This window comes from Flavobacterium sp. CAU 1735 (genome assembly GCF_039888695.1).
GTDB lineage: Bacteria > Bacteroidota > Bacteroidia > Flavobacteriales > Flavobacteriaceae > Flavobacterium.
Window position 1 is genome coordinate 1,327,772 of the sequence record NZ_JBDQQQ010000001.1, and the last position, 115,343, is coordinate 1,443,114.

The following is a 115,343-nucleotide window of genomic DNA, read 5'->3' on the forward strand; positions in this document are numbered from 1 at the left end:
GCGACCCTTTTTTAATCTTGTTCCGGCATCATTTTAGTAGCAATGGCGATCCGATTCCACGAATTGATCGTGATAATGGCCATCATCACCTGAGCCAGATAATTATCGTCATTGAGCGCTTTACGGGCGTTTTCGTAGGTCGCATCCGATACATGGTTCGGAATAAGTGTCATTTCTTCCGTAAGGGCTAAAATCGCCTTTTCTGCTTCCGAAAAGAAATGGGTATCCCGCCAGGCATTTAGCGCATAAATACGTTGTTCGGTTTCACCATATTTACGGGCATCTTTGGTGTGCATATTGATACAAAAAGCACAACCGTTGATTTGCGAAGCGCGTATTTTGATAAGCTCTTTATGAATAGCCGTAAGCTTGGAAGTGCTTAAATACTTTTCGAAAGCATACATGATTTTATACGCTTCCGGTTCCAGTTGACTGATGTTAATTCGATTGTCCATAGTGATTGATTTTTTATTAGGACAAAGTTCGGAAGTGCCAACCGGAAAAAAATTAAGCTGGTTTAAGAAATGCGTTTAACTCATTTTTTTTCGAACCTCGCTTACGTATTCCGGGCTGATTCCTAAAAAAGAAGCCAATATATATTGCGGAATCCGTTGGGCAAACTCCGGATAAGTGCCTACAAATTGCAGGTAGCGTTCTTCGCCCGAAAGCAGAAAAAGATATTCGATTCGCGTAAGGGAAGCGGCATAAGCCCGCTCAAGGTTTTTCCGGAAATAACTTTCCAGTGCGGGGATTTTTTCAAATAAAGTTTCCTGTTCCGAACGACTGATATAGAGGACTTCCGAGTTTTCCAGTGCTTGGATATAAAATTTGGAGGGTCGGCCGGAAGTATAGCTCGAATAATCGGTGATCCACCAGTTTTCAAGTCCGAGTTGGATAACCTGTTCTTTTCCGTTTTCGGTGATCAGATACAGACGGAAACAACCTTTTCCGATAAAATAATTGTATTGGCAAACGCTGCCTTCGGTATGAAGGATCTCTTTTTTGGCTACTTTTTTCGAATGGAAAGTTGTGGCGATGACTTCTTTTTCCTCCAGGGTTAGCGCTACCGATTTTTCAATATGCCGGATCAATCGTTCCATTTTACATCGGACTACAGATTTCCACTAAAAAGCCTTCGGGATCTCTCACATAAGCCACTTTTTGTCCCCACGGTTTGGTTTTAACCGCTTCGGTTAATGTAGCGCCAGCCTGAAGTGCGGCTGCTACGGTTTTTTCGACATCATCGGACGTAAAGCCCAATTCGATACCGAAAGGTTTTGCGGATGCATTGCTTTCAATATAACCGTCTTTTAGGTTCGATTTTGCCAGTGTATGAACGGCAAATGACAGTGTGGTAGAACCGGTGATCAATTCGCCGTAATCTTCATCGGGTGTGATAAATTTACGTTCGAAACCAAACGCCTTTTCGTAAAATGTCATGGCTTGATTTACATTCTGAACATATAGGATGGTATAGGCAAATGTGATCATATAGGATAAAATAATTTTGGTGTTTTGTTCCGGAAATTACCGGATCACTATTACAAATGTACAAACTTTATCTTACAGAGAATTGAGAATTGGCTTGCTTAATACGATCATATGTTTGCATTGGATTCCGTTTTCGAAAATCGGATCCTTATAATGTTCCGTAAAGAAATTCTTTTTCAGACCGGTAACTTCAAAGCCTTGTTTCTGGTACCATTGCAATTGCGGAATACTGGAATTTCCCGTTCCGATGATCACCTCGTGAAAACCCCTTTTTTTGGCTTCTGCAAAGGCGTGATGCAATAAAAGCTTCCCAATACCTTTTTGCTGGTGATCTTCCCGTACGGCTATGTTTTTGATCTCAACAGCGGTTTCATCGATCGGATATAAAGCATAAACTCCGATATAATCGTTTCCGACGGGAATTCCATATAAAAACGATTCGTGTATATAACTATTGATCATATCAATATACGGATCGGCCAATAGCAATAGCGGGTAGGGAATGGACTTGCTGTAGATCGGTTGTATCGTCATATGCGGTCATTTTTTGGTTAGGTCTAATGTGGTCAGATCACCTACGCTGTTTCGGAACGTTACTTTAAAAGTTTCCTTATTCTTGTTTCGCAACGGTGATGGTTGGGTAACGATATCGCAATAATTGATGTTATCATAGTTTACATCATCAATCTGGACAATTTCATCTTCAATACCGACAGTTCCTTTTATCGCATCGTCCCAGATAATGCCAACAACCAGTTTTTCATTGCTGATCGTTGGTTTAAAGCCGATTTGTTTTTCTTTTAAATCGTAGCTTTCATTGAACGGTTCGAAATAAAAATATTTGTTTTTATAATCCACAGTAACCAGTCCGTGGTTTAGTAGTTCGGCACCGATTCGTGAATTTTTGTCGTTGGTGGTTTCGATGGTCATGTTTTTAAAAGCGGTTCCGTTGATTTTGATTTGCGGAACGGTAAACCGGTAGTTTTTAGTATCCTCAGAATTACCAAATATCCCAATAGAGGCATTTCCGTAGCCTTCTTCGATATCGACAAAAAGATTCGCTTCCTTTAGAATATCATAAGCCCGTAACGACATGTCATAGAGGTTGTTCATCCCGGTGTCGAACAGGAGTTCTTCGGAAGCTTCTTTTTTGTTTTTCAGGCCGATTTTAATAAAAGGACTGCTTTGTGTATCGTATAGGTAGAGTTTGGACGCGTATTTTTTGCGTAAATTTAATCGGGAAGGATTATCGGTTATGATGATGGACTTTTTTTGAGATGACAATTGTAAGATCGAATTGCGCAGGAGGTTACTACCGATAAAACCGTCAATTTTAAGGCATTCAAAAATCATTTTATTGTCGTTAACCAATGCGGGAATATCCTGAAAAGTAATACCGCCTAACGATAATGCTGGTATGGCGACCATTTTCATGGTATCGTTTTTTCCGTTAGCATCCACAATATTGATACTGCTTAGAAATTTCGATTGCATTACATTACTCAGTTCACTGGTAATCACACAAGGTGCGCCCGTATCCAATAGAAAGCGGTAGGTTTTGTTTTCGATCACAACTGGTATGATCAATTTATTATAAATGTTTTCAAACGGAATTTCGGCAAAATAATCTTTTTGAAGTGTATTGCCCTGATTCAGCGTAATGGATTGTGCTTTATGCTGAATCGGGATAAAAAGTAAAAATAAAAGGCATAGAAAACGGGTCATACGGTTTTGTTTTGTGATGATCATAATTTTTAGATGCGATAAATTACAAAAAGTATGCGTATTATTTTGTTAAAATTTTCAGGAAATAAATAAAAAAAGGTTGTCTTTTAGAACAACCTTGTAAAAACCTGTCGGATTTTGAGGTCTGACAGTAGTATTGTAATTGGATTATTTTTTAGGTTTTGGAAGGTTTTCGGAGATTTTCTTTATTTTGGAAATCTCTTTAACCAGTATGTATTTTACCGATGAACCGTCGGCAGGAGGATTGTCAATTTTTTCTTCTTTGATCTCCAATACATATTCGTTTCCAGCTTCATAGCTAAAACCTTCGATACCGTTATACCAGAATTCCCAGTCTTTTTGACCGTCTTTTTTAACTAGAAAACATTTTTGTGGTGCCACACCGGTACAATCGGCTTGTTGTGACGCTACGATAACCTGGAAGGTTTGGGTAACCGGTGCTTCAGCTTTTGCCGGTAGACCTTCGGATGTTTTGGCTGTTTTCGAGATTTCATTTACCAGCACATATTTTACAGAAGGCGCATCGGCCGGCGGATTGTCGATTTTTTCTTCGCGTACTTCCAATACATATTCGTTTCCATCTTCAAAAATAAAACCATCGATTCCATTATAAAGATTCTCCCAGTCTTTTTGGCCTTCTTTTTTAACCAATAAACATTTTTGAGGCGCTACACCAACACAGTCCGCTTCTTCGGAAGCTACTGTTAATCGTATCACATCACTTTTGCTACAGGATGCAAATAGAAAAAGGGATACTGCTAAATACATTAGGTTTCTAAACATACTATTTGATTTTAAAGTTAATGACTTGTGGATTTTGCCAGTGTCCAAGTTTGTTTCGGGCTATCTGGCGGTGTAGTGAAGTGAATATATATTACAAATATAGTTATTTTTGTTAAAAAAATCGTGTTAAATTTTAAAATCATGCCATAAAAAAAGGGCTATCTCTTTTGAGACAGCCCTTTTACTATGTTTTTTTTGGATCTTATAAGTGAATCACTTCTCCGTAAGCATCAGCAACAGCTTCCATCACAGCCTCACTCATGGTTGGGTGTGGGTGGATTGCTTTTAGGATTTCGTGACCGGTAGTTTCCAGTTTACGAGCCACAACAGCTTCAGCGATCATGTCGGTTACACCGGCACCAATCATATGGCAACCTAACCATTCACCATATTTAGCGTCGAAAATAACTTTTACAAAACCGTCTGGCGTACCGGCTGCTTTGGCTTTACCGGAAGCAGAGAACGGGAATTTACCCACTTTGATTTCAAATCCTTTTTCTTTGGCTTGTTTTTCGGTCATACCAACAGAAGCAATTTCAGGAGTAGCATAGGTACATCCCGGAACATTTCCGTAATCGATTGGTTCTACGTGTAAACCGGCAATTTTTTCCACACAAAGGATTCCTTCAGCAGAAGCAACGTGTGCCAATGCCTGACCCGGAACCACGTCACCGATAGCATAATAACCCGGAACATTGGTTTGGTAATAGGCGTTAACAAGGATTTTATCTCTGTCGGTAGCGATACCCACTTCTTCCAATCCGATATTTTCGATGTTGGATTTGATACCTACTGCAGAAAGTACGATATCGGCTTCCAGAATTTCTTCTCCTTTAGCGGTTTTTACCGTTGCTTTTACGCCGTTTCCAGTAGTGTCTACTTTTTCAACAGAAGCATTGGTCATGATTTTGATACCGGCTTTTTTAAGCGAACGCTCAAATTGTTTTGAGATATCTTCGTCTTCAACCGGAACGATATTTGGCATAAACTCTACGATGGTTACATCTGTTCCCATAGCGTTGTAAAAATGTGCAAATTCTACTCCGATAGCTCCGGAACCGACTACGATCATTGATTTTGGTTGTTCCGGTAATGTCATTGCCTGACGGTATCCGATTACTTTTTTACCATCTTGCGGCAAGTTTGGTAATTCACGGGAACGCGCACCGGTAGCGATAATAATATGATCGGCAGTATACTCGGTTACTTTTCCGTCTTTATCGGTTACATCTACTTTTTTACCCGGTTTTACTTTTCCAAAACCATCGATTACATCGATTTTATTTTTTTTCATCAGGAACTGAACACCTTTGCTCATTCCTTCAGCAACACCACGGCTACGGTTGATCACAGCTCCGAAATCTTTGTCGAATTCGTTAACCGTTAATCCATAGTCGGAAGCATGTTTTAGGTAATCAAAAACCTGAGCCGATTTTAATAACGCTTTTGTTGGAATACATCCCCAGTTCAAGCAGATACCTCCCAAGTTTTCTTTTTCAATAACGGCTACTTTAAAGCCCAATTGTGAAGCTCTGATGGCCGTTACATAACCACCTGGCCCGCTTCCTAAAACAATAATATCGTATTTCATAAATGTATAATTTCAAATGAATTTTCTGCGTACGAAAATAGGGATTTATTTGTTTTCTGAAAAGATTAATGCGATCAAATTTCAAAATATCCCGAAAATGAACCCGCTAAAAATAGTGTATTTCTATTTTTAAGGCTAAATGACTGTCGATTTTTTAATTTTTTTACTCAGAATAGCTGGTTTGCCACTTATTCTGTAACGGCAAACTGTGAGTAATACAGGTTTTTGTAGAACCCGTTATCCTTGTTTAACAATTGATAATGGGTACCTTCTTCTACGATTTCCCCTTTGTCCATTACAATGATTTTATCGGCGTTGATAATCGTTGCCAGTCGGTGTGCAATTACGATAGACGTTCTTCCTTTGGTGATCGTTTCCGTCGCTTTCTGAATGAGTTCTTCCGAATAGGTATCGATTGAAGAAGTGGCTTCATCGAGAATCAGAACACTTGGGTTGCTTACATAGGCCCGTAAAAAAGCAATCAACTGTCGCTGACCGGATGATAGCATAATACCGCGTTCTTTTACGTTATAATCGTAATCTCCCGGCAAACTCATAATAAAGTCGTGCGCCCCGATTTTCTGAGCGGCAAGAATAACATCCTCACGGCTGATCGCCGGATTGTATAGTGTAATATTGTTCAAAATCGAATCGGCAAATAAGAAGACATCCTGTAATACGATGGCGATTTGTTTCCGTAGACTTCCGATTGTAAATTCGGTTATAGGCGTATTATCAATAGTGATGGTACCGCTGTCGATTTCGTAAAAACGGTTCAGTAAGTTAATAATTGTAGACTTACCGGCTCCGGTTGCACCCACAATGGCTATAGTTTCGCCCGCATTGACCTTAAGATTGATCCCTTTTAAAACTTCTTCTCCTTCGATATAACTGAAACGAACATTTTCAAAACGAATATCTCCTTTAAAATGCGTGGCTTCCACGGTTCCGGAAGTTTGCAGATGATCATCAATGTCCAATACTTCAAAAACCCTTTCGGCTGCGATGATACCCATTTGCATCACGTTGAATTTATCCGCAATCTGTCGTAACGGGTTAAATAACATATTGATCAACATTGTATAAGCAAACAAATCCCCAAAAGTGGTGGCGTTATCACCGCTGATGATGTTTAGACCGCCATACCAGATAATACACCCTAAAGTCACAGACGATACAATATCGGCTATCGGGAAAAAGATCGAGTTATACAGGATATTTTTTAACCAGGCATCGTTGTGTTTTTGGTTGATCACTTTAAATTTTTCATATTCAATCGCCTCGCGGTTAAAAAGTTGTACGATCTTCATTCCAGTAACGCGTTCCTGAACAAACGTATTTAGATTACCCACCTGATTTCGTACTTCTTCGAAAGCGATTTTCATTTTTTGCTGGAAAACACGGGTCGCATATAATAATATAGGCATACCCAGAATAACGATACAGCTGAGTTTCCAGTTCATATAAAACATAATACCCAGAATGACCACCATTTTTAGCAGATCACTGACAATCATAAACAGCCCCTGACTGAAAATACTGGCAATCGACTCGATATCGGAAACGGAACGGGTTACCAGTTTTCCTACCGGTTCGTTGTCGAAATATTTCATCTTGAAGTTGCTGATATGACGGAACAGTTTTTCGCGGATATCTTTTACAATATCCTGTCCGAGCCAGTTGGCCCAGTACACAAAATAAAACTGCGAAGCCACCTCAAACAGTAATATCACCGCCATCAGCAGGATAAAAAGCAGGAGTCCTTTGGAATCGTGTGTTGTCAGATAACGGTCTACCGTTTCTTTTAACATATAGGGGCGTAATGCGGCAAATATCGATAGTGATATCGCCCAGGCAATAACAGCGTTAAACCGTCCCTGATAGGGTTTAGCAAAACGCATTACTTTTTTTAAAGAAATAGATTTTATGGCTTTCATAGGGAATGGCGCTCTTGTATATAGGGATAAACAACCCGGGTGAGATAAAGTCCGTGTGCCGGAACGGAAAAGCCGGCTTTACTACGGTTTTTACTTTCGATTATTTGTCGGAATTCGTCCAATGTTGTTTTCCCAAGTCCTATATTAATTAAAGTTCCCACTATGGCGCGGACCATGTTTCGCAAAAAACGGTCGGCACTAATGGTAAACACTAATTTTGTACCGTTTTGTTGCCAATGGGCTTCGGTAATGGTGCAGTTAAAGGTGCGCACATCGGTATGTACTTTCGAAAAGCACTCGAAGTCGGTATAGTCAAACAGCAATTGCGAAGCTTTATTCATGGCTTCCACGTTTAGTGGATGGAAATGGAACCAGCTACCTTCGTTTTCAAAGGGATCTTTAAAAAGATGGATATGGTATTCGTAGGTTCTGCCGGTGGCGTCGAAACGGGCATGGGCTTCGTCATGTAGCGGGATAAAGCGGTAAACGGCAATATCTTTCGGCAAAAACGAATTTAATTTTTGTACCCAGCGATCCGAATCCAAAATTTGGTCAAAATCAAAATGGGCATACATTTGCCGTGCGTGCACACCAGTATCGGTTCTTCCGGCTCCAACAAGTTCGATCTCCTGTTTCAATAAAAGCGATAAGGCTTTATTTAGCGTTTCCTGTACCGATATGGCATCCGGCTGATACTGCCAGCCATGATAATTCTTCCCGTTATAAGCGAATTCTATGAAGTACCTCAAAGTTCAATTTCCAGATTAATACAAAAAGAACAAAGATACGGGAATTCGAGAACTGACAAATTTGAAAATACCATAATTTTAAGTTAAAACACGGTTAAGTATGATTATTTTTGTGGGAATTACTAGAAGTACGTGCCACGCTAAAAAAGACTCGTTGTGAAAAAGATTTTACTGCTTTCGGATACGCACAGCCATATGGATGCGACCATTTTAAAATATGTAGACCAGGCCGATGAAGTCTGGCATGCCGGCGATATCGGCGATTTGTCCGTTACCGATGCGATAAAAGAACGCAAACCGTTGCGTGCCGTTTATGGAAACATTGATGATGGAAAAGCCCGATTGGAGTTTCCGTTACACAATCGTTTTTTCTGTGAAGGTGTGGATGTTTGGATCACGCATATTGGCGGTTATCCGGGAAAATACAATCCGGCGATCCGTACGGAAATCAAAAACAATCCGCCGAAATTATTTATTTGCGGACACTCGCATATTTTAAAAGTACAATTCGATAAAGAACTGAATTTGTTGCATATGAATCCCGGTGCGGCCGGAACGCATGGATTTCACCAGATGCGTACGATGTTGCGGTTTGAGATCGATGGCGATAAAATTCAGAAACTGGAAGTAATCGAAATCGGGAAAAGAGGCTGATTTAATCCGGAAGTTCCACTTTCATATAGATTAGCGTCCCGGTATTCGGTTTGGAATTAATCGTGATGCTTCCTTTCATACTTCTTATCCGGGCTTTGATCTGCGTTAGTCCGAAACCTTCTTTGTGTTCGGTTTTTTTGGTATCAAAACCAGCACCGTTGTCTTCCACATTGATAAAAAGCTGGTTGTTGTTTTGTTCGACCGAAATAAAAGCTTTTGACGCCTGACTGTGTTTGATGATGTTGTTGAGTAATTCGGCTACGATAAAATACATCTTCATTTCGAATTCACTGTTATACCGGATGTCTTTAGCGATATGATTGGTGAATTCAAACTGGATAAGGGTATTGGAATTTTTCTCGCATAAATCCTGTAAAGCCGACAAGAGGCCGAGTTTTTCGAGTACCGGCGGAATCAGTGTATGCGACAGATCACGGATTTTATCGTGTGCTTCTTTAATGATGGCTTTGGTTTTGATAAGCTCAGGCGACGATTCGTCCAGATGGTTGGTTTCGTAGGCCATTAAATGCAAACTGGCCGACGATAGCAAGGCGCTGATGCTGTCGTGGAGAATCCCGGCAATTCGTTTTCGTTCGAACTCCTGTCCGTCAATCGTTGCATTGATAATATTTTGCTGGATTTTATTGTTCACATCTTTGAGTTTATTTTTTTGTTTCAAACGCATATTCTGGTAAAAGAAATAGAAGAGAATACTACAAAAGGCAAACAGCGTAATAAAAATATACAGTAGCTTTTTGTTGCGGGCTTCTTTGTCTTTTAGCAGCTGTTCTTTGGTTTTATAGGTGTCTTCAATTTTGTAAATCTTGTATTTTGTTTCCGTATCCCGTAATTCCGAACTCACTCTTTCGTTAAACAACGCATCCGTGTTATCGATGTATTTGTTCAGATAAATATTCGCCTTCTGAAAGTCGTTCATTTTTTCGTAGACATACGACAGGTTCAGATACGTATCGGAAGTCGACAGGGAAGTGGTATCGTTTGGTTTTGACGCCAGAATTTCTAAAAACAGGTTTTCGGCTTTTTTGTAATTCTTTTCAACTTCCAGATAATAATAGGCGATATTGTTGCGGGTATTGTTTAGACTGTTTAAATTTTGCGAAGCCTCGGCGTATAGTAACGTGGTGTCCAGGTATTTTTTGGCTTTTTCGTATTCTTTTGTTTTAAGATAATAGGCGGCATAGTTGCTGTAGCCAATATATTTCTGATGATTGGTACCGTTGTTTTTGGCAATATGCAAAATGCGCTTCATATAAAAACGAGCGCTGTCCAGATTGTTTTTTTCGGCAAAAATTTTAAAAAGACCTTGTTGCGCCCAGGCCGATAACGTATCGTTTTCCTGTGCATAGGCACTTTTTTCGCTTTTTCGGAGGTAATATACCGCTTGTTTGATGTTTTTAGTTTGTTCGAAACAAATTCCGATATGTTTTAAAATAATGGCTTCCTGTAGGTTAAGTTGCTCTTTTTCGGCAATCTGAAGCGCGTTAAATAGTATTGTTGTTGCCTTGGAATAATCTTTCAGGCGGGTGTATATCTGCGCTTTATGAATGCTTTTATGACATAATTCGGTATAATTTTTATCGCGGTATAATAGCTCCGATTCCCGTTGCAGGTATCGCAATGCTTTTAGTTCCTGATGACGCTCCAGATAATAATCGGTCGAGTCGCTACCGCTTGGGATTTGCCCCCAAAAAGTGCCACTATACAGGAGAATAAAAAATACGATACTATTTTTCAATATCAGATCTCGATTACAATTTTAGGTTTGGTGGCGGTAACACCGTCTTCCGTTTGGGTTACGTCGATTTTTAATTGATCATTATACGGTATAATCGTTTCATTACGGGTAATGAAGTTGGGTGATGGCTTTTGAGCCATACTCAGGATGATATCGATATGATTTTTGGATGTTGCACTATCAAAATAGTAGGTATAGCTGCAATTGTCCGGGAAAGTGATCAACAGATCAAACGAATTGTTTCCATTGTCACGCACTTCATGTTTTTTTAGTAAGGCCATAGTGATGTAGATTTATTGGTTAATCAGATTGTTACGTATAGCAAATTTTACAAGTCCTATGGTATTTTTTACGTTTAATTTTTTGATTAGGTTTTTACGGTGGGTTTCAACGGTATTGGTACTGATAAAAAGCACTTCGCTGATTTCTTTACCGCTGTATTCTTTGGAAATTAGTTTTAAGATTTCAAGTTCCCGGTCGGTTATTAAGAGTAACAGATCGCTGTTGTCGATCGATTTATCGTTTCCGATTCCGGTAAATGACAGGAATATTTTTTCCCGTATGGCTTTGGAATAATATTCTTCGCCTTTGCTGACACAAGTGATGGCATCCACGATATTTTCGCTGGCGCATTGTTTGGTGAGATAGCCTTTGGCGCCCAATTGGATTACTTCTTTGATCAATTTTACATCGTCATAACTCGACAAAACAATCACGTGACAGGGAAATCCTTTCTGAGCAAACTCTTTTAAGACTTCGATACCGTCTTTGCATGGCATGTTAATGTCGATAACCAGAACATCTACCGACTGGGTATAGATTTTATCCAATAATTCGCTTCCGTTAAGGGAATAGCCAACGACCTCAAAATTCTTGTTTGTTTTTAATACAGCAAGAATTCCTTCGATTAGCACCAGGTGGTCATCGGCAAGGTGAATACGTATTTTATCATTCATTGCTGTTATTTTTAATCAAATTTAATATTAATTGTGTTATATTTTTATTTTTAATTCAATTAATTAAGGATGATATTGTGAATAAACGATAAAAGGAATAAAATAAACGATGATTGGTTTGTCGTTAAAATAAAAAAACCGGATCAAAACTGATCCGGTTTTTTAACGCACTAATAAACTAAGATGATAGGTTTATCGTAATCGATCTACAGATTTTACAAGATCTTCATCCTTCTTGATGGCTTTATTGGCTAAGACCAAAAAAACGATAGAAACAATAGGAAGAAACATCCCAATACCTTTCTCAGAAACTTGCGTTTCTCCAGATAAATTTAGTGAGCGATACACAAATAATCCTAGTAATATAACGTTTGATATCATATTTAACCGGTTCATAACAAACTGGTTTTGTCTGTTTTTATAACTAAAGATACTAATCAACGAAAGCGTTGTGCTTAAACCGAAAAGCGATACATAAACCAGATTGGTCATGAAAAATACTTTTTCACCGGCAGGATTTGTCCAAAGCGGAAAAACAAAAGGTAGTATTCCCGAGAAGACAAAAGCGATAAAAAGGTATACGGTTTGAATTCGTTGTAACATTGTGATCTGAAATTGTTGAGCAAAAATAGCATTTCTTTTTTTAAAAAATAGGATATGAAACAAAATAAATTCGTATTATTGCATAGTCAAACCGTAAGTACTTCATTTTGCGGTTCTTTCATTTCACAAAAATATACTACCCAAATTTAGATCTACATTACATTTAATTTAACTAGAAAACGATTCATGTTTGATATTTCTGTATTAAAAGAAATGAAGCTCGCTGAGCTTCAAGAGATTGCGAAGATTGCTAAAATTAATAAGTATCGAAACCTAAAGAAAGACGAATTAATTTATCAGATTCTAGATCATCAGGCAACAAACCCGGAAGTTGTAAAACCAGCTTTAAAAGAAGAGACGCCTGCGGCAGAGGGTAAAATTAAAAGAGCAAGAATAGCAAAACCACAAAGGGAAACTAAAAAAGAAAGCAATCCGCTTCCTGTTGCAGTTAAAGAGACCAATGTAAAGGCAGAAGCAGTAATTGCGGCCCCGAAAGAAACAGAAGTGATCCCTTCAGAACAAAACAAAGAAAAAGCAACTCCGGAAGTTACAGAACCGAAAAAGGAGAATAGCTTTACCAAGAAAAAAGAATTCCAGCAAAAACAGCGCTTTACAAAAGATAATAATTCCAAAACGCCAGCGCAACCACAGGCAAACGCATCTCAACAGCAATCCCGCCAGCAAAATCAGGAAGAAAACCCAACCGAGGGTGTAACTGAAAAACCACAAACCAATACCAATCAGGGGAATTCCCAAAATCAGAATACCAATCCAAACCAGAAAAACAAAAAACAAAATTTCAGAGAACCGGATTATGAGTTCGACGGAATTATTGAAAGTGAAGGTGTATTGGAAATGATGCCGGACGGTTACGGATTTTTACGTTCTTCGGATTATAATTACCTGGCTTCTCCGGATGATATTTACCTGTCGCAATCCCAGATTCGTCTGTTTGGATTAAAAACGGGAGATACGGTAAAAGGAGTGGTGCGTCCGCCAAAAGAAGGAGAGAAATATTTCCCGTTGGTACGCGTATTAAAAATCAACGGACATGACCCTCAGGTGGTTCGTGATCGTGTTTCTTTTGAACATTTGACGCCTTTATTCCCGGAAGAAAAATTCAAATTGGCAGAAAAACAAAGTACGATTTCAACACGTATTATCGATTTGTTTTCACCTATCGGAAAAGGACAGCGTGGTATGATTGTAGCGCAGCCTAAAACGGGTAAAACAATGCTTTTAAAAGATATTGCGAATACCATTGCAGCCAATCACCCGGAAGCGTATCTGATTGTATTGCTTATTGATGAACGTCCGGAAGAGGTTACCGATATGCAACGCAGTGTACGCGGAGAAGTAATTGCGTCTACTTTTGATGAACCGGCAGAACGTCACGTAAAAGTGGCCAATATTGTATTGGAAAAAGCAAAACGTTTGGTAGAATGCGGACATGATGTTGTAATCCTTTTGGATTCGATTACACGTCTGGCGCGAGCGTACAATACGGTTCAGCCTGCGTCCGGTAAGGTATTGAGTGGTGGTGTTGATGCCAATGCGCTTCAGAAGCCAAAACGTTTCTTCGGAGCGGCTCGTAATATCGAAAACGGAGGTTCTTTAAGTATCATTGCTACAGCATTAACCGAAACCGGATCTAAAATGGATGAAGTGATCTTCGAAGAATTTAAAGGTACCGGTAATATGGAGCTTCAATTGGATAGAAAAATTGCAAACAAACGTATTTTCCCGGCTATCGATCTAACATCATCCAGTACGCGTCGTGATGACTTGTTGTTGGATGAAGCAACGATTCAGCGTATGTGGATTATGCGTAAATACCTGGCGGATATGAATCCGGTAGAAGCAATGGATTTTATCAACGACCGATTTAAGAAAACCCGAAACAACGAAGAGTTCCTGATTTCGATGAATGACTAACGAACAGGAAATAATTAAATATAAAAAAGGCTGCTTTAAATCTGAAGCAGCCTTTTTTATTTGGTTTTAACACCTGTCAGGTTTATTTTATTACGCGGTTGTATCTTGTTTTTTAGCGCGGATCAATAGGATAAGGCCTACAATGATAAAAGGAATACTTAACCACTGACCGGTTGAGAATAGTCCTAATTCGTTTTCGAAACCACCCTGGCTTTCTTTTACGTATTCTACGATAAAACGTACCGTCCAAAGTAATACCAGGAATAAACCGAACAGGAAGCCCAGTTTTTCGCGTACATTCGTTTTCCAGTATAGGAAGAACAGGATCAGGAATACAAAAATATACCCGAATGCTTCGTATAACTGTGCCGGGTGTTTAGGGATTACATTTTCCAATAACGGTGCAAATTGCGGGTTACTTTCGATGGCTTTATAAGCTTCGGTGGCGTTGTTGATATTGGTTAAACGCATGGCTTCGCCCGGAGTATATTTGTCCTGAATAAAACGGATTCCCAAAGAGGAAGCGGTTTCGTGGCCTACGATTTCGGAATTGAAAAAGTTACCCAAACGAACAAAGATACCACCACAGGTAACCGGAATAATGATACGGTCTAAAATCCATAATATTGGTTTGTGGATGATTTTTTTGCTGTAGTAGTACATTACCAGGATAATAGCGATAGCAGCACCGTGGCTGGCCAATCCGGCGAATCCGGTAAATTCGAAATGCGGTTCAAAACGGAACGGCAATAAAATTTCCAGTTTGTGATCTTTAAAATAATCCCAATCGTAGAAAAATACATGTCCCAGTCGGGCGCCGATTAACGTAGCGAATACGGTATAAATAAAAAGAGAGTCCAGTTTTTCGATTGGAATGTTTTCTCTTTCGTAGATATGTTTCATAATGTACCATCCTAATCCAAAGGCAATTACAAACATCAGGCTGTAATAACGAACGGTAAAAAAGCCTAAATCAATTCCGTGTGAAGGATTCCAGACGAATTGTAAAGCGTGTGTCATCATAGTATTATGTGCTTATATTTTGGTAAAAATAGAGAAATGTGAGCGAACCATACTCATATTTAAGGGAAATTTAAAGATTAAATCACGGAACGGGATTGTAACCTTTTCCGCCCCAGGGATTGCAACTGATAATTCTTTTTGCGGCCAGCCAACTCCCTTTAAAAAGTCCGTGTTTTTGCAACGCTTCGAGGGAATATTGCGAACAGGTAGGCGAATAACGGCAAACCGAGGGTGTGAAAGGGGAGATTGCAACCTGATAAAAACGGATGATCCAGATAAAAGGTGTGATGAGTATTTTTCGAATGGTCATGGGTGTTTAAAATAAAAATGATGAAGTTGGAAGCTTCATCATTTTGGTTGTATATTTTTAGTTTAACGAGAAGGAAGTGCCTTCTTTTCCGTCTTTTAATTGAATGCCTAAGGCAATTAACTGATCCCGGATCTGATCGGATAGTGCAAAGTTTTTGTTGGCTCTGGCTTCGTTTCGCATACCGATCAACATGTTGATTACGCCTTCCAGTTTTCCGTTTTCGGCATCATCTGCTTTTTCATTTTTCAGACCTAAAACGTCAAATACAAAAGCTTTTATCGCTTTTTTAAATTGCTCCAGATCGGTCGCGTTTAAACTTTCTTTACCGTCTTTTAGTAAGTTGATATACCGAACGGCTTCGAAAAGCTGTGCGATCAGGATCGGACTGTTAAAATCGTCATTCATGGCGTCATAACAAGCCTGTTTCCAGCTATTGATGTCTAATGTAGACGTTGCTTCCGGTTGGATGTTTTCTAACGAGTCGATCGCTTCCATTAATCGGTTAAAACCTTTTTCGGAGGCCAATATCGCTTCGTCCGAAAAGTCAAGGATGCTTCTGTAATGTGCCTGAAGGATAAAGAAACGGGCTACGGCTGGTGAAAAAGCTTTGCTTAAAACCGTGTTTTCGCCCGAAAATAATTCTCTTGGAAGAATGTTGTTTCCGGTCGATTTAGCCATTTTTTTACCGTTTAGCGTAAGCATATTGGCATGCATCCAGTAATTTACCGGTGAATGACCAGTACAAGCTTCGTTTTGTGCGATTTCACATTCGTGGTGTGGGAATTTTAAATCCATTCCGCCACCGTGGATATCGAATTTTTCGCCCAGGTATTTGGTACTCATTGCGGTACATTCCAAATGCCATCCCGGAAATCCGTCGCCCCATGGTGAAGGCCAACGCATGATGTGTTGCGGCTCGGCATTTTTCCACAAAGCAAAATCCTGCGGATTCTTTTTGTCCGACTGACCGTCAAGGTCGCGGGTGTTGGCAATCATATCGTCGATATTACGACCACTCAGGATTCCGTAGTGGTGCGATTCGTTGAATTTAACCACGTCAAAATAAACGGAACCGTTTACCACATAGGCAAAGCCGTTGTCGATTATCTGTTTGATAATCTCAATCTGTTCGATGATATGCCCGGTGGCAGTCGGTTCGATACTAGGCGTCAGGTTGTTGAAAAGCTCTAGAATCTGGTGAAAATCCACCGTATATTTTTGTACTACTTCCATCGGTTCGATCTGGTCGATACGTGCTTTTTTGGCGATTTTGTCTTCACCATCATCTTCATCGTCAACCAAATGTCCAACATCGGTAATATTACGTACATAGCGTACTTTAAACCCAAGATGCTTTAAATAACGATAGATTAAATCAAAAGAGATAAAAGTTCTACAATTTCCCAAATGTACATTGCTGTAAACCGTTGGTCCACAAACATACATTCCGACATTTCCCTCGTGAATAGGAGTGAAAAGTTCTTTTTCCCCGGAAAGAGAATTGTAAATCTTCAAATTCTGATTTTGATATAATTGCATCGTATACTATTTGTTGTTTGATTTATTTAATTGTCTAAAATAGCAAATTAAAATTGAGTGTCCAGCTTAATATAGTCTAAAAACTCGCGGCGTACCTTGTCTTCTTTGAATTTTCCGCCAAATTCGGCCGTAACGGTACTACTTTCGATATCGCGGATTCCACGTGAATTAACGCATAGGTGTTTGGCATCGATAACACAGGCTACATCCTGCGTATTTAGTACGCGTTGTAATTCCTGTACAATCTGAATCGTTAAACGCTCCTGAACCTGTGGTCTTTTAGCGAAATAATCGACAATACGGTTCATTTTGGATAATCCCACTACGGTACCGTTGGAGATATAGGCTACGTGCGCACGACCTACGATAGGTAATAAGTGGTGTTCACAGGTTGAATATACTGTGATGTTTTTTTCAACCAGCATTTCGCCGTATTTGTATTTATTGTCGAAAGTAGAAGATCCCGGTTTTTTCGCAGGATTTAATCCGCCGAAAATTTCTTTTACAAACATTTTAGCAACACGGTTTGGTGTTCCTTTCAGGCTATCGTCGGTTAAATCCAATCCTAAAGTATTTAGGATGCTTTCAACGTCTTTTTTGATAGCATTTATTTTTTCTTCATCGGATATTTCAAAAGCATCAGGACGTAATGGTGTTTCAGCGCTGGATGCGATGTGATTGTCGCCCATTTCGTCGTGCAAATCATCATTATGGATCATTATGTGGAATTTTAAAGTAAAAAAATTAGCTGCAAAGATAACTAATAAACTTGATTTTGTATTCGGATTCCTACTGTAAATTGTGTTTTAAATGTTAATCATTTAATAAAATAAAAAAAGGTTAAACAAAATGCTTAACCTTATTATATGAGAAATAGTTTTGAGAACTATTCTTAGTTTTTACAAGAACCGTCACTTTTTAAGAAAGTGGTACAGTAGTCACTCCAGGAATAACACATCCATTGAGAAGTCACACCTTTATTATCAATAACTCTCCAACGGAACCATTTTGATGACAATAAGCTTAAGGTTAGGGGAGAAGTAAAAATGTAATCGTTGTTAGATCTTGTGAAATTGCTCGCATACTGGCTGTCGGTAGACTTGAAGAATACTGGTTTTTCCAGATATTCGGATGGGTTGATACCGCAAGCATTGTTTTGTACCTCGATAGTGTATCCTTGTGTTAAATCCTGCGTAGTTGTAACTTTCAATATCGCGTTTGAATCCGAGTTAACGGAAGTCAGTGTAAAAGGAGACTTTGCGCTTTGAGCGGATAAAGAGGTGATGAATAATAGAAATAATCCTATAATACTTTTGGAATAAAATTGTTTCATAATGAAATTTCAGGTTGGTTAAGTTTGTAAAACTATAAAAAAAAACGAATAATTATCAATGTAACAAAATTATTTAACTAGATGCTTTATTTTTGTTATGGTATTTTGCTGGAAATGTTAATTTTTGTAATTGATGATGTTTTTTACACTAATAAAGTTAATTGTTTCTTAATTTTATGTAAATTTCGCGTTCCAAAAAACTAATTATAATGAGAAATAATTACCTGTTATTGTTATTATTTTGCATTTTCTCGGTCAATATGTTTGCGCAAGCGCCTGGTTGTGCGAACGTTCACGGGGGAGATGTGAATGGTAATCCTGTCTCTCCGATCTGTAATCCGGGGGATTGTAGGAATCTTACAGCAACATTTTTACAAACCGGAGGGACCAATACGTATGCGGTTGCCTCGGTACCTTATGCGCCACCATTTCCGTTTACCGGCGGAACAGGTGTTTCAGTAAACACTGATGACGTTTGGTCGAATGCCATTTCACTTCCTTTCAAGTTCTGTTATTTCGGAGTAAATTACACAACTTGTTATATCGGATCAAATGGAATTATTTCATTTAATCCGCAAACAGGGGGGGCATTTTGTGATTATGCGATACCAAACGCGCAGCTGCCAACAACGTCAGCAGGAATGCATCGTAATGCCATCATGTTGTATCAGGATATTGATCCGCGTTTTACGAGACCTGCTAACCAACCACAAATTACTGTTAACTATCAAGTGTTAGGAACGTATCCTTGTCGATCACTTGTTGTTAACTTTACCAATGTACCTTATTATAGCAGCGGAAATGATAGTCATGTTGATAATACTTTTCAGATCGTATTATATGAAACTACAAATGCAATTGAGTTTTATGTAAAAGCAAGACCAAATCCAAGTCCTACGGTTTCTTCTCCTATTAATGGAGGAAGAGTTGTTTTAGGTATCCAGAATGCTGCGGGTACTGTAGGATTTACACCTCCTGGTAGAAATACAGGAACCTGGACCGTTACCACTCCGGAGGCATGGCGTTTTACACCGTCAGGACCGTCTAACGTAACTTTCCAATGGTTGGATGCTACGGGAGCACCTATTAGTAATAGTACTTCGGTAACTGTTTGTCCTACTGTTAATACATTTTATACAGCCGAAGCAACTTATACCGCTTGTGACGGAACAAAAACAATTGTACGGGATAATGTACCAGTAACCGTTAGTGATTTTGATATTAACGAACCAGATGATTTAAATAAATGTCCGGACGACACAAGTTGTTGGGATTTAACACATAATAATGCTGTTGTATTGGGTACCTTAAACCCGGCAGATTATGTGGTGACCTATTATCCGACTCAGGCTGATGCCGAAAATGAATTTAACTGGATTAATGATCCAACGTGTTATAATCCGGTTGCCGGAAATAACTTCGTATATGTAAGGGTGAATGATCCGAATTCGGATTGTCATAAAATCAAAGAATTTGAATTGATTCGCGGTGGATCAACACCTCCTGCATTTACGCAGATTGGACCACTTTGTTTAAATACACCACCACCAACATTACCTACAACTTCCAATGATGGAGTTACAGGTTCATGGAGTCCGCTAACAGTAAGTACGAGTGCAGTAGGTACGACTACGTATACTTTTACACCGGATCCGGCACAATGTTCAAGTGTTACAACTATGGATATTCAGGTGATTGCTGAACCAACGGCAACTATTACCGGATCGACCATCTGTGAGAATACTTCAGGTACTCTTACTGTGACCGGTACACCTAATGCATCTGTAGATTATTCAGTAGGAGGAACTACAACGACAATTACTTTGGATGCTTCAGGATCGGCTACTATTACAACACCGGTTTTAACAGCTACAACTACTTATACATTAGTGAGCGTAACATCGGCAGGAACAACGCCATGTACAAAAACATTAAATACATCGGCTGATGTAACGGTTCTTCCATTACCAACAGCTACTATTAGTGGAACTACTACAATCTGTGCCAACCAGACGGCAGTTATCAGCTTTAACGGTACACCGGGAGCAACTGTAAACTACGATGTTGACGGATCTGCAGGAAGCGTTACGTTAAATGCCTCTGGAAACGGATCGGTAACAACGCCACCATTAACAGTTAATAGTACCTATACATTAGTGAGTGTAATTACAAATGGTACAACACCACAATGTAGTCAGCCAGTAACCGGAAGTGCAACTGTTACGGTTGCAGCACAACCAACAGCTACTATTTCAGGAAGTACAACAATCTGTTCTGGTGATACAGCGGTATTAACGTTCAACGGAACACCAAATACAATTGTTACCTATAATAATGGTACCGCTAATGCAACGGTAACTTTAGATACTGCCGGAGACGGAAGTGTTACAGTAGGACCATTAACAGCAACTACAACGTATAATTTAGTAAGCGTAAGCACTCAGGGTACTTCTCCATGTGTTGAGACCTTAACCGGTAGTGCAACAATTACGGTAAACCCATTACCAACAGCGACAATCAGTGCACCGGCATTAATTTGTTCTGGTGACACGGCTGTAGTAACGTTTACAGGCCCAGCGAACGGAACTGTTACGTATAGTGACGGAACGACTCAGACGACTATCAACCTTGATGCAGCGGGTCAGGCAACAATTACAACTCCTGTATTAACCGCACCGGCTACTTATAGCCTGGTTAGTGTAAGTACAGCAGGACCTTTGGTATGTACCCGAAACATCAGTACATCGGTAACGATCGGAGTTAAAGATCTACCGGTAGCGACAGTAACAGGACCTGCTTCGGTATGTTCGGGAAGTACTGCGAACATCGTATTCAACGGAACACCAAATGCTACGGTAACCTATACTATTGGAACCGATCCAACTCAGTTTACCATTACTTTAAACAGTGCCGGAACCGCTACAGTTGCAACAGCAGCATTAACCGGACCGGTTACGTATACTTTGGTAAGCGTACAAAGTAACGGTACGCCAAACTGTAGTCAACCACAAACAGCGAGCCATACGGTAACTACAGTAGTAGCACCAACTATTTTCAACCCGACTCCACTAGAAGTTTGTAACTCCAACTACGACGACGGAATTGAAACATTTGACTTAAGCGTTAAAATTGCAGAAATCACCGGAGGTGACCCTAACTTAACGGTAACCTTCCACGAAACACCGGAAGATGCTCAATTAGGAAACTATCCGATTACGATGCCGTTATACACGAACATCAACCCGCATACACAAATTATTTACATCCGTGTTGTAAACACCGGAGTAAACGCATGTGCTTCTTTCAGTACTTTAACTTTAATTGTTAATGAAAGACCACGTATTGTAGTAGGGGATATCACCGATTACGAATTATGTGAAACCAGTACTCCTGGTGACGGATTTGAAATCTTCAACCTTACCACCAAAGACGCAGAAGCGATCAATGGTCAGGCAGGAGTAAACGTAACCTACTATACCACCGAAGCAGATGCATTAGCAGGAACTAGCCCTATTACAGGAGCGGCAGCCTACACGAATGCTTCGAACCCGCAAACAATCTGGTACCAGTTGAAAAACGCATCAGGCTGTATCGCAGTAGGATCTTTCGATCTAATCGTAAATCCACTACCAACCGTACCAAGCCCGGTACCGGCATACACCTTGTGTGATTACACCGGACAGGCGTTATACGAACAATTCGATCTATCGACTAAGATTCCGGAAATCATCGGAACCACAACCGGATTGGAAGTTAAATTCTATAAGACACAAGTTTTAGCAGAAGCCGGAACAGCCGGAACCGAATTACCAACGTTATACACCAATGAAGTTGCTACAGTACAAACCATCTTTGTACGTGTGACCAACAGTACAACGAGATGTTATGCGGTAACTGCAATGGACTTACGGGTGGAGCCACTACCAGTATTGGTAATGCCAACAACACCGGTAACTACATGTGACGGAACTAACAACGACGGAATCGGAGATTTTGACTTAACAACCTTAATTCCGGGTATGTTAAGTGGTGAAGCTAACGTAGTATTAAGCTTCCACGAAACACAACAAAATGCAGAAAACGGATTATTCCCAATCACCGTTCAGCCATACCAAAACATCAACCCTTGGACACAAACCCTATGGGTATTGGCAACCAATACGGTAACGGGATGTAAGAGCGTATACTCATTCAATTTACTAGTGCAACCGGCACCAATTATGCCAACACTATTAGACCTTGATGAGTGTGATACGGATTCGAATCCGCATGATAACCAAACCACATTTGATTTAACAGTACACACGGCCACAATCCTTGCAGCTCAAACCGGACCTGCATCGGATTATGTAGTGAACTACTATATCTCAGAAACCAATGCGCAGAATGGTACACCATTTATCGTATCCAATGGAAACTTTATCGGAACCAACGGCCAAACGATCTGGGTACGTGTAACGCATAAAGCAACAGGATGTTACACCATCGGAAGCTTTAAACTGATTGTAAACAGTCCGCTACAATTAACACAGCCGGACGAAATCACCCTTTGTGATGATGCTTTACCAAACGATCAACGTCAAATCTTTGACCTAACGATCCGTGAAGCGCAAATTACAGGAGGAGCAACAGGATATACCTTTAACTATTACAGCAGCACGGCCTTACCACCGAATCCGGCTACGTTGATCGCAGATCCAACTGCGTTCCACAACACGGCAACGGTACAAACTTTATTAGTAGAAGTAGTAAGCGGTGCAGGATGTAGCAGCTATGTAACCCTAACGATCCGTGTTACACCACTACCGGAACCGAAATTCGACCCGGCACCACTTGTAGAGTGTGATGATGATTATCCAGGAGATGGAATCACGTTCTTTGATGTAACGCAAAACGCGAACTACATCCGAAACAATGAACCTAACTACGTATTAACATACCACCCAACTCAGGCGGATGCTTTAGCAGGAACCAACGCGATTGCTACACCAACCAACTGGCAAAATATGGATGCCAACGGAAACGCCTTAACCAGCGTATGGGTACGTGTAACAACAGCACCGGCCAACAACCGTGACCGTTGTTCATTAGTAGTAGAACAGCCATTAATCGTAAACCCACGACCAGCCGCTGGTCCGGTAACCGATTACCATATGTGTCAGATTCCATTCACAGGAAGTGGTGTATTTGATTTAAGTACTAAAACACCTGAGGCATTAGCTGGACAAGGTCCTGCAGGTTACACGGTAAGCTACCATGCTAACCAGGCGGATGCGGATACTGGAAATGCTCCATTGGCAACCAGTCACCCAAGTACTGTAAACGGCGAAACCATCTATGTACGTGTGGTAAACACTGCAACAGGATGTTACAACACCACAAGCTTCCAATTATTTGTAGAGCGTGGATCGGAAGCTACCGATGTAGCGGATATCGACAGATGTGATGACCTAAACGATGGAACGGAAACGTTTAACTTAAATGATTTGGATGCTACGATCTTAGGTCCTGTACAGGCAGCGGATCCGAACTTTAGCGTAAGCTACTATGCTTCGGATGCAGACTTAGCCAACGGAACACCGATTGCAACACCAGCAACGTATACGATCACGGATTACCTGACACACGAGATCATTGCAGTAGTTAAAAACACCTACAGCACTTACGGATGTCCTGCAGAAATACGATTCAACATCACGGTACACCGTTTACCGGAACCGACACCAAATGCAGGATTTGTATGTATTGATCAGGAGACAGGAACGGTATTAAGTACGCATATTATCAACAGCGGATTGGATGCTACAACACACACGTTCCAATGGTATGAGAATGATGCAGCGGGAGTACCACAACCGATTACAGGTGCAACAGGAGCTACGTATGAAGTAAACCACCCTGGAACGTTCTCGGTAATTGCAACCAGCATTGCAACAGGATGTCCTTCATTACCGGCATCAGTAGTGATCACACAATCGGAACCGGCAGAAGTTACGGCTTATGTATCGAATGCGTTCACGGATAACCAATCCATCACAGTAGAAGCGATTGGAATCGGAGAGTACGTATACCAATTAGACGAAGGTGATATCCAGACAAGCCCGGTATTTACCAATGTAAGCTCCGGATCGCACACGGTAACGGTATACGATAACAAAGGTTGTGCTACGGTAACCATTCCTGTAACGGCAATCAATTATCCGCATTACTTTACGCCAAATGGGGACGGATATCACGATTTCTGGAATATTGGTGATTTAGAAAACGATGCAAACGCAAAAATTTATATATTTGACCGATACGGAAAACTATTGAAACAGATCAAACCATCGCGATCAACCGGATGGGACGGAACGATGAACGGTCAACAGCTACCATCGACGGATTACTGGTTCACAGTGACCTATACCGAGAATGGAGATGTTAAAGAGTTTAAAGCTCACTTCTCGTTAAAACGATAATTGTAATTAATTCTCAAATAAAAGGGCTGTCCAATCGGACAGCCCTTTTTGTTTGGGTTAGGAGAGAAACACCTGACAGGTTTTTAAAACCTGTCAGGTGTAACATAATAGAGCCGCTAAAGCAAATAAAAAAAGCGATGCCTTGGCATCGCTTTTTTGTAGTATATAAGAAGTAGTATTACTTATTGTTATACGTATGTAACGCTTCTTTTAAAATTCGAACCGATTGAATCAGATCTTCTTTTTTCAAAACATAAGCAATACGCACTTCATCAAGACCAACATTTGGAGTCGAGTAGAAGCCGGCAGCCGGAGCAACCATAACAGTCTCTCCGTTTAAATCGTAACTTTCCAAAAGCCATTGTGCAAAATCATCGGCATTTTTAATCGGTAGTTTAACAATACAATAGAAAGCTCCTTTTGGAGAAGCAACGGTCACACCATCGATTTTATTTAATTCGGCGATTAGCGTATCTCTACGATCTTTATATTCGGTGATCACATCGTCAAAATAACTTTGTGGTGTTTCAAGTGCCGCTTCACTGGCAATCTGTGCAAAAGTTGGCGGACTCAAACGAGCCTGTGCAAACTTCATAGCGGTAGCCATTACAGCTTTGTTTTTAGAAACGATACATCCGATTCGCGCGCCACACATACTATAACGTTTGGAAACGGAATCAATCATAATAGCGTGCTCTTCCAAACCTTCGATATTCATTACAGAATAATGTTTGTCACCATCGTAAGTAAACTCGCGGTACACTTCGTCGGCAATCAGGAAAAGATCGTGTTTTTTAACCAATTCGGCCAATTGCATGATTTCTTCTTTCGAATATAAATAACCGGTTGGATTACCAGGGTTACAAATCAAAATGGCTTTGGTTTTAGGTGTGATTAGTTTTTCAAAATCGCTGATTGGTGGAAGCGCAAACCCGGTTTCGATAGTCGAAATAACCGGTACAACTTTTACACCTGATGCCGTTGAAAAACCATTATAGTTAGCATAAAAAGGCTCCGGGATGATGATCTCATCATCGGCATCCATGGTGCTTCCCATTGCAAATAAAAGTGCTTCCGATCCACCGGTAGTGATAATAATATCGGCAGTGTCGATAGGAAGACCGTGTTCGCGGTAGTATTTGGAAAGCTTGTTACGATAGCTTTCAAATCCGGCGGAATGGCTGTATTCCAACACCGTGATATCGGCATTTTTTACAGCATTTAAAGCTACTTCCGGCGTTTTAATGTCCGGTTGACCGATATTAAGATGGTAAACTTTATGACCTTTCTTTTTCGCAATTTCTGCATAAGGAACCAATTTTCGGATTGGCGATTCAGGCATCTGTTGCCCTTTTAATGAAACTTTAGGCATGATAGTAATTTTTGATGCACAAATTTGCGACTTTTTTTTAAGAAATTGATAAAAAATCCGCCCTCAAATTTTATATTAATAGGAAATATCGACGGAAATAGCTATATTTAAGAAAAAATTAGTGATGCGGTTACTTGTATTTCTTTTGCTAATCATCACGTATCCCGCCAAACTTTTGGCTCAAGAAGGCTTTCAATGGCATTCCCCTAAAAACAAGATCGAGATTCCATTTGTTTTTGTAGATAATTTGATCATAATTCAAGTGGAGATTAACAACGCTAAAATGAATATGTTATTGGATTCGGGTTCGGAACCATCGTTGATTTTTAGCTTTCCGCAAAGCGATACCTTACAATTGTATAACACTAAAAAAATACGGATCTCCGGATTGGGTAGTGAAGAAGTGGCCGAAGGTCTTTTGTCACAAAAAAATAAACTTAATGTAAGCAATTATATCGATACCAATTTTGAAATTCTGGTGATTCTGGACGAAAAGCTGAATTTCTCATCCCGTATCGGAATCCCGGTCAATGGAATTTTGGGATATTCTTTTTTTAGAAATCATCTGGTGGAAATTAATTATATAAAAAAGAAAATCATCTTATATAAAAATGACGAGCTGTTAAAAAGTAAACGCATACGAAAGTACACGGCAATGCCTTTGGATATTGTGAATGGCAGGCCATATGTAAATGTAAATGCAAAATTAGACGGTAAAGAATTACCGCTAAAATTATTGATGGATACCGGATTAACCGATGGATTATGGCTGTTTGAAGACGATGTGATCAAATGTAATAACAAGTACTTTGAGGATGTTTTGGGCGAAGGAATCGGAGGAACCATTTACGGGAAAAAATCGCGTTTATCGGAAATCAGAACGGCTCATTTCCTGTTTAAAGAACCGTTGGTTTCCTATCCGGATACGACTTCATATAAGCAATTAAGCATCATCAAAGATCGGAACGGTTCGTTGGGAGGGGAGATCTTAAAGCGTTTCCATCTGATTGTAGATTATAGCGGAAAACAGATTTTTTTAAAGAAAAACAAAATGTTCGACGATCCGTTTTTGTATAATATGAGCGGTATCGAAGTGCAACATAATGGGGTTCAATGGATACAGGAATCGGTTAAAAACGATGTTAGTAAAAATATACCAATAGGTACGACCAATATTGATGATATTGTATTTGATAATTCCAGTTTTAAATACAAATTTATGCTGAAGCCGGTTTTTGAAATTGCAAGTGTCCGAAAAGGTTCGCCAGCTGAGGAAGCCGGATTAAAAGCGGGTGATAAAATTATCCGAATCGATCGTAAAAATGCCTATAACCTTTCCAAACAACGGATTAATGAGTTGTTGCAGGTGGATGACAATAAAACAATTCGAATTGAAGTAGAACGCGACGGAAAAAACCGGGAATACCAGGTAACGATCCGAAAGCTATTCTGAATTAAATATTGATCAAAACAAAAAAAAGGGCTGTCGAAATGACGGCCCTTTTGTATCAATAAGTAAAGTTGTTACGATTGCGGTGTTGCTTTTGGTTTTTCAAGCACGCCTGACTCTTGTTTCACAACTACTTCTCCTTTAATTCGTAAAGCTACTTTTCCACCTTCATAGTTAACCGCATTGGATTCTACTGTAATGGTTTTGCTGATTTTACCAGGGTTCATGTTGTACTTAACATCAATTTTACCGGTTTTACCAGGCATAATTGGTTCCGTAGGTTTAGAAGGTACAGTACATCCGCAAGTAGATTGTACATTAGTAATAATTAGAGGAGCATCTCCGGTGTTTTTAAATTCGAAAGAACGAATACCGTTATCTCCTTCTTTAGTAACTATACCATAATCGATAGTGTTGTCTTTTGCTTTAAATTCAATTTTTGGTCCTTTTTGAGCATATGAAGCAACACTAAATGCTAATACTGCAACTAATCCTAATAATTTTTTCATTTTCAACTTAGTTTTTTTAATTGTTATTGTAAAATTACATTGTTTTGCTAAACGAACAAATATTTTAACGCTCTTTTTTTATTTGCTCAGTTATAACTATTTTTGCGATATAGTTTACAAAAAGTATACCAAATTATAACGCTGCAAAAGAGTTCTTTTTTGAGGAAACATTTTGAAAATAAGTGATTTATAGTTCGGGTAAGCTATGTTAAACAAAAAACAAATCAAATTATTAATATGACAATTCCAGCTCAATTTGACGCCAAAGCAGTAGAACAGAAATGGTACGACTATTGGATGAAGAACAATTATTTTCACTCGGAACCTGATCACAGAACGCCGTATACTATTGTTATTCCTCCTCCAAACGTCACCGGGGTACTGCACATGGGGCACATGCTGAACAATACCATTCAGGATGTACTGATTCGTCGCGCCCGTCTGAGAGGATTCAACGCCTGTTGGGTTCCGGGTACCGATCACGCTTCCATTGCAACAGAGGCTAAAGTTGTAGCAAAATTAAAAGAGGAAGGGATCAATAAAAACGATTTAACCCGCGAAGAATTTTTAGTGCATGCCTGGGAATGGACCAACAAATACGGTGGTGTAATCCTGGATCAGCTAAAAAAACTGGGGGCTTCCTGCGATTGGGAACGTACGAAATTTACAATGGATCCGGATATGTCGGCATCGGTAATCCGTACTTTTGTGGATCTGTATAACAAAGGGTTGATTTACAGAGGGTATCGTATGGTAAACTGGGATCCGGAAGCCAAAACAACGCTATCGGACGAAGAGGTTATCTACGAAGAACGTCAGGGTAAATTATACCATTTGCGTTATCAGATCGAAGATAGTAACGAATATGTAACCATTGCAACCACGCGTCCGGAAACGATTTTGGGTGATACGGCAATTTGTATCCACCCGGATGACGAACGCTATTTTCATCTGAAAGGTAAAAAAGTAATCGTACCGATCTGCAACCGTGTGATCCCGATTATTTTTGATGACTATGTAGATATGGAATTCGGAACCGGATGTTTAAAAGTAACACCGGCACACGATGTAAACGATAAGGAACTGGGCGAAAAACACAACCTGGAGATTATCGATATCTTTAACGAAGATGCTACGCTAAACTCGTTTGGATTGCATTATGAAGGAAAAGACCGTTTTGTAGTTCGCGAAGAAATCGCAAAAGAACTGGAAACATTGGGTGCTTTGGTAAAAGTGGAAACACATATCAACAAAGTAGGAACTTCCGAAAGAACCAAAGCCGTAATCGAACCGAGATTATCCGATCAGTGGTTCCTGAAAATGGAAGAACTGGTAAAACCGGCCATCAAAGCGGTATTGGAAACGGAAGAGGTAAAACTGTATCCAAGCCGATTTAATAATACCTACCGTCACTGGATGGAAAACATCCGCGATTGGAATATCTCCCGTCAGTTATGGTGGGGACAACAAATTCCGGCCTATTATTATGGTGATGGAAAAGAAGATTTTGTAGTAGCCGAAAACAGAGCGGAAGCCTTAGCATTGGCAAAACAAAAAACTGGAAACCAGATTCTGACCGAAAGTGACCTAAAACAGGATGTAGATGCCCTGGATACCTGGTTCTCTTCCTGGTTATGGCCAATATCTGTTTTCGGAGGAATTATGGATCCTGAAAACCCGGAATACAAATATTATTACCCAACCAATGATTTGGTAACCGGACCAGATATCCTGTTTTTCTGGGTGGCGCGTATGATTATTGCCGGTTATGAATATGCCGGAGAAAAACCGTTTACGAATGTATACCTAACCGGTTTGGTTCGGGATAGTCAACGCCGAAAAATGTCAAAATCACTTGGGAACTCGCCGGATCCGTTGGATTTGATCGAAGAATTCGGAGCCGATGGAGTACGGGTAGGGTTGTTGTTAAGTGCTTCGGCCGGAAACGATATCCTGTTTGATAAAGAATTGTGTAATCAGGGGAAAGGTTTTACCAATAAAATATGGAATGCTTTCCGTTTAATCAAAGGATGGGAAGTAAGTGATAGTGCTGTACAACCGGAATCGGCAAAAGTTGCGATCGAGTGGTACGAAGCCAAATTACAGAAAACTCTGGTGGAGATCGAAGATCATTTCGAAAAATACAGAATTTCGGATGCGCTTATGGCCATTTACAAACTGGTTTGGGATGATTTCTGCTCGTGGTTCCTGGAAATGATTAAACCGGGTTACCAACAGCCAATCGATAAAACGACTTTCGAAAAAGCCATTGAAATGTTGGAGGCAAACCTAAAACTATTGCATCCGTTTATGCCGTTCTTAACCGAAGAGATCTGGCAACATATAACCGAAAGAACGGAAAAAGAGGCATTGATCATTTCCGAATGGCCAAAAGCGAAAGAATATAGTGAAAGTTTAATTCAGGAGTTTGATTTTGCAACAGAAGTAATTTCGGGTATCCGTACGATTCGTAAAGACAAAAACATTCCGTTTAAGGATGCGATTGAACTTAAAGTGATCAACAACGAAAAAGCAACGACTTTCTTTGATACGGTAATTCAGAAATTAGGAAATATCAGTGTGTTGGAATATGTTTCGGAAAAAGTAGACGGAGCGTTATCGTACCGTGTAAAATCCAACGAATACTTTATTCCGATTACCGGGAATATCAATGTGGAAGAAGAAATTGCCAAGTTAACGGAAGAATTGAATTATATCAAAGGATTCCTGAAATCGGTTCAGGCAAAACTTTCCAATGAGAAGTTTGTGGGATCGGCTCCGGAAAAAGTTGTAGCGATGGAACGCCAGAAAGAGGCCGACGCACTCGCTAAAATTGAGACGATCGAACAAAGTCTGATGAGTTTAAAATAAACGAATACAACAGATAAACAAAGGCTGCTTCCAACGAGGCAGCCTTTGTTGTATTGGTACACCTGACAGGTTTTTAAAACCTGTCAGGTGTTGGATGTTATAAATTCAACGTGCCGGATAAATTTTACAGGAGCATCATGTTAGAATTAGAGATTAAGGAGGAGTGTTTTGTGATATTTTTTAAATTACTATCTTTATAAGAGTTATAGAATCGTAATGGTATGACATTTTTATTTCCCGTAAAATTTTAAATAACTCAATATGAAAAAAATGGTTGCTGTAATTATGATAGGCATAACTTTTTTCGGTTCCTGCGGTAAAAACGAAGCGCAAAATTATTCAGAAAAGGAAAATCAGTATAGGATGCCGGAGGAGAGTGAAAGACATGAAGGGACCTGGCTGCAATGGCCGCATCAATATCAATATGGTGTTACCTACCGGAATAGTCTGGATGCTACCTGGGTTGCGATGACACAGGTATTGGTAACCAGTGAGAAAGTACATATTATAGCCTATAACGAAACGGAAAAAAACAGAATAACCGGACTTCTAACTAAAGCCGGAGTTCCTCTGACAAATATAGATTTCAAAATTTATAAAACCGATGATGTTTGGGTGCGTGATAACGGTCCGATCTATGTACACGATAAAAACGGGAATTTAGTTATTGAGGATTGGGGATTTAACGGATGGGGCGAAAAGACAGACGAAGAATCGGGTGATCCGATTAGGTTTGTTAATTGCAACAGTATTCCTTCTAAAATCGGGAAGGATCAAAACAGAGCGGTTGTAAATATCAATGAAATAATGATCAACGAAGGTGGAAGTGTGGAAATTGATGGAAAAGGAACCCTGATGGCGTGTAAAAGCGCGATCCTTAACAACAATCGAAATCCCGGTATGACACAGGCGAAAGCGGAGCAACTGTTTTCACAATACCTCGGTGTAACCCATTTTATCTGGCTTGACGGACAGGCAGGATTAGAACTTACGGATCAGCATATCGATGGGTTTGCCCGATTTGGAAACGCGTCGACCATAGTGACGATGGATACGGTTGATTTACTGGATTTTGACGTCAAACAAAGCGATATCAATAAACTTTACGGTGCCAAAGACAAAAATGGCAATGCCTATACTTTTCTAAAAGTGCCTTTAACGCAAAACAACGTCAAAACAACGGATGGAACCGATTTGGGGTATAAAGGATCCTATATCAACTATTATATTGCCAATAATAAAATATTGGTTCCCAATTATAACGATGCGAATGACGCGGTTGCAAATGCGATTATTCAAACCTTATACCCAACAAGAACCGTGGTTGGGATAGATGTACGAAATTTATACGCCAACGGAGGAATGGTACATTGCGTGACACAGCAACAACCGGCAGATTAAAACGGCTTCCGGTGATGGTAAAATAAAGTAAACGATAAAAATAGCATTTATGATAAAAAGAATACTGGAATACCTAAACCTGGAAAGAGAAGTGGATGATTTCGATAAAATCCACGAGAATATCGAAAAAGATGTCATTTTTAAAGGAACAAACCTCTGGATTTTGGTTTTTGCCATTTTTGTTGCTTCGATCGGATTGAATATGAATTCGACAGCCGTGATTATCGGTGCGATGTTGATTTCGCCGTTAATGGGGCCAATCAACGGAATGGGCTATAGTCTGGCAACCTATAACTTTCCGTTATTCCAAAAAGCTTTCAAAAACTTTGGCTTTGCCGTTATTGCGAGTTTAATCGCGTCCACCTTATATTTTACGATCAGTCCGGTTTCCACCGCGCATTCGGAATTGTTGGCTCGAACCAGTCCGACGATTTACGATGTACTGATTGCTCTTTTTGGTGGTCTGGCCGGAATTGTAGCAATGAGCAGCAAACAAAAAGGAAATGTGATTCCGGGTGTGGCTATTGCAACAGCATTGATGCCACCGTTATGTACGGCCGGATATGGTTTGGCAACGTTTAATCTGAATTATTTTTTCGGTGCCTTTTACCTTTTTACGATCAATACGGTATTTATAGCGCTTTCGTCGGTTTTGGTATCGCAATTATTGAAATTTCCCATCCGTACATTAGTCAACGAAGAGCAAAAGAAAAAAGTAAACCGTTGGGTATCGTTCGTAATTCTGATTACGATAGTACCCAGTATCTATTTTGGTTATGTCCTGGTTATAAACGAAAGATTTACGACCGAAGCCGACCGTTTTGTTAAGAGTGTAAGTGTATATGACGGGAATTACCTTTTAAAAAACGAGGTCGATCCCAATAAAAGAAAAATTACGCTGGTTTATGCCGGAAATGCATTAACAGATAAAGCCAAAAAGAATATTTTAAGCAAAGCACTCGATTTTAGCATCGACAGCTCCAGTGTCGACATTCAAAAAGGGTTGGCTTTTGGTGAATCGAATGATAAAAGCCTGTCCAAAGTAGAAAGTCTGCAAAGCGAACTCAATCGTATGCATCTTTTGTTAAAAGAAGGCGAGCGCAAACAGGATAGTATTAACGCCCGGGTTCAGATAGGGAAACAATTGTTGGCTGAGATCAAACCGTTATATCCGGGAATCACGGCCTGTTCGTTTTCGGAAACGGAAATATATCGGGATACGCTACCGGAAAAAACAGCAATCGTAACCTTTTCGGCAATTGCCAACGCTCTAAAACCAAACGATAAGAACAAAATAACCGAATGGATCCGTTCGCGTGTCAATAACGAAAAATCGAGAGTCTATTTTGAAATGGAAGCCCCTGTTAAAAAGGCCCGTTAAACTTTTAGCTGTTTTCGTATTTTCCTTTGTACCTTTGCAACTAGCAAAATGTAACCAATGAAATTTCAGGTAGTTTCCGAGTATAAGCCAATGGGTGATCAACCACAGGCTATAGACAAACTAAGTAATGGGGTGAATAGCGGTGAGCGGTACCAGACCCTTTTGGGAGTAACCGGTTCCGGGAAAACCTTTACAGTGGCCAACGTGATTCAGGAAGTGCAGCGACCAACGCTGGTACTGGCGCACAACAAGACACTGGCGGCACAGTTGTATTCGGAATTCAAGCAGTTTTTTCCGAACAATGCGGTAGAATACTTCGTGTCCTATTACGACTACTACCAGCCGGAAGCTTTTATACCCGTAACCGGAACCTATATTGAAAAAGATCTTTCGATTAACGACGAATTGGAAAAGATGCGTCTTAGTACGACTTCTTCCCTGTTGTCGGGTAGGAGAGACGTATTGGTGGTAGCTTCGGTATCCTGTTTGTATGGTATTGGTAACCCGGTGGAATTTCAGAAAAACGTAGTTTCCATCGAACAAAATCAGGTTATTTCCCGAACAAAACTATTACACCGTTTAGTACAGAGTTTATACGCGCGTACCGAAGCCGAATTTACGCCGGGTACCTTTCGGATAAAAGGGGATACGGTGGAAGTATATCCGAGTTATGCCGATGATCCGTTCCGAATTCACTTTTTTGGAGATGAAATTGAAGAAATCGAAGCCTTTGATCCGAAAACGGCACAGGTAATCGAAAAATACGACAAGCTAAATATCTATCCGGCCAATATGTTTGTTACGTCACCGGATGTATTGCAAAATGCCATCTGGGAAATTCAACAGGATTTGGTCAAACAGGTTGATTATTTTAAAGAAATCGGAAAACACCTCGAAGCGAAACGTTTGGAAGAACGAACCAATTTTGATTTAGAGATGATCCGCGAATTGGGGTATTGTTCCGGTATCGAAAACTACTCCCGTTATCTGGACGGGCGCGCACCGGGAACACGACCGTTCTGTTTGCTGGATTATTTTCCGGATGATTTCCTGATGGTGGTCGACGAAAGTCACGTTACGATTTCTCAGGTACATGCCATGTATGGCGGTGACCGTTCGCGTAAGGAAAACCTCGTGGAATACGGATTCCGTTTACCCGCGGCGATGGACAACCGTCCGTTAAAGTTTGAAGAATTTGAAAGCCTGCAAAATCAGGTAATATATGTGTCGGCTACCCCGGCCGATTACGAATTGCAAAAATCGGAAGGGATTTATGTCGAACAGATTATTCGTCCGACCGGTTTATTAGATCCGATAATTGAAGTACGACCAAGTCTGAATCAGATTGATGATCTGATTGAGGAAATACAATTGCGTTGTGAAGCCGACGAGCGCGTATTGGTCACCACACTAACCAAACGGATGGCGGAAGAATTGACCAAGTATCTAACTAAAGTGTCGATACGTTGTCGTTATATCCATTCGGAAGTGGATACGCTCGAACGGGTTGAAATCATGCAGGATTTGCGAAAAGGATTGTTTGATGTACTAATTGGAGTGAACCTGTTACGGGAAGGACTGGATTTACCGGAAGTATCGCTGGTTGCCATTTTAGATGCCGATAAAGAAGGATTTTTGAGAAGTCACCGTTCGCTAACGCAAACCGTAGGACGTGCCGCTCGTAACGTAAACGGTAAAGCGATTATGTATGCCGATAAGGTTACCGACAGTATGCAAAAAACGATCGATGAGACCAATTACCGTCGTACCAAACAGATGAGCTATAACGATAAAAACAATATCGTTCCCAAAGGCCTGAATAAAAAGATTGAAAGTGCACTGATGAAAAATCAGTCGAGTTCCTACCAATATGAAGCAGCGGCCAAAGCGGCAGAACCGAATACGGCGTATATGTCGAAAACGGAAATCGAAAAGCTGATCCGCGAAAAACGCAAGGTTATGGAAAAAGCTGCAAAAGAACTGGACTTTATGCAGGCGGCCAAATTGCGTGACGAAATCAAAAGTTTACAGGAAAAAATATAAGTGTTTTGAAGAACGGCTAGTTATGCTGTTCTTCAAAAGCACAAATCAGAAAAGCCGGTTCGACCATTCGGTTCGGAGACTGTTCCATGGCTTTTAACGTCTTTCGGATTCCCATTGGGTTTAATCCCATTTTAATTCCGATTTCATTGATCATTTTAATTTCGCGTTCGTGTAAAACATTATCCACATGCATTAACAAAGCCAGGCGATAAAATTGCATTACGCGTTGGTGTTCGCTTTGAATCGGAATAATGGCAGCACGTTTTTTAAAAAGTTCCAGAAAAAGCGCTTTTTCAATGGCCAGTTCTTCGGCTACAATCGCTAAAAAATCGTATTCACTATCGTGTAGTTCGCCATCAACAATGGCAAAAGCAATCATTTCAGATAAAAGACTTATTCGTTCCTCACGGGTATTCATATCGGGTATTTTTTTGCAAAAATAAATTAAAATCAGTTTCAAAACAGAGACCGTTGATTTTATGTATCTTTGAACGATAATTTAGGACTATGACGAATAATGATATTTTTAAAAAGCTTCGCGTGGCATTGCAGTTACGTGATGATCAAATTGTGGAGATTTTAGAGCTGGTTGATTTCAGAATATCCAAAGGAGAGATTGGAAATTTTTTCCGCAATGAGGATCATCCGAAGTTTATGGAATGTGGCGATCAGGTATTGCGTAACTTCCTGAACGGATTGGTAATTCACCTGAGAGGAACAAAAGAGAATCCTAAAAATCCAATGGATGTATTGACACAGAATAAAGAAGCGGTCAAAACAGGAGGGAAACCGGAAGTAAAAGCGAAAGCGCCTCAAAAACCGGCTGCTAAAAAGCCAATGGGTAAAAAACCGGCATTTAAAGCGAAAAAGCAAGAACCAATAGTTGAAAAAGTCCGTTTTAAAAACGGAAAGAATAAAAACTCGTAATTTGAGTGTATTCGATACGTTGGATTACCTGAAAACGGGAAATGCACTACAGCAAAAAAGCTACGATCTTTTAACTGCGCATTCTGTTTTGGAACTGCTATCGGATTTTGATCCGATTCTGGTGGGAACCATTCCAATCGATATTGCGATTGAATCGAGTGACCTGGATATCGGTTGTTACTGGAAAGACAAAAACGGTTTTATAGCGACGTTACACAAAGCATTTTCCGAATATCAGGATTACTCCTGTCAGGAGTTGGATAATGGCGCTATGGAAGCTATAGTGGCTAATTTCAGTATCGATGGCATCGCAATCGAAATCTTCGGACAAAATATTCCCACCCGGGAACAAAACGGTTACCGGCATATGTTGATCGAACACCGGATTTTACAGGTAAGGGGAGCAGCCTTTCGGGAAGCGGTTGTCGCTTTAAAAAAGAGCGGAATCAAAACCGAACCGGCCTTTGCCCAACTTTTACAAATTGAAGGCGATCCGTATCAGGGATTGTTGCAATGGGAACAAGATTCTGGAGTGTTATAAAATCCGGAAGTTACTACCTAACGTTTCCCAATTTATCAAAAAAATAATCTAAAATTCAGAATAAAATAAAAGCCCGGATCAATTCGGGCTTTCTTTTTATACGCCTTTTTGTATTTGTAAATATTTTTTTACGATCTTTAAAAAAAGTTAAAATTCGCAAAATAGAGATTTTTTTATACTATTTATTTTTATTCTTTCGTTTACTTGTAAATAATGCATTGTTTTATTTGAGTATTATGATGCGTAATACGATTAATTGATAAATTCAAAGGCTGGTCACCCATTAAGCTCTATACAGCAGCCTAAAGCAATTTTGCACTGGGAGCATCTATCAACAATCATGAAAAAAAGTTTTTTATCAATTGGATTACTGCTGGCAGTTGTCCTCGGGGTATCTTCCTGTAGCAGCGAAGAAAGCGTTGTAAAAGAATCAGTTGTCCGCAAAGAGCGAACTGCAGACATGCTGGAATTTGAAACAGCGTTAAAAAGTTATGCTAAAGAGAAAAATGCATTGCGAATTGCTAAAGGCGATACCGCTACTTTGGATGCCAATATGGCTAAAGTTTCCGAAAAGTTTTTATTGATTTCCGGTTATAAAGAGTCGGACATTCAAAATAAGGCGAACTCCGGATCTACAGCCATTATATCGATGGCTTTAAAAGCGTATGCACAACAAACAGCAATTAGTAAATAACTTAAACCGAATTAACATGAAAAAAATATTTGTTTTACTACTAGTGTGTATGGGGTTAAGTACATATGCCCAAAAGACCTTATATATTTTTAACTTTTCAAGCTATAGCGTTGAGGTAGGATCGCTTTATACCGAGTCGAATACCGGAGGATATCCTTGGTTTATAAATAATCAGGCTACGGGAATTACAATTGCACCGGGAGACACTTTTACGCTGGAAAATACGACAAGTACAACGCGATTCCCTTTTGATTCACCGAACTCGTCACCGTATATCGATAGCTGGAAACGCATACAAATGTCCGGCGGTTCGTGGACAACAATGACAGCAGCAAATGTTTATGCGGCCTATGGTAACGGACAACGTTTTCATACCATAAAATTCGATGTACAACCTGATCTGAGCGGTGGTTATATTGGTAATGATACACCGGATTTCAGAGTAGAGGGAGGACCGGATATGCCGAATGGTATTCCGACCTGGGAAGCGATATATTATGAAAATACCGACCCGTTAAATCCGGGACTGATTGATTATGTGATATTGATCAGTGATATTTAAAATAAAAAAGCCTGAGTTTTTAACACTCAGGCTTTATAATTATATAACTTTTTTTATCAATTATGATAAAGCAGCTTTTACTTGATCAGCAGCTTCCTGGAATTCTACCGCTGATAAAATTGGCATACCGGAATTGTCGATCAATTCTTTAGCAATTTCAGCGTTTGTTCCTTGTAAACGAACGATGATCGGCACTTTAATGCTGTCCCCCATGTTTTTATAAGCATCTACAACACCCTGAGCAACACGGTCACAACGAACGATACCACCAAAGATGTTAATTAAGATTGCTTTTACGTTTGGATCTTTTAAGATAATACGGAAAGCTGTTTCCACACGTTTTGCATCAGCAGTTCCTCCTACGTCAAGGAAGTTAGCCGGCTCAAAACCTGCATGTTTGATTAAGTCCATAGTAGCCATTGCTAATCCGGCACCGTTAACCATACATCCTACGTTACCGTCAAGGTCAACATAGTTTAATCCTACTTCTTTTGCTTCTACTTCAATAGCGTTTTCCTCACGGATATCACGCATTTCAGCATAAGCTTTCTGACGGAATAAAGCGTTGTCGTCTAAAACAACTTTCGCATCTACCGCTAAAATTTTATTATCGGAAGTTTTTAAAACCGGGTTGATTTCAAATAGGGAAGCATCAGCACCTACATACGCATCGTATAAAGCGGCTACGAATTTTACCATATCTTTAAAAGCATCACCGGATAAACCTAAGTTAAAAGCGATTCTTCTAGCCTGGAAACCTTGTAAACCTACAGCAGGGTCGATTTCTTCTGTAAAGATTAAGTGAGGTGTTTTTTCTGCCACTTCTTCGATATCCATACCACCTTCGGTAGAATACATGATCATGTTGCGTCCTTTACCTCTGTTTAATAAAACAGACATATAAAATTCTGAAACTTCACTTTCACCAGGATAGTAAACATCTTCCGCAACCAATACTTTGTGTACTTTTTTTCCTTCTGGCGGAGTTTGCGGCGTTACTAAATCCATTCCGATGATTTGCCCGGCAATTTCCTGAACTTGCTCCAGGTTTTTAGCCAACTTAACACCACCACCTTTTCCACGACCACCGGCGTGAATTTGTGCTTTGATTACATGCCATCCGGTTCCGGTTTCGGCAGTTAGTTGTTTTGCTTTTGCTACAGCTTCCTCGGCATTGTTAGCAACATAACCACGTTGTACTCTAACACCGTGACTAGCTAATATTTCTTTACCTTGATATTCGTGTAAATTCATAATTGGATACGTTTAGCTTTATTATAAAGTGCCACAAAAATAGCAAACTTGATTTAAAGTGCCTAATTAAATTTAGATGAGTTTACGATTATTGAATTAAAAAGCAATTATATAGAACGTAATATACCGAATCTGAAAAAAGGACTACAAACTACGACTTGTTCAATCGGATTTAAATAGGATAAATAATTTGCTATTTCTTAAGTGTAATATATAAAAACAGTGCACAGGTTTACGGAAACAACAGCTCGTTTATTTTGAAAATTTGAATATTTTAGCAAAAAAAATCCCAACAATGAGAAATATAATGGGTGTCCTGTGTTTTTTAAGCCTGCTATCCTGTAAGAAAACAGAAGAGGATACCAATGTAAAATCAAAAGAAATTGCTCTAAACAAAGAATGGCAGGGCGATATAGCCATCTCGGATTTGGATTTTGCCAATTCCATCTATCCAACATGCAGGGTAAGCGGGGATTTTTTCGAGCGATCCGGTGAGCAAATGGAAGAGGATAATACGGAATGTATTTTATCGAAAATTAAGTTTGATTATGAAAAATTAGAATCTGTTAAGACTAGAGTTTCAGCTGGGAAAATAAACTCCAAAACGGAAGTTTTTATTAAAACGACTAAACCAAAACCTATTGAAGGTGCATCGCTTCTTCATCAGGTAACTTTATATGTAGAAGTTAACAACACGGTTACCGATTCCATGATTATTTATCACAGTATAAATTTTGACATGGCTTTGGAGGTGTCACAACGCTATTATTATCTTAATAAAGATATGATTTACCTATTGGATTTTTTTGAAAATGAATCCGGATCCGGGGCTAAAAAATGGGCACAATATAAAATAAACACCTCCGGAAAAATCATTTTAGTAAAACAAAAAATATTTTCTCCCGAAGATTTTGATGATAGTAGAGAAGCTTCCGAAGCCGAGAACGATATGGCGGAGGAAGTTGATAGGTCTTGGAACGGAAGCTATCATGCTGAAGGGTCAAACGGAACCCTATTTGATATAACCATAAATTGGTTAGACGATATTTCGCTAACAATTACTGAAAATGGAATAAAGAATAGCTATCCAAATCTAAAAGCGATGAAAATGGGTGATGAAAAAATCAAAATCAATTATGATCTTTCCCTGAGTGATGAAATGGGAGTGATCTATATCAAAAAAAAGGAGAATGGTTTTTATATTTCCGGGAGCCCAATCTTTGCAATCCTTCCGGGTGCTGATGAAATGCCTCTGGATAAAATCAGATAATATATTTTAGGAGTAAAGAACAGTCTTAAAACGGCATACATAAAAAAACGCCTTCCTTTCGGAAAGCGTTTTTTATTGTGAATTTGGAGCGTCGGGTTTATTTGTCGATCGAACCCAGAACCCGTTTCATAAAGCTGTTTAAAGCTTCTTTTTTATCGGTTCCTTCTTTTACCATTTTGTTTACTTCCAATGCGCCATACATATTGGAGATTAGCTCTCCGATAACGTCCAGTTCTTCGTCTTTTAACGATGGAACTTCGGTTAACGCTTCCAGTACTTCGATGGTTTCGATGATATAATCCTGGTCGTTCTCTTCAATGAACTGTGTAAGTTGTTTAATTACAGGTAATTTCATAATTAAGCGATTTCATTTACCAATTCCGACAATACTTCTGCTTTGTTGGTTTGCGACTGGTTTACCAAGGCACCGTTAACGAAAGTAGCAAAAGTAGGCAGGTTGCTCACATTAGCCAGTTTTCGCGATTCCGGAGAATTCTCGGCATCAACCAATACAAAAGTGATGTTTTCTTTTTCGGAAGCCAGTTTTTTAAATTTTGGCTTCATAATACGGCAGTTTCCACACCAGGAAGCAGAAAATTGTACCACTACTTTTTCGTTAGCATTGACCAACTCCTGTAGTTTATCTTCATTTAATTCAATTAACATAGCAATTTTTTTTAAGAATTAGTTATTTAAGTAGTTTGCAACACCTTCTCTGGTAGCAAACATCGCTTCTTTTCCTTCTTCCCAGTTAGCAGGACAAACTTCACCTTTAGTCTGAACGTGCGTATAAGCATCGATAAGACGTAGGTACTCGTTTACGTTTCTACCAAGTGGCATATCGTTTACACTTTCGTGGAAAATTTTTCCGGTTTCATCTACTAAATAAGTAGCACGGTATGTTACATTAGAACCTTCGATAATAACCGTATCCAATTCGTCATTGTAATTAGCAGTTTCGATATCTAAAATACCTAAGATGTTCGCCAGGTTACGAGTCGTATCGGCTAAGATTGGGTACGTAACACCTTCGATTCCACCGTTGTTTTTTGGTGTGTTTAACCAGGCAAAGTGTACTTCGTTAGTATCACATGAAGCACCGATTACGATAGTGTTTCTTTTTTCGAATTCAGGTAAAGCAGCTTGGAAGGCGTGTAATTCAGTTGGACAAACAAAAGTAAAGTCTTTTGGATACCAAAATAATAATACTTTTTTGTTGTTTTTAGTTGCTTCTTCAAAGATGTTGATTTTTAAATTATCACCCATTTCAGAGATAGCGTCAATTGCAATGCTTGGAAATTTTTTACCTACTAATGACATAATTTTAATGAATTTTAAAGATTATTATTTTTTTGCAGTACAAAAGTAGCCAATTCTTAGCGGACCTATGTATTAATTTTGATTATTATTTTTTATTTTAATATAAATAAAATCTATCTGTATCCGTGGTTTTTACTTTATTTACCAGAGAACCGACAATTTATAAATTGGTTTTATATATTTGTTTTTATTAGCAGAAAAAAAAATTACGGTTTAATTTATTGTTAATAATCCTAAAAACTAACCGATTACGCACAAAAATAATTTATGAGTTTTTCAAATTTATTTCGAAAAAAATCCGTTGAAGACATATTAAAACAGGTAAAGCAGAATGCAGCCGATGGTCACGGAGCCTTGGGTAAGCATTTAACCACAAGAGATTTAACCGCATTTGGAATTGCAGCCATAGTAGGAGCCGGGATTTTCAGTACGATTGGAAAGGCGAGTTCCGACGGTGGTCCGGCCGTTATCTTTTTATTCCTTTTTACGGCGCTGGCCTGTGGATTTGCTGCTTTTGCCTATGCTGAGTTTGCTTCGATGGTGCCCGTTTCGGGGAGTGCCTATACCTATTCGTATGTGGCTTTTGGCGAATTAATCGCCTGGATTATCGGTTGGGCGTTGATCATGGAATATGCAATCGGAAATATTACTGTTGCGATTTCCTGGAGTGACTATTTTACCGGATTGCTCGCAAGTGGTGGGATACACCTGCCACAATGGATACAAATGGATTACCTGACGGCTTCCAACGGTTATGCCGAAGCCACTGCACTAATGCAGGGTGGGAAGTCCTTTGAAAATCTGAGTGCTGCGTTACAGGCGGCTCATGAGGCTTGGACGACGTCACCGGTTATCGGGTCGTTTCACTTTGTTGCTGATCTTCCTGCATTATTGATCATTATAATTATTACCTGGTTGGTATACCGCGGAATGAAAGAATCCCGTAATGCCAGTAACCTGATGGTGGTCGTTAAACTGGCGATTATTTTATTGGTTATTGCCGTGGGGGTATTTTATGTGGATACCGAAAATTGGAATCCGTTTGCACCAAATGGCGTTAATGGGGTTTTAAAAGGTGTTTCGGCCGTTTTCTTTGCTTATATCGGATTTGATGCCATCTCTACGACAGCTGAAGAATGTAAAAACCCACAAAGGGATTTACCACGCGGAATGATGTGGGCAATCGTGATTTGTACGATACTATATATTGTAATTGCATTGGTATTAACCGGAATGGTTAATTATAAGGAATTGAATGTTGGCGATCCGCTCGCATTTGTATTTGAAAAACTTGACCTGAAATGGTTGTCCGGTATCATCGCTGTTAGTGCTGTTGTAGCCATGGCCAGCGTATTGTTGGTTTTCCAAATGGGACAACCGCGTATCTGGATGAGTATGAGTCGTGATGGTTTATTGCCAAAACGTTTTTCGAAAGTACATCCGAAATATAAAACGCCTTCTTATGCTACCATTGTAACCGGTTTTGTAGTCGCGATACCGGCTTTATTTTTAAACCTGACGATGGTAACCGATTTGTGTAGTATTGGAACCTTGTTTGCCTTTGTACTGGTTTGTGCCGGCGTTTTGGTATTACAGGATCGAAAAGACATACCACGCGGTAAATTTAAAACGCCTTATATCAATGCCAAATATATCGCGCCGGTATTAGTGATCGTAGGTTTGGTATTGGCCTTTACGGTCAATAAAAAAGCGACAATGGATTTTATTACCAATGTTCCGCAAATTAACGAACCATCGGCTATTGTAACGGCTTTAACCAAAGAAGAAGCCACCGGAGTATACAATCAGTTATTGCAGGGTGATAAAGCGCATATTGCTAAGGAAACGCAGGATTTGGAACACATTCTAAGCAATTATAAAGAAGAAGATGCCGGTAAATATGCAGAAATGGTTGCCGGATTACCCATAAAAGACTCGGTAAAATACGAAAGCGGACTGGCTTTATTTCAACATAAAATTCCAATGTGGATCTTTTTTATCGTATTGATCGGATTAACCGTTTGGGCGTACAAAAAAAGCTTGTCATTAATTCCGCTTTTAGGATTGATCTGTTGTTTGTATATGATGGCGGAACTAAGTGTATGGAACTGGATTTATTTTACAATCTGGTTGTTGATCGGACTGGCTATCTATTTTGGCTATAGTCAGAAAAACAGTAAGCTAAACTTTAATAAAATTGAGCCGAAACTAAACGATTAAAAGGTTTTAAAAGACGAATAACACACAACAGGATGAGATTAGTAGTGGATAGTGGCTCTACAAAAGCCGACTGGATTGCATTGGATGGCAATGGGAATATACAGTTTACTGTGACAACCTTAGGGTTAAACCCGGAAGTGCTGGAAAAAGAGGAAATGTTGGAACGAATGTCACAACGTTTTGATATTTCGCATAATAGAGATCTGGTTACGCATTTGTTTTTTTATGGTGCCGGTTGCGGAACCGACCGAATGAAGAATTTTCTGGCAGGGGTTTTTAGGGAATATTTTCCAAATGCGGAAGTCGTAGTCCATGAAGATACCTATGCCGCGGTATATGCTACGACACCACAAGGAGAAGAGGCAATCGTGTGTATATTAGGTACGGGATCGAATTGCAGTTATTTCGACGGAAAAGAATTGCATCAGAAAGTACAATCGTTAGGCTATATCGCTATGGATGATTGTAGCGGAAACCGTTTTGGCCGTCATCTGATTCGCGCGTATTATTTTGGTACGATGCCAAAAGAACTGGCCGAAAAATTCGAAAAAGAATACGACCTCGATCCGGATGCGATCAAACACAATTTTTATAAAGTACCGAATCCAAATGCCTATCTGGCTACTTTTGCCAAATTCCTGATTCAGCATAAAGATCATGCGTTTATTCACGAAATTGTCGTAAAAGAAATGCAGTTTTTTGTAGATCATTATATTATGCAATATGAAAACTGCAAAGAAATTCCGGTGCATTTTATCGGATCGATAGCTTATTATCTGAAAAATGAACTCCAGGAAATACTTGCGAAAAGTGGATTAACGCTGGGGAATGTCTATCGAAAACCGATTGACGGATTAATTAATTATCATACGGTATAAAATAAAATGGAAATAGCAATAATAGCCCATGACGGGATGAAAGCCGATCTGGTTCAGTTTTTAAACAAACACAAGAGCTTTTTGAAATCGGATGAGATAGCGCTTATCGCAACCGGTACAACCGGGAGTAAAGCGGAAAATGCAGGATTTAAGGTAACGCGAATGTTGTCTGGTCCTTTGGGAGGTGATGCGCAGATTGCGGCACGCGTGGCTGAGGGAAAATGCAATATGGTATTGTTTTTTAAAGACCCTTTAGCAAAACACCCTCATGAGGCAGATATTAACATGCTCATAAGGGTGTGTGATGTACATAATGTGCCTTTGGCAACCAATGAGGCAACTGCCGAATTATTGATTAAGGCTATTTCTCAGCAATCATAGAGATTTCTACATTAACGTTTTTAGGCAAACAAGCCACCTGAACCGTTTCGCGTGCCGGAGCGGTTTTTTCGTTAAAATAAGCACCGTAAACGCCGTTTATTTTTGCGAAATCGTTCATGTCGCTAATAAAGATAGTCGTCTTAACAACGTTTTCAAACGACATACCAGCCGCTTCCAATACCGCTTTCATATTCTCCATAACCTGTTTGGTTTCCACTTCAATGGAAGAAGTGATCAATTCACCGGTTTTAGGATCCAAAGCAATTTGCCCTGAGGTGTATAACGTACGGTCGTTTACCAGTACAGCCTGATTGTATGGACCGATTGGAGCCGGTGCATTTTCGGTAAAAATAATCTGTTTCATGCTATTGTATTTTTTAATGATTATCGTAAACGACGATCCGGAAGACTACGCTTATCCCACTTGATATCGCTAAGAACAGAAGACTTGATTCCGATAAAAAAGCCCCAGTAGGAGTACGTTCCAAAAGGTACCCAGTTAAAACTCATTCGCCAGCTTAAAAGGTCTCTTTCAAAACGGAACTGCGTAAAACTGACCCCTTTTCGGGCAAAATCGTATCCGGTGGAAACCCCAACTTTCCATTGTGGTGTTAGGTCAATATTTCCGGAAACCATCAGGGAATTGGTTACAATCTCGTTTTCACGATTGTTGTTTCCATAGGTTAGGGAGTAGGCAAATTGCAAATCCCAAGGGAGTGCCAGTTGGTAAAACCCTTTGAATTTGTCTTCACCGTCGTCTTTTTTGTCTTTAAATAAACTATGTCTGTTATCACTCAGGTCGGTAGCGCGTCCGAATAAATCATCGCCACGGCCTCCGTTCATAACATTCTGATCGTTCGTTTTTGTGTCTTTATCCGAGCTTGGTCCGAAATCGGAACTGGAAAGGCTGTAATTAATAGTAATGTTGGCACTGGTCATACGGAATAAACTACCTCCGTTGTCGATATTGAACTTGTTGATTTTTCTACCGGCATTGTCAATGGCATATAGATCGAGAGTAGATCCAAAGTTGACATTCATTTTGTTGTTAAAGAACTGTGTTCCTCCGGAAACCATTATCGGTGACCACGCAAGCGAGTCGGCTGCCATATTGTAATTCGTGGAAAAGTTCAGGTTGTTTAACAGCATAACCTTTTTCGGTTCCGTTTTGGTTTCGTCTTTATCGCGTACTTTGGCTTCGAAAGTATTACTCAGTGTAAAACCGACATTGTTTGCCATGGTTCTTCCGGGAGCACCGAAGATTCCGTTTTCGAAACGCGAGTAATCAACCCGTGTCGTTCCGGTAGCATCGATCGCATAGGTATCGTAATAGTTGCTAAAGCTTGGTAGATAAGAGTAGGAAACGCTCGGACGCATTACGTGACGAATGGCCTGAATTTTTTTATCATCTCCGAAATTAAACGTACCGTAAATAGTCGTTCCGATGTTGGAGGTAAAGTTATAAGTGCGATACGCGTCAAAACCGTTGATGTCGTTGGTAACAACCATATTTTTTGAAGCGTCGAATTCTTTGCTGATGGTTTTTAAATACCATACTTCGCTATAGTTGGTTCCGGCGGTAACACTAAAATACTTGAATACTTTAAAGTTGGTACTGATCGGAATACTATGTTGGAAACCAACTTTGGAATCCCGGAACATTTGAGGGGAGAAAAACAGGGAATCGGTTGTACGGATTCTGTTTTCGGCTCTAAGGTTGTATTGGAAGTTGATGTTTTTGAAAATTCCTTTTTTAAGTTCGTCTCTTTTAGCAAACGGGAAAATACGATCCACACTGGCCTGGAAAGTAGGTAGCGTCATGTCGATAATTTCCGTATTGGTATTCTGAGAGTGCGTAGCGGTTACCGAATAGTTCACCTGAGGAACGGTTTGTAAGGTCTGCGAATAGGAAACCGAAGAACTCATGTTGTTATTCAGGGAAGAACCGACGTTGAGCATGTTTAATGTATTACGGAAATACTGACTACTACCTAAGTTAACCGATGCTGAAAATCGGGAATTAGGACTGGCTTTAGAATCTTGAGAATGCGACCATTGGATGTTGTATTCGCGTCGTTTGGTATAATCGGGGAATCCTCTTTCACTTTGAATCTGATTTTCGAAACGTATATTAACCCGTCCGTTAAAGGCATAGCGTTTGGCATAACTGCTTTCAAATCGTAAGGCATAACTTCCGTTGGTATAATAATCTCCCAAAACCGCAAGGTCGTAATAATCGCTTAAGGCGAAATAATAACCACCGTTTTGAAGGAAATAACCACGATCACGGGTGTCACCAAATGAAGGAATGATAAAACCGGAAGCGGATGTTTCGCTCATCGGGAAATAACCAAATGGTAACCCTAAAGGAGTCGGTACATCGGCGATAACCATATTGGTAAGACCTACAACTACTTTTTTACCCGGTACAAATTTGATTTTTCGCGCCAGAAAGTAGTATTCCGGATCGTCAATATTTTTTGAAGTGGTAAAACGGGCATTTTTCATAAAATACACCGAATCGTTTTCTCGTTTGGAAACCTCTGCTTTGATACGGAAATCCGTTTGTTCGGTTCTGGAGTTCCAAATTTTGGCTTTTTTTGTCTTAAAATTGAAGCGAATTGAATCGGGTTCGACTACGTTTTGTCCTTGTTTAAAATAGGGGAATTGGGTGTAATTTCCTAAACTGTCTTTGATTCGTCCGGCATATACTTCGTCTTTATCATAGTCCAAAATGATGATTCCGGACTTTAATTCGATGTCTTTATAGTATAATTCCGCTTCGTTATAGAGGGTAAGTTGTTTCTTTTTTTGATCGATTTTTTCGTAATCTTTCGCTTTACGCTTGACAATAGCGTCTATAGAAGACTTCTTTTTTTTGATCGTATCATTCTTGGTTTCGACAGTCGGTTTTTTAAAACTGTCGGGGGTTAAATGGATACTATCTTTCTGTTTTTCAGCGGGTATGTTTTTAGTTTGGGATCGGTTTTCCTGTGAATAGATTTCATGTTTTCCTACGAGAAGAAAAAATGACAATAAAACGATATGAAATAAGTTTGTACGCAAAGGTTTTAATACTATTTTTGTAAAAATATGGCTCAATTTTTGACGGTTCAAACTTACATATATTTTTTCTCAAAAATAAGCATTTAATAAAATTATAACCAATATCGATAAATATCAAAGACAATGAGAGGGAACATCAAGTTTAATTTTATAAGTTCAATTTTTTTACTACTGTTTTTCCATACTGCTTTTGCTCAAAATAATACGAAATTCAAAGTCGTTTTAGATCCGGGACACGGTGGTAATGACTTTGGCGCGGTTTATCACGGCTATGTTGAAAAAAACAACGCCCTGAACGTAGCATTAAAAGTAGGGAAATTGTTGGAAAAAGACCCTAACATACAGGTAATTTACACCCGTAAGACCGATGTTTTTATCGAATTGGACGAAAGAGCCAACATTGCGAACCGAAATGACGCTAATATTTTTGTGTCAATTCACTGTAATGCCAATAAAAATCTGGCCGCTTCCGGAACCGAAACCTATGTAATGGGGGTTACCCGTAACGCGTCCAACCTTGAAGTAGCGAAAAAAGAGAATGCCGTGGTTACGATGGAGAGCGATTATAAAATGAAATACGACGGATACGACCCGAATTCTCCGGAATCGTTAATCGGAATGACACTTTTACAGGAAGAGTATATCGAACAAAGTATCGATTTGGCGGCCCGTATTCAGGATGGTTTCGAAAACGGATTGGGACGAAAAAGCCGTGGTGTAAAACAGGCAGGATTCCTGGTATTGCGTAAAATCTATATGCCACGCGTATTGATCGAGATGGGATTCGTATCCAATAAAGACGAAGGATCGTATTTGAGCTCGGATAACGGTCAGGAGGAATTGGCCAAAGCGATCGCCGATGCCATTACCGGTTATAAAAAAGAATACTTCGTGCCGGGCGTTTCCGTTGGAAGAGACGAAAGACCAACACCGTCGAAAACCGTCGAAAAAGAACGGGAAAAAGAAAAAGATACCAAAGTAGTAAAAGTGGATTCGACTAAAGTTACCAAAGAAATTAAAAAAGAAATCAAATCGGTTGCTTCTTCAAAAGGAGTGGTGTTTAAAGTGCAGATTTCGGCCAGTGGTAAAAAATTGGATTTAACGCCAAGTAACTTTAAAGGGCTGAATAACATCTCGATGGAAGAAGATAAGGCCATTATTAAATATTACTACGGACAAGTGAAAGAGCATTCCGAAGCCAAAGAACTTTTAAACGAAGCCAAAGAAAAAGGCTTTACATCGGCCTTTATCGTGGCCTTTAAGGATGGTAAAAAGATTAGTATCCAGGAAGCATTGAAATAAATAATACTGTAGGTAAAATATTTATTTTTAATTTTGCTCATTAAATATTTGAATTTTGAAAATCACTAGAGAAGTTAAAACAGCAATTTTAGTCATTACCTCTATATTGGTATGTTTATGGGGTTATAGTTTCCTGAAAGGGAAAAATCTATTCGACTCCAACCGTAAATTTTATGTTGTATATGATAACGTGGAAGGTTTATCGCCTTCGGCGGCCGTAACGATAAACGGATTGGTAGTTGGAAAAATATCCGCTATCGAAATCCAGCCAAACACCGGGAAATTATTGGTGGAAATGCAGATTAAAAACGATTTCGCCATTTCGAAATCAAGTGTGGCCAGTATTTACGAACCGGGATTTATCGGTGGAAAACAAATTGCAATCCTTCCGAATTTTAAAGATACCAACATGGCACAGTCCGGCGATTATTTACAAGCCGATGTGAAATTAGGATTAACAGCCAAATTGGAAGACAAACTGGCGCCGATTCAGGAAAAACTGAATAAAGTTCTGGAAAGTACCGATGTATTGCTAACCAACATTAATAATGTAATGGACGCGCAAACACAGGCGAATCTAAAAAACAGCCTGGCGGAATTAAACAAAACATTGACGAACTTTAGTGCGGCTTCGGTAAATGTGAACCACTTACTGGCAGATAATAAAGGAAAACTTGATCATACGATTACGAATATTGATAAAGTATCGACCAATTTTGCGAAGATGTCCGATTCATTAGCGAAAGCAAACATTGGTAAAACGGTTAAAAACCTGGAAAGCACCTTAGCGAATGTCGACAAGATCATGAACGACTTACAGTCCGGAAAAGGATCTATGGGGAAATTGTTAAAAGACGACGCCATGTATAAAAATCTGGCTGGTGCTTCCAAACAATTGGAACTATTGTTAGGCGACATGAAGCTAAACCCGAAACGATATGTACATTTCTCTTTATTCGGAAAAAAAGCAGCTCCTTATGTAGCGCCGGAAGAAGAGAAAACAACAACAGAACAAAAACAATAAGCATTAATCTATACTTTATATGAGTTATTTAGATAATATACTATTTGCCATTATCCTTGTTTTAGGAATCGGTTTTTTTGCACAGAATGTCAAAAAACTGATCCGTAACATTAAATTAGGACAGGATGTTGACCGTACGGATAATCCAAAGGAAAGATGGCGTAACATGGCAATGATTGCCTTAGGTCAATCGAAAATGGTTAAAAGACCGGTTGCCGGAATATTGCACATCATAGTATATTTAGGATTTATCATCATCAATATTGAAGTATTGGAAATCCTGATTGATGGTTTATTCGGAACACATCGCGTTTTCTCCTTTTTAGGCGGATTCTATAATGTATTGATCGGTTCGTTCGAAGTATTGGCCTTTTTAGTGATTGTAGCGATTGCGACGTTCTATATCCGAAGAAACATCATCAAATTAAAACGTTTTATCAGCAATGATTTAACGGGATGGCCAAAAAGCGATGCGAACAATATTTTATATTTCGAAACCGTATTAATGGTTTTATTTCTGGTTTTAAATGCGGCCGATTTGCATTTACAAACATTAGGCGTAGGACATTATAGTCAGGCGGGGGCTTTCCCGGTTTCGCAATTTATCGCGCCGATCTTTAACGGAATTTCCGAAAACATCGTCGTATTGATCGAAAGAGCGGCTTGGTGGTTGCACATTGTAGGAATCCTGATCTTCCTGAACTACCTGTACTATTCGAAACATTTACATATTCTATTGGCTTTCCCGAATACCTTTTTTGCCAACCTGAAACCACAGGGACAGTTTGACAATCTGGAATCGGTTACCAAGGAAGTAAAATTAATGATGGATCCGAATGCCGATCCGTTTGCAGCAGCGCCGGCAGGTGAAGAACCGGTACATTCCAAATTCGGAGCCAGCGATGTTCAGGATTTAAACTGGGTTCAGTTGCTAAATGCGTATACCTGTACGGAATGTGGACGTTGTACGTCGTCATGTCCGGCAAACCAAACCGGTAAAAAGCTGTCACCAAGAAAGATTATGATGGATACCCGCGACCGATTGGAGGAAGTAGGGAAGAATATCGATACCAATAAAGGCGTATTTGTACCGGATGGTAAATCGTTGTTAAACGACTATATTTCAACGGAAGAACTATGGGCCTGTACCTCTTGTAACGCCTGTGTGGAAGAATGTCCGGTAAACATCAGTCCGCTTTCCATTATCATGGATATGCGTCGTTATCTGGTAATGGAGCAAAGTGCCGCACCGATGGAGTTAAACAGCATGATGACCAACATCGAAAACAACGGAGCGCCTTGGCAGTACAACCAGATGGACCGTTTGAACTGGAAAGACGAAAACTAATTAAAAAGCAAACCTTGCAGTATTGCAACTAGTATAAAAGATATGTCAGCAAATTTAGTAGTTCCTACAATGGCCGAAATGATGGCAGAGGGAAAACAGCCGGAAGTCCTGTTTTGGGTTGGTTGTTCGGGAAGTTTTGACGATAGAGCGAAAAAAATAACCAAAGCGTTTGTAAAAATATTAAACCAGGCCAATGTTCCTTTTGCTGTATTGGGCACAGAAGAAAGTTGTACCGGTGATCCGGCAAAAAGAGCCGGAAACGAATTCCTGTTCCAAATGCAGGCCATGATGAATATTGAAGTGATGAATGCTTACGAAGTGAAAAAAGTCGTAACGGCATGTCCGCACTGTTTTAATACCATAAAAAACGAATACCCGGAATTGGGCGGTAGCTACGAAGTGGTGCACCATACCCAGTTTTTAAAATCCCTTTTGGACGACGGACGTTTAACCATTGAAGGCGGACAGTTTAAAGGCAAAAAAATCACCTTCCACGATCCGTGTTATTTAGGACGTGCGAATAATGTTTATGAAGCACCACGTGAGCTAATCCAAAAACTGGATGCGGAATTAGTGGAAATGAAACGTTCCCGTGCCAACGGACTTTGTTGTGGAGCCGGAGGAGCGCAGATGTTTAAAGAACCTGAAAAAGGAAATAAAGATATTAACGTAGAGCGTACCGAAGATGCGCTGGAAACCCAACCGGAAATCATAGCAGCCGGTTGCCCGTTCTGTAATACCATGTTGACCGACGGTGTGAAATTTAAAGAAAAAGAACACGAGATCAAGGTAATGGACGTGGCAGAATTAATTGCTAATGCCAAAGATTTATAATTATGTACGTACCTTTTGATACTATGCCTGAAGAATCCCGAATCTGGATTTATCAGGCCAACCGAAAACTTAGCGACGACGAAATGCAGGAAATCGAAGCCGCTTTGGAAGAATTTGTTTCCAATTGGGCGGCTCATGGAACCGGTCTGGAAGCTTCTTTTATCACCAAATACAACCGTTTTATCATTTTAACGGTTAATCAGGAGAAACAAGCGGCAACAGGCTGTTCGATCGATGCATCGGTTCAGTTTATACAGGATCTGGAAAAGAAATATGAAATCGACCTATTGGACAAAATGAATGTAACCTTCCGTTTAGGGGACTTTATTGCACACAAGCCGTTGATTGAGTTTAAGAAGATGGCCAAAGAAAAAGCCGTATCCGGTAACACTATTGTTTTTAATAACTTGGTGAATACGCTGGGAGAGTGGCAGGAATTTTGGGAAGTGCCGGCTAGCGAAAGCTGGCATAGTCGTTTCTTCTAAACGAAAAATAAAAATACTAGCATTTAAAATCATCACGCAACGTTGCGTGATGATTTTATTTATTTAAAAAATTAAGTTAATGAGATACCCTGTTTTTCTACTGTTATTAATTGGTCCGCTTATTTTTGCGCAAAGTCCCAAACCTGTTTCCCATTATTCTGAGGAAAGAGAAAAAACCTGGGTGGACAGCATTTATAACAACCTGAATTTCGAAGAAAAATTGGGACAATTATTCATGGTTGCAGCCTATTCGAATAAAGATGCCGCTCATGTTAAATCGGTCGAAAAGCTAGTAACCGATTATGGCGTGGGTGGATTGATCTTTTTTCAGGGTGGTCCGATGCGACAGGCAAAACTGACGAACTATTACCAGTCAAAAGCAAAAGTGCCGCTTTTTATGGGTATTGATGCCGAATGGGGATTGAGCATGCGATTGGATTCGACCTATCGTTATCCGTGGAATATGACATTAGGTGCGGTTCAGGATTTAAAACTGATCGAAAAAATGGGGCAGCAAATGGCGATTCAGGCCAGACGAATGGGCTTGCATTTTAACTTCGCTCCGGTTTTGGATATCAATACCAACCCGAAAAACCCGATTATTGGAAACCGTTCGTTTGGCGAAAACAAAGAGAACGTCACCAAAAGGGCTTTGGCCTTAATGAAAGGGATCCAAAGTGAAAATGTCTATGCGACCGGAAAACACTTCCCGGGGCATGGAGCAACCGAAAACGATTCGCATTATACCTTACCGTTAGTCAATGCTACCCGCGAACAGCTCGAAGATGTCGAGTTTTATCCGTATAAAAAACTGTTTCGGGAAGGATTGTCCAGTGTGATGGTAGCGCATTTGAATGTGCCGAGTCTTGAGCCACGACCGAATTATCCGAGTTCGATATCCTATGAAGTTGTTACCAATGTACTGAAAAAGAAACTCGATTTCGACGGACTTATTTTTACCGATGCGCTCAACATGAAAGGCGCGAGTAATTTCAAACAACCGGGCGATATCGATCTGGAAGCCTTTTTAGCAGGAAACGACATCCTTTTGTTTGCTGAGAATGTACCGGTTGCAATCGAAAAATTCTGTCAGGCGTATAACGATTCGATATTATCGGACGATAGAATCGAGTATTCGGTTAAGAAAATCCTGAAATACAAATACAGAATCGGATTGAATCATTACAAACCGATTGATATGAATAATCTGGTGAAAGATCTGAATGCACCGGAATACGACGATTTGAATTACCAGTTATATGAAAATGCCGTTACGGTTTTAAAAACGACCGATAACGAACTACCGATTGGTGATTTGGAAAACGAACGGATAGCCTATATCAAATTGGGAGACGATAAAAACGAAACCTTTTTAAATACGCTTCGAACGTATGCTCCGGTCACGGATATTCCACTGGATACGGTGCCTTTAATGCTGGAACAACTGCGAAATTATACCAAGGTCATCATTGGATTTCATAAAGCGGATGGCGCCTGGAAAAAGCACGATTTTACCCAAAAGGAACTGTCGATGCTTAACCTGATTGCTTCGAACAAAAATGTAACACTAACGGTTTTTGCAAAGCCTTATACTTTATTGGCAATCGATAATTTCAATGTTTTTAGAAACGTCGTATTGGCCTATCAAAACAACGATATCGCGCAAACCGTGGCGGCCGAAGTTATTTTTGGAGGAATCGGAGCCAAAGGAAAACTGCCGGTTTCGATTAACAACGCGTTTAAAGTAAACGACGGTCTCAAGACGCAGAAAATTAATCGCTTGTCGTTTACGACACCGCAAAACGTAGGAATGAACCCGGCTATATTAGCAAAAATTGATAAACTGGCACAAAAAGCCATTGACGGTAAAATGACACCGGGATTGCAGATCGTAGTCGCGCGTCATGGACGGGTTTTCTATCAGAAATCATTCGGGTACCGCGATTATAAAAATACCGATAAAGTGACCAATCAGGATGTATACGATTTGGCATCACTAACCAAAATTCTGTCGACTTTACCGAACATCATGCAATTGTACGATAAGAAAAAGATTGATATGAATACCAAACTAGGGGATATACTACCGGTTTTTGCGAATACCGACAAAAAGAACATCACTTTAAAAGATATGTTGACGCATCAGGCGCGTTTGCAGCCGTGGATTCCGTTTTATCAGGCCACGTTAGACAGTACAAAACATCCGTCTAAAAAATACTATCGCTATACCTATTCGCCGGATTTCCCGCTTCAGGTTTCCGAAAACCTGTATTTGCGTAAGGATTATTCCGATACGATTGTAAAAAGAATTGCAGATAGTAAGTTGCTACCGAAAAAAGAATACAAATACAGTGATTTTCCGTTTATCATCTTAAAAGATTATCTGGAAAAAACAAACCATACGACCTTGGATGTTTTGAGTGATACGGCTTTTTACAAACCATTGGGATCGGCCACGATGACCTATAATCCGTTGCGCAAAATGGATATGGATATCATTCCGCCAACCGAAAAAGACAACTATTTCCGTTATACGAAAGTGCAGGGTTATGTACACGATATGGGAGCCGCGATGCAGGATGGCGTAGCGGGACATGCCGGTTTGTTTGCCAATGCTATCGATGTGGCCAAAATGATGCAGATGTATCTTCAAAAAGGAAACTACGGAAACCATCAGTATTTTTCGGAAAAGACATTCGACGAGTTTAACAACTGTGCCTTTTGTAAGGAAGGAAACCGTAGAGGTATTGGATTTGATAAACCACAACTTGGAAAAGAAGGACCAACTTGTGGTTGTGTATCGATGACCAGTTTCGGGCATACCGGATTTACCGGAACGATGGCCTGGGCCGATCCGGAGAAAGATATCGTTTATGTATTCCTGTCTAACCGTACGTTTCCGGAGAGTACCGTAAACAAACTTTCAAAGGAAAATATTCGCGAAGATATCCAGAAAGTGATTTACGAAGCGATAACCGACTAAACCACCAAAAAATACAGTATATGCAATCAACAGCAACAACACCGGATGCGTATTTAGAAACATTGCCGGACGATCGTAAATCGGCAATGACCAAATTGAGAGAAGTCATCAATGCAAACTTGCCGGAAGGATTTCAGGAAGGAATGGGCTACGGGATGATGGGCTATTCGGTTCCGCATAGCACCTATCCAAACGGATACCATTGTGATCCAAAACAACCGCTTCCGTTTTTAGGGATTGCTTCTCAAAAGAACTTTATTGCGGTTTACCATATGGGGATCTATTCCGATAAAGACCTGTACGACTGGTTTGTCGCGGAATATCCAAAACACGTAAAAACCAAACTGGATATGGGAAAAAGCTGTATCCGTTTTAAAAAAATGGACACCATTCCGTATGAATTACTAGCGGAATTATTTACCAAAATGACGGTGGAAGACTGGATTACGCGCTATGAAACGATGCTGAAACGCTAACTTTTTCGTTTCGTTAATTTTATCTAAAAATCCGGATTACCTTACTTTTTTGCAGTACTTTAGTTCACTTTTAAAAACTAAAAATGAAAATTGCTATAGTATGTTATCCTACCTTTGGTGGTAGTGGTGTAGTGGCAACCGAGTTGGGTTTGGAGCTCGCCCGGAGAGGTCACGAAATTCATTTTATAACGTATAGTCAGCCGGTTCGACTGGCCTTGCTGAATCCCAATATCCATTATCACGAAGTACACGTACCGGAATATCCGTTGTTTCATTACCAACCTTACGAACTGGCTTTATCCAGTAAGTTGGTCGATATGGTAAAGTTGCATAAGATCGAGCTTTTACATGTACATTATGCCATTCCGCATGCCTATGCCGGTTATATGGCTAAAAAGATGCTGGAAGATGAAGGAATCCGCATTCCGATGGTGACTACGTTACACGGAACGGACATCACGCTGGTTGGAAACCACCCGTTTTACAAACCGGCCGTATGTTTCAGTATCAATAAATCCGATGTGGTGACTTCGGTATCGGAAAGTTTACGGGATGAAACCTACCGCCTTTTTGATATCAAAAAAGAAATTGTGGTGATTCCGAATTTTATCGAAATTGATAAAAACAGGATTGATGAAAATTCCCCTTGCCATCGTTCGTTAATGGCTACAAAAGAAGAAAAAATCATTACCCATATCAGTAACTTCCGAAAGGTAAAACGCATTCCGGATGTGGTGAAAATTTTCAACGAGATTCAGAAAGAAATTCCATCCAAACTAATGATGGTTGGCGACGGACCGGAAAAAGAAGTGGCCGAAAAATTATGTGAGGATCTGAATATTACCGACAAAGTAATTTTCTTCGGAAATAGTAGTGAGATCGATAAAATTTTATGTTACTCCGACTTATTCCTGTTGCCATCGGAAACCGAAAGTTTTGGTTTGGCCGCGTTAGAAGCTATGGCTTGTGGTGTACCGATTATTTCGAGTAATTCGGGCGGATTACCGGAAGTGAACAAAGAGGGCTATTCGGGTTACCTGAGCGATGTTGGTAATGTACAGGAAATGGCTGCCAATGCGATTAAAATCTTATCGGACGACGAAAAGCTGCTGACTTTTAAAAAGAATGCACTTGAAGCTTCCAAAGAATTTGATATCATGAATATACTTCCGCTTTACGAAAATCTGTATCGCAAAGCACTGGAAGATTTTGCATAAATTAAAAAAGGGTTGTCTCAGACAACCCTTTTTGTATTAGAAACGGTAACGAATACCTAATGCGATATCCGGACCGAAGTTATCACCTCTGTAATCGTCGTTAAAGTATAGCTCCGGACGGAAGTCTAGTGAAATCTGTAACGGAATATCGAATACATATTCGATACCAAGATCACCGGCAACGAATACAAAAGTACCGCTGTCTTTTACATCTACGTGGTAGTCATTTTCATAACTCCAGCTTCCGATTCCTCCACCAACACCGGCATACCAGTTAAAGCCACCGTCGATGTTCCAAACCCACTGGTACAAACCGCTAAGTTTGAAGGCATCTACATGCTTGCTGTTTCTCCATCCAAGGTCGACTTCTAAACGGTTATTTTTAGAAAGACCTCGCTGATAGGAGATCTCACCACCAAAACCATCGTTGTCGCCTAAACGCAGACCTAAAGCATTTTTAGAAATTTCCTGTGCTTGTGTGCCAAATGCTAATCCCATTAACATGAAGGCAGATAAAAATAGTTTCCTCATATAAAAAATTTTAACAATATAACCCTGCTGTTTGGTTATTAGTATAATTGTCTGCTTTATTTTAACAAACAATTTTATTGTATTGCAGGGTATTTTTTTTAATTAATATGATAATCATCTAAGAATTCCTGTTGCGTCTGATTGCCTGAACTCGGTATAGGTAAAGGGATTCCGGCTGGAATACCACTGCTCAATGCATACTGTAAATTCGTATTGGTATGCACCACACCGATGTCTTTGGCGAAATACTGCGTTGAAACAAGAACGTCCTGTGAAGGTAATACTACAAAAGGTATGCCAAGATAAACGGTTGAGACCTGTAAATTTATGATTGTGTTAACAGCTTTTACATTGGTATAGGCGTCACCGTTGGGTGAAGTATAGTTTGGGAGCGTGGCTCCGGCGATGCTAGTGACCTTATATTGAATGGTTAACGGTAAATCCTGAATGGTTTGTTGTAAGGTTCCGGTGACGTTGCCCAATGTTTGTCCGGAGGTAGCATTTTCTTTAAAAATAATAAAATTATTTAGGCTAATCGCGATAGGGAGTCCGGTAAAAGCTTCCAGATCGAAGGTTCCCGAAGCCAATATCTGGTCGCCGGATTTACGAATTCCATTTTTATTTAAAGAATTGGAATAAAATCCAATCGGAAAATCTTTGGCTTTACATTTTTTATGAGGCGTACCGGAAATCAGGGTATCATTGGCGATATAAAGCGAATCCCGCATGGCATCGACGGTATACGTCCAGTAATTATTGGTCGATAGTGGAAAATAATCAAAATTGGAAGGGGTGCTACCTGTTGTTTCTTCTGTAGAGGAAGAACATGAGGAAAGTAGCAAAACACTCAAAAGGACAGGGATATATCTTAAAATCATTTTAGTGAAATCTTTCAGCTAATTTACTAAAAAATGTTAAAATATTAACCTTTCATTAGTATTTTTAAGGATAATAATTCCTGGCTTAATTGAGTTTCCTGTTCAAAATAATCATCATCATCTGCTTCTTGTACCGCTTCCGGGGAATACTGGTATAGTTTCCACCTTTTTTTATTGTATTCCAAAGCGGTCAGATTCTCGATCCAGTCACCGGAATTCAGATAGAGCGTTTTTCCTTTTTTATTTTCTTTTTCGACGATTTTAGGCTCGTGAATATGGCCACAGATCACATAATCGTAGTTTTTTTCGATGGCCAGATCGGTTGCAGTTGTTTCGAAATCGGAGATAAATTTTACGGCTTTTTTTACACTGCTTTTGATCTTTTTGGATAGGGAATACGGTTCTTTTCCTATTTTAATCAGGCACCAGTTGATAAAACGGTTGAGTAAAATCAGATAATCATAACCGATACCGCCCAGTTTGGCGATCCATTTGGCATGATGTACGGAATTATCGAAAATATCCCCATGGAAAATCCAGGCCTTTTTATCGTGTAAATCCAAAACCAGTTTGTCGACTATGGAAAAATTCCCCATTGTGGTGTCGCTAAATTTCCGCAACATCTCGTCGTGATTTCCGGTGATATAATAAACCCGTGTCCCTTTTGAAGAAAAATCCAGTAATTTTTTTACGACTTTAAGATGGGATTTTGGAAAATAGGACTTTCGAAATTGCCAGATGTCGATAATATCACCATTTAAGATCAGTGTTTTGGGCTTGATTGTGTTCAGATATTTTAGTAATTCTTTCGCATGACAGCCATAAGTACCTAAATGTACATCGGAGATAACAACAATATCAACGCTTCTCTTTTTCAAGGAATTGAAATTTAAGTTTAACAAATAAACCCTTTTGTTGTTATTAAAAATTTAATGAAACATTAAATAATTATTAGTTCTTTGCGGAAAGTTTAGTATTGCCGTGCGATCAGAATAGTTTATTTTTGTATAAAAATACGCGTTATGGCAGGAAATACATACGGAACATTATTCAGGATAACCACATTCGGGGAATCGCATGGAGAAGCTTTAGGAGGAATTATTGATGGATGCCCGGCTGGAATTGCTCTGGATTTTGAAGCCATTCAAAAAGAAATGCAACGCCGGAAACCGGGACAATCGGCCATTGTAACCCAACGAAAAGAAGAAGACGCTGTACAATTCTTATCGGGAATTTTCGAAGGAAAAACGACCGGAACACCAATCGGGTTTATTGTACCGAATACCAATCAGAAATCAGATGATTATTCCCATATAAAGGACACCTATCGTCCAAGTCATGCCGATTATGTATATGAACAAAAATATGGCATCCGCGATTATCGTGGCGGCGGACGTAGTTCGGCTCGTGAAACAGCGAGTCGGGTAGTGGCCGGAGCGATCGCAAAGCAGGCTATGCCGGAAATTAAAATCAATGCCTTTGTATCGTCTGTTGGAGATATTTTTATTGATAAACCGTATCAGGCGCTGGATTTTTCATTAACAGAAAGTAATGCAGTGCGTTGTCCGGATCAGGCAACGGCCGAAAAAATGGAAGCGTATATTAAAGAAATCCGAAAAGAAGGGGATACCGTTGGTGGTACCGTTACCTGCGTGATTCAAAATGTGCCGATCGGTTTGGGTGAGCCGGTATTCGACAAATTACATGCCGAACTGGGAAAAGCCATGTTGTCGATTAATGCGGTAAAAGGATTTGAATACGGTAGCGGTTTTTGTGGTGCCAAAATGAAAGGAAGCGAGCATAATGACCTGTATAATCCGGACGGAACCACTAAAAGTAACCTTTCCGGAGGGATTCAGGGGGGGATCAGTAATGGTATGGATATTTACTTTCGGGTAGCTTTTAAGCCCGTTGCTACGATCATGCAAAAACAGGAAGTTCTTGATAATAAAGGGAATATAACCGAACAACAGGGTAAGGGACGTCACGATCCTTGTGTGGTACCGCGTGCGGTGCCAATTGTCGAGGCGATGGCTGCAATTGTCTTACTTGATTTTTTCCTTAGGAAGTGAAAAATTAGTAAAAAAAATGAATTTTCTTTAAAACCTTAAGTTAATATTAAGGTTTTTTTTTATCTGTTAACGGAAGGTTATATTTATTCTGAATTAACACTTTTATTATTTTTTCCTTAAAATTTAATGGTTAATTTTACTTTTAGTAATACAAAACCAATTATAATGAAAAAAACATTACTTTGTTTATGCCTTGTGTTGGCATCAATAAACACAACTTTCGCACAATCGGTAACGGTTCCTTTTAATAATATGGCCATTGAAAGCTTTATGTTTTATAAGCTTAATGAGCCGGGAGAATTCACCGGGACACTAAACAGTGTTACGATGAATGCCATCCTTAACGATTCTGCAATGGATACCTATGCGAGTGACCTTACAGTGTATGTTACAGCAAATGGTGATATTAATTCATTGGGATTATTGCAAATTGGAGGATATGACGATTTATATGCTGACCAAAGCTATTTCTGGGATGATGGTGATTCGGACGAGCCAGGAACTCCTGTAACAGGAACAATTGTATTGGATACACCACTTAATTTCGACGGAACAACCTATACCGTTTGGTTAGGTCATGGTTACGATGGAGAAGGAGCTGCAGGAATCTGGACCGGAACGTTAACTTTAAACGGTCTTACAGAAGTAACGGCTTCTGCTAACGATTTCTCAAAAGCGAAATTTACAGTATTCCCGAATCCGGTTCATGACGTGGTAACGGTTGCAAACGATGGCAACGTTATGGTGAACCAGATTGCAATCAACGATATCAATGGAAGAACGGTAAAAACTGTAAAATTTGATGCTGTTTCTGAAGCTCAGGTTAATATTGCCGATTTAAATTCCGGAATCTATTTTATGAACATCACAACGGATAAAGGTGTGACAACTGAAAAGATTATCAAAAAATAATAATTATTTTTTCTGATTTGTATTTGTAAGAGCGGGATAGCGATGCTAGTCCCGCTCTTTTTTTATCCTTTCTTTATAAGTAAGGAAATTCTAAATTTATATTTTTTCTCTTGTAAGAGAAAAAAGTATTAAAAAAATGATTTTTGTGTAAAATATTAGGTTAATAACATTGTTTATCGGTATGTGTTAACAGGATATTATGTTTATTTTGAATTAACACTTTTATGGTTTTTTTCTTAAATTTTAATAGGTAGTTTTATTTTTTTAAAACAAAACCATAATGAGAAAAACATTACTTACTACCGGTTTATTACTGGGAACTCTTTTGGCAGGAAATGCACAAACAACAACAATTTTTCAGGAAAATTTTGAAAATAATACGGCATTAACAGGATGGACATTGCGTAATCTTGATGGTTTAACACCTAATGGAACGTATGCGACTACTTTTGGAGTTAATGCATGGGCAGTGGTAACCTGGAATTCAGAACCTGGAAATAAGGTGGCTTCCACAACATCTTGGTTTAACCCGGCTGGTACAGCAAACAGATGGTTGATTACACCGCAAATTGCACTTCCGGCAAACAACCAGATTCAAGTGGCTTTTAGAGCGAAATCTGGTGATTCAGATGTTGCGTATCAGGATGGATACGAATTAAGAGTTTCTACAACGGGAACGAATGCCGCCGATTTTACACAGGTAATTTATGCGACACCATCGGAATCAAATACCTGGCAGAACCGATCTTTTTCTCTGGCGCAATTTGCTGGACAAAGTGTTTACATTGCCTGGGTAAATAATAACAATGACAAGAATCTTTTGAGTATTGATGATGTTGCTGTTTTCGCTATGCCTACAGCTTCAACAGACGATTTCCTTGCGTCTAAGTTCTCGGTTTTCCCGAACCCGGCTCAGGATGTAGTAACGGTTGCAAACAATAGCAACGTTTTGGTAAATCAGATTGTGATCAACGATATCAACGGTAGAACTGTAAAAACAGTAAAATTAGACACTGTTTCTGAAGCTCAGGTAAATATAACTGATTTGAATTCAGGAGTATATTTTATGAATATTACGACAAATGAAGGTATGGCAACTAAAAAGATTGTCAAAAAATAATTATTTTTTCTGATTTGTATTTGTAAGAGCGGGATAGCGATGCTACTCCCGCTCTTTTTTCTTTTTATTACTGTTCATCATCAGGAAAATATAAGCGACTAATGAAAAGATGACGAACGAAAAAATACCAATCATAATAAAGGCTCCAATGGACCAGGAATACAGGGAAATAAAAAGCTTTGCCATTTTTAAGTGATTTAGTTACTCAAATCTAACTTTAAATTGGCGGTAAAATGATGATAATTATCAGGTTATAAAAATTTTGCTTTAATTTCCGGACTCGGTAACATACACTGGTCTTTTTTACCATACCATTTATAGCGGTTTTTTGCCACATAATCGTAAACAGCATTGGAAATCGGTTTTGGAATCCAGCTAAATAAACCGAATAGCGAATAAACACCACCGATGGTTTTGGCAATCGAAATCGCAGCATCGGCTTTATAATGGTAGGCTATTCCGGGTTCATATAAAATAATACTGTCGGTTTTGGAGGTATCCACACCGATATGTCGAATCACCTGTTGTCCCAGTTCCGATTGCAACGGCAGAAAACGAAATACGTCTTTCTTATCGTGTTTGATGATAAACTGTACCGAACGATCACACAGATTACAGAAACCGTCAAAAAGCACGATCTTTTTGTCTTGGGGTAAACCTTCCATATTTTATTTTTTGCGTTCGACCAGTTCCAGATTATCCAGAGCAACTTTGGATGTGAAAATTCCATAATTGACCGTTGCCTTATTCTTTTCGATCGCATCAATGCTTCCTACGGCTTTACCGTCGATCATACGAACACGGTCGCCCACTTTTAATGGAATTTTTGGCTTGTTGCTTTCTTCCTGAATAGCTTTTATTTTCTTTTCCTTTTTCTCTTTTCGGATTACTTCAACCTTTTCCTTAACCTCTTCGATAATCTCTTTCTGAACCGCTTCCTTGGCTTTTTTCTCCTTCACCGTAATTTTTTTACGCTTGGAGTTTTCGATCTCAACCATTTTCAAGAATTCCCCGATAAGTTCTTTTTTATTTTTGTTATTAAAGTACTTTTCGGAAATATCGTCCATTTTTTGACCCATATAGATCAAACGTTGGTTGGAATCATACAATTCCTGATAGCTTTCCAGTTTTTGTTGAATTTTCGTATTGATGCCTTCCATTTTTCGGCTTTCCTCACGCGCTCTGGTTTCTTCCTCTTTTAGGTTTTGAGAGGTTTTTTCCATACGGGAACGCTCTTTTTGCAGGTTGGCAATCGTTTTATCAAAGCGGACTTTATCGCCTTCGACTTTCTTTTTTGCACGATTGATCAAACCATATGGAATGCCGTTTTTCTGCGCGACTTCAAACGTAAAGGAACTACCGGCCTGACCCAAGTGTAATTTGTACATCGGTTCCAGCGATTTTTCGTCGAATAACATGTTCGCATTGGTGGCAAAAGGCAGTTCATTCGCGAGTATTTTCAGATTGGTGTAATGCGTGGTAATAATACCAAACGCTTCACGGTGGTAGAATTCTTCCAGGAAAGTTTCGGCCAATGCACCACCAAGCTCCGGATCGGAACCGGTTCCGAATTCATCGATCAGGAATAAGGTTTTGGCGTTACACTTTTTCAGAAAGTAATTCATATTCTTCAATCGGTAACTATACGTACTCAAATGGTTTTCGATGGATTGGTTGTCTCCAATATCGGTCAGAATACGGTCAAATAGAAACGTTTCACTGCGTTCGTGTACCGGAATCAGGATACCGCTTTGTAACATCAGTTGTAACAATCCGATTGTTTTAAGGGTAATACTTTTACCGCCGGCATTGGGACCGGAAATTACAATAATCCTGTTTTCCTGTGTCAATTCGATCGTTTGCGGATAGGTTGGCGCATTTTTCTGTTTGTTATTCAGATATAGAATCGGATGAAAAGCCTCGCGAAAATACAGTTTTTTCTCTGTTGTTATTTTCGGAAGCAAACCATTGATTTTATAGGCATATTTCGCCTTTGCAGCGACCACATCGATATCGCTCAGAAAGTCCTGATAGTCTTTTAAAAGTTGGATATACGGACGAATGGCATTGGTTAGCTGTTTTAAAATCCGGGTAATTTCTTCGCGTTCTTCATATTCCAGATTGCTCAGTTCCCGCGAATAACGCAAGGTGGCTTCCGGTTCGATATAGGCAATACTTCCGGTTTTGGAGCTACCCAAGATGGTTCCTTTAACTTTACGACGGTACATGGCCAATACGGCCAAAACGCGACGATTATCCACGATGGTTTCCCGAATGTCGTCCAGATAACCCATGCTATTGTAACTGGACAAAGCAGCGCCAAAACTCTGATTGATTTTTCCGCGAACCAGATTCATATTGCGGCGGATTTCGACTAGATCCGGTGAGGCATTGTCTTTAATTTCGCCGTATTTGTCGACTACCTCATCGATTTTCTGGATGATGAATTTCGTCAGTTCGACCTCCGAAGCCCGAAGGTTTAATTTCGGATAATAATCGTCGAATTTTCGGAAAAACTGAATTAGCGTATTGGAAGTATCGGAAAGTGCGCTGATCTTTCGAAAACCGCTCAACTCCAGAAAACTGTCTTCAATAGCCAGGTATTTTATTTCGTGGTGAATCGCATCAAAATAGTGATTCGGGATAACATTATTATTGGTAAATGAAGAAACATACTCCGATGTTTGCCATAAGGCATCCATGAGTGTTTCCTCGGTTTTGAAAGGGATAATCTCAAGCGCCTTCTGTTTTCCGGTTTCGGTATTACACAAGTCCGAAATGGTTTCCAGTATGGTTTTAAATTCTAAATCCTGTAGGGTTTTATCGGTAATTGAAATCATTTTTTTAAATTGAATTGCAAATTTACAAAGAAGAAGCGGTATCGCTAAAGCTAAAAGTTAGCTAAAAGTGTTATTTTTGGTAAAAAATTATAAAATGCAAGTAAATATACATCCTTCCTGGGAAAACGTACTATCCGCCGAATTTGAAAAACCGTATTTTGACAAATTGATTCATTTTGTAAAAACGGAATATGCGCAAACCCGTTGTTACCCAAAAGGAAATCATATTTTTGCTGCATTCGATCGTTGTCCGTTTGATAATGTTAAAGTTGTAATCATTGGACAGGATCCGTATCATGGCGCCAATCAGGCCAATGGTTTGTGTTTTTCGGTAAACGATGGCATTGCTTTTCCGCCGTCATTACTCAATATTTTTAAAGAAATTGAAACCGATTTGGGTATTCCGTTTCCAAAAAGCGGTAATCTCGAACGTTGGGCCGATCAGGGTGTATTGTTGTTAAACGCTACGTTAACCGTTCGGGAAAGTATGGCCGGTAGTCATCAAAACCAGGGTTGGGAGGCATTTACCGATGCCGTAATCCAAAAGGTTTCCGACGAAAAACAGGACGTAGTCTTTTTGCTTTGGGGCGGATTTGCCAAGAAAAAAGGAGCTAAAATCGACAGAAATCGTCATTTTGTGTTAGAAACCGGACATCCGTCGCCATTAAGTGCCAATCGCGGACTTTGGTTTGGAAACAAACATTTTAGTAAAACGAATGCGTTTTTACAGCAAAAAGGCAAACCGCCAATCAACTGGTAATTAGTAAAACGTTAATTCTCCTAAAATTTCTTCCGACATAAACGGACCACCGGGATACTTGGCGGTATAATCCAGATTGAGCCAGATCTGACCGCGTTCGTCGATATGGTAATTGATTTCTTTTCCTCGGCTTTCGTCCTTAAACAACACTTCCTTGATCAGGTAGATTACATTTTCCAGGTCGGCTTTGGTTCCAATCAGCATTTCCGGATACAAATGGCCACCGGTATGGATAATTCGCGGGGTACCGCCTATAGCCCGGATCAATGCCGCCATCAAAATTGCATGATCATCACAATCGCCCGAAAAGTGTTGTAACGACTCACTGGCCGAGGCAATATATTCCCGCCCTTTCGGATCGTTTACATAATTCCAACGCTTTTTTACTTCTGCGAAAACCGCAAAACACTGAATCGTTTGTCGGTATTCACGGAAGCCCTTTACGTCCTGAAAATGTAGCGTAGTGGCTTTTAAGGCAAAATTCCGAACCTTCGGGTTGGTATAATCCACCGCGTCGATAATCTTGGATTTATTGGGAAACGGAAGCAGTTTGGCAATAATAATATCCTGTGGATTGGCGTCGTCTGACATGGTATAGATCATGGCCCGATAATCTTCAAAAACCGAATTAAAACCGTAGCCGCCAAATAGAGTTCCCCAGATCAATGCCAGTAAATACAGGAAAATACATATAATGATCACGGTTTTAAGCATTCGTAATACCAATTGAATGATCACCAGTATGACGACAAAAAGCAGTACGCGATCGATATGTAAAAACCATTCCGGGTCGATAATATTCTGATGGACAATAATAAATATAGGAATGGTGATCAGTATATTCAGGAAAAAAATGACAACATTGTCCCAAGGCTTTGGCAAAGAAAGCTTTTCTTTTATTTTTTGGATCTTGGTTTTTTCGGACAAAGTCATTTTTTAGCGATGGCTTGTAAATACTTATTTTATGACGGATTCATAAGCGGCTTTGGTTTCGATTATTTTTAAATCGAATAATTGATTTTGAATTTTTTCAAAGGTTTTTTTATCCGGTTTTTTTTGCGACCAACGCGTTAGCTGTAGCCATTCCTGTATGTCTTCCGTTTTTTGATTAAAACGATTTGCCAGTGTTCGGTCGATACTCGGAATTTCTTTAAACTCGCGGGTAGTGGTATTGATAATTTCCAGAATTTGATCAATCACATGTTTATCGGTTGCCAATACCTCATTGCGAACGGCAATTACAAATGACGGCCATGGCGTAGGGCAATCGCCCAAATGACGGAAGGTACCGTTATCCACCAATGGTTTGGTCATAAAACGTTCCCACATAAAATAATCGGCTGTTCCATTGGTAAGTGCTGTAACGGCACCGTCGATGGTGTTTACGATTTCAAAAGGAATGTTTTGGGTATCCCAGCCTTCGTTTTTAGCATTTACGATCGACATCAGTTGTGAACCCGATCCGATCCGACTGATCGCCGCTTTTTTACCATTTAGATCGCTCAGTTTTTGATAAGCCGATTGCGCGCCTACATGGATACCCCAAAGCAAAGGCGATTGTACATAAATTTGAACAATACTGCTCGGATTGCCATTGGAGATATCTTTCAGGATGCCTTCGGTTAAAATAATAGCGATATCGGTTTCGTTATCGCGGAGCATCTGACACATTTTCCCGGTTCCTTCGGGTACATCGGTCCATTGTAAATCGATGTCCACCTCGTTAAATTCGCCGTTTTCAATGCATAAATGCCAGGGTAAATTAAAGTGCTCGGGTACTCCTGCAATTCGAATTGTTTTCATGTGAAAAAATTAATTGCTAAGATAGTAAGAGTAAATAAATTTTTGTGATAAGAAGGGGTTAAAAATAAACATTCCCCGTATAATAACTTAGAAATTACTATCGGGGAAAGTTTTCGCAAATAAACAAAGAAAACAACACAAATGTTACCTTACCCTTCGTAGGTTACAAGGCAATTTTGTTTCATGGTGCCTGTTTCCAGGTATCTTGTATGGAAATTAAAAGCTTCTTCCAGTATATGTGGTGTATGCCCGCCGCGTTCGCAGGCTCTATCGAAATATCCTTGTAACTGTTCGCGGTATTCGGGATGGGCGCAATTTTCGATGATCACTTTAGCGCGTTCGCGTGGTGCCAGTCCGCGTAAATCGGCCAGACCTTGTTCGGTTACCAGAATGTCTACGTCGTGTTCCGTATGGTCGGTATGGGATACCATTGGCAACACATGGGAAATAGCATTTCCGTCTTTTGAAGCCGACTGTGTTACGAAAATACTAAGGTAGGCATTACGGGCAAAATCACCCGAACCGCCAATTCCATTCATCATCTTCGTTCCGGAAATATGCGTCGAATTGACATTGCCGTAAATATCAAATTCGATAGCCGTATTGATTCCGATAATACCCAAGCGACGGATCACTTCTGCGGAATTACTGATATTCTGCGGACGAAGGACGATTTTGTCTTTATATTGATCGAAATTGTTTAACAGGTGTTGGTAACAGGATTCCGAAACGGTAATGGACGAAGCCGAAGCAAATGTCATTTTACCGGTATCCATCAGTTCGAAGGTACTGTCCTGTAATACTTCGGAATACATTACCAGATTTTCAAAATCACCTTTAGCCAACCCCGACAATACCGCATTGGCCACCTTACCGATACCGGCCTGTAATGGCATCAAAGATTTTGTTAAACGCCCGCTTTGTATCTCTTTTTCAAAAAAGGCCAGTAAATGGTTGGCAATGGCAGTGGTTTTGGCATCCGGAGCGGTGGTTTGCGCCGGACTATCCGGGATTTCGGTAAAAACGATTCCGGCCACTTTATCCGGGTCAATACGGATAACATCGGAGCCAATGCGATCGTCGGAAGCCGTAATGTTTATGACATCACGATTAGGGTAGTGGGTTGGTATAAAAATATCGTGTATTCCTTTAAATTCAAAAGGAATGGACGTGTTGATTTCAATAATGATTTTGTCGGCCAGATGGGCAAAAGTAGCCGAGTTTCCAACGGAAGTTGTTGGGATTATATGCCCGTTAGTATCGATATAAGTGGCTTCTATAATCGCAAAATCCAATTGGGGAAGGTGTTTGTTTTCGAGTAATTCGGCTGTTTCGCTAAGATGCTGATCAATAAAAAGAATGGCACCACTGTTGATTTTTCCCCGCATTACCGGATCGACCTGAAAGGGCATTCGTTTGTAAAGGGCATTCGTTCGGGCCAGATCGGCATCGGTAGTATGACCAAGGGAAGCACCGGTAATCAGGGTAATTCCGATGGCCTCATGTTCGGCACGCAACGCAAAAGCCGGTAAAACCGCTTTACTGTCGCCGGCCTTTGTGAATCCGCTGGAACCGACAACCATTTTATCTTTAAAAAAAGCGGCGGCCTGGTGGGCGGAAATCACTTTGTCTTTGTATTTTTGAAATTGAATTCTTTCTGGGTTCATAAAATGATTTTTTGATAAAAAATTAAACCAAAAAATAAAGTTTTATTAACAAAAGCTTTTACTTGTTTTTATTCTGATTGGTTTAGTTTACAATTTTAAAGAAATAATCCAGTAGCGAATTATTGTAATAAGCCAAAAAAATATTCATTTCAGACAGCATGGAAAAGGAAAACCTAAAGGTAGAGAAGTATTATACCAAGGATGTGGACACGGATAAAAACAGTATTTATTGCCATCACGATCTGATGGGTGAATTATTGATTCCGACGCATAAACATGAAAAAGCGCAGCTGTTGTATACCGAGGGCGGACTGGTTTATGTGACCACCGAAACCAAAACCTACTTTTTACCGGCGCGCCATTTTATGTGGATTCCGGATACTATCAAACACAGTATTCATCCGAGTTCGGAAAATGTAATGATGCGAAACCTCTATTTTCCGGTCGACAAAAACGAACATTCCTTTTATAATAATGAAGGGATTTACCCGGTTAACGATTTGCTACTGCAAATGATGTTGTTTACCAACCGTTGGAATGGCAATCTAAAAAAAGGAAGCCGTAATTATTTTATTGCAAGGGCTATTAAGGCCATCTTACCGGAGATTTGCGAAACCAACCTGCCATTAGCATTACCAACAGCCAAAGACAAACGATTGTTAAAAGTGATCACCTATCTGGATGAGCATCTTGATGAAACTATTTTCTTTTCCACATTGGCCGAAAAATTCGGATTTAGTGAACGTTCGTTATATCGTTTGTTTCAAAAAGATATGGGTATGTCGTTTATACAGTTTTTTACCATCCGGAGAATGCTGAAAGCGATCGAATTATTGCTGGAAAAACGACTACCGGTTAGTGAAGTAGCTGTTGCGGTTGGTTATAACAGTATACCGACCTTTAGTAATACGTTTTATAAGTTATTGGGACAACGCCCGTCGGATTACCTGAACGGTGTGGAAATCCTAAAAAAAAATCAGCAGGTTTAACTGCCGATTTTATTATTTTTAAATTCAAACCAAATGGTTTCGATTCCTTCATCCAGAAAAGATTCCGTATGTACGGGTTGTAGTTTATGTAATATCGTGTTAGAACCGGTATTTCCTTTTTCGGCATTGGCATATACTTTTTCGAGTTTCATAACCGAAAAAGCGTATTCCAAACAAGCGCTGGCGGCTTCAAAACCATAGCCTTTTCGCCAATGCTCTTGTACCAATCGGTACCCAAGGTCGTAAAAATTCCGATGACCGTTTACTTCTTCTGTGTTGATCAATTTAAGCCCCGTCCAACCAATAAACTCGTTTGTGTCTTTTAATAGCATTGCCCAACGACCAATACCATTCGTCTCGTATTGTTTTCGAATAAAGGAAATGGCATTTTGTGCTTCTTCTATGGTTGTAATAGGAGATTTTCCCAGGTATTCATGAACTGCCGGATTGGAATCTAATCGGAAAATACCTGCGGCATCATTAGGGTGCAATTCCCGGATGATCAGTCTGTCGGTGGTGATAATGGGTTTCATTTTCTGATTTCGATTAAATGATGTTGCAAATGATGGATATAATCGGTCATTAAAAAGCGTAAATCCGATGTAGTTCCGTCTGGTAAAAGCAACGGTAAAGCTAGTGTTTCTGCGGTCTGACACTGCATTATAAAAGCGATTTGCCGGTTTAAAGCAGCCCATAATAGCAGTAATTCGGTACTTTCACGTTGCTGATACTGGTTGGCTTTAACCTGCTCGTCCTGATTGTACGGGCGAACCGAATACGGACTTTCAGCGTACTGAATTTCCGTAAAACGTTCCAGATTGTAGCGTGCCGAATCAATCAAATGCCCCAGTATCTCTTTTTTAGACCAAATAGTCGCAGCAGATTTTACTTCAAAACCGGATAAATGCCCTTCGTGAAACTGACGTTCAAAAGCTGTAATATCTGCGATAAGTTGTGAAGCCAGCGTATGCATGTTATTCGACCAGTTTATTTAATGTATATAGGATAAGAGCATCAACCGCTTTATACGGATCTTCGCTAAAAGTACCATTGGCACGATTGGCAATGATTGCGTTAAGGGATAAGGCCTCGTGACCCAATAAACGGGAAAGCCCATATATAGCGCCGGTTTCCATTTCCAGATTGGTCATTCGCGTACCGTTATAGTTAAAACTGTCCATTTTGGCATTTAGTGCTTCGTCCTGAATCGGAAGGCGCAATACGCGTCCTTGCGGACCGTAAAAACCACCAGCCGTACCGGTAAATCCTTTGTGAATTTCGGTACTTTCGATTTTCTGAGCCAGTTTTTCACTGCCTTTGATTACATAAGGTTTCCCTTTGCGCATGTCCCAGTTGGTATGCGCTATAAATGCGTCTTCAATAGCTGTTTCGGAAATCGAATCGATGATATAGGAGCGGAGCATATTGTCCAGTCCTAAGCCATATTCGGACATTACAAAGCTGTCAACCGGAATGTCGTTTTGTAAAGAACCCGATGTTCCGATACGAACAATATTCAGGGAAGTAAGCTCCGGCTTAACCATACGGGTGTTGAGGTCGATATTAACCAAAGCATCCAGTTCGTTCATCACGATATCAATATTGTCAGGGCCAATTCCGGTAGACATCACCGTAAGGCGTTTGCCTTTATACGTACCGGTTTCGGTTTTAAATTCACGCTTTTGTGTCGAAAATTCAACGGTATCAAAGTGTTTGGTGATTTTTGAAACCCGGTTTTGATCACCTACAAAAATAATATCGGTAGCGATGTTTTCCGGTTTCAGATTTAAGTGGTAAACACTACCGTCGGGATTCAGGATTAATTCAGATGATTTAATTGCTGTCATTATGTATGTATTTTATTAACCGCCTACGCGTTTTATTTTATAGCCTTCTTTTGTCAGGAAATCCATGATTTTGTCACGGAAATTCCCCTGGATGATAATTTCGCCGTCTTTTGCGGAGCCACCCACGCCGCAAAGCGTTTTTAGTTGTTTAGCAAGCGTCTTCAGGTCGTCGTCATTACCGACAAACCCTTTGATGATGGTTGCCACTTTTCCGCCCCGGTTCTTTTTGTCGAGGTGCGCTTCCAGTTTTTGCTGACCGGGAGCAAGGGTTTCTTCCTGCTCGGACTCGGTATTTAATTCAAAATCTTTATTGGTGGAAAAAACAAATCCGCCTAAATCTTCCAAACTACTTATTTTCTTTGCCATATTACTAAATCGGTTCGATGCATTGCTGCATTTCAAAAAAGGTTGTAAAAGATAAAAGACATTGAGTGTAAAACCCAATGTCTTTTACGATTTTATAAAAATAAGGATTATTTTTTAATTAAGCCCAAATCAACCAAACGTTCGTAAAGGAAATCACCGGCGGTAATATCGTCATAACGTTTTGGGTTTTCGGCATCGATACAGTTTTCCAGACAGTTAAGCGGCATTTCGCTTATCGGGTGCATAAAAAACGGAATCGAAAAACGGGAAGTCCCCCATAATTCACGTGGCGGATTAACCACCTGGTGAATGGTCGATTTTAGTTTATTGTTGGTGTGACGGGAAAGCATGTCACCCACGTTGATCACTAATTCATCATCTTGGGCAATGGCATCAATCCAGTCACCGTTATGATTTTGAACCTGTAATCCTTTACCTTGCGCACCCATTAATAAGGTGATCAAATTAATATCACCGTGTGCAGCGGCACGAACGGCATTTTCCGGTTCCTGTGTAATAGGAGGATAGTGAATTGGACGTAGAATACTGTTTCCGTTTTTGATGTAGTTGTCAAAATAAAACTCATCCAGTCCAAGGTATAACGCTAACGCTCTTAAAACATATACGCCGGTTTTTTCCAACATCTGATAGGCTTCTTTACCTACCGTGTTAAATTTAGGAAGTTCGGCAACTTCCACATTTTTAGGATATTCGGCTTCCAGTTTCGGGTCGTTTTCGACATACTGACCAAAATGCCAGAACTCCTTTAAGTCGCCTTCTTTTTTTCCTTTGGCGTGTTCTTTTCCGAAAGAAACATAACCACGCTGTCCACCAATTCCAGGAATTTCGTATTTTTCTTTTACCTCAAGTGGTAATGTGAAAAAATTACGAACCTCACCATAAAGTTCATCAACTAATTTGTCATCTAAAAAATGACCTTTTAATGCTACGAAGCCGATGTCTTCGTAGGCTTTTCCGATTTCATTTACAAATTTTTGTTTACGTACCGGGTCGTCCGATAGGAAATCACGCAAGTCAACACTGGGAATGTTTTGCATCTTGAAAAATTTTGTTAATAACTTTTTGGTTGTGAAACCATTATAAAACAAAGGTAAATAATAATTTTTAGATAAAATTTATAAAGTTATCAACAATGGGAATGAGCGTGGTAATTACCCGGGTGAATCCGATAATTTGGGAAAATATTTAGATAACAATTCCATTGGTGATGGTTATTTTTTTATACTTTTGGAAGCGTTTAATCAAAGCACAACATCATGAATTTTGATCGGAAAAATCTAAGTGACGAAAAACTATTAGATTTATATAAGAAATTAATCAAGCCAAGGCTGATCGAAGAAAAAATGCTGATCCTGATCCGTCAGGGGAAAGTTTCAAAATGGTTTTCCGGTATTGGACAGGAAGCTATCTCAGTAGGAATTACATCCGTTTTGGATAAAGACGAATATATTTTACCAATGCACCGCAACTTAGGGGTGTTTACAACCAGAGAAATCCCATTGTACCGTTTGTTTTCACAATGGCAGGGAAAAGGGGATGGTTTTACCAAAGGACGTGACCGTTCGTTCCACTTCGGAACACAGGAATATAAAATTATCGGAATGATATCGCATCTTGGACCACAATTAGGCGTGGCCGATGGTATTGCTTTAGCTAATAAATTAAAGAAAAACGGAAAAGTTACCGCGGTTTTTACCGGTGAAGGTGCTACTTCCGAAGGTGATTTCCACGAAGCATTAAATATTGCCGCAGTTTGGGATTTACCGGTACTTTTTGTGATCGAAAATAACGGTTACGGATTGTCGACACCAACAAACGAACAATACCGATGTGAAAACCTGGCCGATAAAGGAATTGGTTATGGAATGGAAAGCTATATTATCGACGGAAACAATATTCTTGAGGTATATACAAAGATTGACGAGTTGGTAGCTTCCATGCGCGAAAATCCGCGCCCGGTACTATTGGAATTCAAAACCTTCCGTATGCGAGGGCATGAAGAAGCCAGTGGAACCAAATATGTACCACAGGAATTAATGGATATGTGGGCAATTAAAGATCCGGTAGATAATTTCCGCAAATACCTTTCGGAAGCAGGAATCCTGACACCGGATATGGATGAGGCTTATCGTGCTGAAATCAAAAAAGAAATTGACGAACATTGGGCAAAAGTTCAGGCAGAACCTGAAATTGTGGCAAACCTTGACGAAGAGTTAAATGATGTGTACAGACCGTATACACATGAAGCATTCGATCATAATGGAGAAGTGGAAAACATTCGTTTGGTAGATGCGATTTCACAAGGATTAAAACAATCGATGGAGCGTCACGATAATCTGGTGATTATGGGACAGGATATCGCCGAATACGGTGGAGCCTTTAAAATAACAGATGGTTTTGTAGCACAATTTGGAAAAGAACGTGTTCGCAATACGCCAATTTGTGAAAGTGCAGTAGTTTCTGCGGGTATGGGATTGTCTATTAACGGACATAAAGCTATTGTAGAAATGCAATTTGCAGATTTCGTTTCTACAGGATTTAACCCAATTGTGAACTATTTGGCGAAAGTGCACTACAGATGGCAGGAAAATGCCGATGTAGTAGTGCGTATGCCTTGCGGCGGTGGAACTCAGGCTGGACCTTTCCACTCGCAAACGAACGAAGCCTGGTTTACTAAAACACCGGGATTAAAAGTGGTATATCCGGCTTTTCCATACGATGCCAAAGGACTTTTAAATACGGCAATCAACGATCCGAATCCGGTAATTTATTTCGAGCACAAACAATTGTACCGAAGTATTTATCAGGATGTTCCTAAAGACTATTACACGATTCCTTTTGGAAAGGCGGCTATGATTAAAGAAGGTGAAGACGTAACGGTAATTTCATTTGGAGCCGGTGTACACTGGGCTTTGGATACTTTATCCAAACATCCTGAAATTAAAGCCGATTTAATCGATTTACGTACGTTGCAACCATTGGATATGGAAACGATTTATGCATCGGTTAAAAAGACAGGTAAAGTGATCATTCTTCAGGAAGATACCCTTTTCGGAGGTGTGGCCAGCGATATTTCATCGATGATCATGGAGAATTGTTTTGAATATCTGGACGGACCAGTTAAACGTGTAGGAAGTTTAGAGAGTGCTATTCCATTCGTAAAAGCACTGGAAGATCAATACCTGCCAAAACAACGATTTGAAAACGATTTACTGGAATTAGTAGCGTACTAGTGTTCCAATTTTCGATAGCTTAAAAAAGCCGCATCAACTGATGCGGCTTTTTTAATGAAATTCTAATAAAAAAAATCAAATAGGTTGTTAGTTATATGTCTTTTTGTTTGTAATTTTATAATAAATAATTACTTTTTTAAGTAAAAAAAGAATAATAATCTAAAATTATAAATATGAAAAAAGCAATTTATTTTAGTTTGTTAATGGTCTTTTCATTAACCGTTTTTGCTCAGGAAGCAGCTGTAAAAAAAGCATCTAAAAAAGCCGATACCGAAACGGCTAAAACCAAAAAGAAAGCAGACGATGCTAAAACAGCAATAAAAAAAGAAGTCAAAGACGATACGAAGGCCGTAAAAGAGAAAAAAGTAACTGCCGATGCCAAAAAGACCGTCAAAGATGATGCTAAAGCGGTAAAAGAAAAAGCGACCAAAGCAACCGCGGATGTAAAAGCGGATGTTAAAAAGACGAGTGCGACAGAAGCGAAAAAAGTAACTGCGGTTAAAACAGCAAAAGTAGCGTCGGAAGATAAGGTAACAGGGACATATAATGGGAAAAAAGTATATACCGGACCAAGAGGTGGTAAGTATTATATCAACGACAACGGTAATAAGACTTATATAAAATAATATAAATCAGCAATGTATAAAAAGTCACAAGAAATTGTGGCTTTTTTAATACTGTTTTATGAAATCTTTAAGGGAATTTTTTTTAATTTAGTTAATATATGTGAGTATTTAATTAAATGAAAAAAGAACTTATGGATGCAAATTTTGAAATAGTTAGCAAAGAAGAGATAGAAACACTAAACTTTCCTGAAAATGATGTATTGGAAGAAGACGGATTGGCTATTAAAAGAAGAATAGAAGATCTGAATCGCGCTTTAGCGTTGGGGAATTTAGAACATGGAAAAATTAAAATTTATTTTGAAGATAGTGTTTCTAAAAAAGTTGTTGAAACTACTATATGGGGCGTTACGGATGAACGTATCATTTTAAAGCAAGGCGTAGTGATCCCGATACACAGGATTCATAAAACAATTTAAACCGCAGCATAACACTAAAAAAGAAGTTTCAGACTTCTTTTTTTTATGGTTACTATATATCAGAAGAACTACAAGATAATCTTTCGCATACAAAGACTACTTGCAATACCTTCATATTGTCCAAAATTTGGAATCAAATGATATCCCGATTTTTCATAAAGACGAACGGCTTCAGTATGTTCTTTTCCGGTTTCTAAAATACACTCCGAAAAAAACAATTCTGTGGCCCATCTTTCCAACTCTTTTAATATTTCTCTAGCGATTCCACGGCCGCGAAAATCAGGATGTACATACATTCTTTTGATCTCTGTTATGTCATCCGAAAATTGTCTTAAAGCGCCACAACCAACCGCTTTATCTTCTTTGTATGCTAAAACTACATGTTTAATTTTATCAATTTGGTTAAACTGCTCAAAAAAAGAATGTTCTTGTCCATCCTTAATTTTTAATTCATGATCCAGTAAAGCAACAAGATCTTTAAAGTCCTTGTTGTTAGATGTTGTTCTTATTAAAATTGGCATAATTAAAAAATTATTTAGACAGATTTTAAAAAGAAATGGGGCTTGGTAAAGATACGAATGTTTACTAAAAAGGAGTGAATTTTATCTGTTTACTTTACATTATTTGATTTAAAATATAAAAAAAGGTTACAAAAATAATGTTTTGTGATGTTTTTTGATTTTATTGAGGTATGATTTGAGATTATATGTAAGAATTTTAACGACGATATGATAAAACGATAAAAACGCGCCAAAGGTGTTATTATAATACAGTCAAGGTGAAATTTTCAGATTACGTTTCTTTTTAAAACCGAACAGCTTAGCTTAGGCTTATAATAGTAACATAATGGAATAGAAAATTAAAAACTGTTCGGTTTATAAAAGGAATAGTAAAAAAGAGAAAAATTAATGCGGTTTGAAAAGACAGTCAGCGGACTGACTGTCTTACAAACTCACATAACACACTTTTGTTTAGTCCTTAAAATAAAAAATACTGAAATAAATTAAATGAAATCAAGGACTTATTCTGATGTTGAAAAAATACTACAAAACCAAAAACATCATAACTAAACGCTAGCGTATTACACAAACAAAAGAAAGAAATAACAGTAACTTTTTCACCATTCTCACATACGCATAAACACTTAGTTTTTTGTAATTGAAGTTTTAAGTGTCTTTGAGTATTATAATGATGCTTTATTAGAAGGATATACCCATTTTGGATAATTGTAAAATACAAATCATATTAAAAACGTATCTTTAAGAACTTAAAGAAAGGAAGATGAAATACCTGTTTTTGATAATAGCTATTTTTTTTGAGGTGATAGCGACCAGTGCTTTAAAATCGTCTGAGCAGTTTACCCGATTGTGGCCTAGTGTAATAGCAATTGTTGGTTATGCCACGGCCTTTTATTTTTTGTCGTTGACACTTAAATCAATGCCAATAGGAATTGCCTATGCCATTTGGTCGGGCTTGGGAATAGTATTGATTTCTGCGATTGGTTATTTGGTTTATAATCAATCCCTCGATTTCCCGGCTATAATCGGAATCCTTTTTATAATTATTGGAGTACTGATTATCAATCTGTACTCCAATAGTGTTTCTCATTAATATTATAAAACCAGTTCGGTAAAAAGCCGATCAATAGTACCGTCCAGATTGCCGCAAAAACCGGGATGGGGACGGGATGTTTGTATGACAGAACTCCTAACTGCCGTAAGCCAGCGAAAACGGGAAGGGATATCGAGTTGGGCTATTGGCCCGCCATTTTTGTCGCCAAGTGCAATTTTTTGAAACGACTCCAGATTCTGTTGTAACTGTTCGATATCCAGTTCGTCTGAAAGCATAAGGAGCCTTTGTTCGTTAATGGAAAAACGAACATTGATGTATTTGGCACTTTTAGAAAAAAGAATAATGCCGACATTCAAAAATTCTTCGCGCTCAACCTTAGGCAAAACGCGGATCACTGCATATTCATATAAGTGTTTGTCTTGCATTTTGCGCTTCTTTTATAAAAATTTCGGAATTGTTTTTTCGCATCAGTAAAAACTGTATATAAACTTCTTTCAGCTCTTCCGGAGCATCGCGATTATCGTCCCATAATAACCATTCATCCGGGATTGTATTTACGATTTCCCGGATCTTTTCTTCCGTTAAAATCGCTTTAAATACCGAGTCAACCTGCTCCAGTTCTGTTGCTTTGGGTAATAAAACATGATCTTTGATCAATGCAAAAGGACTTTTAGCATGGTTTTCCCAATTGTTCCAGGAATGATGGAAATAAAAAGAAGCGCCGTGATCGATGAGCCATAACTCTTTATGCCAGATCAGCATATTGGTATTTCGGAAAGTCCGGTCTACATTGGTTATAAAGGCATCCAACCAGACTATTTGTGAAGCTAAAAGTGGGTCAACATCGGTAACAACGGGGTCAAATGTGATGGCGCCCGACAGGAAGTGTAGGGCCAGATTTAATCCCTGACTTCCTTGTAAGAGATCCTGTATTTCCTCGTCGGCTTCGGTACGGCCAAAAGCTTCATCCAGATTGGCGAAAACGATTTCCGGAACCCGAAGTCCTAAAGCACGTGCGATTTCACCACCTATAAGTTCTGCTATTAAGGCTTTACTACCATGACCGGCACCTTTGAATTTGAGTACATATTTAAAATCATCGTCGGCCTCAGCAAGGGCTGGAAGCGAGCCGCCTTCCCGCAAAGGGGTTATATAGCGGGTCACCTGAACCGTTCGTAAATGGAGTGTATCACTCATAAAGCTTTGTTTTGTATACTGTCACAAATGTATTAAAAAGGAAAGAATTTTTTGAAGCACAAAACCTGACAGGTTTTCGCAAACCTGTCAGGTTTAATATAGAGTAATCCGATTATAATTTTTTCAATTCGGCTAAAACCGTTTTTCCGACAGCTTCCGCAGAGGCCGGATTTTGACCGGTAACCAAACGTTGATCCGCTACGACATGCGATTGCCAGTTACCCGTTTTTTCAAACTTCGCACCACGCGCTTTTAATTGATCTTCTAACATAAAAGGTACTACTTTTTCCAATCCAACAGCAATTTCTTCTTCATTGGTAAAGCCATTTACTTTTTTACCGTCGATTAAATAGTTCCCGTTGCTCAGTTTGATGTTAAGCAAACCTGCCGGCCCGTGACAAACGGCACTGACGATTCCGTTATTTTCATAGATTTTGGTTGCAATAGCGGCAATTTCTTTATTTTCGGGTAAATCCCACATCGCACCGTGACCACCTGCATAGTGAATCGCTATATAGTCTTTAGGATTAACTTCTGAAGGTTTCATCGTGTTTTCCACTTTTGCATGGTACACTTTGTCATCCCAGAATTTTTTATTGATCGGATCTTTTAAATCAAATCCATCTACCGGAGCTTTTCCGCCTTTTGGGCTTACAAAATCGATTTCATAGCCGGCGTTGTGTAATACTTCCCACGGATGTGAGACTTCGCTAAGGAAATACCCGGTTGGTTGTCCGGTGTTGCCTTTTTGATCATGGCTGGTTACCACAAATAAGATCTTCTTTTTCATAGTTCCTGTTTTTTTTGTTTGCGCGACAGCATTTACACCGCTAAAAAGCAGCATTAGACTGGTTACTATCGTTAAAATTTTTTTCATGATGATTTATAAAGTATGAAGTTGGTTTGTAATAAAAGTTAGTTCTTCGGGGTTTAATTCAAAATGCAGCGCCTGAGCATTCGAAATGGCTTGTTCGGCATTCCGTGCACCGGCAAGTACTGCGGTAATTCCCGGTTGCTGTACCGTCCAGCGTAATACCAATTGTGCTAGTGTGCTATTTTTTGCATCGGCAATAGGTTGAATGTTCTGTAAAAATTGTTGCACTTTTTTCAGATCATACTGACTGAAATATCCGTTACGATGATCGTCTTCTGTCAGTTTTCCACCTGTAAAGTATTTTCCGGTCAGTAAACCGCGTTCCATCGGGCTATATGCAATGATACCAATATTTTGATCAATACTGTAAGGAACCAGCTCTTTTTCAATACTACGGTTTAGCATACTATAGGCCACCTGGTTGGAAGCTAAAGGTACGCTTTTTTGCGCTTCTTCCAGTTGGGAAACGCTATAATTGGAAACGCCTGCAGCTTTGATTTTTCCTTGTTGGATCAATGTTTCCATAGCTTCCATGGTTTCGGATATCGGCGTAGTACTGTCCGGCCAGTGCAATTGCAGTAAGTCGATATAATCCGTTTCCAAACGTTGCAAACTTTCTTCCACTTCTTTGATTACATTGGCTTTTGATGCGTATTTATAAATGGATTGACCATCGGCTTCAAAGAAGAATTCTCCTTTTCCTTGATTGCTTCCGTCCCAAACCAGACCGAATTTTGTCAGTATCTGAATTTTACTGCGATCGCGACCTTTAATGGCTTCACCAATCATGGTTTCACTCAGACCAAAACCATAAAACGGAGCGGTGTCGATACTGGTCACACCATTATCAATTGAAGCCTGTATGGCTGCAATGGAGTCTTTTTTTTCATTTCCGCCCCACATTGTACCCCCAATTGCAAAAGCACCCAGGGTGATAGGGGACACTTCAAGAGAAGAATTTCCTAATGTTCTCATATTGTATAATTGTTATTTAAGTGTATTTGTTGTTATTGGATAAAAAGGATAGTCGGTATAACCGGTAACACCGCCTCCAAAAAAGAAATCGCGTTTCGGCTCGTTAAGCGGTAAATTGTTTTCCAATCGGTAGGGAAGATCCGGGTTGGCAATAAATGGTCTGCCAAAACCAATCAGATCCGTCCAGCCTTCCTGTAAGGCTTCTTCGGCTCGGGTTTTGGTATATTTCCCGGAATAAATCAAGGTTCCGGAAAAATTGGCCCGGATACTGTCTTTAAACGAACGTTCCATCACCGGCGCATCCTCCCAATCGGCTTCGGCTATGTGAACATAGGCTACTTTCAGACGATCTAAAAGTTTGATGGCTTCGGTATAGGTTTCCACGGGATTATTGTCAATGGTACCCTGAAGCGTTGTTAATGGCGCTAGTCGAACGCCAACTTTTTCATTACCGATTGCATCCGAAATTGCCTGAACAACCTCTTTTAGAAATCGCAGTCGGTTTTCAAGAGAAACGCCATAAATATCGGTTCGGTTGTTAGCCTGTGAGTCGATAAATTGGTTGATCAGATAGCCATTGGCCGCATGGAGTTCGATACCGTCAAATCCGGCTGCCATTGCATTTTGAGCCGCTTTGGCATAATCGGATACAATCTCCTGAATTTCGTTTTGGGTAAGTGCTCTTGGTCTGGAGTGTTGTACCATTTCGCCCACGCCATTTTCCGGCCCGCGATTTTCGAGATCGACAAACACTTTTACGCCATCGGCTACCAGTTCACTGGACGAAACTGGAGCGTCATTATTTTTTTGCAAAGCAGTATGGGACACCCGTCCAACATGCCATAACTGGGCGAAAATAATTCCGTTTTTGCGATGTACGGCATCGGTAGTCAGTTTCCATCCGGCAATTTGCTCCGGAGTATAAATTCCGGGTGTCCAGGCGTATCCCTGTCCTTGTTGACTAATCTGAGTCCCTTCGGAAATGATAAGTCCGGCGGAACTTCGCTGTTCGTAATATTCGGCCATAAGTGGAGTGGCCACTTCGCCTTTGGCAGCACGGGAGCGAGTCATTGGCGGCATTACAATACGGTTTTGTAATTCGATATTTCCGAGGGTATGTTTTTTAAATAGCATAATCGTGTTCTTTATAATTAAAATGAGGTAAAATAGTTGTGGCAATACGTTCGATTGCTTCTTTGACTGGTGTTTCCGATTTTCGAAGATGCAAGGCCATATGATTTACACCGATTTCTTCGTAGGATTTGAGCAACGGTAACAAGCCATTGATTCCTACCGCTCCTCCAAAACGATGGGGACGAAATGGGGCGTCGTCATCGGACAAAAGGTTGAGGTGGAAAGCTGTGATATAGGGTTTCGAAGCCTGATTGTTGTCGTAAAGCACATTCCGCCAGTCGATAATCTGGTTTGCGGTTTCGGCTAACGGACGCGGATAATTAAACCAACCCTGCATATTTTGGGCAATCCAGTCCATACTTTGTTGCGCACGTCCGGCAATAATCCATGGAATCGGATTTTCCGGTTTTGGAAATACCTGAATAGTGTTATTCAGGTTTTCATAATACTGGCTGAGTCCGCTTTGCGTTTTCCAGGCTTCTTCGATTATAGCATGGTTGTGGCGGAAACGTTCGGCCCGGGTTTCAAAATCATATCCGAACAACGGAAACTCCACCGGGCGATCGCCAAGACCGACACCAAACAGAAACCGACTTCCGGATAAATTTTCGATAGATGCAACCGCTTTAGCCAGTTGTAACGGATCGTGTAGCGGTAAGACGATAGCAGCGGTTCCAAGGGTAATGGATTTGGTGATTCCGGCGATATAACCCAGATAAGCTATCGTATCAAAAAGTTGAGCACCATCGCCGAAACCGGGATCGTACACCGGAACTTCGCGCATCCAAAGAGCGGAATAACCGAGTTGATCCGCCAATTGAATGTATTCCGTATGCCGACTGATATCCGGAATGCCAAACGGACGTCCGGAAAGGTTGCGTTTTTTCTCGCCTTCCAGGGACCAGTCGTTATCAAGTGGAAATTCCAATCCGATGGTCATTTTTCCGGGAATGTGAATCGTACAAATCGTTTCCATGATCAATTGTTTTTTTCGCGTTTATAACTGATAAGTGTTACTAAAAATCCGATGGCAACCAATACCGCCCCAACCCAGGGCGTGGATTGAATGCCTAATGACGATTCGACTACATGCCCGCCGATAAAGGCACCGATAGCGATTCCGACATTAAAAGCCGCAATATTCAGTGCTGAAGCGACATCTTCGGTTCCCGGCAGGTATTTTTCGGCCATTTGCACCACGTAAAGTTGTAAGCCGGGAACATTCGAAAAGGCCAGAATGCCCATCGCAAACAAGGTGATTACGGCAGCTATCTGATTAAAGACAGTAAAAGATAAAACCAGTAATACCAAGGCTTGTAGAACAAACATGATCATCAGTGCTTTAATCGGTTTTTGATTGGCTACTTTTCCGCCGATTACATTTCCTAAGGCAATGGCAATTCCGTAGATCAATAGTAATAAGCTGGTTGCATCGGCCGAAAAACCGGAAATGCTTTCCAATAGCGGTGCCATATAGGTAAAGCTTACAAAAGTGCCGCCATAGCCCAAAGCGGTAATCGCTAACACCAATAGTATCGATGGGTTTTTAAGCACCTTTAACTGATCTTTTAATTGTAAGGGTTTGCTTTTTTGTAGGGTATCCGGAATTAAAAGACTACTGGCGATAAGCCCGATGATTCCCAAGGCCGCTACACCGATAAAGGTAGCACGCCATCCGAAATGTTGTCCGATATAGGTTCCTAAGGGAACGCCGGTAACGATGGCTACGGTTAATCCGGCAAACATAATTGCGATCGCACTGGCGCGTTTGTCTTCGGGAACCAGGCTGGCGGCTATAGTCGCTCCAATCGAAAAGAAAACACCATGTGCAAATCCGGTTAGGATTCGGGCGAGGACTAATGTGATAAAAGAAGGCGCAATGGAAGCCAGTCCGTTACCAATAATAAAAAGTACCATAACGCCTAACAATAATTTTTTGCGATCGATACGACTGGTTAAAGCCGTTAATATAGGCGCTCCTACGGCTACACCCAAAGCATAGAGGCTTACAAGCAGACCGGCGGAGGAAATGGAGGTTTTTAAATCGTTGGCAACAGTGGGTAAGAGACCGACGATTACAAATTCGGTAGTACCAATCCCAAAGGCACTGATGGTTAAGGCCCATAATGCGGCCGGAAGTTTTTTAGATTTCGAAGGTGCTGTGATAGCAGCGGTATTGTTTTGAATTGTTTTCATAAGTTTGGGTTACCGCAAACGGGTAACAGGTGATTTATTACTATTATGTTTGATCCTATACATCCGGTTTTAAACCGGGCATAAAACGATCGGAACTAATAATAATTAGTACACAGTAACTTGTAAAAACATCGGGTAAAACAACTTTGAACGGTCATATTTGTAGTGTCATAAGGAACAGTACAAATGTCCGAATAGGGGAAACGCCAGGCGAGGAGTTAGGTCACCGTTTTTTTGTGAGGTAGATCACACCGTTTAGCTTTTGAGTCGGCTAAGGGTTTCGCGGGTTACGCCCAAATAGGAGGCCAGTAGTTTTTTAGGAACGCGCTGAATGAGTCGGGGTAATTTTTTGATCAGGTTATTATACCGTTCCTCTGCGGTTTCCGTTAGTAATGACATAATACGTTGTTGCAGCGCGATATAGCCATAATTGGCTTTGATTCTGAAAAAATTCGCCATCGCTGGAATCTCATGACAGATTTTTTCCCGGTCTTCCAGTTTCAGACAGAAAAATTCCGAATCTTCGATACAATCCATATACATACAGGCGGGAACCTGATTTTGAAAGGCGTGAAAATCGCTGGTCCAGTATTCTTCCATGGCGAACTGCAGGATATGTTCTTTTCCGTCGCAATCGATCGCATAGGTTTTGACCAAGCCTTTAATGATCCAGAATTCGCAGGGAACCATTTCGCCTTTTTGAACCAGAAATTGGTGTTTGCGCAGTTTTCGAAATGTAAAATGTTGGGCTACATAGTCCCATTCGCTATCCGAAAGCGGACAAATGGAAGCGATATGCTGGCGTAAAAGGTCGTATTGGGTCATACTAAGGTAATTGTACTACAAAAATAATAGATTTCTGCAGACGATAAACAGCTTTAAAACAAAACACCCCGGAATTTTCCGAGGTGTTTTTCCCAAATTTTAATATAGAACGTTATTCGTCTTGTTCTACTTCTTCTATTTGTTGATGGAAAGGGCAGCCCCTTGCCATTTTTTTCTCTTTTTGAACCTCTACAGGTGTCGAAACCGGTCGGCGACGGTGCTGATCCTGAATAGTAGGGAACACCGAAGTAAAGAAGTTTGTCCAACCTCCGGTACGCACGCGAAGCAGGTCGTATTGTTCCGGCGAACCTACTGCATCGGCAAAAGTATCCGGATTGGCTACGGTAATGGTCAAAATGTTTGACGATTGTCCGTTGGCAAATTGTTGCATCACCTGAATCAGTTTTTCGGCCGGGAAGTCTTCGTCGATATTATAATCGGTAGGAGCACCATCGCACATCAACTCGGCACCGATACCGTCAAAACCAGCCAGCGATTCTTCAAACCCGGCATATTGATGTTCGATTGGTAAATCGGCAGGACTTGGCATCGAACTAAGATCGGAGGCTACGGTAGTTCCCAAACGACGACCGTCTGCACTGGCGCCATTCCAGGCTCCCATTTCCACGTGGTTTTCGAAAGTTCCGACACCCGGCTGAATTTGAAGTCCGAAAGGAAACTTTTCCGTTCCATATCGGGTTGCCATATTTTTCATGGTTTCATACAATTGCGGCCAAGGTTCGGTAAAAGTTGCGATCGATCGACGGGCAATACCCTCTACAATCTCATTTCCAAAGGCATCAATATCGGCATCCCCTCGTCCGTAGCGCGGTTGTGCCAGAGCGATTTCTCTCAGACGTTTAAAACGATCGGAACGAGACGCAATGCGCGATTCTCCGGCCAGATCACTAATAAACGGTTCGGTCATTTTATGCCCCCAATCGCAGCACAGACATTCCAGTAATTCCGGTAATGTAGTAACCGCATTTTTATCGTCAAAAACCATTGTTTTAATTGCATATAGCGAATTAATCGCTGCACTTAACGAGATGTAACAAGGCCCGTAAATATTGTATTTGGTTCCGCCGCTATAAAAATCAAGTCCTCTGGCAAGACAGTCATCCATCAGAACGTTAAGAATAGGAGATGGACAGAATTTGGTATTCGCGCCATATCCCATTAATTGACCGTTAAAAGCTTTACGGTTGAGCCATTCGAAATGTTGGAAGTAAATGTCGACCAGTTCCTTAAACGATTTGATTTGATCAGCCGGTTTGGAATTTAACGAAACTACCTGACCAAATAAATAGGATTCTCCGGCCGATGAATACGTACGTCCCTGGTTCAGTGCGCATTCCAATGGTTGTAAGGTAGAAAATCCGCCCAGTGAGAACCAGTTTTCACCCGGGAATTGCGGTTCGTAACAGCCATCGCAGGCATAATTCTGAGCCGATTCCACGGTTACATTTGAGTTCCATTTTTTGGTTTCGGTTCCCAGTTTTCCACCAACGCCATCACCGCTGTGATGAAGTCCTTTAATTATTTTTTCGTCATTTAAAAGAATCGGATGCGCCCCACCGGAAAGCAGCGCATGAGCAGCATCTTCCAAAATTTCCCTCGGCATATCTTTACGGGTTCGTAACGATAAACAAGGCGCATTAAGCGGTAATCGTCCGGAAGCGTGTATAAACAAACGCGTCATATGGTTATAAGCCGGTTCTGTTTCTTCAAAAACAGGATTACCATTGACTTTGGTACCACCAACGGTAATTTGCTGGATCCATTGCCCCAGAGAAGCCCCTTGCGGATACGGCCCGGAAGCACCACCCATAGCCAGATTTCCAAACGGCTGATGGTCTTCCATAAAAATACGGTTTTGCTGTATCTTCTCGTCCAGTTTAATATAGAACGCATCGATAACTTCCTGCGCTTCTGCTTTTTCGAACTCATTGCTACTGTCGTAGTAAGGTTGTAAAAGCTGATCCATACGACCAATAGCGGTTGGTTCGCCATTGAGGTGTAAACAAGTATGTAGTGTAAAGATAAATTGTACCGCTTCAATTAGCGAGTCTGGTTTTTGGGTAGCCAATTTGGTCATACGATAGGCAATCGATTCCAGGTTTTGTTTTTCCCAGGCCTGGCCATCGCTCATTTTTGCAGCGGTTTGACGTGCCAGTTCGGCATAATTCAAACAGTATTCGGAGATTCCCTGTAAGGAAAGATAGGCCGAACGGTATAATTCTTTTTTATCGGTATCCGTGGTGTTTTTTTCATATTCCAGAATCTCATCCATCATGACTTTTAATCCTTTTTTTAAGGCTTTTTCATAATTCGGAATAACGTGTCCTACACCGGAAGCCTCACTCAGGTTGGCTAGAAAGCCATCCAAACGTTCGGAATCCGATAGATAGCGCATCACATAACGGCCTTCGCCTAAAGATAAATTCGGCATGGCACCTACGATAATTTCTTCCGGAGAAATGCGGAATGTATCCGAACCGTATACAATTTCGCCTTCTCTTTCACGGAACGAAGAATAGGGAACCAGCGTACCGTCTTTAAGACGGATCTTACGCCCTCTAAAACCGTAGTCGGCCGAACTGAACAATTGCAAACTTAAACGGATCGCCCAACCTTTACGAATCATAATGGATTCGTCCATAATATTGGCCGGTTTATCGCTTCCGTTGTAACGATCAATATAAAAACGAATATCCTCTTTAATTTCTTCCTGTTTCCGGTTAAAGTACCAGTTGTCCTGCCAAAGAGAGAAAATGTTTTCCAGAAGGCTTAAAATACGATTTGTCGGTATTGAAAAGTAACGTTCCCGTTCTTCCGGCAGCCCGATTCGGGTAGACATGGTAAACAGGAAATTCTGATGGTTGTAATACATCAGTCCGTTTTTAGAAGCGTTTTGGTAATGACGATCCAGACGCGTCCAGTCGACACCCGGGAAACGTGACCAGTCTTTCTCTTTGGCAAAAGAGAAGTCATTTCGGTATTTTTTAGCTACATTATCATCATCTAATCCCAGATCCTGGATACTCGGAATATAGAAAACACCTCCCAGATCCGATCGCAGGTGATTAAACAAACGGTCGTTCATAAAACCACTGTCGGGTCCGATCTGGTTACTCATGATATTTTCCAGAATTCCTATTTCTTTACTAAACCCAGCGAAATAGATTCCTTCCTCGTCCGATAACGTAATTGACTTCGGTGAACGGAAGCCGGAATTACCGTGTTGCAGATTTTTTGCCCTTCCAAACGGAAGTCCGAGGCGCAATACCGGTGTGGTATTTCCATTCGCATCCTGAATTCTGGCCGATTTGATATGCGAACGCGAATCGCGATCGGGAATAATCGTATCGTTTGTTTTACGACCAATAAGATCTTCAATCTGATCTTCGGTCATCATATTGATCTGATTCCAGTTGATCAGGAAGCGTTGTGCCAATACAAAAGACCCTCCAAAATGCGCCATATCGTCGCAACCAATTAACGTATGTTTTGCGATAGAAATCGGATCGGAAGGATTGTTAAGGTTTTCGGAGAAACGACAGCCTAGTACTTTACCGCGATGACCGTCGGCTTCATTCGATTTGGAAGCGGCTTCCTGCGAATAATACTCTTCTGTAATACTGTCTAAAGCCTTTATTAATAAGGAATTCACAATTTCACAAGCTTCTTTGCTGTCGCTCTTAATGTGAAACCAGAGATCGCCATTAGAATCTACGAAGGCGCCGTTTGAGGCCCTGAATACTTTCGATACATAAGGATCGTTATGTTCCGGAAATTGTAACGTCATTCCTTTAGGATGCGGTATGTGTTCTTCGTCACAGATTTTAGCCCAGTTTTCAAATGAAACCCCCAGAATAACAGAGGTGTTGCGATCTTTCAGATCTTTGTGGGTGTTGATTTCCGATCGGATATTTGCCATTACTTCGGCAAACTTTTTTTTATACTCCACCAGTTGTTTACCGTCTGGTTGTTTGTTGGCTTGCCAATTGCCTCGTTTTTGGAACCAAAAAGTTGTAAAAATGGCAAAGGGCGATGGGTATACCAATCCTCTTTGACAGTGTTTCCACACTTCGGTAAACCGATCTTCAAAGTTAAGAGAGTTCTCGTTGTTAGACGAGATGTCGGACTTGAGTGTTTTTTCCATGTGAGTTGTTTGTTGGTTACAGTTTAAAAATGTTTGTTGCGATTGTTTTTGTTTCCTTTACAGGTATAAAGAGCTACCTTCTATAACAGTTTGGTTGTTATGAAGTTACAATTGAAAAAAACAGAAGATTTATAGTGGGAAATCGATCTGTATCAAAAATAGTGAAAGAAAAATAACAGGGTATACGTACAAACACCTGTTTTTAGGAGAAAAAAGAGGAAAGAGGAAAGAGGAAAGAATTACGATAAGGGACGTAAGCGTTCGTTAAGTTCGCGGCGGAAGGTAATCCCCAATGGAATTTTCTCTTCGTTGATCACAATATGTTCCTTTTCGTGAACATCGATTTTATGAATCGCAATGATATACGATTTGTGTACCCGCATAAACTTATCCGATGGTAATTCCTGTACCAATTGATTCGTAGTCATCGCGGTTACAAAGGTTTTGGTCTTGGTAAAAATCTTAACGTAGTTCCCGTAACTCTGGACATATAGAATATCATCCAGTCGGATGTCGATATTTTTACCGTTTACTTTTACGTTTAATGCAATTGGAGTAGCCGTTTCCTTTTCGATAAATTGCAAGGAAAGATAGCGTTCGATTGACTTTAGAAAACGCGGAAAGTAGATGGGTTTTAATAGATAATCAATCACACCGTATTCGTAGCTTTCGAGTGCAAATTCCGAATAGGCGGTTGTTAATATGGTTTTTGGTGGATTTTTCAGGGTTTGCAATAACTCCAGTCCGGTGATTTCCGGCATGTCGATATCCAAAAACATCAGATCTACGGAGTTTTCCCGTAAATAATGCAAGGCTTCAATACCGTTATAGCATTGCGCAGCGAGTTCCAGTTGCGGATTTTGCCGGATATAGTTTGTCAGGACATAATGCGCGGCCGGTTCATCGTCGACAATAATACATTTTTTTGGAGTGATCATCATAATAAATCCATTTCGAGTAACACACGGTATTGTTTGGCTTCCTGTTGTATTTCCAGGTTGTGTTTTTTCGGATAAAGTATACGCAGTCGTTCCGTTGCATTGCTTAATCCGATTTTGGTGGAAACGATTTTCCGTTTTTTATCCGGAATCGAATTTAACGTTTCCAGACGTAATTTACCATTATTTACCGAAAGATTGATCTTTACAAAGCAATTTTCGATCGCACAGGTGCCGTGTTTAAAGGTGTTTTCCACAAATGGAATCAACAACATCGGCGCGATCATATAGTTGGAATCGACATCGGTTTTATAATCGAACTCGATTTCACAACGGTAACCCACGCGTTCTTTTTCCAGTTCGATATAGCTGGAAATAAAGTCGATTTCATCTTCAAGGGAGACGTATTCTTTTTGTGAATTTTCAACCTGGTAGCGCAACAATTGGGAAACCCGCATGATCATATCGGAAGTCCGTTCCGGATATTGCAGACTAATGCCGTAGAGTGTATTAAACGTATTAAACAGAAAATGCGGATTTAATTGTCCTTTTAGCGCATTTAACTGGATCTGATTGTAGAGTAATTCTTTGTTTGTTTTCTTTTTCTGATCGCGGTAATGTTCGATTAACTGGATACTTCCCAAGATGCAAATTAAGGTACCGACCAAGGTTCCCAATTGGAAGTGATAGGTCTTTTGCATGGAGGTTTTATACAGGAAACAATTCTTATAAATAACTTCAATGGATACTTCATGTAATATTACTGAAAATAGTATTATTAAGATAATTGAAAATAAAATATAGGTTAGTGGTTGGTGTTTTTTTAGTAGAATGGGCAGTAGAAAAAAGCGGTTGATCTGGGCATGACCGTATAGGAGTAAAAAATATACGATACCCATCCAAAAGCCTTTCCAGCTTAAAATTAAAATCCAGTCGTTTAATGTGAAAAGAACAAACGAAAAGACAAGAATTGCGAATTCCTGTAGCCACTTGTTCTCTAAGATCTTCCTCATACTCATTTCAGATATATAGCGTACAAAATAAGTATAAAAAAACGAATAAACCGGGAAGTTAAATGATCAATTGAATTGGTCATTTTTTATAGCGAATTAATCATTTTTCATAGGCGCTGCTGCGGAATGTGTCGTAGCTTCGCGTTGTTAAAAAACCTTACCACAATAATGATAGTACGAAAATTGCCATTGCTGTCGCTTTTAATGTGTTTTTCAGGAGCGTTCTCCCAGTCGCTCACCCTGAAAGATGCCATTGATCAAGGGATGGCTAACTACGGCACACTTAAAGCCAAAGAAAAGTATGCTTTGGCGGGACAGGAAACCGTCAAACAAAACAAAAGGGATTATTTGCCCAACCTGACACTGGCCGCGCAACAGGACTACGGAACCGTAAACGGACAAAATGGTCCGCTGTATGGTTTTGGAGGTCTGGGAGTCGCTTCGTCGGGATTACCCTTGCCGGAACAAAACTGGAACGCTGCTTTCGGCGCCTTGTATCTGGTGAACATGAACTGGGATTTTTATAGTTTCGGTCGTATCCGACAAAAGATCGCTTTGTCTAAAGCAGATGCCGATCGTTTGCAAAAAGATTCCGAACAGGAACAATTTCAGCATAAAATTCGCATTTCTGCGGCCTACCTAAACCTGTTGGCGAGTCAGCGATTGGAGATCTCCCAAAAGAAAAATCTGGAACGGGCAGAGGTGTTTTTAAAACTGGCTGCCGCGCGGGTTAAAAACGGATTGTTGCCGGGAGTCGATTCTACATTGGCTTCTGCGGAAGTATCGCGCGCGCGTATCGCCCTGAACCAGGTGAAAGATCAGGTAAAGGAACAGAATAACAAACTGATCACTTTAATGGGAATAGAAATTTCTGATATTAAAGTAGATACTGCTTTGGTAATCAAGTCTCCAAATGTAATTGGTAAAAGTGAAGCTTTAGGTATTGAATCCAATCCGGTGTTACAATTTTATAAGAGTCGGATGGAATATGGCGCCCAACAATTACGCTTATTTCGGAAAGAATATTACCCGACATTTAGTTTGTTTGGGGTATACCAAACCCGTGCTTCGGGATTTAATTCGGACTATGCAGTTGATCAATCTTCGTTTACCCATAACTATTGGGATGGGGTAGATCCGACCCGTCAGAATTACCTTTTTGGCGTGGGTGTAAGCTGGAACCTGACGACCTTGGTGCGTACCGCTAAAAAAGTCAGCGCGCAGAAATTTACTTCCGAAGCTTTGGAAGACGAATATAAGGTGATGGAACAGCAGTTTAAAGCACAGTCGGATGCAGCCGATGTTAAAATACAACTGGCCTATGAAAGCGATAAAGAAGCGCCTAAACAGGTAAAAGCTGCTGCTCAGGCGTATTTGCAGAAAATGACACTCTACAAAAACGGACTGACGAATCTGGTGGATGTTACCCAAACCCTATATACGCTAAACCGAGCGGAAACCGACCGTGATATTGTTCATGTAAACGTATGGCAATCGTTGTTGTTAAAAGCAGCAGCAACCGGTGATTTCAACTTATTTATTAATGAATTATAACCCGTAAAAGATGAATTTAATACGTTTTGCACTTCGTAAACCGATTTCGATTATCGTTTTGGTAATGGGATTGATCATCTTTGGAATCGGTGCTGTTAAAAGCATCAAGGTCGATATTCTTCCAAAAATGAACCTGCCGGTGATTTACCTGGCGCACCCGTTTGGAGGATATACGCCCAACCAGATGGAGTCCTATTTTGCCAAAAACTACGTCAACATCATGTTGTTTGCGAATGGCGTTAAATCAATAGAAACAAAGAATATACAAGGGCTTACCTTAATGAAAATTTCGTATTATGAAGATACGAATATGGCACAGGCTGCGGCCGAATTAAGTGCGCTTTCCAACCGGATTCAGGCGGCTTTCCCACCGGGATCGCAACCGCCGTTTATCATCCGTTTTGACGCTTCGTCCTTACCGGTCGGGCAATTGGTATTGAGTAGTGCGACCCGTTCGAATAACGAGTTGCAGGATTTGGCCAACGTTTACGTACGGGCTTCGTTTACGTCGATTCCCGGACTATTGTCGCCACCGCCGTTTGGAGGTAGCCCAAGAACCGTTGAAGTTAACGTCGATCCGGATTTATTGCGTTCGCATAACCTGACACCCGATCAGATTGTAGAAGCGATCCGACTTAATAATCAGACAGCACCGTCCGGAAACGTTCGCGTGGGCGATAAAAACTATATTACGCCGACGAATAATACGATTAAAGAGATTAAAGATTTTGAAAAGATTCCGTTGTTTAAAGGCGGCGTACAAAACCTGTATCTGGGCGATGTAGCGACTGTAAAAGACGGAGCCGATATTACGGCCGGTTATGCTTTGGTTAATGGAAAACGTTCGGTATATGTGAGTATTGCTAAGGCCGGTGATGCTTCGACCTGGGATGTGGTACAAAAGTTAAAAGCCGAGTTGCCTAAAATCCAGAGTACGCTACCGGAAGATGTAAAGTTATCCTATGAATTTGACCAGTCGGTTTATGTGATCAACTCCGTTAAAAGTTTGATTACCGAAGGAATCATCGGAGCGGTATTAACCGGATTGATGGTATTGTTATTCCTGGGCGACCGTCGGGCGGCGTTAATTGTAATTCTTACCATTCCGATTTCGATTATTTCCGGGGTTTTATTCCTGAAATTATTCGGACAAACGATCAACCTGATGTCGTTGAGCGGATTGGCATTGGCTATCGGTATTTTGGTTGATGAGAGTACGGTTACGATCGAAAACATCCACCAGCATCTCGATATGGGCAAACCCAAGGCACTCGCGATATGGGATGCCTGTAAGGAAATTGCACTACCGAAATTATTGATCTTATTGTGTATTCTGGCAGTATTTGCGCCGGCTTTTACAATGAAAGGTATTCCGGGGTCATTATTCCTTCCGTTGGCGTTATCAATTGGATTTTCGATGATCATATCGTTCCTGTTATCGCAGACATTTGTGCCGATCATGGCCAACTGGTTAATGAAAGACCATGCGAAAGTGCCGCATTCAGCGGATATTTCAGATGACGAAGCGGTTTTTCTGGCTTCAGGCTTAACGCCGGAATCGGAAAGAGATACGATGGATCAGAAAAAGATACTGGTGGAACGAAAAGATTTTAACGGTGATGGAAAAATCAGCCCGTTTGAACGTTTCCGCAATCGTTTTATGAGGTTGATCAACCGTTTGTTTGTATATAAAAAACCAATCACGATCCTATATCTGGTTGGCGTAACGGCATTGGCTGTTTTATTGCTAAATGTAATCGGGCAGGATGTATTCCCGAAAGTAAATTCCAGTCAGTTCCAGATGCGATTAAAAGCACCGGACGGAACGCGTTTGGAGCGAACCGAAGAAAAAGCCAAAGTGGCCTTAGCCGAACTGGAAAAACTGGTTGGAAAAGAGCACGTTTCGATTTCATCGGTTTATGTCGGGCAACACCCGTCGTTGTTCTCAGTATCGCCCATCTATCTTTTTATGGCCGGTCCGCACGAAGCGGTATTTCAGGTGGCTTTAAAAGAATACCATCGCGATATGGATGATTTTAAAGACGAATTCCGTCAGCGTTTGAAAAAAGTATTACCGGATGTTAGCGTTTCGTTCGAACCGATCGAATTGACCGATAAAGTATTGAGTCAGGGATCGCCAACGCCAATTGAAGTGCGTATTGCCGGTAAAAACAAAAAGAAGAATGAGGAATACGCTAATAAACTGATGGCCGAATTGCGTCAGAAGCCGTATTTTAGAGATATTCAACTGGCACAACCCATCAAATATCCGGCATTGGATATCAATATCGACCGGGTTCGTGCCGCGCAATTGGGTGTGGATATGGGCGAGATTTCCCGATCGCTGATTGCTTCGACTTCCTCGTCCCGTTATACCGAAAAGAATACCTGGATCGATGAAAAGGCCGGATTATCGTATAATGTACAGGTTCAGGTACCTTTGGATAAAATGACCGATATCAAGCAAATAGGGGAGATTCCGTTGCTGAAAAATACAGCCCGTCCGGTGTTGAGCGATGTGGCTACGATTACACCGTCGTATACCTATGGTGAAAACGATAACTTAGGTGCGATGCCGTATATTTCGATCACCGCAAATATTGATCATACAGATTTGGGATCGGCTTCGAAAGATGTACAACAAGCGATAACGTCGTTGGGTGAATTACCACGAGGTTTGTTTATCGAACAGATCGGTTTGGGGAAAGTGTTAAGTGAAACGATGGGTAGTTTGGAATCGGGCTTATTGGTAGCGGTAATCGTGATCTTCCTAATGTTATCGGCCAACTTCCAGTCGTTCCGTATTTCACTGGTTATTTTAACAGCTGTTCCGGCGGTAGTTTTAGGATCGTTGTTGCTATTACTGGCAACCGGATCGACCTTAAACCTGCAATCGTATATGGGAATCATTATGTCGGTAGGGGTTTCGATTGCCAACGCCGTGTTATTGATCACCAATGCGGAACAATTGCGGAAACACAATAACGATGCGTTGGTTTCGGCACGTGAAGCGGCTTCGTTGCGATTGCGTCCTATTATCATGACCAGTATCGCGATGATTGCCGGAATGTTGCCAATGGCAATCGGACACGGCGAAAGCGGCGAACAGGTTTCCCCATTGGGACGAGCAGTAATTGGAGGACTTTTATTTTCTACTTTTACAGTATTGGTCGTCCTACCGGTTATTTTTGCCTGGGTAATGGGTAAAACGGGAACACAATCGGTATCTCTGGATCCGGAAGATAAAGAAAGTAAACATTATATAGCGGCATTAGAACAAACAGATGAGAAATAAAGTAATACAAGCAATTGCATTTTTAGGATCGGCAGCCTTAGTGGTAGGTTGCCAGACCAAAGCAAAGGAAAGTGAGAACCCGGTAACGGAAGCTGCGGCACCAGTATTGGAGACTTTTGCACCGAAAAAAGAAATACTGTCAACCGAATTGCGTATGCCAGCCGAAATCACCGGTTTCCAACAGGTTGATATTTATGCGAAAGTGAGCAGTTATGTAAAAGAATTAAAAGCGGATATCGGAACGGAAGTTAAAAAAGGTCAGTTGTTACTGGTACTGGAAGCGCCGGAATTGAGCGCACAGTTAGCCGCGGCACAATCCCGTTTAAAATCGCAGGAAGCGGTGTATACGGCAAGTAAAAGCACCTACAACCGTCTTTTTGAAACCAGTAAGGTAGAAGGGACGGTTTCCCGTAACGATCTGGAAGTAGCGGAAGCGCGTAAAAACTCGGATTTTGCACAATATCAGGCGGCAAAAGCGGCGTATAGTGAAATTCAGACCTTATTGGGGTATTTGCAAATCCGCGCTCCGTTCGACGGTGTTGTGACCACGCGTAACGTGAATCACGGCGCCTATGTTGGACCGGCCGGAAAAGGTTCGGAACAACCATTGATGACCATTCAGCAACAAAATAAGCTACGTCTTTCGGTATATGTTCCGGAGCAATATTCCGGTTATCTGAAAAACGGAGCAGCCTTAAAATTTACGGTAAAATCGTTACCGGGACAGGATTTTTCAGCTACCATTGCTCGTATGTCGGGTGCATTGGATAGCCGACTTCGTTCGGAACGGGTTGAAATGGATGTGATCAATACCGGAAACAAATTGTTACCGGGTATGGTTGCCGAAGTACAATTACCGTTAACCGCAAAAGACAGTACCTATGTCGTACCAAAATCGGCTGTGGTTACTTCGAGTGAAGGAACGTTTGTGGTATCGGTAAAAGACCATAAAACAAGCCGATTACCGGTTCAGAAAGGACGCATCCTGGAAGATAAAATCGAGGTTTTTGGAGCGATCACACCGGATATTCTTTTGATCAAACAAGCTACTGAAGAAATTCAGGATGGAACACCGGTAAAATAAGCGATACTCAAAATATAGGAATGCAGCTAAACCTGTCAGGTCTTTAAAACCTGACAGGTTTTTTTATGTTTTATGATTAAATTTGAAAGAGAAAAGAGAAAAGAGAAAAGAGAAAAGTATGGCGGTACCAACAGATAAAACAACTTTGATTAGTGCGATACAAATCAATTATGGAAAACTGAGAAACGAACTGATAACAATCCCCGAAAACCTTGCGATCATAGTAGAACTGGAAGGCCATGCCAAAGGAACCCAAATGAGTTTGCATAACCTGGTCGCATATCTGGTAGGATGGAGCGAACTGGTTTTACAATGGAATCAAAAAAAAGATGCCGGCGAAAGGGTTGATTTCCCGGAAACGGGTTATAAGTGGAACGAATTGGGAAAACTGGCGCAGAAATTCTATAGCGATTACGAGCCGATTGATTGGACTGCATTGCTTCAACAACTGGATCAAACGGTTGATCGGATTTTGGAACTAATCGAACGTAAAACAAATACGGAACTTTACGAGCAAAGCTGGTATGAAAAATGGACGCTTGGCCGAATGATACAATTCAATACGGCTTCACCCTATACCAATGCCAGAGGAAGAATCCGCAAATGGAAAGCAGCGCGCAAATTGACATAAAAAAGGAGGGAGATAACCCAAACTCCCTCCATGCTTATGAAATAGAAATTAACCCGCCATCACGTTCACTTCCTTAGGAAGGGTCGATCTGTGCGTGATGTTGTTATAAACTTTGGTGAGCAATTCGGCTATAAACGTTGGACGCGCATATTCCGTATAATCGAGATAAAGGATATTTGGGAAATAACCGTTTGTATTGGGTTGCAGATACGACATAATCCGACCAAGATTACTATCGGCTTCTTTTGCGAACAACCAAACGCCGGTTGGCGGAGTTAACGTCCACGATAGCAAGAAAAGATCACAAGGGGTTTGTGAAAACTCCTGACATTCCCAGCTGTCATTTTTTTGCTTGCTACAACATTGCCCGTTAAAAGCATTGAATTTTTGCAGCTGGTCGGTTTCCATGGTACTGTAACGCATCGTATTGGAATAAATATCAAAAACAGTCAGATCGCCTAGATTTGCCGTACTATCCTGCCAGTCACGATATACCCAGAAACCGTTTTTAGGTTCATCGGTTACCGCCCAGTTATCGTCGATTACTACTAAGATTTGTCCTTTGTCTTTTAGATAAGTTCCCATCGGAATATCGGCCAATCGTTGGTATCCCTCAGGAATCGAACGAAACAACCACGGCCCGATGGTGTCATTGATCATTGTTTTTAGCTGCTCATAAATAGCAGATGTAAACTTATCGAAATGCGAAAATTTCAGGATAGCCAGTTCGCGATGGCCTTCTTCATAAAAAAGCTTTACGTCATTTAAGACTTCCTGTACCGAAGGTCCGGCAAGTCCATGATAAATATTCAGATTTTTATCCGGTCGCAAGTCAAAATAACGCACACCGGCCTGTAATTGTTGATATAGGTTGAGATCCTGTGTCTTGCCAAATGTTTCCAAACCATGGGTGTACATTCCGGCATCGTGACTGGCCGGAAATACCATTTTTTTAAACGGAAGATCCTGTGTTAAGGGTAGTAAGTCCCTCATGAAATCGGCGGTATTCATTAATCGGGACAGGGAATACCACAATCCAAAAGAAAGTCCTTCGCTGGCATGTACCTGTACGGCAACTTGTCCGCTGGATGAAATCGCGGCTTTCGGAGTCGAACCGGAATCGAAGTTTGTTGCTTCCGACCATAGGATTGCCGTACCGTTTATCACACCGGACATTTGCCATAGTCCTGATATACCCTGCGATTCGTGTACTTCGATAATACGGCCGTCATCGGTAATTGCTATACTCGGATTAATGCCATCCTGATACGGAATACTATTGCTCCAATTGATAGAATCACCGTTGATGTGACCCACTCTGTAGTGTAATTTAGCTGCACTTTCGGATTGATGCACTTCGACAACCCATCCGGAGTTGGTAATGGCAACCGAAGGCTTAATGCCTTTTTCGTAGCTGCGACTCTTTCCCCAACTAATGGTTTTGCCATTGAGTTTTCCAACACGGTAATAAAGGACATCATGCGATTGCGATTTATGTACTTCCACCAGTACACCATAATCGTTTATCGCGATGTTGGGTTGGACGCCGGTATCATATTTTTCATCTTTTCCCCACCATTCGATGGTGGAACCGTTTACAAGTCCGACTTTAGCATACATCGAATGCGTAAGGACGTTACTGGTTTCGTGTACTTCGACTACAATGTTTTTATTGTTAAGTGCAACCGACGGAAAAAACCCGTCGCTATAAGGAGTGCTTTTGCCCCATTCGATGGTTGCTTTATTGATCAAACCAATATGGTACCACATTTTTCCGGAGCTTTCCGAATTGTGTACTTCGATACTGATCTGTTCGTTGGTTGCAACCGAATTATAGCGGCCACTATCGTAATTGTTGGCCAATCCGAATTGAATACTTTCCATAATGTTACAAATTAAGTTTGAGATAGGTTTGGGACCTGTATCTCAAAGTTCGGAATAATTTTGTAACGTTGTATGGATAAAATTACCTGTTTTTCAGATGAATAGATTAAATCATTGGAAGCTCTTCCACACTGATGATGTTATTCTGAATAGCATAAATAACCAGTCCGGCTATGTTTTTGGCACCGGTTTTAACAAAAAGATTGTTTTTATGACCTTCTACGGTTCGGGCCGTAATAAAAAGCGCATCACCAATTTCTTTTGCTGTTTTCTGTTGACTGATCAGGCGTAATACATCGATTTCGCGTTTCGAAAGCTCAGTGCCATTGTCAAAAATTGACTTTTGATTTGTTTTGGATGCCGCCTGTTCCCGAATGGCTTCCATTTGATCTTCCATAAAAAAGATCCCTTTCTGATGTACAGTCGGAATAATTTCGGCCAGTAAAATAGGGGAAACTCCTTTTGGAAGAAAGGCCGAAGCACCGGTTTTTAGCATAAAATTCATAAACGATCGCTGGTAATGCGACGATACGATAATCACCTTGATATCCGGAAAATGCGTTTTAAGATGGCGCGTTACTTCAATACCGTCCATTCCTTTCATTTTCAAATCCAGTAATAAGACATCGGGCAATTCGGTAGCTCTTTCGAGATGCGACAACAAAACATCACCACTTTCGGCGGTGTAGATCACTTCAAATCCCGGCTGCATGCTCAGGAAGTTTTCCAGTAGTTTTACAATTAAACCATCATCGTCTGTTATGGCAATTCGAATGGTACTCATATCAGGTCTTTATATTCTAATAATAGTAAGGCCGAGGTTCCTTTGCGGAGCGGTTTGATACTATGTTTTCCGTTAAGGTAAAGCATCCGTAGTTCAATGTTTTGTAAACCGAGTCCTTTTTTATTCTGATTCGGGTCAAAACCTTTACCGTCATCTTTTACCAAAAGGCAAAGCAATCGGTCGGTTTGTCGCAGGTGAACGGTAATTACGGAGGCACCGGCATGTTTGTAAATATTGGTAATCAATTCCTGTAAAACACGGGTAAACTGAATTTTAATACTATTGGGTAGCGCAACATCTGTGCGTACATCATGATAAAAATCGACCGCAATGTTTTTTTTCCAGGGGGTAATAATTCCGTCAATTAATTCACACAAAGATATGAATTCTAACATAGGTGGACTCAAATCGTGGGAAATTCTTCGCGCATCGGCTATGCTTTCTCTTAATAAATGGTCCATTTCGTCATGATTATAATCCAGTTGGTGTTTTAATTTTAAGGAAGTGAGTTTTCCGATAAGCGAATCGTGCAAATCGGCTGCAATACGCGTACGTTCCTGTTCCTGAACCAAAATACCGTTTTCGAGTAGTTTTTTCTGATGTTCCAGTTTTAAGCGGGATTCTTCCAGTTGGGCTTCAGCCATTTGCTTAAAGTTGAGATAGGCAAGACGTATAAAAGAAAAAACCAGTATGGAAACCACTGTAATTGCAATGATAATCCATAACATAATGGTTTTGGGTTCTATCCATTTTTCCATATTTCCCAGTTTATAAAGGCATAAAAGATAAGCGTGAGCACCAGATTGGCGGTCCAAAAATAAAACTTAAGCCCGGAACTTACATTAATAAGGAAGTTAATCGGCAGAAAAAACAAAAGATGCAGTGAAAAAAAGACTAAAATGGCCGCATTGAGCCGTAATTCTTCCTTTTGTGTGGTTTTGTATTTTCCAACTTTCTGGAAAAAATAGGCCAGTGCTAATAATATGATCACAAAGGCATCCATTACTTTCGAATAGGACTGGAATTGTTGTGGAGAAATGGTTCGTAACGAAAAAAGCTCCCAAACAATAAATCCACTGGCGACAAGCGTAAGCGAAAAAAGAGTTCTGCTTTTCTTTTCAAAAAAGCAGAACTGGTATAAAATTGCAAAAATGATCAGTTCTAATAAACTGAACAAAATGATGAATATCAGGTTATTTCCGAATAAATGACCGTAAAGGCGGCTGCTTAGATCCGTGCAGAGTGCCACACTGATATAAAGCAACAGCATTTTATGAGAAAGGGCGAGCGATTTGTAGCGATACATACCAATCCCAATCCCGGTGAGCAATAGCGCCGGCGATAAATACGTCAGATAGTCCAGAAACTGATAAAACGTCATATATTAGTTTTCGGCCAATTGTAATAAATAGAAATCACCTTCCAAAGGAGCAAATGGCGGAACCGGACGTACCGTATCATAGTACACCGATTTTTTAAGTTCTCTATCCACGATAACCAAATCGGCTACATATCCGGAAACGGCTGCAGTACTGGCTCTAAGTGCAAAATCCGCATCATAAGGGATCGCTACTTTTTCTTTAATATAATCGGTTGGGATAGCAAAAGCCTGGAAAATACCTTCCGGTGCATCGATTTGTACCGAAACCCATTCTCTTACATTATTATCCCAGTTGTCAATTCGCTCTTGTGCTTCTTTTTCAGGAAGCTCCTGTCCTCCGTTACCAACTCCAATGTGTACCTGTGTAGCATTAATATGCGCATCGATATCGGCAACAGCTTTCGAATCCGGGGAATCAAATTCCGAAGGGATTAAAAAGAAATATAGTTGGTTCTCGTAGATACCCGGATACGCATGTAGGTATTTCGAAGTCCCTTTGTCGGCACATTCAAAAGAGAAATAACGAGCGGTACTTAAATAGAAAGTTGCTAATTCACGGTCTTTACGGACTTTGTTCCACTCACGGATCCCATCCAGAATGTCTTGTAGAGGTAATTTCATAATTCAGGCTTTTTTGAGTTAATATCAAATGATTGATTCGTTCAAAATTAGATTTTTGACACTAAAAAAACAAATAATATCGCGGGTAAGTTAGAATACTTTAACAAGATAATTTTTAAGATAAAGTAAAGGAGGGATAACCGCTTTAACACCAACCGCTAAAGCAACGGTTACAATTTTATTTTTGTCTTCCGAAAAGGCTGAAAACATTAGTAAAACCGGACTTTTTTTTAAGGCGATTACGCAAATCCTTTTTGAATTTTGACGGATTGTTGCTACTTTGCAATAGGAATCTTTTTAAAAATAATGTCCATGCTCATTTATTCTTTTCCTTCCGTATCGGAAACCAACGCCCGGATACTAATTTTAGGAACCATGCCCGGTGTTGCGTCTTTAATGGCGGAAGAGTATTATGGCAATGCCCGGAATCATTTTTGGAAGTTGCTATTTACCATTTTTGAAGTCCCTTTTTCTAATGATTATGCCACCAAAAAAGCATTGTTGTTACAAAATAAAGTCGCTCTTTGGGACGTATTGCAGGCTTGTAAAAGAGAAGGAAGTCTGGATAGTGCGATCGAACAGGAAGTGCCTAATGATTTTAATGATTTTTTAGAAAAACATCCCGAAATCACACATATTTTCTTTAACGGACAAAAAGCAGCGGCATATTTTAAAAAATATGTAAAAACAACCAAAGCCTATCATTTACAGGTATTGCCATCGACAAGTCCTGCAAATGCCGGTAAAAGTTTTGAAACCAAACGAACCGAATGGGAAGCCATACGACTACCATTAGCATTATAAAACAACAGGTAAAAGGTACGATACGATCAAAAAAAAAGACTGCCAGAATAAGCAGTCTTTTTTAGTATAAATAGTAAGATGATTAGTTTCTTCGGCTCATCAGGATACGTAATACATACCAAAATAAAAGCATTACAGATGAAAATAATTGTAATGCAGCACCTACATATTGTTGTGTACCGTACTGATTTTTAATTTGATGTGTCTGATATAGGATACTAGCAGAGGCTAAAATTACCATTCCAACAGAAAACCACAATCCCAGGTTAAACCCGAATAAAGCACCGGCAACAATTAATCCCAACGAAATAAAACCACCGATAATGATCGCTGTTCGAAGGAACGAGAAATCAGTTCGGGTAAAAAATACCACAGCGGTCAATCCCGAAAACATAAACAGAGTAATGATTGCTGCTTGTGTGATCAATTCGGCACTATTGGTCATTGCTACGGCAATCACAATCATCGGAAGGAAAATAATCGCTTCCAGAATTACATATAAACCCAGTCCTAAATATTGTTTTTCACGCGATGGGTTAAAACTCATTTTTTCAGATAGGGTAGTTCCCAACCAGAAAAGTCCGATGATAAACAACCATACGAATTTTCCGCCAAACATGGCAGCAATCCATTCCATAGGAACGGTGTGAATTAAAATTGTTTCCACAACGATAAAGGCCAAAATAGCTATAGCCACGTGTAGATAGGTTTTTTTGTAGAAAGTTGCTCTTTCCAGTTCGGAAGCGTAGGCTACAATCGTGTTTTCGGATTCCATATATGGGTATTTACGTTTAACAGAAACAAATATAATCTTTTTTTTAAATTATCCCAGTTGTAGGAAATTATTGCAACCAATTTAATGACGTCGTTTCCAGAACGGCAAATCGGCCCAACGTTGTTCCTGTCGGTATTGGTTTTGTAACATGACAACCGATTTATTGAAAAGTGCCATTTGTTTGGACAAATAATCGGTAGCAGCTGTTCCGTCACCGTTTAGTAAACCGGTAATGGCTTTGGCTGCGGCATAACCGCCGGTTAGCGCATTGGTAATACCAAATGAGGTCAGCGGATCATACGAGCACAAAGCATCGCCGGCAGCCATCCATCGGTTACCGCCGGGAACGTCCAATAGGGAAGTAGAAGCGGTTTTGATTCCGGAATGAACCAACGTGTCAAAAGCATTTTCCGGTATAAGTGCTGAAAAATGTTGCGTTTGCCGTATTTTTTGTCGTAACCAGTCTTGGAGTAGTTCCGATTTGACCTGATGCAGGTCGCTGTCGGACATAAAGTTGACAACCATTTTGCCATCGTTAACAGGCGCCATATACCACCAACCATCCGCAACGGATTCGATATAGGTCATTCCTTTTAAAACGGTTTCAGGTTGTGTGATCATAAAATGATAGGAAACCAGATTGTCCAGCGCGGTTCTTTTTACACCGGATTTTTTTGCCACGATACCGGCTCTTCCGCTGCAATCGAGTATAAAATCGGCTTCGATTGTGGTAAAATCGCCCGAAGGGGAAAAACATTCCAAAAGGATCTTATCCGGCGTTTCGGTAATTTCTTTGATCTGATAGGTAAGGAATAAGGTAATCTTACGTTCAACGGCTGTTTCGAGTAACTGATTTTCAAATACCACACGGTTTAGATGCAATCCGTTACCATAGGGTTCGTTTAGAAAATAACGTTGGTGAGGCGTAGTACCACCCCACACAACGTTATTACCCACATACGCATTGTGAAAACCGGAAGCCGCTATCTTGTGAAGTCCGAGTTTGTCCAGGATAAAGTTGGCACCTGGAGCTAATGATTCCCCAGGTTTAAAAACGTTTTCCCGACGATAGTCGATAACGGCACAGGTTACGGATTCTTTTTGTAAGGTCAATGCTGCGGCCAATCCGGCCGGGCCAGCTCCAACAATAACAACGGGTATGTAATATCTGTTTTTTATAATTCGTGACGTTTTAACGGTTGACTTTCACGTGGTGCTTCTTCCGCCATTAATCCTTTGGCGGTAAGAATCGGATCTTGTTCGGCATGGCGTACCTGTACCAGTGTCGGATCAACACCAGTTGGTCCTTCGCGATGGGTTTCCACCCATAAGGCTTCCGGAAGGAATTGGGACGGATTTTCCAGATCATGCTTGGTAATGATGCCCAGTTGATGCCATTTGGCAACCATATTGTTAATACGGGTCACATAGGTCGTGGTAAAATCACGCATCCAGTCCACACGATAGGAAAAATGCTTTAATTTTTGACCGTCGTTGGTTGTAGAAACATTCAAACGATCAAAACTATCTTTCGAAAGTACGGTATTCGGAACCCTAACCGACCAGAACGACGGTAACGGCAGGTATAAGGTTACATCGTATCCGGAAAGACAACTCGCTTCGTCGGTTTGCCACGGCACACCCAACCAACGGGTTACGGATCCCGGACCACTTCCGTCCAATGGACCGTTAGGCGACAGTGCGATTTCGGAGGTTAGCATACCACCGTAATCGTCGCGGACACCGGTATCTTCCGGTAGGACTTTTAAACGATACGGTTCACTCCACATCATCAGATGACGGAATGGCCATGTAATTTCGATTCCCGGGTGGAACGGCCCGCCCAAGCATTCTTCCAATGGTGCTTTTAATAAGGCCATTACTTGTGCCGGTACCGGTAATTCGTCAAAAACAACCGGTTTTCGGGGTTCACCGGTTTCGAAATCCCCTTCAGCCCAACGGCGAAGCATATCGTATTGCGTATCGGTAACCGCCAGATCTACAGCGGGAAGATTCACGTAGTCGCCAAATAAATCACCATAGTGCGGTGGAATTTTGGCCGGTTCGTAAACCGTCGAATTCCGGTCGCGGAACCATTCGAATACTCGTCTGCGTTCGGCTTCATAGGCCGGATCCGGACTGTCGAGTTTGGCAATAAACTCCGGATTTTCGAAGTCGCTTGGTGAATTGGTACCAAATAACATAAAAAAGCCTTCGTTTACCCATTGCGTACTACTCATACGGGACAATATCGGATAGATATCATTATAAAAACGAACTTTCTTTTTAGGAGGTAACCAGCCTTCGCGGATGTACAGATCGTTAACCACATCGAGCATGCTGACCACCGGGAATAAACCCTGACCGAAGTTGGGCGGTGTACACACCACAACTGCCGGTTTGGCTTCGAAGGTTTTGTCGCCAATGGTAACTTTAGCGCGTACGGTTCCGTCGGACGTATCGTCGTGCCAGTCGTCGTTATTCGCAAAAGTTATGGCTTTGATACCCAATCGGGATTCGCTTTTTCCATCACCGCCAAAAAACAACAAACGTCCTTTATCGTCGGTACGGATTTCGCCCAGAGACACTTTTTTATCGTAAAATTTCCCGGAGTCAAAGTGGTATTTTGGTCCGGATATGTTTTTTCCGCTAATGGTTCGCGGTCCGGGATCGATCACCAGTTGATTCCGATCCGGATCGGGAACAGCACCGTTACGTTTGGTACTCGGAATGCTGTATTTGCCCAAATCCAGGGCATTGTTAAACTGATACCAGGCTGCTTTTCGGTTGGCCACGTGTACACGCCATTCGATATTGGCATTTTCAGTATCGGTATTGATTTCAAACAGCGGTTCGTTATTTTCGCCCAGGGCATAAATACGGAATCGCGGCACCTGCTTTTTAAACAGGTTGTCGTTATCTTTAAAACCGCCTTCCGCTACGGGAGTCACGCCCGGTAAATCGGAAGCCAGATAATATTCTTTTGAATTTCCGACGCGCGCCACACCGATAGCCGGGTAGATCGCTACATTTTTTATTGCATTGATATCCATAGCACTATTTTATTTGAGGTTAAGGGGTCTTGGCGTATTCGGTTCGACAGCCGGAACACCATTTTTAAAACGTCTCAATTCGGCACCGGCTTCATAGACTACTTTACGCGCAGCACTGATACTACCTTGCGGTTCGTGTGCTTTTAACGTACGCCATGGGTTAAACGAAAGGTTTTCGCCATATTCGGCCTGTCCCTGATTGGTAATGTCCTGTTTTTGAATTACCAGCGTAGCGATATGTACCGGTTCGGATTCGGTTTCGCTCCAGGGTGTCATGGCTTTATCCAATGGCATAGTTTCCGGATTGGTTTGAAACTGAACCATAAAATTAAATTGCGCTTCACCCATATTCAGACGGGTTTGTAAATCGGCCTGCAGGTAATCGGAAGTATTTTGCGATGGCGGCACACCGAATGGTGGCCCGATCGGTTCCAGTTTGTATTTTACAAAGCGATCGCCAAAAGCATAGGGTAGTCCGCTCCAATAAGGAGTTGTCAGGCAGCTATCTACGGGTTTAGCCATTTCGTCCAGAATTTTTTGTGTTTCCGGGTGGTCTTTCAGATAGAGATCATAATTGTGATCCACAACACCGGCTTTGGTGAATTTGCACATTTCTGTAGCATTGTCTACAAAAAAGACGTTCATGTTTTGCAATAGAAAATCGGCCGTAGTGGCATGCTTACTGGATTCCAGCAGTTTTTCACCCGGAACATCAAAAAGTTTGATTCCGATTCCGACAGTCGATTTCATATCCGGCGCATGCGGTTGTGTGTCGCTCGAAAAACGAACCCAGGCACTAAAACGCTCGTGAGCAAAAATTCCGACTTTATACTTGTCCGCTAATCCCGGTACCATAATAAAATCGGCTTTGGCCACACCATGAGGTTTTAAAAATACGGCACGTCGCACCGGGCATTGTCCTGCCATAATACGATTGCCCATAGTGCTGTCGATAAACATTTTCTTGAGGGAAGCAGTAGGATTGGTTTCGCAATCCATAGCCGCTTTGTGGGGTTGGTCATTTTGCATGGTAGTTTGTTTGGTGGTTTGTTATTGCAATTTAAAAAAGTACGATTGTTAAAATTCAGGTAGTACTACGTGATTTTTGGATAAAAAACAGCAAAATGTTATACTTTAAAATACTAATCGTTTTTAATATGAGATTGTTTAAAATAAACAGCGTACTAAAAAAATATAAATAAAACTTGTGTTTATGTGTTTTTTGTGTACTTTTACGCTAATTACAATTCACGTGATTACTACCAATATTATTACAATTACAGTTGATAGCATTATCGCAGCCAGCGCTGGTGCAGGAAGGGTATCGTAGTAATATACAAGATGAATCATACAAAGCCGTTCCAAATTTTTGGGACGGCTTTTTTTATTTCTTAAAACGCAAACAAAATGAAACAACAAGTTGTACGTACTATTTCAATTATTATTCCCTTGCTTACGTGAGTAGGAAACGATATCGTATTATATGATTAAGTCCCTTCTCACACCGAGAAGGGCTTTTTTTTTGAGTTAAATTTAAAAGTAGCCATATGTATTATCACAACGATACCATGATCTATTTTGACGGAAATTTTGTAAAAGCCACAGAAGCTAAAACCGATCTTTACGGACAATCGCTTCATTACGGATATGCTGTTTTCGAAGGAATTAAATCGTATAAAACCCCAAACGGAACACAAATTTTTAAAGCCAAAGAGCATTATGATCGCCTGCGTTTTTCGGCCGAAACGATGCACATACCATTTTTCCATACCACTTCGGAACTAATCGAATTAACGCATGAGGTGTTAAAACGCAATAACCTTAGCGATGCCTATATACGTCCCTTGGTAATGAGTTCGCCAAATATGGGACTTTCAAAAGCAAAAGAAAGTCAGCTGGTTATTGAAGCTTGGGAGTGGAATAATGGTTATCTGGCCGATAAATTGCGAGTAATGACCTCATCGTATCGCAGACCTAATCCGGAGGCTTTTCATGTCGAAGCCAAAGTAAGTGGTCATTATGTCAATTCGATACTTGCCTGTCAGGAAGCCCGGGATAAAGGATATGACGAAGCCTTGTTACTGGATACCAATGGAAATGTTGCGGAAAGTTCTGGGGCGAACGTATTTTTCGAAAAAAACGGAATGCTATTCACACCGCCCAAAGGCAATATTCTTCCGGGAATAACCCGCGCCACGGTTATCGAAATCAGTAAAAAACTAGGAATTCCGATAGTGGAAAAATTTTTTAAACCGGAAGAAATGAAAGGTGCCGATGCTGCATTTTTTTGCGGTACGGCCGCCGAAATAGTAATGTTGGCTTCTTTGGATGATGTTCCGTTTTCCAAAAAATGGGAAGATACATATGCGAATCAGATACAAAAAGGATACAGTAGTTTGGTTTTAGGAAAAAGTCTGGATGTAATTGGAAACGAATTAAAACAAAATGAAACAAAATAAATATTCAGCGCTATTAACGCAGGGTGATGGTTATCCGGGAGCTAAAGCCATGTTATACGGAATTGGTTTTACGGATGATGATATGGACAAGGCACAGGTAGGGATTGTCAGTATGGGATATGACGGAAATCCATGTAACAAGCACCTAAATGATCTGGCACAACTTGTAAAAAAAGGAACCTGGGAAGAAGGATTGGCTGGATTGATTTTTAATACAATTGGTGTGAGTGACGGTATAAGTAACGGTACCGATGGTATGCGTTATTCACTGGTAAGTAGGGAAGTGATTGCCGACAGTATCGAAGCGGTATGTGGTGCTCAATATTACGATGGTCTGATCGCATTACCGGGTTGTGATAAAAATATGCCAGGCAGCATTATCGCTATGGGACGACTCAACCGGCCGGCTTTAATGGTCTATGGCGGAACAATAGCACCGGGCTGCTATAAAGGAGAAACACTAAATATTGTCTCCGCATTTGAAGCGTTGGGACAAAAAATCGCCGGACAAATAAGTGAATCGGATTATAACGGGATTATCAAAAATGCCTGTCCCGGTCCTGGAGCCTGCGGCGGAATGTATACGGCCAATACGATGGCTTCGGCAATAGAAGCGCTGGGAATGAGTTTGCCGTACTCGGCTTCCAATCCGGCGATGAGTTTCGAAAAACGACAGGAATGCCTGAAAGCCGGGCGTTATTTAAAAATGCTGTTGGAAAAAGACATCAAACCAACGGATATTATGACCCGAAAGGCATTTGAAAACGCAATGCGCCTTACGATTGTTCTCGGCGGAAGTACTAATGCTGTATTACATCTGATCGCTATGGCCAAAAGTGTAGGAATACGATTGTCACAGGATGATTTTCAGAAAATGAGTGATACGACGCCGGTTCTAGCCGATTTAAAACCCAGCGGAACCTATCTCATGCAAGATGTACACGAACAGGGTGGAATACCGGCTGTAATGAAATATTTGTTGCAACAAGGATTGCTTCACGGCGATTGTCTTACGGTAACAGGAAAAACGGTGGCGGAAAATCTCGAATCGGTCAAAATGCTCGATTTTACCCGACAATCAATTATAAAACCGTTGACGGATCCAATAAAAACTACCGGGCACTTACGAATTTTATATGGTAATCTGGCTAAAAATGGAAGTGTCGCCAAAATCAGCGGAAAAGAAGGTACTTTTTTTTGCGGTCCGGCGCGGGTTTTTGATGGCGAAAAAGAACTGATCGCCGGTATTGAAAACGGAAAAATACAACACGGCGATGTGATTGTGATTCGCAACGAAGGACCAAAAGGTGCACCGGGTATGCCGGAAATGTTAAAACCGACCAGCGCATTGATTGGAGCCGGTTTCGGAAAAAGTGTTGCCTTACTAACCGATGGGCGGTTTAGTGGTGGAACCCATGGTTTTGTCGTAGGACATATTACACCGGAAGCTTATGAAGGCGGAGTGATCGCTTTTGTCCAGGATGGTGATCGTATTGCGATTGATGCGGTTAAAAACACACTGGAACTACAAGTTGCCGATAAAGAAATCGAAATCCGAAAACAACAATGGAAACAACCGGAATTAAAAGTCACAAAAGGATTGTTGTATAAATACGCACTAACCGTTTCATCGGCCTCAGAAGGCTGTGTAACGGATGCATAAAATAGAATTATATGGACCAAAAACTGCATGGGAACTCGGATGAAACGACCTTACCAAAAAACCTGACGGGTAGTCAGGTTGTACTCGAAATATTTCGTTATGAAGGTGTTATAACTATTTTTGGTTATCCGGGAGGAGCCATTATACCAATATATGACGCTTTATACGATTATCAAGAAAAGTTGGAACACATACTGGTACGTCATGAACAAGGTGCTATTCATGCGGCTCAGGGATATGCACGGGTATCCGGAAAAGTGGGTGTCGTATTGGCAACCAGCGGACCGGGTGCGACCAATTTGGTTACCGGACTTGCAGATGCCTTACTGGACAGTACGCCTATAGTTTGCATTACGGGTCAGGTGTATGCGCATCTTTTAGGAACCGATGCTTTTCAGGAAATCGATGTGATCGGCATTACAACACCGGTAACAAAATGGAATTATCAGGTAACCGACGCCGAGGAACTTCCAACAGTATTGGCCAAGGCATTTTATGTAGCCCGATCCGGAAGACCAGGACCTGTTGTAATTGATGTTACCAAGAATGCTCAGTTACAAAAAATAGCTTTTTATCAGTATAAACCCTGCGATTTTCTACGAAGTTATAAACCAATACCCGTTCCGGATATGGAACTCGTAGTACAAGCTGCTATGTTGATCAATGCTGCTAAGCGTCCTTTTGTAATCATTGGACAAGGAGTTTTATTGGGAAAAGCAGAAACCGAATTGCTACGGTTTATCGAGAAAACCGGTATTCCGGTGGCGTGGACGATCATGGGAATGAGTGCCATTCCAACCGATCATCCGTTGGCTGTAGGGATGGTTGGAATGCATGGAAATTATGGTCCGAATTTGTTAACAAATGAATGCGATGTATTGATTGCTATCGGGATGCGTTTTGACGACCGGGTAACAGGTCGTCTGGATCAGTATGCGACGCAGGCAAAGGTCGTCCATTTGGATATTGACCGCGCCGAAATCGATAAAAATGTAAAAGCCGATATTCCCGTATGTGGCGACTGTAAAGATACCTTGCCTTTGCTAACCGGACTGGTTATGACTAAGGTACATCACGAATGGCATAAACGTTTTAAAGATTGTGCCGTAATAGAAAATAAAGAGGTGATCCGGAATGAAATTTATCCATCTGGAAATGAACTGACAATGGCAGAGGTTATCTACAATCTTAATGAACTGACAAAGGGTGAAGCAATTATTGTTACCGATGTCGGACAGCATCAAATGATAACCTGTCGTTATGCCAGTTACAAGCATTCCAGAAGTAATATTACCAGTGGCGGACTTGGAACAATGGGATTTGCAATTCCTGCTGCCATAGGTGCTTCATATGGCGATGCGACACGTCAGGTAATCGCTATCATGGGCGATGGCGGTATTCAGATGAACATACAGGAATTGGGGACAATAATGCAGTTTAAACCCAATGTAAAGTTAGTAATACTGAATAATAGCTTTTTGGGAATGGTACGGCAATGGCAGGAGTTTTTTCATGAAAGACGCTATTCTTTTGTTGCTATCGAAAGTCCCGATTTTGTTCAGGTGGCCCAGGGATATGGCATTCCCGGAAAACGGGTGGAACAACGGGAAGAGCTACAAAGTGCATTACAACAAATGCTACATCATAAAGGGAGTTATTTGCTGGAAATAGTGGTAGGAAAAGAAGACAACATCTTTCCGATGGTACCA

103 protein-coding genes (1 of these 103 cut by a window edge) are annotated in these 115,343 nt (G+C 40.4%); 41 read left to right on the forward strand and 62 right to left on the reverse strand.

Features of this window, described 5'->3' with window-relative positions:
- Window positions 1-11: 11 nt before the first annotated feature.
- The 9 genes from AAFN64_RS06365 to truA form a co-directional block, all read right to left on the reverse strand.
- Window positions 12-455, reverse strand: coding sequence for a carboxymuconolactone decarboxylase family protein (locus tag AAFN64_RS06365; RefSeq protein ID WP_347759729.1), 444 nt, complete (start codon window positions 453-455; stop codon window positions 12-14).
- 75 nt (window positions 456-530) lie between these two features.
- Window positions 531-1,100 carry a Crp/Fnr family transcriptional regulator gene (locus AAFN64_RS06370; RefSeq protein WP_347759730.1) on the reverse strand — a complete coding sequence of 190 codons (570 nt, stop codon included), beginning with the start codon at window positions 1,098-1,100 and terminating at the stop codon, window positions 531-533.
- A 1-nt stretch (window position 1,101) separates the two neighbouring features.
- On the reverse strand, window positions 1,102-1,491 hold the full coding sequence (locus tag AAFN64_RS06375) for a VOC family protein (RefSeq protein WP_347759732.1): 390 nt from the start codon (window positions 1,489-1,491) through the stop codon (window positions 1,102-1,104).
- A gap of 72 nt (window positions 1,492-1,563) precedes the next feature.
- Complete coding sequence (locus tag AAFN64_RS06380) at window positions 1,564-2,025, reverse strand: GNAT family N-acetyltransferase (protein ID WP_300489637.1); 462 nt, start codon at window positions 2,023-2,025, stop codon at window positions 1,564-1,566.
- A gap of 6 nt (window positions 2,026-2,031) precedes the next feature.
- Window positions 2,032-3,240, reverse strand: a complete 1,209-nt coding sequence (locus AAFN64_RS06385) for a retropepsin-like aspartic protease (protein WP_347759734.1) — start codon at window positions 3,238-3,240, stop codon at window positions 2,032-2,034.
- 144 nt (window positions 3,241-3,384) lie between these two features.
- Window positions 3,385-4,020, reverse strand: a complete 636-nt coding sequence (locus AAFN64_RS06390; protein WP_347759735.1) for a DUF4377 domain-containing protein — start codon at window positions 4,018-4,020, stop codon at window positions 3,385-3,387.
- A 202-nt stretch (window positions 4,021-4,222) separates the two neighbouring features.
- On the reverse strand, window positions 4,223-5,611 hold the full coding sequence (gene lpdA / locus AAFN64_RS06395; RefSeq protein ID WP_300489628.1) for a dihydrolipoyl dehydrogenase: 1,389 nt from the start codon (window positions 5,609-5,611) through the stop codon (window positions 4,223-4,225).
- A gap of 188 nt (window positions 5,612-5,799) precedes the next feature.
- Window positions 5,800-7,548, reverse strand: a complete 1,749-nt coding sequence (locus AAFN64_RS06400; protein WP_300489625.1) for an ABC transporter ATP-binding protein — start codon at window positions 7,546-7,548, stop codon at window positions 5,800-5,802.
- Entirely contained in the window at window positions 7,545-8,297 is a 753-nt protein-coding gene (gene truA, locus AAFN64_RS06405) for a tRNA pseudouridine(38-40) synthase TruA (RefSeq protein WP_300489622.1), read from the reverse strand. The genes AAFN64_RS06400 and truA overlap by 4 nt, the downstream gene beginning before the upstream one ends.
- Window positions 8,298-8,453: 156 nt before the next feature.
- Between truA and AAFN64_RS06410 the strand changes: the two genes are divergently transcribed.
- Window positions 8,454-8,951: a metallophosphoesterase family protein gene (locus tag AAFN64_RS06410; protein ID WP_347759737.1), complete on the forward strand. Its 498-nt coding sequence runs from the start codon at window positions 8,454-8,456 to the stop codon at window positions 8,949-8,951.
- Window position 8,952: 1 nt separating this feature from the next.
- On the opposite strand, the gene AAFN64_RS06415 is transcribed toward AAFN64_RS06410, so the two are convergent.
- The 4 genes from AAFN64_RS06415 to AAFN64_RS06430 form a co-directional block, all read right to left on the reverse strand.
- Window positions 8,953-10,707, reverse strand: coding sequence for an ATP-binding protein (locus tag AAFN64_RS06415; RefSeq protein ID WP_347759739.1), 1,755 nt, complete (start codon window positions 10,705-10,707; stop codon window positions 8,953-8,955).
- Window positions 10,708-10,709: 2 nt separating this feature from the next.
- Window positions 10,710-10,988, reverse strand: a complete 279-nt coding sequence (locus AAFN64_RS06420) for a hypothetical protein (protein WP_300489615.1) — start codon at window positions 10,986-10,988, stop codon at window positions 10,710-10,712.
- Between the two features lie 12 nt (window positions 10,989-11,000).
- Window positions 11,001-11,663, reverse strand: coding sequence for a response regulator transcription factor (locus AAFN64_RS06425; protein WP_300489612.1), 663 nt, complete (start codon window positions 11,661-11,663; stop codon window positions 11,001-11,003).
- A gap of 192 nt (window positions 11,664-11,855) precedes the next feature.
- On the reverse strand, window positions 11,856-12,266 hold the full coding sequence (locus AAFN64_RS06430; protein ID WP_136402941.1) for a DUF4293 domain-containing protein: 411 nt from the start codon (window positions 12,264-12,266) through the stop codon (window positions 11,856-11,858).
- 186 nt (window positions 12,267-12,452) lie between these two features.
- On the opposite strand from AAFN64_RS06430, the gene rho reads away from it, so the two are divergent.
- Window positions 12,453-14,201, forward strand: coding sequence for a transcription termination factor Rho (gene rho, locus AAFN64_RS06435; RefSeq protein ID WP_347759741.1), 1,749 nt, complete (start codon window positions 12,453-12,455; stop codon window positions 14,199-14,201).
- Window positions 14,202-14,291: 90 nt separating this feature from the next.
- Here the strand turns inward: rho and lgt are convergent, their stop codons facing one another.
- From lgt to AAFN64_RS06460, 5 genes are all read right to left on the reverse strand, one after another.
- The gene (gene lgt, locus AAFN64_RS06440; RefSeq protein ID WP_347759913.1) at window positions 14,292-15,221 is read right to left on the reverse strand and encodes a prolipoprotein diacylglyceryl transferase; all 930 of its coding nucleotides are present in this window, start codon (window positions 15,219-15,221) and stop codon (window positions 14,292-14,294) included.
- An 85-nt stretch (window positions 15,222-15,306) separates the two neighbouring features.
- Window positions 15,307-15,534, reverse strand: coding sequence for a membrane protein insertion efficiency factor YidD (yidD, locus tag AAFN64_RS06445; protein WP_347759742.1), 228 nt, complete (start codon window positions 15,532-15,534; stop codon window positions 15,307-15,309).
- Between the two features lie 57 nt (window positions 15,535-15,591).
- Window positions 15,592-17,073 carry a cysteine--tRNA ligase gene (cysS, locus tag AAFN64_RS06450; protein WP_347759743.1) on the reverse strand — a complete coding sequence of 494 codons (1,482 nt, stop codon included), beginning with the start codon at window positions 17,071-17,073 and terminating at the stop codon, window positions 15,592-15,594.
- A 47-nt stretch (window positions 17,074-17,120) separates the two neighbouring features.
- A complete protein-coding gene (gene folE / locus AAFN64_RS06455) occupies window positions 17,121-17,792 on the reverse strand; it encodes a GTP cyclohydrolase I FolE (protein WP_300489371.1) in 672 nt (223 codons plus the stop codon).
- Between the two features lie 173 nt (window positions 17,793-17,965).
- On the reverse strand, window positions 17,966-18,406 hold the full coding sequence (locus AAFN64_RS06460; protein ID WP_300489373.1) for a hypothetical protein: 441 nt from the start codon (window positions 18,404-18,406) through the stop codon (window positions 17,966-17,968).
- 209 nt (window positions 18,407-18,615) lie between these two features.
- On the opposite strand from AAFN64_RS06460, the gene AAFN64_RS06465 reads away from it, so the two are divergent.
- Window positions 18,616-24,867 (forward strand): T9SS type B sorting domain-containing protein, encoded by a 6,252-nt coding sequence (locus tag AAFN64_RS06465; protein WP_347759745.1) that lies wholly within the window; start codon window positions 18,616-18,618, stop codon window positions 24,865-24,867.
- Between the two features lie 178 nt (window positions 24,868-25,045).
- Here the strand turns inward: AAFN64_RS06465 and AAFN64_RS06470 are convergent, their stop codons facing one another.
- The gene (locus tag AAFN64_RS06470; RefSeq protein WP_300492125.1) at window positions 25,046-26,239 is read right to left on the reverse strand and encodes a pyridoxal phosphate-dependent aminotransferase; all 1,194 of its coding nucleotides are present in this window, start codon (window positions 26,237-26,239) and stop codon (window positions 25,046-25,048) included.
- Window positions 26,240-26,363: 124 nt separating this feature from the next.
- Here AAFN64_RS06470 and AAFN64_RS06475 point away from each other — a divergent pair, with 124 nt between their 5' ends.
- Window positions 26,364-27,692, forward strand: coding sequence for a PDZ domain-containing protein (locus AAFN64_RS06475; protein WP_347759747.1), 1,329 nt, complete (start codon window positions 26,364-26,366; stop codon window positions 27,690-27,692).
- A 71-nt stretch (window positions 27,693-27,763) separates the two neighbouring features.
- Here the strand turns inward: AAFN64_RS06475 and AAFN64_RS06480 are convergent, their stop codons facing one another.
- The gene (locus AAFN64_RS06480) at window positions 27,764-28,198 is read right to left on the reverse strand and encodes a DUF1573 domain-containing protein (RefSeq protein ID WP_300492127.1); all 435 of its coding nucleotides are present in this window, start codon (window positions 28,196-28,198) and stop codon (window positions 27,764-27,766) included.
- Between the two features lie 237 nt (window positions 28,199-28,435).
- Between AAFN64_RS06480 and AAFN64_RS06485 the strand changes: the two genes are divergently transcribed.
- The 4 genes from AAFN64_RS06485 (at window position 28,436) to uvrB (ending at window position 35,894) form a co-directional block, all read left to right on the forward strand.
- Window positions 28,436-31,069, forward strand: coding sequence for a valine--tRNA ligase (locus tag AAFN64_RS06485; RefSeq protein WP_300492129.1), 2,634 nt, complete (start codon window positions 28,436-28,438; stop codon window positions 31,067-31,069).
- 261 nt (window positions 31,070-31,330) lie between these two features.
- The gene (locus AAFN64_RS06490; protein WP_347759749.1) at window positions 31,331-32,470 is read left to right on the forward strand and encodes an agmatine deiminase family protein; all 1,140 of its coding nucleotides are present in this window, start codon (window positions 31,331-31,333) and stop codon (window positions 32,468-32,470) included.
- 49 nt (window positions 32,471-32,519) lie between these two features.
- The gene (locus AAFN64_RS06495) at window positions 32,520-33,851 is read left to right on the forward strand and encodes a DUF389 domain-containing protein (protein ID WP_347759750.1); all 1,332 of its coding nucleotides are present in this window, start codon (window positions 32,520-32,522) and stop codon (window positions 33,849-33,851) included.
- 57 nt (window positions 33,852-33,908) lie between these two features.
- The gene (uvrB, locus tag AAFN64_RS06500) at window positions 33,909-35,894 is read left to right on the forward strand and encodes an excinuclease ABC subunit UvrB (protein ID WP_300492132.1); all 1,986 of its coding nucleotides are present in this window, start codon (window positions 33,909-33,911) and stop codon (window positions 35,892-35,894) included.
- A gap of 16 nt (window positions 35,895-35,910) precedes the next feature.
- On the opposite strand, the gene AAFN64_RS06505 is transcribed toward uvrB, so the two are convergent.
- Complete coding sequence (locus AAFN64_RS06505; protein ID WP_347759751.1) at window positions 35,911-36,354, reverse strand: TerB family tellurite resistance protein; 444 nt, start codon at window positions 36,352-36,354, stop codon at window positions 35,911-35,913.
- A gap of 47 nt (window positions 36,355-36,401) precedes the next feature.
- Here AAFN64_RS06505 and AAFN64_RS06510 point away from each other — a divergent pair, with 47 nt between their 5' ends.
- The 4 genes from AAFN64_RS06510 to AAFN64_RS06525 all read left to right on the forward strand — a co-directional run bounded on the left by AAFN64_RS06510 (window position 36,402) and on the right by AAFN64_RS06525 (window position 38,618).
- Window positions 36,402-36,821 carry a DUF1456 family protein gene (locus AAFN64_RS06510; RefSeq protein WP_347759752.1) on the forward strand — a complete coding sequence of 140 codons (420 nt, stop codon included), beginning with the start codon at window positions 36,402-36,404 and terminating at the stop codon, window positions 36,819-36,821.
- Between the two features lies 1 nt (window position 36,822).
- Window positions 36,823-37,362, forward strand: coding sequence for a DUF4269 domain-containing protein (locus tag AAFN64_RS06515; RefSeq protein WP_347759754.1), 540 nt, complete (start codon window positions 36,823-36,825; stop codon window positions 37,360-37,362).
- A 340-nt stretch (window positions 37,363-37,702) separates the two neighbouring features.
- Complete coding sequence (locus AAFN64_RS06520; protein ID WP_347759756.1) at window positions 37,703-38,056, forward strand: hypothetical protein; 354 nt, start codon at window positions 37,703-37,705, stop codon at window positions 38,054-38,056.
- 16 nt (window positions 38,057-38,072) lie between these two features.
- Window positions 38,073-38,618 carry a hypothetical protein gene (locus AAFN64_RS06525; protein WP_300492138.1) on the forward strand — a complete coding sequence of 182 codons (546 nt, stop codon included), beginning with the start codon at window positions 38,073-38,075 and terminating at the stop codon, window positions 38,616-38,618.
- Between the two features lie 60 nt (window positions 38,619-38,678).
- On the opposite strand, the gene sucC is transcribed toward AAFN64_RS06525, so the two are convergent.
- Entirely contained in the window at window positions 38,679-39,872 is a 1,194-nt protein-coding gene (sucC, locus tag AAFN64_RS06530; RefSeq protein ID WP_300492139.1) for an ADP-forming succinate--CoA ligase subunit beta, read from the reverse strand.
- 265 nt (window positions 39,873-40,137) lie between these two features.
- On the opposite strand from sucC, the gene AAFN64_RS06535 reads away from it, so the two are divergent.
- Window positions 40,138-41,142: a hypothetical protein gene (locus AAFN64_RS06535; RefSeq protein WP_347759758.1), complete on the forward strand. Its 1,005-nt coding sequence runs from the start codon at window positions 40,138-40,140 to the stop codon at window positions 41,140-41,142.
- Window positions 41,143-41,239: 97 nt separating this feature from the next.
- Here AAFN64_RS06535 and AAFN64_RS06540 read toward each other — a convergent pair whose 3' ends face one another.
- Genes AAFN64_RS06540 through AAFN64_RS06550 form a run of 3 tightly spaced genes read right to left on the reverse strand, consistent with a single transcriptional unit; the run spans window position 41,240 to window position 42,462 of the window.
- Window positions 41,240-41,497 carry a hypothetical protein gene (locus tag AAFN64_RS06540; RefSeq protein WP_256550691.1) on the reverse strand — a complete coding sequence of 86 codons (258 nt, stop codon included), beginning with the start codon at window positions 41,495-41,497 and terminating at the stop codon, window positions 41,240-41,242.
- A 2-nt stretch (window positions 41,498-41,499) separates the two neighbouring features.
- Window positions 41,500-41,808, reverse strand: a complete 309-nt coding sequence (locus AAFN64_RS06545) for a thioredoxin family protein (RefSeq protein ID WP_300491827.1) — start codon at window positions 41,806-41,808, stop codon at window positions 41,500-41,502.
- 18 nt (window positions 41,809-41,826) lie between these two features.
- Window positions 41,827-42,462, reverse strand: coding sequence for a peroxiredoxin (locus AAFN64_RS06550; protein WP_256550689.1), 636 nt, complete (start codon window positions 42,460-42,462; stop codon window positions 41,827-41,829).
- A gap of 267 nt (window positions 42,463-42,729) precedes the next feature.
- Between AAFN64_RS06550 and AAFN64_RS06555 the strand changes: the two genes are divergently transcribed.
- Genes AAFN64_RS06555 through AAFN64_RS06565 form a run of 3 tightly spaced genes read left to right on the forward strand, consistent with a single transcriptional unit; the run spans window position 42,730 to window position 45,941 of the window.
- On the forward strand, window positions 42,730-44,682 hold the full coding sequence (locus AAFN64_RS06555; protein WP_300491830.1) for an amino acid permease: 1,953 nt from the start codon (window positions 42,730-42,732) through the stop codon (window positions 44,680-44,682).
- 32 nt (window positions 44,683-44,714) lie between these two features.
- Window positions 44,715-45,560: an N-acetylglucosamine kinase gene (locus AAFN64_RS06560; protein ID WP_300491832.1), complete on the forward strand. Its 846-nt coding sequence runs from the start codon at window positions 44,715-44,717 to the stop codon at window positions 45,558-45,560.
- Window positions 45,561-45,566: 6 nt separating this feature from the next.
- Window positions 45,567-45,941 (forward strand): methylglyoxal synthase, encoded by a 375-nt coding sequence (locus AAFN64_RS06565; RefSeq protein WP_300491834.1) that lies wholly within the window; start codon window positions 45,567-45,569, stop codon window positions 45,939-45,941.
- On the opposite strand, the gene AAFN64_RS06570 is transcribed toward AAFN64_RS06565, so the two are convergent.
- The gene (locus AAFN64_RS06570; RefSeq protein ID WP_300491836.1) at window positions 45,922-46,305 is read right to left on the reverse strand and encodes a RidA family protein; all 384 of its coding nucleotides are present in this window, start codon (window positions 46,303-46,305) and stop codon (window positions 45,922-45,924) included. The genes AAFN64_RS06565 and AAFN64_RS06570 overlap by 20 nt on opposite strands.
- A 20-nt stretch (window positions 46,306-46,325) precedes the next feature.
- Entirely contained in the window at window positions 46,326-49,007 is a 2,682-nt protein-coding gene (locus AAFN64_RS06575) for a putative LPS assembly protein LptD (RefSeq protein ID WP_347759759.1), read from the reverse strand.
- A 123-nt stretch (window positions 49,008-49,130) separates the two neighbouring features.
- Here AAFN64_RS06575 and AAFN64_RS06580 point away from each other — a divergent pair, with 123 nt between their 5' ends.
- The 8 genes from AAFN64_RS06580 (at window position 49,131) to bshA (ending at window position 58,676) form a co-directional block, all read left to right on the forward strand.
- Window positions 49,131-50,309 carry an N-acetylmuramoyl-L-alanine amidase gene (locus tag AAFN64_RS06580; RefSeq protein ID WP_347759760.1) on the forward strand — a complete coding sequence of 393 codons (1,179 nt, stop codon included), beginning with the start codon at window positions 49,131-49,133 and terminating at the stop codon, window positions 50,307-50,309.
- A gap of 55 nt (window positions 50,310-50,364) precedes the next feature.
- Window positions 50,365-51,333, forward strand: a complete 969-nt coding sequence (locus AAFN64_RS06585; protein ID WP_300491842.1) for an MlaD family protein — start codon at window positions 50,365-50,367, stop codon at window positions 51,331-51,333.
- A gap of 19 nt (window positions 51,334-51,352) precedes the next feature.
- On the forward strand, window positions 51,353-52,681 hold the full coding sequence (locus tag AAFN64_RS06590; RefSeq protein WP_347759761.1) for a (Fe-S)-binding protein: 1,329 nt from the start codon (window positions 51,353-51,355) through the stop codon (window positions 52,679-52,681).
- 42 nt (window positions 52,682-52,723) lie between these two features.
- A complete protein-coding gene (locus tag AAFN64_RS06595) occupies window positions 52,724-53,515 on the forward strand; it encodes a (Fe-S)-binding protein (protein ID WP_347759763.1) in 792 nt (263 codons plus the stop codon).
- A 2-nt stretch (window positions 53,516-53,517) separates the two neighbouring features.
- Window positions 53,518-54,000 carry an ABC transporter ATPase gene (locus AAFN64_RS06600; RefSeq protein WP_300491002.1) on the forward strand — a complete coding sequence of 161 codons (483 nt, stop codon included), beginning with the start codon at window positions 53,518-53,520 and terminating at the stop codon, window positions 53,998-54,000.
- Between the two features lie 79 nt (window positions 54,001-54,079).
- The gene (locus AAFN64_RS06605) at window positions 54,080-56,983 is read left to right on the forward strand and encodes a glycoside hydrolase family 3 N-terminal domain-containing protein (RefSeq protein WP_347759765.1); all 2,904 of its coding nucleotides are present in this window, start codon (window positions 54,080-54,082) and stop codon (window positions 56,981-56,983) included.
- A gap of 20 nt (window positions 56,984-57,003) precedes the next feature.
- Window positions 57,004-57,459, forward strand: a complete 456-nt coding sequence (locus AAFN64_RS06610) for a DUF1801 domain-containing protein (protein ID WP_300490999.1) — start codon at window positions 57,004-57,006, stop codon at window positions 57,457-57,459.
- An 83-nt stretch (window positions 57,460-57,542) separates the two neighbouring features.
- Window positions 57,543-58,676 carry an N-acetyl-alpha-D-glucosaminyl L-malate synthase BshA gene (bshA, locus tag AAFN64_RS06615; RefSeq protein WP_347759766.1) on the forward strand — a complete coding sequence of 378 codons (1,134 nt, stop codon included), beginning with the start codon at window positions 57,543-57,545 and terminating at the stop codon, window positions 58,674-58,676.
- 36 nt (window positions 58,677-58,712) lie between these two features.
- Here bshA and AAFN64_RS06620 read toward each other — a convergent pair whose 3' ends face one another.
- The 3 genes from AAFN64_RS06620 to AAFN64_RS06630 all read right to left on the reverse strand — a co-directional run bounded on the left by AAFN64_RS06620 (window position 58,713) and on the right by AAFN64_RS06630 (window position 60,963).
- A complete protein-coding gene (locus tag AAFN64_RS06620) occupies window positions 58,713-59,207 on the reverse strand; it encodes a hypothetical protein (protein WP_300490992.1) in 495 nt (164 codons plus the stop codon).
- 98 nt (window positions 59,208-59,305) lie between these two features.
- Window positions 59,306-60,085, reverse strand: coding sequence for a hypothetical protein (locus AAFN64_RS06625; RefSeq protein WP_347759768.1), 780 nt, complete (start codon window positions 60,083-60,085; stop codon window positions 59,306-59,308).
- 44 nt (window positions 60,086-60,129) lie between these two features.
- Window positions 60,130-60,963, reverse strand: a complete 834-nt coding sequence (locus AAFN64_RS06630) for a UDP-2,3-diacylglucosamine diphosphatase (protein ID WP_300490814.1) — start codon at window positions 60,961-60,963, stop codon at window positions 60,130-60,132.
- A gap of 144 nt (window positions 60,964-61,107) precedes the next feature.
- Between AAFN64_RS06630 and aroC the strand changes: the two genes are divergently transcribed.
- The 3 genes from aroC to AAFN64_RS06645 all read left to right on the forward strand — a co-directional run bounded on the left by aroC (window position 61,108) and on the right by AAFN64_RS06645 (window position 64,189).
- Window positions 61,108-62,157 (forward strand): chorismate synthase, encoded by a 1,050-nt coding sequence (gene aroC / locus AAFN64_RS06635; RefSeq protein ID WP_300490810.1) that lies wholly within the window; start codon window positions 61,108-61,110, stop codon window positions 62,155-62,157.
- A 165-nt stretch (window positions 62,158-62,322) separates the two neighbouring features.
- Window positions 62,323-63,069 carry a T9SS type A sorting domain-containing protein gene (locus tag AAFN64_RS06640; RefSeq protein WP_300490807.1) on the forward strand — a complete coding sequence of 249 codons (747 nt, stop codon included), beginning with the start codon at window positions 62,323-62,325 and terminating at the stop codon, window positions 63,067-63,069.
- A 280-nt stretch (window positions 63,070-63,349) separates the two neighbouring features.
- A complete protein-coding gene (locus AAFN64_RS06645) occupies window positions 63,350-64,189 on the forward strand; it encodes a choice-of-anchor J domain-containing protein (protein ID WP_347759769.1) in 840 nt (279 codons plus the stop codon).
- A 42-nt stretch (window positions 64,190-64,231) separates the two neighbouring features.
- Here AAFN64_RS06645 and AAFN64_RS06650 read toward each other — a convergent pair whose 3' ends face one another.
- The 3 genes from AAFN64_RS06650 to AAFN64_RS06660 all read right to left on the reverse strand — a co-directional run bounded on the left by AAFN64_RS06650 (window position 64,232) and on the right by AAFN64_RS06660 (window position 67,029).
- Window positions 64,232-64,375 carry a hypothetical protein gene (locus AAFN64_RS06650; RefSeq protein ID WP_300490801.1) on the reverse strand — a complete coding sequence of 48 codons (144 nt, stop codon included), beginning with the start codon at window positions 64,373-64,375 and terminating at the stop codon, window positions 64,232-64,234.
- Window positions 64,376-64,440: 65 nt separating this feature from the next.
- The gene (locus AAFN64_RS06655; RefSeq protein WP_347759771.1) at window positions 64,441-64,854 is read right to left on the reverse strand and encodes a thiol-disulfide oxidoreductase DCC family protein; all 414 of its coding nucleotides are present in this window, start codon (window positions 64,852-64,854) and stop codon (window positions 64,441-64,443) included.
- A 3-nt stretch (window positions 64,855-64,857) separates the two neighbouring features.
- Window positions 64,858-67,029 (reverse strand): DNA mismatch repair protein MutS, encoded by a 2,172-nt coding sequence (locus AAFN64_RS06660; RefSeq protein WP_347759773.1) that lies wholly within the window; start codon window positions 67,027-67,029, stop codon window positions 64,858-64,860.
- A 94-nt stretch (window positions 67,030-67,123) separates the two neighbouring features.
- Here AAFN64_RS06660 and ung point away from each other — a divergent pair, with 94 nt between their 5' ends.
- Window positions 67,124-67,789 (forward strand): uracil-DNA glycosylase, encoded by a 666-nt coding sequence (gene ung, locus AAFN64_RS06665; RefSeq protein ID WP_347759774.1) that lies wholly within the window; start codon window positions 67,124-67,126, stop codon window positions 67,787-67,789.
- Here ung and AAFN64_RS06670 read toward each other — a convergent pair whose 3' ends face one another.
- The 3 genes from AAFN64_RS06670 to AAFN64_RS06680 all read right to left on the reverse strand — a co-directional run bounded on the left by AAFN64_RS06670 (window position 67,790) and on the right by AAFN64_RS06680 (window position 71,259).
- Window positions 67,790-68,722: a transglutaminase domain-containing protein gene (locus tag AAFN64_RS06670; protein WP_136404187.1), complete on the reverse strand. Its 933-nt coding sequence runs from the start codon at window positions 68,720-68,722 to the stop codon at window positions 67,790-67,792.
- 24 nt (window positions 68,723-68,746) lie between these two features.
- Window positions 68,747-69,592 (reverse strand): substrate-binding domain-containing protein, encoded by an 846-nt coding sequence (locus tag AAFN64_RS06675; protein WP_347759775.1) that lies wholly within the window; start codon window positions 69,590-69,592, stop codon window positions 68,747-68,749.
- Between the two features lie 149 nt (window positions 69,593-69,741).
- Window positions 69,742-71,259: a succinate CoA transferase gene (locus tag AAFN64_RS06680; protein WP_300490786.1), complete on the reverse strand. Its 1,518-nt coding sequence runs from the start codon at window positions 71,257-71,259 to the stop codon at window positions 69,742-69,744.
- 158 nt (window positions 71,260-71,417) lie between these two features.
- Between AAFN64_RS06680 and AAFN64_RS06685 the strand changes: the two genes are divergently transcribed.
- Window positions 71,418-72,248 carry an AraC family transcriptional regulator gene (locus AAFN64_RS06685; RefSeq protein ID WP_136404190.1) on the forward strand — a complete coding sequence of 277 codons (831 nt, stop codon included), beginning with the start codon at window positions 71,418-71,420 and terminating at the stop codon, window positions 72,246-72,248.
- On the opposite strand, the gene AAFN64_RS06690 is transcribed toward AAFN64_RS06685, so the two are convergent.
- The 5 genes from AAFN64_RS06690 to AAFN64_RS06710 form a co-directional block, all read right to left on the reverse strand.
- A complete protein-coding gene (locus tag AAFN64_RS06690; protein ID WP_347759777.1) occupies window positions 72,245-72,781 on the reverse strand; it encodes a GNAT family N-acetyltransferase in 537 nt (178 codons plus the stop codon). The two genes, AAFN64_RS06685 and AAFN64_RS06690, sit on opposite strands and share 4 nt — an antisense overlap.
- Window positions 72,778-73,221, reverse strand: a complete 444-nt coding sequence (locus tag AAFN64_RS06695; protein ID WP_347759779.1) for a DinB family protein — start codon at window positions 73,219-73,221, stop codon at window positions 72,778-72,780. The genes AAFN64_RS06690 and AAFN64_RS06695 overlap by 4 nt, the downstream gene beginning before the upstream one ends.
- Before the next feature lies 1 nt (window position 73,222).
- A complete protein-coding gene (locus AAFN64_RS06700; protein WP_347759780.1) occupies window positions 73,223-74,095 on the reverse strand; it encodes a nucleoside phosphorylase in 873 nt (290 codons plus the stop codon).
- Window positions 74,096-74,110: 15 nt separating this feature from the next.
- Window positions 74,111-74,461: a translation initiation factor gene (locus AAFN64_RS06705; protein WP_300490773.1), complete on the reverse strand. Its 351-nt coding sequence runs from the start codon at window positions 74,459-74,461 to the stop codon at window positions 74,111-74,113.
- A 107-nt stretch (window positions 74,462-74,568) separates the two neighbouring features.
- Window positions 74,569-75,519, reverse strand: coding sequence for a 2-oxoglutarate and iron-dependent oxygenase domain-containing protein (locus AAFN64_RS06710; RefSeq protein ID WP_300490770.1), 951 nt, complete (start codon window positions 75,517-75,519; stop codon window positions 74,569-74,571).
- Between the two features lie 219 nt (window positions 75,520-75,738).
- Between AAFN64_RS06710 and AAFN64_RS06715 the strand changes: the two genes are divergently transcribed.
- From AAFN64_RS06715 to AAFN64_RS06725, 3 genes are all read left to right on the forward strand, one after another.
- On the forward strand, window positions 75,739-77,715 hold the full coding sequence (locus AAFN64_RS06715) for a dehydrogenase E1 component subunit alpha/beta (RefSeq protein ID WP_347759783.1): 1,977 nt from the start codon (window positions 75,739-75,741) through the stop codon (window positions 77,713-77,715).
- A gap of 173 nt (window positions 77,716-77,888) precedes the next feature.
- Window positions 77,889-78,341 carry a hypothetical protein gene (locus tag AAFN64_RS06720; protein WP_347759785.1) on the forward strand — a complete coding sequence of 151 codons (453 nt, stop codon included), beginning with the start codon at window positions 77,889-77,891 and terminating at the stop codon, window positions 78,339-78,341.
- 116 nt (window positions 78,342-78,457) lie between these two features.
- The gene (locus tag AAFN64_RS06725) at window positions 78,458-78,757 is read left to right on the forward strand and encodes a hypothetical protein (protein ID WP_300490761.1); all 300 of its coding nucleotides are present in this window, start codon (window positions 78,458-78,460) and stop codon (window positions 78,755-78,757) included.
- Between the two features lie 68 nt (window positions 78,758-78,825).
- Here the strand turns inward: AAFN64_RS06725 and AAFN64_RS06730 are convergent, their stop codons facing one another.
- Window positions 78,826-79,278, reverse strand: coding sequence for a GNAT family N-acetyltransferase (locus tag AAFN64_RS06730; protein ID WP_300490758.1), 453 nt, complete (start codon window positions 79,276-79,278; stop codon window positions 78,826-78,828).
- Window positions 79,279-80,038: 760 nt separating this feature from the next.
- Between AAFN64_RS06730 and AAFN64_RS06735 the strand changes: the two genes are divergently transcribed.
- On the forward strand, window positions 80,039-80,368 hold the full coding sequence (locus AAFN64_RS06735) for an SMR family transporter (protein ID WP_347759787.1): 330 nt from the start codon (window positions 80,039-80,041) through the stop codon (window positions 80,366-80,368).
- Window positions 80,369-80,370: 2 nt separating this feature from the next.
- Here the strand turns inward: AAFN64_RS06735 and AAFN64_RS06740 are convergent, their stop codons facing one another.
- The 11 genes from AAFN64_RS06740 to AAFN64_RS06790 form a co-directional block, all read right to left on the reverse strand.
- Window positions 80,371-80,754, reverse strand: a complete 384-nt coding sequence (locus AAFN64_RS06740) for a DUF3037 domain-containing protein (RefSeq protein ID WP_300490753.1) — start codon at window positions 80,752-80,754, stop codon at window positions 80,371-80,373.
- The gene (locus tag AAFN64_RS06745) at window positions 80,732-81,526 is read right to left on the reverse strand and encodes a HipA family kinase (RefSeq protein WP_300490750.1); all 795 of its coding nucleotides are present in this window, start codon (window positions 81,524-81,526) and stop codon (window positions 80,732-80,734) included. The genes AAFN64_RS06740 and AAFN64_RS06745 overlap by 23 nt, the downstream gene beginning before the upstream one ends.
- Window positions 81,527-81,638: 112 nt before the next feature.
- The gene (locus AAFN64_RS06750) at window positions 81,639-82,403 is read right to left on the reverse strand and encodes a type 1 glutamine amidotransferase domain-containing protein (protein WP_347759789.1); all 765 of its coding nucleotides are present in this window, start codon (window positions 82,401-82,403) and stop codon (window positions 81,639-81,641) included.
- Between the two features lie 6 nt (window positions 82,404-82,409).
- Complete coding sequence (locus AAFN64_RS06755) at window positions 82,410-83,375, reverse strand: aldo/keto reductase (protein WP_347759791.1); 966 nt, start codon at window positions 83,373-83,375, stop codon at window positions 82,410-82,412.
- A 12-nt stretch (window positions 83,376-83,387) separates the two neighbouring features.
- Entirely contained in the window at window positions 83,388-84,509 is a 1,122-nt protein-coding gene (locus tag AAFN64_RS06760) for an alkene reductase (protein ID WP_347759793.1), read from the reverse strand.
- A complete protein-coding gene (locus AAFN64_RS06765) occupies window positions 84,499-85,485 on the reverse strand; it encodes a TIGR03571 family LLM class oxidoreductase (protein ID WP_347759795.1) in 987 nt (328 codons plus the stop codon). Before AAFN64_RS06765 ends, AAFN64_RS06760 begins: the two co-directional genes overlap by 11 nt.
- A 2-nt stretch (window positions 85,486-85,487) precedes the next feature.
- Window positions 85,488-86,705, reverse strand: coding sequence for an MFS transporter (locus AAFN64_RS06770; protein WP_347759797.1), 1,218 nt, complete (start codon window positions 86,703-86,705; stop codon window positions 85,488-85,490).
- A 255-nt stretch (window positions 86,706-86,960) separates the two neighbouring features.
- Window positions 86,961-87,530, reverse strand: a complete 570-nt coding sequence (locus tag AAFN64_RS06775) for a Crp/Fnr family transcriptional regulator (protein ID WP_300490735.1) — start codon at window positions 87,528-87,530, stop codon at window positions 86,961-86,963.
- Between the two features lie 112 nt (window positions 87,531-87,642).
- Window positions 87,643-91,695 carry a Dyp-type peroxidase gene (locus AAFN64_RS06780; protein ID WP_347759798.1) on the reverse strand — a complete coding sequence of 1,351 codons (4,053 nt, stop codon included), beginning with the start codon at window positions 91,693-91,695 and terminating at the stop codon, window positions 87,643-87,645.
- Window positions 91,696-91,934: 239 nt separating this feature from the next.
- Entirely contained in the window at window positions 91,935-92,636 is a 702-nt protein-coding gene (locus AAFN64_RS06785) for a LytTR family DNA-binding domain-containing protein (RefSeq protein ID WP_347759799.1), read from the reverse strand.
- Window positions 92,633-93,646, reverse strand: a complete 1,014-nt coding sequence (locus tag AAFN64_RS06790) for a histidine kinase (protein ID WP_347759801.1) — start codon at window positions 93,644-93,646, stop codon at window positions 92,633-92,635. Before AAFN64_RS06790 ends, AAFN64_RS06785 begins: the two co-directional genes overlap by 4 nt.
- Before the next feature lie 168 nt (window positions 93,647-93,814).
- Here AAFN64_RS06790 and AAFN64_RS06795 point away from each other — a divergent pair, with 168 nt between their 5' ends.
- From AAFN64_RS06795 to AAFN64_RS06810, 4 genes are all read left to right on the forward strand, one after another.
- Window positions 93,815-95,200: a TolC family protein gene (locus tag AAFN64_RS06795; RefSeq protein WP_347759802.1), complete on the forward strand. Its 1,386-nt coding sequence runs from the start codon at window positions 93,815-93,817 to the stop codon at window positions 95,198-95,200.
- Between the two features lie 10 nt (window positions 95,201-95,210).
- Entirely contained in the window at window positions 95,211-98,495 is a 3,285-nt protein-coding gene (locus tag AAFN64_RS06800; protein ID WP_347759804.1) for an efflux RND transporter permease subunit, read from the forward strand.
- The gene (locus AAFN64_RS06805; RefSeq protein WP_347759806.1) at window positions 98,485-99,579 is read left to right on the forward strand and encodes an efflux RND transporter periplasmic adaptor subunit; all 1,095 of its coding nucleotides are present in this window, start codon (window positions 98,485-98,487) and stop codon (window positions 99,577-99,579) included. Before AAFN64_RS06800 ends, AAFN64_RS06805 begins: the two co-directional genes overlap by 11 nt.
- A 118-nt stretch (window positions 99,580-99,697) precedes the next feature.
- Window positions 99,698-100,210, forward strand: coding sequence for a ClbS/DfsB family four-helix bundle protein (locus AAFN64_RS06810; RefSeq protein WP_347759808.1), 513 nt, complete (start codon window positions 99,698-99,700; stop codon window positions 100,208-100,210).
- A gap of 48 nt (window positions 100,211-100,258) precedes the next feature.
- Here the strand turns inward: AAFN64_RS06810 and AAFN64_RS06815 are convergent, their stop codons facing one another.
- From AAFN64_RS06815 to AAFN64_RS06835, 5 genes are all read right to left on the reverse strand, one after another.
- On the reverse strand, window positions 100,259-102,094 hold the full coding sequence (locus AAFN64_RS06815) for a hypothetical protein (protein ID WP_347759809.1): 1,836 nt from the start codon (window positions 102,092-102,094) through the stop codon (window positions 100,259-100,261).
- 106 nt (window positions 102,095-102,200) lie between these two features.
- Window positions 102,201-102,878, reverse strand: a complete 678-nt coding sequence (locus tag AAFN64_RS06820) for a response regulator transcription factor (protein ID WP_300485641.1) — start codon at window positions 102,876-102,878, stop codon at window positions 102,201-102,203.
- Entirely contained in the window at window positions 102,875-103,636 is a 762-nt protein-coding gene (locus tag AAFN64_RS06825; RefSeq protein WP_347759811.1) for a histidine kinase, read from the reverse strand. The genes AAFN64_RS06820 and AAFN64_RS06825 overlap by 4 nt, the downstream gene beginning before the upstream one ends.
- Window positions 103,621-104,259, reverse strand: coding sequence for a hypothetical protein (locus tag AAFN64_RS06830; RefSeq protein WP_300485637.1), 639 nt, complete (start codon window positions 104,257-104,259; stop codon window positions 103,621-103,623). Before AAFN64_RS06830 ends, AAFN64_RS06825 begins: the two co-directional genes overlap by 16 nt.
- A 3-nt stretch (window positions 104,260-104,262) precedes the next feature.
- Window positions 104,263-104,880, reverse strand: a complete 618-nt coding sequence (locus AAFN64_RS06835) for a hypothetical protein (RefSeq protein ID WP_300485635.1) — start codon at window positions 104,878-104,880, stop codon at window positions 104,263-104,265.
- Window positions 104,881-105,192: 312 nt separating this feature from the next.
- On the opposite strand from AAFN64_RS06835, the gene AAFN64_RS06840 reads away from it, so the two are divergent.
- Window positions 105,193-105,684 (forward strand): DNA-deoxyinosine glycosylase, encoded by a 492-nt coding sequence (locus AAFN64_RS06840; RefSeq protein ID WP_300485633.1) that lies wholly within the window; start codon window positions 105,193-105,195, stop codon window positions 105,682-105,684.
- A gap of 82 nt (window positions 105,685-105,766) precedes the next feature.
- Here AAFN64_RS06840 and AAFN64_RS06845 read toward each other — a convergent pair whose 3' ends face one another.
- The 4 genes from AAFN64_RS06845 to AAFN64_RS06860 form a co-directional block, all read right to left on the reverse strand.
- On the reverse strand, window positions 105,767-106,459 hold the full coding sequence (locus AAFN64_RS06845; protein WP_300485631.1) for a Bax inhibitor-1 family protein: 693 nt from the start codon (window positions 106,457-106,459) through the stop codon (window positions 105,767-105,769).
- An 81-nt stretch (window positions 106,460-106,540) separates the two neighbouring features.
- Window positions 106,541-107,641: an FAD-dependent monooxygenase gene (locus tag AAFN64_RS06850; RefSeq protein ID WP_347759915.1), complete on the reverse strand. Its 1,101-nt coding sequence runs from the start codon at window positions 107,639-107,641 to the stop codon at window positions 106,541-106,543.
- Entirely contained in the window at window positions 107,635-109,512 is a 1,878-nt protein-coding gene (locus tag AAFN64_RS06855) for a LodA/GoxA family CTQ-dependent oxidase (RefSeq protein WP_347759813.1), read from the reverse strand. The genes AAFN64_RS06850 and AAFN64_RS06855 overlap by 7 nt, the downstream gene beginning before the upstream one ends.
- A 9-nt stretch (window positions 109,513-109,521) precedes the next feature.
- The gene (locus tag AAFN64_RS06860; protein WP_347759814.1) at window positions 109,522-110,541 is read right to left on the reverse strand and encodes a hypothetical protein; all 1,020 of its coding nucleotides are present in this window, start codon (window positions 110,539-110,541) and stop codon (window positions 109,522-109,524) included.
- A 518-nt stretch (window positions 110,542-111,059) separates the two neighbouring features.
- On the opposite strand from AAFN64_RS06860, the gene AAFN64_RS06865 reads away from it, so the two are divergent.
- The 3 genes in view from AAFN64_RS06865 to ilvB are tightly spaced (at most 11 nt apart) and all read left to right on the forward strand, a layout consistent with a single transcriptional unit that may run on beyond the window.
- A complete protein-coding gene (locus AAFN64_RS06865; RefSeq protein WP_300485625.1) occupies window positions 111,060-111,971 on the forward strand; it encodes a branched-chain amino acid transaminase in 912 nt (303 codons plus the stop codon).
- Entirely contained in the window at window positions 111,958-113,634 is a 1,677-nt protein-coding gene (ilvD, locus tag AAFN64_RS06870; RefSeq protein ID WP_347759816.1) for a dihydroxy-acid dehydratase, read from the forward strand. Before AAFN64_RS06865 ends, ilvD begins: the two co-directional genes overlap by 14 nt.
- 11 nt (window positions 113,635-113,645) lie before the next feature.
- Window positions 113,646-115,343, forward strand: partial view of a biosynthetic-type acetolactate synthase large subunit gene (gene ilvB / locus AAFN64_RS06875; RefSeq protein ID WP_347759818.1) — the 5' portion only. Its footprint extends 48 nt past the window's final position; only the first 1,698 of its 1,746 coding nucleotides appear in the window; its start codon is at window positions 113,646-113,648; its stop codon lies beyond the right edge, outside the window.

Excerpts from the sequence above, each read along its gene's own strand:
- AAFN64_RS06365 (WP_347759729.1), bottom strand. The coding sequence starts at position 455 with ATGGACAATCGAATTAACATCAGTCAACTGGAACCGGAAGCGTATAAA.
- AAFN64_RS06370 (WP_347759730.1), bottom strand. The coding sequence starts at position 1,100 with ATGGAACGATTGATCCGGCATATTGAAAAATCGGTAGCGCTAACCCTG.
- AAFN64_RS06375 (WP_347759732.1), bottom strand. The coding sequence starts at position 1,491 with ATGATCACATTTGCCTATACCATCCTATATGTTCAGAATGTAAATCAA.
- AAFN64_RS06380 (WP_300489637.1), bottom strand. The coding sequence starts at position 2,025 with ATGACGATACAACCGATCTACAGCAAGTCCATTCCCTACCCGCTATTG.
- AAFN64_RS06385 (WP_347759734.1), bottom strand. The coding sequence starts at position 3,240 with ATGATCATCACAAAACAAAACCGTATGACCCGTTTTCTATGCCTTTTA.
- AAFN64_RS06390 (WP_347759735.1), bottom strand. The coding sequence starts at position 4,020 with ATGTTTAGAAACCTAATGTATTTAGCAGTATCCCTTTTTCTATTTGCA.
- lpdA (WP_300489628.1), bottom strand. The coding sequence starts at position 5,611 with ATGAAATACGATATTATTGTTTTAGGAAGCGGGCCAGGTGGTTATGTA.
- AAFN64_RS06400 (WP_300489625.1), bottom strand. The coding sequence starts at position 7,548 with ATGAAAGCCATAAAATCTATTTCTTTAAAAAAAGTAATGCGTTTTGCT.
- AAFN64_RS06420 (WP_300489615.1), bottom strand. The coding sequence starts at position 10,988 with ATGGCCTTACTAAAAAAACATGAAGTGCGTGACAATGGAAACAATTCG.
- AAFN64_RS06425 (WP_300489612.1), bottom strand. The coding sequence starts at position 11,663 with ATGAATGATAAAATACGTATTCACCTTGCCGATGACCACCTGGTGCTA.
- AAFN64_RS06430 (WP_136402941.1), bottom strand. The coding sequence starts at position 12,266 with ATGTTACAACGAATTCAAACCGTATACCTTTTTATCGCTTTTGTCTTC.
- rho (WP_347759741.1), top strand. The coding sequence starts at position 12,453 with ATGTTTGATATTTCTGTATTAAAAGAAATGAAGCTCGCTGAGCTTCAA.
- lgt (WP_347759913.1), bottom strand. The coding sequence starts at position 15,221 with ATGACACACGCTTTACAATTCGTCTGGAATCCTTCACACGGAATTGAT.
- yidD (WP_347759742.1), bottom strand. The coding sequence starts at position 15,534 with ATGACCATTCGAAAAATACTCATCACACCTTTTATCTGGATCATCCGT.
- cysS (WP_347759743.1), bottom strand. The coding sequence starts at position 17,073 with ATGCAATTATATCAAAATCAGAATTTGAAGATTTACAATTCTCTTTCC.
- folE (WP_300489371.1), bottom strand. The coding sequence starts at position 17,792 with ATGATCCATAATGATGATTTGCACGACGAAATGGGCGACAATCACATC.
- AAFN64_RS06460 (WP_300489373.1), bottom strand. The coding sequence starts at position 18,406 with ATGAAACAATTTTATTCCAAAAGTATTATAGGATTATTTCTATTATTC.
- AAFN64_RS06465 (WP_347759745.1), top strand. The coding sequence starts at position 18,616 with ATGAGAAATAATTACCTGTTATTGTTATTATTTTGCATTTTCTCGGTC.
- AAFN64_RS06470 (WP_300492125.1), bottom strand. The coding sequence starts at position 26,239 with ATGCCTAAAGTTTCATTAAAAGGGCAACAGATGCCTGAATCGCCAATC.
- AAFN64_RS06475 (WP_347759747.1), top strand. The coding sequence starts at position 26,364 with ATGCGGTTACTTGTATTTCTTTTGCTAATCATCACGTATCCCGCCAAA.
- AAFN64_RS06480 (WP_300492127.1), bottom strand. The coding sequence starts at position 28,198 with ATGAAAAAATTATTAGGATTAGTTGCAGTATTAGCATTTAGTGTTGCT.
- AAFN64_RS06485 (WP_300492129.1), top strand. The coding sequence starts at position 28,436 with ATGACAATTCCAGCTCAATTTGACGCCAAAGCAGTAGAACAGAAATGG.
- AAFN64_RS06490 (WP_347759749.1), top strand. The coding sequence starts at position 31,331 with ATGAAAAAAATGGTTGCTGTAATTATGATAGGCATAACTTTTTTCGGT.
- AAFN64_RS06495 (WP_347759750.1), top strand. The coding sequence starts at position 32,520 with ATGATAAAAAGAATACTGGAATACCTAAACCTGGAAAGAGAAGTGGAT.
- uvrB (WP_300492132.1), top strand. The coding sequence starts at position 33,909 with ATGAAATTTCAGGTAGTTTCCGAGTATAAGCCAATGGGTGATCAACCA.
- AAFN64_RS06510 (WP_347759752.1), top strand. The coding sequence starts at position 36,402 with ATGACGAATAATGATATTTTTAAAAAGCTTCGCGTGGCATTGCAGTTA.
- AAFN64_RS06520 (WP_347759756.1), top strand. The coding sequence starts at position 37,703 with ATGAAAAAAAGTTTTTTATCAATTGGATTACTGCTGGCAGTTGTCCTC.
- AAFN64_RS06525 (WP_300492138.1), top strand. The coding sequence starts at position 38,073 with ATGAAAAAAATATTTGTTTTACTACTAGTGTGTATGGGGTTAAGTACA.
- sucC (WP_300492139.1), bottom strand. The coding sequence starts at position 39,872 with ATGAATTTACACGAATATCAAGGTAAAGAAATATTAGCTAGTCACGGT.
- AAFN64_RS06540 (WP_256550691.1), bottom strand. The coding sequence starts at position 41,497 with ATGAAATTACCTGTAATTAAACAACTTACACAGTTCATTGAAGAGAAC.
- AAFN64_RS06545 (WP_300491827.1), bottom strand. The coding sequence starts at position 41,808 with ATGTTAATTGAATTAAATGAAGATAAACTACAGGAGTTGGTCAATGCT.
- AAFN64_RS06550 (WP_256550689.1), bottom strand. The coding sequence starts at position 42,462 with ATGTCATTAGTAGGTAAAAAATTTCCAAGCATTGCAATTGACGCTATC.
- AAFN64_RS06555 (WP_300491830.1), top strand. The coding sequence starts at position 42,730 with ATGAGTTTTTCAAATTTATTTCGAAAAAAATCCGTTGAAGACATATTA.
- AAFN64_RS06560 (WP_300491832.1), top strand. The coding sequence starts at position 44,715 with ATGAGATTAGTAGTGGATAGTGGCTCTACAAAAGCCGACTGGATTGCA.
- AAFN64_RS06565 (WP_300491834.1), top strand. The coding sequence starts at position 45,567 with ATGGAAATAGCAATAATAGCCCATGACGGGATGAAAGCCGATCTGGTT.
- AAFN64_RS06570 (WP_300491836.1), bottom strand. The coding sequence starts at position 46,305 with ATGAAACAGATTATTTTTACCGAAAATGCACCGGCTCCAATCGGTCCA.
- AAFN64_RS06580 (WP_347759760.1), top strand. The coding sequence starts at position 49,131 with ATGAGAGGGAACATCAAGTTTAATTTTATAAGTTCAATTTTTTTACTA.
- AAFN64_RS06590 (WP_347759761.1), top strand. The coding sequence starts at position 51,353 with ATGAGTTATTTAGATAATATACTATTTGCCATTATCCTTGTTTTAGGA.
- AAFN64_RS06595 (WP_347759763.1), top strand. The coding sequence starts at position 52,724 with ATGTCAGCAAATTTAGTAGTTCCTACAATGGCCGAAATGATGGCAGAG.
- AAFN64_RS06600 (WP_300491002.1), top strand. The coding sequence starts at position 53,518 with ATGTACGTACCTTTTGATACTATGCCTGAAGAATCCCGAATCTGGATT.
- AAFN64_RS06605 (WP_347759765.1), top strand. The coding sequence starts at position 54,080 with ATGAGATACCCTGTTTTTCTACTGTTATTAATTGGTCCGCTTATTTTT.
- AAFN64_RS06610 (WP_300490999.1), top strand. The coding sequence starts at position 57,004 with ATGCAATCAACAGCAACAACACCGGATGCGTATTTAGAAACATTGCCG.
- bshA (WP_347759766.1), top strand. The coding sequence starts at position 57,543 with ATGAAAATTGCTATAGTATGTTATCCTACCTTTGGTGGTAGTGGTGTA.
- AAFN64_RS06620 (WP_300490992.1), bottom strand. The coding sequence starts at position 59,207 with ATGAGGAAACTATTTTTATCTGCCTTCATGTTAATGGGATTAGCATTT.
- AAFN64_RS06625 (WP_347759768.1), bottom strand. The coding sequence starts at position 60,085 with ATGATTTTAAGATATATCCCTGTCCTTTTGAGTGTTTTGCTACTTTCC.
- aroC (WP_300490810.1), top strand. The coding sequence starts at position 61,108 with ATGGCAGGAAATACATACGGAACATTATTCAGGATAACCACATTCGGG.
- AAFN64_RS06640 (WP_300490807.1), top strand. The coding sequence starts at position 62,323 with ATGAAAAAAACATTACTTTGTTTATGCCTTGTGTTGGCATCAATAAAC.
- AAFN64_RS06645 (WP_347759769.1), top strand. The coding sequence starts at position 63,350 with ATGAGAAAAACATTACTTACTACCGGTTTATTACTGGGAACTCTTTTG.
- AAFN64_RS06650 (WP_300490801.1), bottom strand. The coding sequence starts at position 64,375 with ATGGCAAAGCTTTTTATTTCCCTGTATTCCTGGTCCATTGGAGCCTTT.
- AAFN64_RS06655 (WP_347759771.1), bottom strand. The coding sequence starts at position 64,854 with ATGGAAGGTTTACCCCAAGACAAAAAGATCGTGCTTTTTGACGGTTTC.
- AAFN64_RS06660 (WP_347759773.1), bottom strand. The coding sequence starts at position 67,029 with ATGATTTCAATTACCGATAAAACCCTACAGGATTTAGAATTTAAAACC.
- ung (WP_347759774.1), top strand. The coding sequence starts at position 67,124 with ATGCAAGTAAATATACATCCTTCCTGGGAAAACGTACTATCCGCCGAA.
- AAFN64_RS06670 (WP_136404187.1), bottom strand. The coding sequence starts at position 68,722 with ATGACTTTGTCCGAAAAAACCAAGATCCAAAAAATAAAAGAAAAGCTT.
- AAFN64_RS06675 (WP_347759775.1), bottom strand. The coding sequence starts at position 69,592 with ATGAAAACAATTCGAATTGCAGGAGTACCCGAGCACTTTAATTTACCC.
- AAFN64_RS06680 (WP_300490786.1), bottom strand. The coding sequence starts at position 71,259 with ATGAACCCAGAAAGAATTCAATTTCAAAAATACAAAGACAAAGTGATT.
- AAFN64_RS06685 (WP_136404190.1), top strand. The coding sequence starts at position 71,418 with ATGGAAAAGGAAAACCTAAAGGTAGAGAAGTATTATACCAAGGATGTG.
- AAFN64_RS06690 (WP_347759777.1), bottom strand. The coding sequence starts at position 72,781 with ATGAAACCCATTATCACCACCGACAGACTGATCATCCGGGAATTGCAC.
- AAFN64_RS06695 (WP_347759779.1), bottom strand. The coding sequence starts at position 73,221 with ATGCATACGCTGGCTTCACAACTTATCGCAGATATTACAGCTTTTGAA.
- AAFN64_RS06700 (WP_347759780.1), bottom strand. The coding sequence starts at position 74,095 with ATGACAGCAATTAAATCATCTGAATTAATCCTGAATCCCGACGGTAGT.
- AAFN64_RS06705 (WP_300490773.1), bottom strand. The coding sequence starts at position 74,461 with ATGGCAAAGAAAATAAGTAGTTTGGAAGATTTAGGCGGATTTGTTTTT.
- AAFN64_RS06710 (WP_300490770.1), bottom strand. The coding sequence starts at position 75,519 with ATGCAAAACATTCCCAGTGTTGACTTGCGTGATTTCCTATCGGACGAC.
- AAFN64_RS06715 (WP_347759783.1), top strand. The coding sequence starts at position 75,739 with ATGAATTTTGATCGGAAAAATCTAAGTGACGAAAAACTATTAGATTTA.
- AAFN64_RS06720 (WP_347759785.1), top strand. The coding sequence starts at position 77,889 with ATGAAAAAAGCAATTTATTTTAGTTTGTTAATGGTCTTTTCATTAACC.
- AAFN64_RS06725 (WP_300490761.1), top strand. The coding sequence starts at position 78,458 with ATGAAAAAAGAACTTATGGATGCAAATTTTGAAATAGTTAGCAAAGAA.
- AAFN64_RS06730 (WP_300490758.1), bottom strand. The coding sequence starts at position 79,278 with ATGCCAATTTTAATAAGAACAACATCTAACAACAAGGACTTTAAAGAT.
- AAFN64_RS06735 (WP_347759787.1), top strand. The coding sequence starts at position 80,039 with ATGAAATACCTGTTTTTGATAATAGCTATTTTTTTTGAGGTGATAGCG.
- AAFN64_RS06740 (WP_300490753.1), bottom strand. The coding sequence starts at position 80,754 with ATGCAAGACAAACACTTATATGAATATGCAGTGATCCGCGTTTTGCCT.
- AAFN64_RS06745 (WP_300490750.1), bottom strand. The coding sequence starts at position 81,526 with ATGAGTGATACACTCCATTTACGAACGGTTCAGGTGACCCGCTATATA.
- AAFN64_RS06750 (WP_347759789.1), bottom strand. The coding sequence starts at position 82,403 with ATGAAAAAAATTTTAACGATAGTAACCAGTCTAATGCTGCTTTTTAGC.
- AAFN64_RS06755 (WP_347759791.1), bottom strand. The coding sequence starts at position 83,375 with ATGAGAACATTAGGAAATTCTTCTCTTGAAGTGTCCCCTATCACCCTG.
- AAFN64_RS06760 (WP_347759793.1), bottom strand. The coding sequence starts at position 84,509 with ATGCTATTTAAAAAACATACCCTCGGAAATATCGAATTACAAAACCGT.
- AAFN64_RS06765 (WP_347759795.1), bottom strand. The coding sequence starts at position 85,485 with ATGGAAACGATTTGTACGATTCACATTCCCGGAAAAATGACCATCGGA.
- AAFN64_RS06770 (WP_347759797.1), bottom strand. The coding sequence starts at position 86,705 with ATGAAAACAATTCAAAACAATACCGCTGCTATCACAGCACCTTCGAAA.
- AAFN64_RS06775 (WP_300490735.1), bottom strand. The coding sequence starts at position 87,530 with ATGACCCAATACGACCTTTTACGCCAGCATATCGCTTCCATTTGTCCG.
- AAFN64_RS06780 (WP_347759798.1), bottom strand. The coding sequence starts at position 91,695 with ATGGAAAAAACACTCAAGTCCGACATCTCGTCTAACAACGAGAACTCT.
- AAFN64_RS06785 (WP_347759799.1), bottom strand. The coding sequence starts at position 92,636 with ATGATGATCACTCCAAAAAAATGTATTATTGTCGACGATGAACCGGCC.
- AAFN64_RS06790 (WP_347759801.1), bottom strand. The coding sequence starts at position 93,646 with ATGAGGAAGATCTTAGAGAACAAGTGGCTACAGGAATTCGCAATTCTT.
- AAFN64_RS06795 (WP_347759802.1), top strand. The coding sequence starts at position 93,815 with ATGATAGTACGAAAATTGCCATTGCTGTCGCTTTTAATGTGTTTTTCA.
- AAFN64_RS06800 (WP_347759804.1), top strand. The coding sequence starts at position 95,211 with ATGAATTTAATACGTTTTGCACTTCGTAAACCGATTTCGATTATCGTT.
- AAFN64_RS06805 (WP_347759806.1), top strand. The coding sequence starts at position 98,485 with ATGAGAAATAAAGTAATACAAGCAATTGCATTTTTAGGATCGGCAGCC.
- AAFN64_RS06810 (WP_347759808.1), top strand. The coding sequence starts at position 99,698 with ATGGCGGTACCAACAGATAAAACAACTTTGATTAGTGCGATACAAATC.
- AAFN64_RS06815 (WP_347759809.1), bottom strand. The coding sequence starts at position 102,094 with ATGGAAAGTATTCAATTCGGATTGGCCAACAATTACGATAGTGGCCGC.
- AAFN64_RS06820 (WP_300485641.1), bottom strand. The coding sequence starts at position 102,878 with ATGAGTACCATTCGAATTGCCATAACAGACGATGATGGTTTAATTGTA.
- AAFN64_RS06825 (WP_347759811.1), bottom strand. The coding sequence starts at position 103,636 with ATGGAAAAATGGATAGAACCCAAAACCATTATGTTATGGATTATCATT.
- AAFN64_RS06830 (WP_300485637.1), bottom strand. The coding sequence starts at position 104,259 with ATGACGTTTTATCAGTTTCTGGACTATCTGACGTATTTATCGCCGGCG.
- AAFN64_RS06835 (WP_300485635.1), bottom strand. The coding sequence starts at position 104,880 with ATGAAATTACCTCTACAAGACATTCTGGATGGGATCCGTGAGTGGAAC.
- AAFN64_RS06840 (WP_300485633.1), top strand. The coding sequence starts at position 105,193 with ATGCTCATTTATTCTTTTCCTTCCGTATCGGAAACCAACGCCCGGATA.
- AAFN64_RS06845 (WP_300485631.1), bottom strand. The coding sequence starts at position 106,459 with ATGGAATCCGAAAACACGATTGTAGCCTACGCTTCCGAACTGGAAAGA.
- AAFN64_RS06855 (WP_347759813.1), bottom strand. The coding sequence starts at position 109,512 with ATGGATATCAATGCAATAAAAAATGTAGCGATCTACCCGGCTATCGGT.
- AAFN64_RS06860 (WP_347759814.1), bottom strand. The coding sequence starts at position 110,541 with ATGCAAAATGACCAACCCCACAAAGCGGCTATGGATTGCGAAACCAAT.
- AAFN64_RS06865 (WP_300485625.1), top strand. The coding sequence starts at position 111,060 with ATGTATTATCACAACGATACCATGATCTATTTTGACGGAAATTTTGTA.
- ilvD (WP_347759816.1), top strand. The coding sequence starts at position 111,958 with ATGAAACAAAATAAATATTCAGCGCTATTAACGCAGGGTGATGGTTAT.